This window comes from Nonomuraea sp. NPDC054003 (assembly GCF_055585125.1).
Genome location: NZ_JBVJKR010000023.1, coordinates 1 through 114,016, shown reverse-complemented (window position 1 = coordinate 114,016; position 114,016 = coordinate 1). Strand labels below are relative to the sequence as shown.

The following is a 114,016-nucleotide window of genomic DNA, read 5'->3' as shown; positions in this document are numbered from 1 at the left end:
GGACCGGCCACGCCGCCTGCGGTGAGCGGGCGGGCGGCTCGGTCAGAGGAGCCGGCGCAGGCGGAGCAGGTCGCCGAAGCTGGCGTCGATCCTCACCCGGCCGCCGAGCAGCGCACGGGCCAGATCCAGCTCTCCGTCGACCAGCGCCACGAGGTCGTCGCTGACGATCGTCAGCTTCACGTCGGCCGGCCTGCCGTCGGCCGGCGGCGCCTCCAGGAACGGGTCCAGGCCCCCGTGGTGCAGGCGTCCGTGGAAGGTCACGTCGAGATCGGAGACGCGGCAGCTGACCGTGCGCTCGACCACATGCCTGGCACGGTCCTCCTCGTCGATCTCGTCGAACTGCGCGACGAGCTTGACCAGTGCCGCCCGGCACTCCTCGACGCTTGCCATGATCGCTCCCTTTCTACTTCCTTTACGGTCGGTAGCGTTCCACACCGAGCGCCCCGTATGACCCTTCAACGCGTGACACGCCTGCCAAGGTCCCGCGCGCTCGCCCGAGGCGTTACCGTCGAGTCATGAGTGAGCTGCCAGAGGAGACCGGCGACGCGCGGGTCGACGCGGTCCTCGCCGGGCTGGGCCGGCTGCCGGGCCTGCCGGTGAGCGATCACGTGGCGGTGTTCGAAGAGGCGTTCTCCGGGCTGGAGGCCGCGCTGGGCGCCGTGGACGCCCAGTGAGCCGCAGAGTCCGGCTCGACAGCGAGCTCGTGCGGCGCGGGCTCGCCCGCTCCCGGGAGCAGGCGGTCCAGCTCATCGAGGCGGGCCGCGTCACCGTGGGCGGACGGCGGGCGGCCAAGCCGGCCACCCAGGTCGACACCGCCGCCGCCGTCGTCGTGGCCGAGTCCCAGGACGGCCCCGACTACGTCTCGCGCGGCGCCCACAAGCTCATCGGGGCGCTCGACACGTTCGGGAGCCTCACCGTCGAAGGGCGGCGCTGCCTCGACGCCGGCGCGTCCACCGGCGGGTTCACCGACGTGCTGCTGCGCCGCGGCGCGGCGCACGTGCTCGCCGTCGACGTCGGCTACGGCCAGCTCGCCTGGTCGCTGCGCACCGACGAGCGGGTCACGGTGATGGAGCGGCTCAACGTCCGCGACCTCACTCCGGATCTCGTCGGCGAGCCGCCCACGCTGGTCGTCGGCGACCTGTCGTTCATCTCGCTGCGGCTCGTGCTGCCCGCGCTGGCCGCCGTCGCGGCGCCGCGGGCCGACTTCGTGATGCTGGTCAAGCCGCAGTTCGAGGTGGGCAAGGACCTCGTCGGCGCGGGCGGGGTGGTGCGCGACCCCGAGCTGCGGGCGGGGGCCGTGCGCGCGGCCGCGGCCGAGGCGGCGCGGCTGGGGCTGGCCGTGCGCGGCGTCACCTACAGCCCGCTGCCCGGGCCGTCGGGCAACGTCGAGTACCTGCTGTGGCTGGGCAAGGGGGAGGGCGAGCCGCCGGTCGCCGACCTCGAGCACGAGATCCGGCGGGCCGTCGCGGAAGGGCCGCAATGAACCGGACCGTCCTGGTCACCGTCCACACCGGCCGCGAGGCCGCCGTCGAGAGCGCCCGCCTGGTCATCCGGCGGCTGCTCGACGCGGGCCTGCGCGTACGGGTCCTCGACGTGGAGGCCGGCGAGGTCGGCGCGGAAGGCGTGGAGGTGGTGCCCGCGGAGCCGAGCGCCGCCAAGGACGCCGAGGTGATGATCGTGCTCGGCGGTGACGGGTCGCTGCTGCGCTCGGCCGAACTGGCCAGGCCGACCCGCACCCCGCTGCTCGGCGTGAACCTGGGCCACGTCGGGTTCCTCGCCGAGGCCGAGGTCGCCGACCTGGACGACGCAGTCGACGACGTGGTCGCCGGCCGCTACGACGTCGAGGAACGCATGACCATCGACGTGCTGGCCCGCCAGAACGGCAACGTCATCGCCGACACCTGGGCGCTCAACGAGGTCACCGTCGAGAAGCAGGAGCGCATGCTGGAGGTGGTGGCGGAGATCGACGGGCGGCCGCTGTCACGCTGGGGCTGCGACGGCGTGATCTGCGCCACCCCGACCGGGTCCACCGCCTACGCGTTCTCCGCCGGCGGGCCCGTGGTCTGGCCGGAGGTCGAGGCGCTGCTCATGGTCCCGATCAGCGCCCACGCCCTGTTCGCCCGGCCGCTCGTCATCTCGCCGCGCTCCACGGTCGCCGTCGAGATCCTTCCCGACACCCCGGGCGGAGTGCTGTCGTGCGACGGCCGCCGCCGCTTCGACCTGCCCTCCGGCAGCCGCGTCGAGGTGCGGCGCGGCGCCGAGCCGGTGCTGCTGGCCCGGCTGCACGGCGTCGAGAGCACCGGCGCCCCCTTCACCGACAGGCTGGTCGCCAAGTTCGAACTACCTGTGCAGGGCTGGCGTGGGAGGGTGCGACCCTGAATGAATTGAAGGGCCGAACACGTAGGATCGCATACGCACACGTGTTCGGGCCGCGGCGCGGTTGATCGTATTCTCGCAAGTGACGGGAGTGGGCAGTGCGACCAAGGGTCGAGGAGGTCCGCATCCAGGGGCTCGGTGTCATCGATGAGGCCGTGCTGGAGCTATCGCCGGGCTTCAACGTGGTGACCGGCGAGACCGGCGCGGGCAAGACGATGGTCGTCACCGGCCTCGGGCTGCTGTTCGGCGGCCGGGCCGACCCCTCCCGCATCAGACCGGGCGCCGACAAGGCCACCGTCGAGGGCACGCTCGTCATCGAGCCGGGCGGCCGCGTGTCCCAGCAGGTCGAGGACATCGGCGGCCAGGCCGAGGACGGCGAGCTGATCATCTCTCGCACGGTCTCCGCCGAGGGCCGCTCGCGCGCCTGGCTCGGCGGCCGGTCCGTGCCCGTCGGCACGCTGACCTACCTCGCCGACGACCTGGTGGCCGTGCACGGCCAGATGGACCAGCAGCGGCTGCTCCAGCCCGCCAGGCAGCGCGCCGCGCTCGACCGCTACGCCGGCAACGACCTGGTCAAGCCCCTGCGGGCCTACCAGCAGGCCTACAAGCGCCACAAGCAGGTCGGCGCGCAGGTCGAGGAGCTGACCACCAGGGCCAGGGAGCGGGCGCAGGAGGCCGACCTGCTCAGGTTCGGCCTGGAGGAGGTCGAGAAGGTCGACCCCAAGCCCGGCGAGGACGCCGCGCTGCGCGAGGAGGAGGAGCGGCTCTCCCACGCCGACGCCCTCCGCACCGCCGCGACCGGCGCCCACACCGCGCTGCTCGGCGACCCCATGGAGGCGGCCGACGGCGGCGCCCACGACGTGATCTCGCTGCTCGGCGAGGCCCGCGCGGCCGTCGAAGCGGTCCGCGACTACGATCCCGCGCTGGCCGCCGTCGCCGACCGGCTGGCCGAGGCCGGCTATCTGATCTCCGACGTGGCCACCGACCTGGCCTCCTACGCCGAGTCGGTCGAATCCGACCCCGCCCGGCTGGCCGCCGTCCAGGAGCGCAGGTCCGTGCTCACCGGCCTCATCCGCAAGTATGGCGAGGACAGCGCCGCGGTGCTGGCCTGGGCGCAGCAGGCGGCCGCCCGGCTGGCCGAGCTGGAAGGCGACGACGACCGCGTCGGCGAGCTCACCCGCGAGTACGACGAGCTGACCGAACGGCTGACCGAGCTGGCCGGCGAGCTGACCCGGGTGCGCGAGGCCGCCGCCGAGCGCTTCGGCAAGGCCGTCACCGAGGAGCTGACCGCGCTGGCCATGCCGCACGCCCGGGTCGTCGTCCAGCTCGCCAGGGCCGCCGAGTTCGGCCCCGACGGGGTCGACGAGGTGGAGCTGCGCATGGCGGCCCACCCCGCCGCGCCGCCGCTGCCGCTCAACAAGGGCGCCTCCGGCGGTGAGCTGAGCCGGGTGATGCTCGCCATCGAGGTCGTGTTCGCCGGCGCGGACCCGGTGCCCACGTTCGTCTTCGACGAGGTCGACGCGGGGGTGGGCGGCAAGGCCGCGGTGGAGATCGGGCGCAGGCTGGCCAGGCTGGCGCGCACCGCCCAGGTGGTCGTCGTCACCCACCTGCCGCAGGTCGCGGCCTTCGCCGACCAGCACCTGGTGGTGGAGAAGGCCGGCGACGGCAGCGTGGTGCGCAGCGGCGTCGTCACGCTCGACCACGAAGGGCGGGTGCGCGAGCTGTCGCGCATGCTGGCCGGCTTGGAGGACTCCGAACTGGGCAGAGCGCATGCGGAAGAACTTCTAGGGTTGGCGGCGGCCGACAGGTGATTCCGTGTGACATAGCGGACACGCCCGGTCATGCGTGGCCTCCCCGGTCTTTTGCTCTGGCAGGATGGTCTTGATGAAGGTTCCGGGGAACAGGATGCCGGGCCTCCGCGCGAAGAAGGCCAACGACCTTCCCGGCGTCACCGGTGTGGCGAGGATCGACCGGCGGACCAAGAGGCTCACCAAGCGCCTCCAGCCCGGCGAGATCGCCATCATCGACCACGTCGACGTCGATCGGGTCAGCGCGGAGGCCCTTGTGGCGTGCGGAGCGGCGGGCGTGGTCAACATCGCCGCCGGCATCAGCGGCCGCTATCCCAACCTGGGCCCCCAGATCATCGCCGAGGCCGGCATCCCGTTCGTCGACAATGCCAGCCAGGAGCTGTTCGAGCGGGTCAAGGACGGCGCCGTCGTCCGGCTCCACGAGGGCATCGTCTACCTGGATGACGAGGTCGTCGGCAAGGGCGAGGAGCAGACGGCCGAGTCCATCGAGGCGGCCATGGCCGAGGCCCGCGCCGGGCTGGCCGTGCAGATCGAGGCGTTCGCCGTCAACACGATGGAGTACGTCCGCGGCGAGGGCAAGCTGCTCATCGACGGCGTGGGCGTGCCCGACATCCGCACCAAGATCGAGGGCAGGCACGCGCTCATCGTGGTCCGCGGCTACCACTACAAGGAAGACATCGCCACCCTCCGCCCCTACCTGCGCGAGTACCGTCCCGTCCTGATCGGCGTCGACGGCGGCGCCGACGCGCTGCTGGAGGCGGGCTACCTGCCCGACGTCATCGTCGGCGACTTCGACTCGGTCTCCGCCAAGGCGCTCACCTGCGGCGCCGAGCTGATCGTGCACGCCTATCGCGACGGCCGGGCGCCCGGCCTGGAGCGGGTCCACCAGCTCGGCCAGGAGGCGGTCGTCTTCCCGTCGACCGGCACCAGCGAGGACATCGCCATGCTGCTGGCCGACGAGAAGGGCGCCGAGCTGATCGTCGCCGTCGGCACCCACGGCACGCTGGAGGAGTTCCTCGACAAGGGCCGCTCCGGCATGGCGAGCACGTTTCTCACCCGGCTGCGCGTCGGCAGCAGACTCGTCGACGCCAAGGGCGTCAGCATGCTCTACCGCAGTCGCATCACCACCTCCCAGCTGCTGCTCCTGGCGGCCACCGCGCTGGTCACCATGGGCGTCGCTCTCTCCGCCTCACCGCTCGGCCAGATCTGGCTGAACGGCCTGCAAGACGTCTGGAACGCCTTCATCTTCTGGTTGGTCGGGCTCTTCTCGTGATCGATTTCCGCTATCACCTCGTCTCCATCGTCGCCATCTTCCTGGCGCTGGCCGTCGGCATCGTGCTCGGCACGAACCTGCTGCAGGATCCAGCGATCAAGACGGCCAACGAGATGACGCGTCAGCTCACCCAGACCAACGAAGGGCTGCGCGGCGAGCTCGACGTGATGAAGGGGCGCGAGCAGGTCCACCAGGAGTTCATCACCACCCTCACCCCGCAGCTCGTCCAGGGCGGGCTCGCCGGCGAGCAGGTGCTGCTGGTGGAGGCGCCCGGAGCGAGCTCCACCTATCGCGAGCTGACCGAGCAGGTGCTCGCCGAGGCTGGCGCGAAGGTCACCGGCCGGCTCCTGCTGCTCGACAAGTTCTTCGACCCCAAGAGCGCCGGCGTGCTCGACGGCCTGGTCAACCAGCTCAAGCCCGCCGAGATGGCCTTCGCCGACACGGCCACCGTGCACGACAAGGCCGCCACCCTGCTCGCCGCCACGCTCATGACCGCCGACCCGGCGCTGGCCGGCACCCCCAACGAGGCCACGTCCGCCGTCGTCGACGGCCTCCAGACGGGCGGGTTCATCGACGTCGACTTCATCGACGACAACGACGAGCCGCTCAACCGCGCCACGCTCGCCGTCCTCTACTCGCCCGACGCGCCGTACGAGGGAGACAACGCCGAAAGCCAGGCGGCGGCGCTCGTCTCGGTGGCGGGCGGGATCGACGCCGGCGGCAAGGGCGCCGTGATGGCCGGCGCCGCCGCCACCTCCGCCGCCCCGGGCGGCGCCATCACCGCCCTGCGCGACGACAGCGAGACCGCCAAGCGGGTCTCCAGCGTCGACAACGTCGATATGCCTGAAGGCCAGGTCGTGATCGTCTACGCTCTGCGAGAGCAAGCGACCGGGGGCGTGGGCCAGTACGGCACCGGCGCCGGAGCCACGGCGTTCCAGCCGGTGACACCCAGCCCGGCCCCGTCGTCCACCGAGTCAGGGAGCTGACATGGCCCGTGGCCTGCTCTACGCCCTCGCGGGCGCCGCGATCGGCGCCGCCGCGGCTCGTGCCGCCTACGCCGCGCTCACCCGTACGCAAGGCGGGGGCGGCGACCCCGCCAGCCGCTGGACCCGCAAGAACCACCGCGGCGAGCCCATCACGCTGCTCGAAGGGCCCGCGTTCGTGGCCGGGGCGAGCGCCGCGGCCACGCTGGCGCCCGGCCTGCCCGCCCGCGCGCGGGCGGCGGCGCTGCTGGCCGGAGCCGGCAGCGGCGCGCTCGGCGCCTACGACGACCTCTACGGCACGACCTCGTCCAAGGGGTTCAAGGGCCACCTGAGCGCGCTCGCCCGGGGCGAGGTCACCAGCGGCGCGGTCAAGATCCTCGGCATCGGCGCGACCGGGCTGGCCGCCGCCGCGCTGGTGTCCGACGGCCCCGCCGACACGCTCGTCAACGGCGCCGTCGTCGCGGGCGCGGCCAACCTGGCCAACCTGTTCGACCTGCGGCCCGGCCGGGCGATCAAGGTCGGGCTGCTCACCGGCGGGCCGCTGCTGGCGGCGGCCGTGGCCGGCGACTCGCCCGCGACGGCCGCGCTGGCCGCCGTGCCGCTGGGCGCCGCCGCCGCGCTGCTCCCCGACGACCTGGGCGAGCGGGCCATGCTCGGCGACGCGGGCGCCAACGCGCTGGGCGCGCTGCTGGGCCTGGCCGCGGTGACCAAGCTGGGCCGTCCCGGCAGGCTCGTCCTGCTCGGCACCGTGGCCGCGCTCACCGCCGCCTCCGAGAAGATCAGCTTCACCAAGGTCATCGCGGGCAACAAGGTGCTCAACCGGCTCGACCTGCTGGGCCGCCGCCCCGCCGACGCGTGACCCGTTGACCGAACGCGAGGCGAGGCTGGCCCGTGGCGTGGCCGGCGGCGCGCTGCTCATCGGCGCGATCACCGTGCTGGCCCGGGTGGCCGGCTTCGCCAAGCAGTACGCGCTCGCGCGGACGGTCGGCACCAACTGCCTGACGTCCGCGTACTTCACCGCCAACCAGATCCCGAACATCGTCTTCGAGGTCGTCGTCGGCGGCGCGCTGGCCGGCATGGTCGTGCCGGTGCTCGCCGGAGCCGTGTCCGAGGACGCCAGGGAGCGGGTGGGGCGGATCGCCTCCGCCCTGCTCACCTGGGTGCTCGTGGTGCTCGTGCCGGTGGCCGTGCTCACCGCGCTGCTCGCCGGGCCGATCATGGGACTGTTCGCCATCGAGGGGTGCGGCCGCGCCGCCGTCGACGTCGCCGCCCGCATGCTGGTGATCTTCGCCCCGCAGATCCCGCTTTATGGGATCGCGGTCGTGCTCTACGGGCTGCTGCAGGCGCACCACCGGTTCGCCGGGCCCGCGCTCGCGCCGCTGGTGTCGAGCATCGTGGTCATCGTCGCGTACCTGATGTTCGTGCCGCTCAGCGGCGGGATCGCCACGCCGGAGGGGGTGCCGCGCGCGGCCGAGCTGGCGCTGTCGGCGGGCACCAGCCTCGGCGTGCTCGCGCTCGTCCTCACCGTGATCGGGCCCACCGCCCGGCTCGGCGTGCGGTGGCGGCCCACGCTGCGCTTCCCCGACGGGGTGGCCGGGCAGGTGCGCAGGCTCGCCCTGGCCGGGATCGCCGGGCTGCTCGCCCAGCAGGCCGCCATGGTCGTGGTGCTGCTGCTGGCCAACGACGTGATCGGCGGCGGGGCGCTGGCCGTCTACAACTACGCCTGGGCGATCTACCTGGTGCCGTACGCGGTGCTCGCCGTGCCCATCGCGACCAGCGCGTTCCCCCGGTTGTCCGCGCACGCCGGCATGGGGGAGGACGAGGCGTTCGCCCGGCTCGCGGCGAGCACCACCCGGGCGATCGTGCTCGTGTCCGGGGTGGCCGCCGGGGTGCTGGCCGCCGCGTCCGAGCCCGGGGCGGCGGTGTTCCTGGCCGACAAGAGCGACGTGGACCCGCTGGCGCTGGCGCGGGCCGTGGCGTTGTTCGCGCCCGGACTGATCGGATACGGGCTCATCGCGCACCTCAGCCGGGTCCTGTACGCGACCGGCCGGGGGCGGGGGGCCGCCGTGGGCACCGTGTCCGGGTGGTCGGTGACGATCGTGGCGCAGACGGTCTTCGCGCTGGCGCTGCCGGACGGGTGGCGCATCGCCGGGCTGGGGCTCGGGATGACGGTGGGGATGACCGCCGGCGGGGCTCTCATGCTCGGGTACGTGGTCGCGGCGCGCGGCCGTGCGGCCATGGCCGGGCTCGGCCGGGCGCTGGGCGCGGCCGTCGCGGGAGGCGCGGCCGGGTTCCTGACGGGGGCCTGGGCGGCCTCCGGGATCGGGGCGCACGGGGTGTGGGCGAACCTGGGCGTCACGCTGCTGGCCGCCGTGGTGGCGGTCGCGGTGGGCGCCGGCGTGGTCGTGCTGGTCGACAGGGACGACGCCCGGGCGGTGGCCGGGGTCCTCCGGCGGCGCGCGCCCGGAGGGTGACCGGGCCGGGCTGGGTGGCGGCCTCGATGCTGGAGAGGGAGGGGTACGGGTGCGAGTGGCTTACGTGGTGGGCACCACGACGGGAGGGACCGGGCGGCATGTGCGCATGCTGGCCGCGGGGCTGGTGCGGCGCGGGCACCGGGTGGTGGCCGCCGGTCCGCGGGAGGTCGGGGAGCAGTTCGGGTTCAGTGCGGCCGGTGTCCGGTTCGTCGAGGTTCCGGTGTCCGATCGGCCGCATCCGGTGAACGACACGCGAGCGGTGCTGGCCGTCCGGCGGGTGGCGCGGGGGGCCGACGTCGTGCACGCCCATGGTCTGCGCGCCGGCGCGCTGGCCGCCCTGGCCATGCCCCGGCGTGCCGAGGCGGCCTCCGCTTCCCTCGGGGCGCCGGCGGGGGCGAGGGTGCCTCTGCTCGTGGTGACGCTGCACAACGCGCTGACCGCCGGAGGGTTCGTCGGGGCCGTGTACGGGGTGCTGGAGCGGATCGTGGCCCGGCGGGCGGACCGGGTGCTGGTGGTCTCGCCCGATCTGGGGGAGCGGATGAGCGCGCTGGGCGCGCGGGACGTCAGGCCCGCCGTCGTGCCCGCGCCGCCCCTGCGGGAGCCCCGGCGGACGCCCGGGGAGGTGCGGGCCGAGCTGGGGGCGGGTGACCGGCCGCTCGTGCTCACCGTCGCCAGGCTCGCCCAGCAGAAGGGCCTGGAGACGCTGCTCGACGCCGCCGCCGGCCCGTGGCAGGGCCCGCCGCCGCTGTTCGCGATCGCCGGAGAGGGGCCGCTGCGGGGCGAGCTGCGCCGCCGGATCGACGCCGAGCGCCTGCCCGTGGTGCTGCTCGGCAACCGGGACGACGTGCCCGACCTGCTCGCCGCCGCCACCGTCGCGGTCTGGGCCAGCCGGTGGGAAGGGCTGCCGCTCAGCGTCAGCGAGACGCTCAAGGCCGGCACACCCGTCATCGCCACCGCCGTCGGCGGCGTTCCCGGCCTCGTCGGCGACGCGGGGATCCTCGTCCCCTACGGTGACCCGGCCGCCCTGCGCTCCGCCGTACAGGATCTGGTCTCCGATCCCGGTGAGGCGGCCCGGTGGGCGGCGGCGGCCGCCCGCAGGGGCGAGGAGCTGCCCGGAGAGGACGACGCGGTGCGGAGCGCGCTCGCGGCCTACAGCCGGTCGTGACGGACCGCACCGGTTTGTGATCCAGAGGGAAGATGACATTGCACTGAGACGTTCTCGTATACTGCGTGAGTTGGGGAGGGGAGTATCCCTTCGCGGCAGCCTCGTCATCACGGTGTAGCCCCGATCCACGGGGCCCCCGGGGCTGCCGGTCCGCGGGTTTGGCGGGCGGGAGAGACCTCCGGCAGTCAGTCCTGCGTGCCGGAGGTTGTACAACGTGACCGAACCCTTGTGGGCGTGGATCGTCGTGATCGGCGGTCTTCTGATCGTCCTCGCCGTGGACCTGTGGATCGTCGACCGCGGCGAGGCCCGCGAGTTCTCCATGCGCCAGGCCGGCGCCTGGGTCAGCTTCTACGTGACCCTGGCCGTCATCTTCGGCGTGATCCTCTGGTTCACCTCGGGGCCGGAGAAGTCCGGGGAGTTCTTCGCCGGATACATCACCGAGTACAGCCTCAGCGTCGACAACCTGTTCGTCTTCTTCATCATCATGAGCCGGTTCGCGGTGCCGAAGGCCTACCAGCACAAGGTGCTCCTCATCGGCATCCTGCTCGCGCTGGTCATGCGCGGCATCTTCATCGCGCTCGGCGCCGCCGCCCTCGAACGGTTCGGCTGGCTGTTCTACGTCTTCGGCGCCTTCCTGATCTACACGGCGATCAACATCATCCGCGGCCACCTGAAGGGCGAGGCGGAAGAGGTCAACGAGAACCTCCTGCTCCGCTGGGTGCGCCGGAGCCTGCCCACCACCGAGGGATACGTCGGCTCCAAGATCACCGTGAAGATCGACGGCAAGCGCATGGTCACCCCGATGCTGATCGTCATGATCGCCATCGGCAGCACCGACCTGCTGTTCGCGCTCGACTCGATTCCGGCGATCTTCGGGCTCACCACCGACCCGTTCATCGTCTTCACCGCCAACGCGTTCGCCCTGATGGGACTGCGTCAGCTCTACTTCCTGCTGGGCGGCCTGCTGCAGAAGCTGGTCTACATCAGCTACGGGCTCGCGTTCATCCTGGGATTCATCGGGGTTAAGCTGGTTCTGGAAGCTCTGCACTCCAGTGGAGTCTCCTGGGCGCCCCACATCCCGATCTGGGTGTCCCTCACGGTCATCGGCTCCACGATGGTGATCACCACCGTGGCAAGCTTGATCAAGGCCCGCGTCGACATGCGCAAGAGTGTGAAGGCGGCCTCGGAGAAGGTCTAGCTAAACGGCTTTCGAGGCGCTTTGCTGGAGAAGCTGTATCGTGTCATAGTTGCGGGTTCTGTACCATCACGGCAAAAGCGCTCCGTTCAGTCACCATCAAAGGTTGTACGTGTCAGTCGATTCTGCAAAGTCGAGCCGGGTCAGGCTCGCACGCGGGGTCTCCCCGTGGCTCCTCCCCACGACGGCCGCGGCGGCCGCCACCGCGCTGCTGACGCGACGGGACCGCCGATGGGCGTTCGCGGCCGTGCCGCTGGGCGCTCTCACCGGCGCGATGCTCTGGTTCTTCCGCGACCCCGACCGCACGGTCGGGGACGGGCGGATCCTGTCACCTGCCGACGGCGTCGTCCAGAGCGTCGACCCGTGGCCCGACGGCCGCACCCGGGTGGCCATCTTCATGAGCCCGGTGAACGTCCACGTCAATCGTGCACCTCTTGCGGGAAATGTCACCTCCGTGCAGCATGTGGCGGGTGGGTTCCTGCCGGCATTCAACAAGGACAGCGACCAGAACGAGCGCGTGGTGTGGCATTTCGCGACAGCGCTCGGCGACGTCGAGATGGTGCAGATCGCGGGCGCGGTGGCGCGCAGGATCGTGCCCTACCTGACTGCCGGCGCGAAGGTCGCGCAGGGTGAGCGCATCGGGCTCATCCGCTTCGGTTCCAGGGTCGACATCTACCTTCCCGAAGGGATCTCCTCCGCGGTGTCCGTGGGCGAGAAGACGGTTGCGGGGGTGACCAGAATTGACCACGGCTGACGCCGGTGGCTGGCAGGCGGCTGAAGAGGAAGAACCTCGCGGCCCTGTCGGCAAGGCGTTCCGTCTGTCCGCCGCGGACTCGTTGTCCCTGGGCAACGCGCTGTGCGGGTTCCTCGCCGTGTGCGTGCTGGCCGCGTCCGTCTTCGACGCGCTGCGCACCAGCGGCGACTTCACGCCCGCGCCCGGCTACTTCGCCACCGCGGTGGTGCTGCTGCTCATCGGCGCCACCTGCGACCTGTTCGACGGGCTGGTGGCCCGGCGCTTCCGCGCTTCCGCGATGGGCGCCGAGCTCGACAACCTCGCCGACGTGATCAGCTTCGGCTTCGCGCCGGCGTTCATGGTGGTGATCTGGGGCGGCTTCACCGATGCCGTGCCGTTCGCCGCCGTGGTCACGGCCGCCGCGGCGGTGCTGGTCGCCGGGGTGGTCCGGCTGGCGCGGTTCGCCTGCGTCAAGACCAAGAGCGGCGACTTCATGGGCCTGCCCATCCCGATGGGCGCGATGACCGTGATCTCGATCGTGCTGCTCTTCGAGCCCAGCGTGTGGACGCTGCTCGGGGTGCTCGCCGTCGCGTGGCTGATGGTCAGCCGCATCGAATACCCCAAGCCCAAGGGCCAGCTCGCCGCCGTCGTGCTCGCCTGGATCATGGTGAACGTGGCGTTCCTGACGTTCTGGGTCGCCTGGCCCGAGGGCGGCGACATGCCGATCAAGATCGGCGCCACCATGCAGATCGCCCTGGTCGCCGCCATCCCGCTGCGGATGATGTTCTACAAGCGCGAGCTCCGGCGCGAGGCCGCCCGCCTCGGCCAGTGACCCTCCGGCGCCGGGAAAGTGCGGACTTTCCCGGTGTCATCGGCTTTCATGGAAGCATGCCGGCCAACCCGCGCGAGCACACGCGCACGTACTTCCTCGCCAAGCTGGCGGGGGAGCTGGAGCGTCACGGGCTGACCGCCACCCTCCGGGCCGATCCGCCCGTGCTGCGCGTCAGCGATCCCGACACGGTGATGCTCGCCGAGACCGTCGACTGCGTGCCGCTGGCCGACGGCTGGTTCTACCGCTGGTCGTGGGGCGAGCTCGTGGGCCTGGTGGACGAGCCCGCCCGGGCGGCCGAGCGGATCGTGCGCGTCCTGTCGCGAGGCTGACCCGCGGACCGGCCGCGCTCCTACCAGCCGCGTGCTTTCCACTCCGGCAGCGACGGGCGCTCGGCGCCCAGCGTGGTGTCCTTGCCGTGACCCGGGTAGACCCACGTCTGGTCGGGGAGCCGGTCGAAGATCCGCTCCACCACGTCGGTGTAGAGCTGCTCGAACCGCTCCGGGTCCTTCCAGGTGTTGCCCACGCCGCCGGGGAACAGCGAGTCGCCGGTGAACAGGTGCTTGTGGTCGTCGTCGCCCTCGTACAGCAGGGCGATCGAGCCGGGGGTGTGGCCGCGCAGGTGGATGACCTCGAGCGTGACGTCGCCCACGTTGATCCGGTCGCCGTGCTCGACCGTGCGGCCGACCGGCACGGGCAGGGCGGGCGCGTCGAGCGGGTGTGCCACGACCTGGGCGCCGGTCATCTTGCTCACCTGGTCGAGAGCCTGCCAGTGGTCGCCGTGCTGGTGGGTGGTGACGATCGTGCTGACCGGCTGGTCGGCGATCAGGGCGAGCAGCCGGTCGGGCTCCGCGGCCGCGTCGATGAGCAGGCCGTCGCCCGTCGCCCGGCAGCGCAGCAGGTAGGCGTTGTTGTCGTAGGGGCCGACGGCGAGCTTGGAGATGCTCAGATCGGTCAGCTCCCGCACGTCGGCGGGGCCGCCGACCTGGACGTCGCCGGTGTAGGTCATCAGTAGTCCTTCGGAGGCGTCGCGGGCAGGTCAGCGGGGGCGACGCCGGTCAGCCACGGCGGTGGCGGCGGGACCGGCCGTCCCTCTGTCACCACCCTAACCCGATCTCCCTCCGACCTCCCGGTCAGCCAGGCCAGCATGTCGGCCGGCGTGCCCATCACCGCCGGGCCGTCGCCGAGGCCGGGCCACTCCTCCAGCGTCTCGCCGCCCGGGCCGACGAACCGGGCCGCGCCGATCGTGCTCCGGTCGCGCGGCCACGTACGCAGGCAGTCGCGCAGTTCCCTGGCCACGAACGCGTCCGTCCAGTCGGCGGGGCCGTATCCCGCGTCCAGGTCCACATGGTGCATCCCCACCTCGCGCAGCCGCCTGACCAGGCAGTACCAGGCGGGGTGACGGGGTGGGCGCAGGCCGCCGACCGGCGCCCGCCAGGCGTCCGGGGGCAGCTCGCGGACGGCGCGGTCCAGGCGCGCGGCGCTGTCGCGCAGGTCCGCCACCTGCTCGGCCGCCGGGCGGGCGGCGCCGGCCTCGATCCCGGCCTCGCGGGCCTCAGGGCTCGGGTACTGCGGGGTCTCGACGCCCGTCCTGGCCCAGGTGAGCAGGTTGACGTGGCTGTCGGCGTTCCTGGCCAGATGGGTGAGCACGTGGCCGCGGGTCCAGCCGGGCAGCCTGGACGGGGCGCGGACTTCTGGGTCGGTGAGGGTGGCGGCGGTGGCCAGCAACCGGGCGGTCTCCTCGGCCAGTTCCTCCCGCACCGCGGCAAGCACAGTCATGAACCGATATTTCATCACGCGCTCCGGCGCAGCGGGGCACGGGCATAAAAGCACAGGTCATGCGGTTGACAACGGAAGACCTCCTGCGCTGTGCCCTGGAGGCCGTAATCTGAGAGGGACGGAGTTCCGGCGAGCGGCACCGGCCGGCCGGGATCGGCTCAGCGAAATTGTCGGGGCCCCCGTCTACCATCCCCCGTGGACCTATCCGCCTTTCGACTTCCGGGATCGCCGTGGCAGACCGCCTGATCGTGCGTGGTGCACGAGAGCACAATCTCAAGGACGTCTCGCTTGACCTGCCGCGAGACTCTCTGATCGTTTTCACCGGCCTCTCCGGCTCCGGCAAGTCCAGCCTGGCCTTCGACACGATCTTCGCCGAGGGGCAGCGGCGTTACGTCGAGTCGCTGTCGGCCTACGCCCGCCAGTTCCTCGGCCAGATGGACAAGCCCGACGTCGACTTCATCGAGGGCCTGTCTCCCGCGGTCTCCATCGACCAGAAGTCGACCAGCAAGAACCCTCGGTCCACGGTCGGCACGATCACCGAGGTCTACGACTACCTGCGGCTGCTGTGGGCGCGCGTCGGCAAGCCACACTGCCCGGTCTGCGCCCGCCCGATCGCCCGCCAGACGCCCCAGCAGATCGTCGACCGGGTGATGGACCTCGACGAGGGCACCCGGTTCCAGGTGCTGGCCCCGGTCGTCCGCGGCCGCAAGGGCGAGTACGCCGAGCTGTTCCGCGAGCTGCAGACCAAGGGCTTCGCCCGCGCCCGCGTCGACGGCACGGTCGTGCGGCTGGAGGAGCCGCCGACGCTCAAGAAGTACGAGAAGCACGACATCGAGGTCATCGTCGACCGCCTGTCGGTCAAGGAGTCGGCCAGGCGGCGGCTCACCGACTCGGTCGAGACCGCGTTGCAGCTGTCCGGGGGCACGATCACGCTCGAGTTCGTCGACCTGCCCGAAGGCGACCCCGGCCGTGAGCGGTTCTACTCCGAGCACCTCTACTGCCCCTACGACGACCTGTCGTTCGAGGAGCTGGAGCCGCGCTCGTTCTCGTTCAACTCGCCGTTCGGCGCCTGCCCGGAGTGCACGGGTCTCGGCACCAAGATGGAGGTCGACCCCGACCTGGTCGTGCCCGACCCGGAGCGCACGCTCCGCGAGGGCGCGATCCACCCGTGGACCGGCGGCCACGCCAGCGAATACTTCGGCCGCCTGATCGAGGCGCTCGGCAACGCGATGGGCTTCACCCCCGACACCCCGTGGGAGAAGCTCTCCAAGAAGGCGCAGAAGTCGCTGCTGTTCGGCCACGGCGAGCAGGTCCACGTCCGCTACAGCAACCGTTACGGCCGCCAGCGCGCCTACTACACCACCTACGAGGGCGTCATCCCATGGGTGCAGCGCCGTCACGCGGAGGCGGAGAGCGACTCGACCCGGGAGCGGTTCGAGGGCTACATGCGCGAGGTGCCCTGCCCCGCCTGCAAGGGCGCCAGGCTCAAGCCGGTCACGCTGGCCGTGACCGTCGCCGACAAGTCGATCGCCGAGGTGTCCTCGATGTCGATCGGCGAGTGCGCCAAGTTCCTGGCCGGGCTCAAGCTGTCCGACCGTGACATGCACATCGCCGAGCGGGTGGTCAAGGAGATCAACGCCCGCATGGGCTTCCTGCTCGACGTCGGTCTCGACTACCTCTCGATGGACCGCGCCGCCGCCACCCTCGCGGGCGGCGAGGCGCAGCGCATCCGGCTCGCCACGCAGATCGGCTCCGGCCTCGTCGGTGTCCTGTACGTGCTCGACGAGCCGTCCATCGGCCTCCACCAGCGCGACAACATGCGCCTGCTCGACACGTTGATCAGGCTGCGCGACATGGGCAACACGCTGATCGTGGTCGAGCACGACGAAGACACCATCGCCGCCGCCGACTGGGTGGTCGACATCGGCCCCGGCGCGGGCGAGCACGGCGGCCAGGTCGTCGTCTCCGGCACCGTCCAGGATCTGCTGACCAGCGAGGAGTCGATCACCGGCCAGTACCTGTCGGGGCGCAGGAGCATCCCGGTGCCGGCCACCCGGCGCAAGCGCGACAAGAAGCGGCAGATCACCGTCAAGGGCGCGCGCGAACACAACCTCAAGGGCGTCGACATCGACTTCCCCCTCGGCGTGTTCACCGCCGTCACCGGCGTGTCGGGGTCCGGCAAGTCCACGCTGGTCAACGACATCCTCTACAACTCGCTGGCCAAGGAGCTCAACGGCGCCCGCACCGTCCCCGGACGCCACTCCAGGATCAACGGCATCGACCAGGCGGACAAGGTCGTCCACGTCGACCAGTCGCCGATCGGCCGCACGCCCCGGTCCAACCCGGCCACCTACACCGGCGTGTTCGACCACGTGCGCAAGCTGTTCGCGGCCACCACCGAGGCCAAGGTGCGCGGCTACCAGCCGGGCAGGTTCAGCTTCAACGTCAAGGGCGGGCGCTGCGAGGCGTGCTCCGGCGACGGCACCATCAAGATCGAGATGAACTTCCTGCCCGACGTCTACGTCCCCTGCGAGGTGTGCCACGGCGCCCGCTACAACCGCGAGACGCTGGAGGTCCACTACAAGGGCAAGACGATCGCCGAGGTGCTCGACATGCCGATCGAGGAGGCGCTCGGCTTCTTCGACGCCATCCCGGCCATCAAGCGCCACCTGCAGACGCTCCACGACGTCGGTCTCGGCTACGTCCGGCTCGGGCAGCCCGCCACCACGCTCTCCGGCGGCGAGGCGCAGCGCGTCAAGCTCGCCTCCGAGCTGCAGCGGCGGCAGACCGGGCGGACCGTCTACGTCCTCGACGAGCCCACCACCGGCCTGCACTTCGAGGACATCCGGCGGCTGCTCGGCGTCCTCGGGCGGCTGGTCGACGGCGGCAACACCGTCATCGTCATCGAGCACAACCTCGACGTCATCAAGACGGCCGACTGGATCATCGACATGGGTCCCGAAGGCGGCTCGCGCGGCGGCACCCTGGTGACGGCGGGCACCCCCGAGGAGGTGGCCCGGGTGCCGCACCCCCCCCCGGGGCGCGCCCTGGGTACCCCCCGGCCCGTTTGCCCCGGGGGCGGGCCCCCGCCCGGCCGGGCCCACGACCGGGGTGCGGGTGGGCCCTTGTCTTCCGACGGGTGGTTTGACAGGGTCTGACCGTGTCGGAAGATGCGCCGCGGCCCCTCATGCTGGGCGGTGTGTGCGTGCACGAGCTGCTGGAGCGGCCGCTCGTACGCCTCGCGCGGCGGCTGGTCGGCGAGTTCGCCGAGGAGATCCCGCTGTACCGGCGGCTGCCCCGGGAGGAGCTCGACGGCGACATCACCCGCATCACCGAGCACAACCTGCGACTGATCAGCGGGATGTTCCGGGAGCGGCGCCCGCCGACGCGGGCCGAGCTGGCGCCGCTGCGCGCCTCGGCCGCGCGCCGCGCCCAGGAGGGGGTGCCGCTCGACGCGCTGCTCGCCGCCTACCAGCTCGGGGTGACGAAGGTGTGGGAGAGCCTGTTCGCGCACGCCGGGCCCGGCGACCTCGACGACGTGCTGGAGGCCAACCGGCTCATCCTCTGCTACACCGGCGCCGTGACGTCCGCGGTGTGCGCCGCGTACCTGGAGGAACGCGAGGCGATGCTCAGCCAGGAGCAGCACACCATGCACGCGACCGTCGCCGCGCTGCTCGCCGGTGACCGGGAGGCGCTGGCCGGGGTCCGGCTCGCGCCCCGCTACCTGGTCGTCGCCACCGCGCTCGGCACGCACCCGGACGAGACGGCAGACGACCAGGGCGGGCCGATCGCCGGCCTGCGCAAGCTGCACCGGTTCCGGGCCGCCTGGCAGCGGCACGCCGCCGGGCAGGTGCTGTCGGCGCTCGACAGCACCGGCGGGCTGGTGCTGGTGCCGCTGGGCGCCGGCGAGCCCGGGTGGTGCCGGGCCGGCGAGCTGGTGACGGCGGCGGGCCGCGCCGCGGGCGTCCCGGTGTGGGCCGCGGCCGAGCCCGCCGAGCCGGCCCGCGTGCCCGCCGCCGCCAAGCTGGCCGAGGAGGTGCTGGAGGTGGTGCGGTCCCTGGGCCGGCCGCCCGGCGCGTACCGGCTCGCCGACGTGCTGCTGGAGTATCAGCTGAGCAGGCCCAGCGAGGCGCTGGCGAGCCTCGCCGGGCTGCTGGATCCGCTGCTCGGCAACCCCGATCTGCTGCGCACGCTCAAGGCGTACCTGGACGCGGGCCTGGACCGGCGGCGCACGGCCGAGCGCCTGCACGTCCACCCGAACACCGTGGACTACCGGCTGCGCAGGGCCGTCACCCTGACCGGGCTGGACCCGATGGACCCGGCCCAGCTCCAGCGCATCGGCGCGGCCCTGGCGGCCCGACGCACGCTGAACGGCGGGTGAGCGTCAGCGCGCGGCGTTCACGGCCGAGGTCACGATGGTGGCGAAGTTACGCATGCCCAGGGCGTTCGGGTGGAACGGGGCCGCGGGCGAGGCCGGGACGTACGGCTCGATCCAGCGGGTGCCCGAGGAGGCGCACGGGTCGTGGCCCACGCTGGGGGTCTGCAGGTCGATGAAGCCGATCCCGGCGGCGGCCGCCTGCTCGGCCAGCATCTGGTTGAAGTACTGCAGCGTCGCTCGGATGTAGTTCGCGTCCTGCCTGATGATCGGGACGCGGGGATAGCAGCCGTCGGGCCGCGCGTACGTGGCGTACCCGACCATGAAGATCCTGGCCTGCGGCGACCGGGCCCGGATGTCGCCGGCCAGCCTGACCAGCGTGGGCCGCAGGGCGTCGGTCTTGACCCGCCAGCTGTCCTGGCCGTCCGGGGTGCGGTAGTCGTCGTTGCAGGCGTCGCCGACCGGGGGAGGCAGCAGGTTGAGGCAGTCCTCGATGAAGCCGGTCAGGCCGACGTCGTTGGCGCCGATGTGCACCGTGACCAGCGTGGTGTCCGGGCGCAGGGCGTCGAGCTGCGGAGCCACCGAGCCGAGTTCGGTGTTCTGGCGCTCGTACATGTCGCGGGTCTTCGCGCCCGAGCAGGTGACGTCGCGGAACGACGCGGCGCCGATCGCCTGCGCGGTCAGGCGGGGGTAGTTGCGGTCGGAGCGCAGGCAGCCCAGGTCGGGCAGCACCTGGTTGGGGATGAGCGGGCCGGCCGCGGCCGAGTCGCCGAGCGCGACGTACGACTCGGCGGCCCGCGCCTGGGCGGGCGGGGACAGCAGGAGGACCAGCAGGGGCGCGGCCAGGGCAGCGGTCAGTCGTCGGATCATGCGGGGCACCTCTCGGGGGAGTGGGGGGTGGAGCGGTGCTGGGGGCGGACTCAGTGGCGGAAGGGGCCGGTCACCTCGTACGTGACGCCGTCCAGGCCCGCGCTGCCGCCGCTGGAGCCTCGCTGGGAGGAGAAGTACAGGCGGGTGCCGTCGGGGGAGAACGCGGGCCCGGTGATCTCGGACCGGTCGTGGCCGTCGACGCGCAGGACGGGCGCCACCACCCCGTCCGGCGTGATGATGTTGATCTCCATGTTGCCGCCGTCCTCGGCCACGTACAGGTCACCCGTGGGCGCGCCGGTGATGTTGTCGACCCCGTCGAGCGTGCCGCCGCCGTCGTAGACCGAGCCGAGCCGCTCGCGGACCGCGTCGTACGCCCACACCTTGCGGTCGCCCTTGGCCGTGAAGTAGCAGACGCCGTTGGCGTAGTGGCAGCCCTCGCCGCCGTCGAAATGCCTGGCCTCGCTCACCTGGTGCCGCGTCTGCCGCTGCAGCACGGCGGGCGTGGGGTCGGGGACCTGGCGCCACACCACCGGGTCGCCGCCGCACAGCACCTCCAGCCGGCCGCTCGACAGGTCGCCCCACGTGGACGGGACGAACCGGTATAAGCAGCCGTCGTCCTCGTCCTCGGTGAGGTAGACGACCCGCCGGTCGGGGTCGCACGCGGCCGCCTCGTGCTTGAACCGGCCCATCGCCGGCCGCGGCTGCGCGATCCGCACGCCGTACGGGTCGGTCTCGTAGACGCGGCCCCGGAAGATCTCTTCACAGGACAGCCAGGTGTCCCACGGCGTCCTGCCGCCCGCGCAGTTGAGGTTCGTGCCGTCCAGGATGCGGTACGCGCGCTCGATCGAGCCGTCAGCCCGGAACCTGATCGCCGACGCGCCGCCGACCAGCGGCACCTCCGAGTTGGACACGTAGATCCAGCCGCCGCCGTCGGCGAAGCAGGCGCCGCCGTCGGGCGCCGGATGCCAGAGGATGCCGCCGACCGGCCTGCTCGACCGGGCGACCACCCGGCTGGTGAACCCCGCGGGCAGCGCGACGCCGTTGCCGTCGGGAGGGCCCAGCGGCCCGTACGGGCTCGCGCCCCGCACCACCCCGGCCACGGCCGCCTCCTGCCACAGCGAGCCGGGCAGGGCGACAGCGCCCAGACCCGCGGAGACCGTACGGAGGAACGTCCGGCGATGCATGGCGGCTCCCGAGGGGGTACGCGACGGCGTCCACACACGATGAGCCGTGGACGGGATCCTGTGAATTGGACGGGAACGTAAAGTCGGCGGCCGGTTGCTGTGACCCGTCACAAAACCGGTGCGGGGCCTGTGAAGGGGATTGACGGGACCGGGCGGGAGGCTGATCATCGGTACGCCCGACCGCTCTTCAGAAGGTGCCGCCCATGCGAGCCGTTGCCCGCGCCCTCACGCTCGCCACGGCCCTGGTCACGGCGCTCGTCACGGCGCTTCCGGCCCCGCCCGCCGCCGCGCGCCCGGCTGTCACCACCGGCCCGGCCGCGCCCGGATGTGATCCGATCGACCCGGCCGTCTGCCTGCTGCCGTTCCCCAGCGACCACTACACCGTGGCGGACCGGGGCACCGCCACCGGCCGCCGCGTCGCGTTCCCCGTCGAGGCGATGCCCCGCTCGGTGGCCGGAGTCCCCGTCGACCCCACCGCGTGGAACGGCAACGACGGCTTCTCGCCCGGCTCGATGATCCTCACCCTCGTCCCCGGCCTCGACCTGGCCAGGACCGGCGCGGCCCCGATCACCGACATCGGCGCCTCGCTCGGCAGGGACGCGCCCATCGTCCTGCTCGACCTGGACACCGGTGAGCGCTGGCCGTACTGGGCCGAACTGGACGCGAACGCGCCGGAAGGCCGCCGGGCGCTCATCGTCCGCCCCGCCCGCAACCTGCGCGAGGGACACCGGTACGCGGTCGCGCTGCGCCACCTGCGCGACGCCGGCGGCGACCCGATCCCGCCCGGGGCCGCGTTCGCCGCCATCGCCGGCGCGCCGCTGCCGCACGGGCACGAGTTGCGGGACCGGCAGCGGGAGCTCCAGCCGGTGCTGCACGCGCTGCGCCGCCACGGCGTCCGCGCCGGCGGCCTCCACCTCGCCTGGGACTTCACCGTGGCCAGCGAGCGGAACCTGGCCGGCCGGGCCCTCGCCATGCGCGACGACGCCCTGCGCGGGCTGCGCGGGAACGCGCCCCCGTACGAGGTCACCGCCGTCACCGACCTCACCCCCGAGCAGGACGACAGGATCGCGCGCCGGGTCGAGGGCACCTTCCGGGTGCCGAGCTACCTCGACAGGCCCGGCGGGCCGCCCGGCTCCGGGCTGAACTACGGCCCGGACGGGCGGCCGGCCAGGCTGCCGGGGAACGAGCAGGTCGCCACCTTCCGCTGCGAGATCCCCCGCGTCGCCTTCACCCGCCCGGCCAGGCCCTCCCTGTACGGGCACGGGCTGCTCGGCAGGCACACCGAGGTGGGCGCGTCCAATGTCAGGACGATGGCGCAGCGGCACGGGTTCGTGTTCTGCGCCACCAAGTGGATCGGCATGGCGGACGAGGACATCCCCAACGTCATCGCCACTTTCGGCGACATGTCACGCTTCCACACCGTGCCTGACCGTACCCAGCAGGGCTTCCTGAACTTCATGTTCCTGGGACGCGCGATGACGGCCCGCGACGGCTTCACCGCCCACGCCGCCTTCAAGAACGAGCGCGGGCGGCCGCTCATCGACACCCGCGCCGAGCTCGTCTACGACGGCAACAGCCAGGGCGGCATCTTCGGCGGCGCGCTCGTCGCGCTCTCCACGGACATCCGGCGCGGCGTGCTCGGCGTGACCGGCATGAACTACAGCACCCTGTTCAACCGCAGCTCGGACGCGGCGCCCTTCCAGGCGGTGTTCGACCAGAGCTATCCCGACCGGCTGGAGCAGCAGATCATCCTGGCGCTCATGCAGATGCTGTGGGACCGCGGCGAGGCCAGTGGGTACGCCGCCCACATGACCGACGACCCGTACCCGGGCACGCCCCGGCACCGGGTGCTCATGCAGGTGGCGTACGGCGACCACCAGGTGGCCACGGTGACGGCCGAGGCCGAGGCGCGCACCGTCGGCGCCCGGGTCCGGCTCCCGGCCCTCGCGCCCGGCCGCTCACCCGACGCCGAACCGTACTGGGGCATCCGCGGCTTCCGCACCGCGCACGCGGGGTCGGCGCTGGTGGTGTGGGACAGCGGCACCCCGTCGCCGCCGCTCACCAACACGCCGCCGATGGAGGGCCCGCACGGCACCGACCCGCACGAGGACCCCCGCCGCACCCCGGCGGCCCAGCTCCAGAAGGCCGTCTTCCTCAAGACGGGGGTGGTGACGGACGTCTGCGGCGCTGCCCCGTGCCTGTCGGCCCCCGAGTGAGAGCACCGCGACCGGCCCGAAGATCACGTGCAGGGTCGGTCAGCGTCCCGGCGCCCGCTGAGGTCGCGGGTCGTTCGGGGCGGGGCGGAAGAGAGGGCGACGGGGGGTGGCCCTATCGTGAAAAGCCGGTAATGCGCAGGCCATGAAGGTCAGGGGAGGGCATGACGGTGGACGGGGGCTCCGTGATCGGGCGGCGGCAGGCGCTGGGCGCCGCGGGGGTGGCCGCGTGCGGCGTGTCGCTGGCGGCGTGCGGCGGCGAAGCGGAGGACCGGCAGGTGCCGGGCATCAAGGGCAAGGTCATCGCCAAGACCGCCGACGTCCCGGTCGGCGGAGGCACGGTGGTGAAGAAGTACAAGATCGTGGTGACGCAGCCGTCGGAAGGCGTCTACAAGGCGTACGGGGCGTCCTGCCCGCACCGCGGCTGCGCCGTCAGCACCCCGCGGGACAACGTGATGACCTGCCCCTGTCACGGCAGCGAGTTCGACGCCGGCACCGGGCAGGCCACGAAGGGCCCGGCCACCGGAAGCCTGGTCTCGTACCAGGTCAAGGTCGAGGGCGACGGCATCGTGGTCGTGTGAACCGGTAATTGTGCGTGGTTCTCCCGGGTTGGTGCGCGGCACGCTGAACCGCAGTCAGGTCGCCGGACGTACCTGAAGTGAAACCCGAACCTGGGAGGACGCACCATGACCGAAACGACGCGCCGGGCGGTGATGTTCGGAGCGGGCGGGGCCGGCCTCGCCGCGGTGCTCACCGCTTGCGCCAGCTACGGCTCACCGGCGGCGGAGCCGGCCCCGGACACGGCGGACCTGGCGGAAGAGCCCGACGGCGAGGAGTCGGCCGCCGCGCCCAAGAAGAAGAAGCCGAAGGCACTCGCCGACACCAGCGACATCCCCAGCGGTGAGGGAAAGATATTCAAGAACCAGGACGTGGTCATCACCCAGCCGTCGGAGGGCGAGTTCCGGGCGTTCAGCGCCACCTGCACCCATCAGGGCTGCGCGGTCGCCAGCGTGTCCAACGGCGTGATCAACTGCCCGTGCCACGGCAGCCAGTTCAGCATCGAGGACGGATCCGTGGTCCAAGGTCCGGCCGGCGAGCCGCTGGCAGAGAAAAAGATCAGTGTGTCAGGAGGCAAGATCAGGCTCGCCTAAGGCGCCTTTCATGGTTTTCTCACCTGGCTGCGGTTGGCTGTGGCGCATGGGAGAAGACCTCAAGAGCCGTAGAGCGGTGATCGCGGGTGTCGGCGCGGGTGGGCTGACGCTGGCACTGGCCGCCTGCGGCGGCAGCGACACCACGGCCGCGACGCAGGAACCGGCCGCTCCGGCCTCGTCCAGCGCCCCCTCGCAGGCCGCGCCCGCGCAGGGCGGGGGGCTGACCACGACCTCCGAGATCCCGGTCGGCGGGGGCAAGATCTTCGCGGACCAGAAGGTCGTCGTCGTGCAGCCGGCGCAGGGGCAGTTCAAGGCGTACGGCATCTCGTGCACCCACCAGGGCTGCCCGGTGGACAAGGTCGAGAACGGCGCCATCGTCTGCCCGTGCCACGGCAGCAAGTTCAAGATCGAGGACGGCTCGGTGAGCGACGGCCCGGCCACCAAGCCGCTGCCGGAGCACCAGCTCACCGTGGAGGGTGACCAGATCTCGCTGGCGTGACGTCCCGGCGCTCGCCCGCCTTCGCGGCGGGCGAGCCTGTCGGTGACGGCCACTAGGCTGGAATCGTGGCGCGATCAGGTGGCAGTCCGTTGAGTTTCCGTCCCCGGCCCGGCTCCATCCCCGATTCCCCCGGGGTCTACCGGTTCAGGGACGCTCACGGACGCGTGATCTACGTCGGCAAGGCCAAGAGCCTGCGCCAGCGGCTCAACTCCTACTTCGCCGACTTCTCCGCCCTGCACCCGCGCACCCAGACCATGCTGACCACCGCGGCCGACGTCGACTGGACCGTGGTCGCCACCGAAGTGGAGGCGCTGCAGCTCGAATACTCCTGGATCAAGGAGTTCGACCCGCGCTTCAACGTCAAGTACCGCGACGACAAGTCCTATCCGTACCTCGCCGTGACCATGGGCGAGGATTTCCCGCGCGTGCAGGTCATGCGCGGCGCCAGGCGCAAGGGCACCCGCTACTTCGGCCCCTACTCGCACGCCTGGGCCATCCGCGAGACCGTCGACCTGCTGCTGCGCGTCTTCCCGGTCCGCACGTGCAGCGCGGGCGTGTTCAAGCGCGCCGGCCAGATCGGCCGGCCGTGCCTGCTGGGCTACATCGACAAGTGCTCGGCGCCGTGCGTCGGCCGCGTCACCCCCGAGGAGCACCGCGCGCTCGCCGAGGACTTCTGCGACTTCATGGCGGGCAACACCAGCCGCTTCATCAAGCGGCTGGAGCGCGAGATGCGCGAGGCCGCCTCCGAGCAGGAGTACGAACGCGCCGCCCGGCTCCGCGACGACATCCAGGCGCTGCAGCGGGCGCTGGAGAAGCAGGCGGTCGTGCTCGGCGAGGGCACCGACGCCGACGTCGTCGCGCTCGCCGAGGACCCGCTGGAGGCCGCCGTCCAGGTCTTCTACGTGCGCGGCGGGCGCATCCGCGGCCAGCGCGGCTGGGTGGTCGACAAGGTCGAGGAGGCCGGCCCCGGCGAGCTGGTCGAGCAGTTCCTGCTGCAGATGTACGGCGACGCCGCCGCCGAGTCGATGCCCCGCGAGGTGCTCGTGCCCGCGCTGCCGCCCGACGCCGGCGCCGTCGCCGACCTGCTGACCGAGCAGCGCCGGGCCCGCGTCGAGGTGCGGGTGCCGCAGCGCGGCGACAAGAAGGCGCTCATGGAGACCGTCGAGCGCAACGCCAAGGAGTCGCTCGCCCAGCACAAGATCCGCCGCGCGAGCGACCTGACCACGCGCAGCAAGGCCCTGCAGGAGATCGCCGACGCGCTCGACCTCGACCAGGCGCCGCTGCGCATCGAGTGCTACGACGTCTCCCACCTGCAGGGCGAGAACGTCGTCGCCTCCATGGTGGTGTTCGAGGACGGCCTGGTCCGCAAGAGCGAATACCGCCGCTTCGCGGTCAAGACCAAGGAGGGCGACGTCGCCGCCATCCACGAGGTCATCCTGCGCCGCTTCCGCCGTTACCTGGAGGAGCGCTCCGCCACCGGCGAGCTGACCCCCGAGGACGACGACGGCCACGGCCCCATCGACCCCGAGACGGGCCGGCCGCGCAAGTTCGCCTACCCGCCCAACCTGGTGGTGGTCGACGGCGCGGGCCCGCAGGCCGCCGCCGCGCAGCGGGCGCTCGACGAGCTGGGCGTCGACGACGTCGCCGTGGCAGGCCTGGCCAAGCGGCTGGAGGAGGTGTGGCTGCCGGGCGACGACCAGCCGGTGATCATGCCGCGCTCCAGCGAGGGCCTCTACCTGCTGCAACGCGTGCGTGATGAGGCACACCGGTTCGCCATCACCTACCATCGGGCCAAGAGGTCCAAGTCCGTCAAGGAGAGCGCGCTCGACAGCGTGCCCGGCCTCGGACCGGCGCGCCGCCAGGCGCTGCTCAAGCACTTCGGTTCCGTCAAGAAGCTGCGCGAGGCCACCGCGGAACAGATCCGCGAGGTCCCGGGCATCGGCCCCGCCACGGCCGAGGTGATCGTGTCGACCCTGAAGGGGGAGAGGCAGTGAAGACCACCGAGCCGGCGTTCGTCATCGTCACCGGCATGTCGGGGGCCGGGCGGAGCACCGCGGCCAAGGCCCTGGAGGACCTCGGCTGGTTCGTGATCGACAACCTGCCGCCCGGGCTCCTGTTCGCCATGGCGGAGGAGGCCGGCAAGGTCAAGCTCGCGGCCGACAAGGTGGCGGCCGTCGTCGACGTGCGCAGCCTGGCGTTCACCACCGACCTCAACGCCGCCATCGAGGAGCTGGAGACGCGCGCCGTGCGGGTGCGCGTGGTGTTCCTTGAGGCCAGCGACGAGGAGCTGGTGCGCCGCTTCGAGAACGTCCGCCGCCCCCACCCGCTCCAGGGCGACGGCCGGCTCGTCGACGGCATCACCCGCGAGCGCGGCATCCTGCGCGAGGTGCGGGCCAACGCCGACCTGGTGATCGACACCACCGCCCACAACGTCCACGAGCTGCGCAACAGGATCGTCGCCTACTTCGGCGGCGACGACCGTCCCGGCCTGCGGCTCAACGTGGTCTCGTTCGGCTTCAAGTACGGCCTGCCGGTCGACGCCGACCTGGTCGTCGACTGCCGCTTCCTGCCCAACCCGCACTGGGTGCCCGACCTGCGCCCGATGAACGGCACCGACCCGGCCGTGCGCGACTACGTCCTCGGCCAGCCCGGCGCCAAGGAGTTCCTCGACTCGTACGAGGAGGTCCTGCGGGTGGTCGCGACCGGCTACGGCCGGGAGGGCAAGAGCTACGCCACGCTCGCCGTCGGCTGCACGGGCGGCAAGCACCGCAGCGTCGCCATGGCCGAGCAGCTCGCCGCGCGCCTGCGTGACCGCGGCATGGAGGTCCAGGTGAGCCACCGGGATGTGGGGCGGGAGTGACCGGTGGCAGCGGGCGCGGGTTAAGCGAACCACCGTTCTGGGCGGGGTCGCAGCCGCCGTCCGGAGGGCCCCGCGTGGTCGCCCTCGGGGGCGGCCACGGACTGTACGCGTCGTTGTCCGCGCTGAGGGTGGTGACCGACGCGCTGACGGCGGTGGTCACCGTCGCCGACGACGGCGGCTCCAGCGGCCGGCTCAGGCGCGAGCTGGGCGTGCTCCCGCCGGGTGACCTGCGCATGGCGCTGGCCGCGCTGTGCGGCGACGACGAGTGGGGCAGCACCTGGAGCGAGGTGGTGCAGCACCGCTTCCGCAGCGAGGGCGAGCTGCACGGGCACGCCGTCGGCAACCTGCTCATCGTGGCCCTGTGGGAGCTGCTCGGCGACCCCGTGGCGGGCCTCGAATGGGTGGGCCGGCTGCTCGGCGCGCACGGCAGGGTGCTGCCGATGGCCTCGGTGCCTCTCGACATCGTGGCCGAGGTCGAGCTCGACGGCGTGATCTCGACCGTGCGCGGCCAGGTGGCGTGCGCGCTGACCCCGGGCCGGGTGCAGGCGATCTCGCTCGTGCCCGAAGACCCGCCCGCGCGGCCGGAGGCCGTCGAGGCGGTGCTGGAGGCCGACTGGGTGGTGTTCGGGCCGGGCTCGTGGTTCACCAGCGTGCTGCCGCACCTGAAGGTGCCCGAGCTGGCCAGGGCGCTGCACGACACCGGCGCCAAGCGGCTGGTCACGCTCAATCTGGCGCCGCAGCCGGGCGAGACCGACGACCTCTCGCCGCAGCAGCACCTGGAGGTGCTCAGGCAGCACGCGCCCGGTCTCTCGCTCGACGTGGTGCTCGCCGACGTCGGCGTGGTCGACGACCTGCCCGCGCTGGAGAAGTCGGCGGCGGCGTTCGGCGCCAGGCTGGTGACGGCCGACGTGGCGGCCCGCGACGGCTCCCCCCGGCACGACCCACGACGTCTTGCCTCCGTCCTGGACGAGATTTTCCTCCAGAAGCGTTGATCCTGGTCGGCGTGGCGCGAAGGTGCGAGAGGATGCTGTGAGCCGGTCTGTTTGGGGGAGGACTAACGCTCATGGCGATGACGGGTGTGGTGAAGGACGAGCTGAGCCGACTGTCTGTGCTCAAGCCCTGCTGCCGGAAGGCGGAGGTGTCGACGCTGCTGCGGTTCGCCAGCGGCCTGCACCTCGTGGGAGGGCGCATCGTGATCGAGGCGGAGCTCGACACCAACGCCACCGCGCGGCGGCTGATCAAGGACATCGGGGAGGTGTTCGGCCACAAGGCCGAGGTGCTGGTGCTGGCTCCCGCAGGGCTGCGCAAGGGGTCTCGCTACGTCGTGCGCGTCTACCGCGACGGTGAGGCGCTGGCCCGGCAGACGGGACTGATCGACAACCACGGGCGGCCGGTGCGGGGCCTGCCGCGGCAGGTGGTGGCGGGCGCCTCGTGCGACGCGGAGGCGGCCTGGCGCGGCGCGTTCCTCGCCCACGGGTCGCTCACCGAGCCGGGGCGTTCGATGTCGCTCGAAGTGACGTGCCCGGGTCCGGAGGCCGCGCTGGCGCTGGTGGGCTCGGCCAGGCGGCTGAAGATCCACGCCAAGGCACGCGAGGTGCGCGGCGTCGACCGGGTCGTGGTGCGCGACGGCGACGCCATCAGCGCCCTGCTGACCAGGCTGGGCGCCCACGACAGCGTCCTGATGTGGGAGGACCGGCGGATGCGCCGCGAGGTCAGGGCGACCGCCAACCGGCTGGCCAACTTCGACGACGCCAACCTGCGCCGCTCCGCCAGGGCGGCGGTGGCGGCGGGCGCGCGGGTGCAGCGGGCGCTGGAGATCCTCGGCGACGAGGCGCCGGTGCACCTGGTGGTCGCGGGCCGGCTGCGGGTGGAGCACAAGCAGGCGTCCCTGGAGGAGCTGGGCCAGCTCGCCGACCCGCCGCTGACCAAGGACGCGATCGCCGGGCGGATCCGCCGGCTGCTGGCCATGGCCGACAAGCGCGCGGCCGACCTCGGCATCCCCAGCACCGAGGCCAACCTCACGGTCGACATGCTGACGTCCTGAGCGGCGCTCAGGCCTGGCCGCGGTCCGGCGGGAGGAAGAAGCTGCCGGTCGCGGTCGGGTCCGCCTTGGGCGGCTGGAGCGGCTCGAACGGGGCCCGATACTCGGGCTCCGGCTCCTTCTCCGCCGTCTCCTCCGGGTCCCGCTGCGGCTTCTCGGCCGCGGCGTGCCTGCCCGTACGGCGCAGGCGCAGGGCTCGGGAGAGTACGAGGACGAACGCGGGCAGGGCGGCGGCCGCCATGATGGCCGGCAGCGGCCACGAGGGGTCGAGCGAGTTCCAGAACTGCCGGGCGGCGCCCGGGAGGGCGTCGAGGAAGCCCTGAAGGGTCAGCGGCGCGGCCGCGGTGTCCGCGCCGAAGCGCTGCGCGCCGACGGTCGAGAACACGTACGCGCCCATGACGATCAGGCCCCCGGGCACGGCCGCGGCCGCGTACAGGGCCGCGAAGAAGGACAGCAGGACGCTGCGGGGGCGGACGAGGCGGATGGCCCAGCCGACGAGTACGCCCACGACGAACGCGAGCGCGGCGAGGACCGGGATCCCGTCCCCGAAGGCGCGCAGCGACGAGGGCAGCCGGTCCATGAAGATGACGGCGGTCCCGAATCCGGCAGTGCAGATCAGCATCGTGATCAAGCCGATGACCAGGCCTGAAAGCAGGCCGGATCGTTGTCTTGACATCTCAGCCCCCAGAGAATGCCCGAGTTTACTCCGATGAGTCGGGCACTTTACTCGAAGTGCACAAAGCGCGCGTAACGAACCGCCATTCACGGCGAGGCGGGACCGCGTGGTCTAAACCAATTTAGGTCCGATAGGGTTTCTGGAGTTGAGGTATCAGCCCGCCATCACGTACGAGGAGATCGGTTCCGTGAGCATCCGCGTAGGCGTCAACGGCTTCGGCCGCATCGGTCGCAACTTCTGGCGCGCGGTGGCCGCCAGTGGCAAGGACATCGAGATCGTCGCTGTCAACGACCTCACCGACAACGCGACGCTGGCCCACCTGCTGAAGTACGACAGCATCCTGGGCCGCCTCCCGTACGAGGTGAAGGCTTCCAGCGACGAGATCACCGTCGACGGCAAGGCCATGAAGGTCTTCGAGGAGCGCGACCCGGCCAAGCTGCCCTGGGGCGACCTCGGGGTGGACGTGGTCGTCGAGTCGACCGGCCTGTTCACCGACGCGACCAAGGCCAGGGTCCACGCCGACAACGGCGCCAAGAAGGTCATCATCTCCGCGCCGGCCAAGAACGAAGACGTGACGGTCGTCATGGGCGTCAACCACACCGCCTACGACCCGGCCCAGCACACCGTCATCTCCAACGCCTCCTGCACCACCAACTGCCTGGCCCCGATGGCGAAGGTCCTGCACGACGCCTTCACCATCGAGAAGGGCCTGATGACCACCATCCACGCCTACACGCAGGACCAGAACCTCCAGGACGGCCCGCACAAGGACCTGCGCCGCGCCCGCGCCGCCGCGCTCAACGTGGTGCCCACCTCCACCGGCGCCGCCAAGGCCATCGGCCTCGTGCTGCCGGAGCTCAAGGGCAAGCTCGACGGCTTCGCCATGCGCGTGCCGATCCCCACCGGCTCGGCCACCGACCTGACCATCGACGTCAGCCGTGACGTCACGGTCGAGGAGGTCAACGCCGCGGTCAAGGCCGCCGCCGACGGCCCGCTCAAGGGCATCCTCACCTACACCGAGGACCCGATCGTCTCCGCCGACATCGTCACCGACCCGGCCTCCTGCATCTTCGACGCCGGCCTCACCAAGGTCATCGGCAACCAGGTCAAGGTCGTCGGCTGGTACGACAACGAGTGGGGCTACTCCAACCGCCTGGTCGACCTCATCGAGCTGGTGGGCGCGGACCTGTAGGACGACGGGCGAGCGAGGAAAGGGAGCCAGTTGCGCAATCTCGACGATCTCGACGTGAAGGGCCGGCGCGTGCTCGTGCGCGCGGACCTCAACGTGCCGCTCGACGGTGAGACGATCACCGACGACGGTCGCATCCGCGCGTCGCTGCCCACCGTCCGGGCCCTCGCGGGCAACGGAGCGAAGGTCATCGTCTGCGCCCACCTGGGCAGGCCCAAGGGGCAGGTCAAGCCGGAGTTCTCGCTGCGGCCGGTGGCCCGGCGGCTGGGCGAGCTGCTCGGCCAGGACGTCGCCTTCGCCTCCGACGTGGCGGGCGACGGCGCCAGGGCCACCGTGGAGGGCCTCCAGGAGGGCCAGGTGGCCCTGCTGGAGAACCTCCGCTTCGAGCCCGGCGAGACGGCCAAGGACGACGCCGAGCGCCGCGCCTTCGCCGAGCGGCTGGCCGCGCTGGCCGAGCTCTACGTGGGCGACGGGTTCGGCGCCGTGCACCGCAAGCACGCCAGCGTCTACGACGTGCCGGCGCTGCTGCCGCACGCGGCGGGCGGGCTGATCGCGGCCGAGGTCGACGTGCTGCGGAAGCTGACCGAGGACACCGAGCGGCCCTACGTGGTCGTGCTCGGCGGCGCCAAGGTGAGCGACAAGCTCGGCGTCATCGCCAACCTGCTCACCCGCGTCGACCGGCTCCTGATCGGTGGCGGCATGGCCTACACCTTCCTCAAGGCCCAGGGCCACGAGGTCGGCGGGTCGCTGCTCCAGGAGGACCAGCTCGACCAGGTCCGCGGCTTCCTGACCGAGGCGGCCGAGCGCGGCGTCGACCTGGTGCTGCCGGTCGACGTGCTGGCCGCCACCCACTTCGCCGCCGACGCCGCCTTCGACGTGGTGCCCGCCGACGCGATCCCCGCCGACCGGCAGGGGCTCGACATCGGGCCCCGTACGCGGGAGCTGTTCGCCGGCAAGCTGGCGGACGCCAGGACCGTGTTCTGGAACGGCCCGATGGGCGTGTTCGAGTTCGACGCGTTCGCCGGCGGCACCCGCGCGGTGGCCGAGGCGCTGATCTCGTCCGACGCCTTCACCGTGGTGGGCGGCGGCGACTCGGCGGCCGCGGTGCGCAGGCTCGGCCTGCCTGAAGACGGCTTCTCGCACATCTCCACCGGTGGCGGGGCCAGCTTGGAATACCTTGAGGGCAAGACCCTCCCCGGACTCGCCGCTTTGGAGGACTGAGCGTGAGAAAGCCCCTCATCGCCGGCAACTGGAAGATGAACCTCAACCACCTTGAGGCGATCGCGCTGGTCCAGAAGATGGCCTTCGCGCTCAACGACAAGGACTTCGACCGCGCCGAGGTGGCGGTCCTGCCGCCGTTCACCGACCTGCGCAGCGTGCAGACGCTCGTCGACGGCGACAAGCTGCGCATCGTCTACGGCGCGCAGGACCTGTCGCCGCACGACGCCGGCGCCTACACCGGCGAGATCTCCGGCGTCATGCTCGCCAAGCTGGGCTGCACGTTCGTGACCGTCGGTCACTCGGAGCGCAGGCAGTACCACCGCGAGGACGACGACCTCGTCAACGCCAAGGTGCTGGCCGCGCTCCGCCACTCGCTGACGCCGATCCTGTGCGTGGGCGAAGGGCTGGAGGTGCGCCAGGCGGGCGGTCACATCGCCCACTCTCTCGGCCAGCTCGACGGGGCGCTGCGCAAGGTCCCCGCCGAGCAGGCGAAGTCGATCGTGGTGGCCTACGAGCCGGTGTGGGCGATCGGCACCGGCGAGGTGGCCACTCCCGACGACGCCCAGGAGGTCTGCGGCGCACTGCGGCAGCGACTCGCGGAGCTGTACGACCCCGAAGTGGCCTCGGCGGTCCGTATCCTTTACGGAGGCTCGGTCAAGTCGGCGAACATCGCGGGGATCATGGCTCAGCCGGATGTCGACGGTGCGCTCGTGGGTGGAGCCAGCATCGACGCCGGGGAGTTCGTGAAGATCTGCCGATTCTCGGATATGGCAGGCTAACTGAGCCGTTCGGTGGGTGCGACTTGACATGAGGTCGTACCCTCTAGAGGCAAGTCTGAATCGTCACGCGTACCAAACCATTGAAGGACTAGGCATACCGTGGAACTCGGAATCTCCATCGCCCTCATCCTGACGAGCCTGCTGATGATCTTGCTCGTCCTGCTCCACAAGGGCAAGGGTGGCGGCCTGTCTGACATGTTCGGCGGCGGTTTCTCGTCGAACTTCGGCGGTTCCTCGGTGGTGGAGCGTAACCTCGACCGGCTCACCGTCATCACGGGAGTGGTCTGGTTCGTCTGCATCATCGCTCTGGGCCTGCTCGTCAAGCCCTGAGGCCAGACAGAACGCGTGACAGTGATTCTCCCCCCGTGGCTCACGGGGCGATCGAGCGAGGAGTTCATCCGTGGGTAGTGGCAACGCGATCCGTGGCAGCCGAGTCGGTGCCGGTCCTATGGGGGAGGCCGAGCGCGGCGAAGCGGCTCCGAGAGTGCGGGTCTCGTTCTGGTGCGCCAACATGCACGAAACGCGCCCCAGCTTCGCCAGCGACGCAGCGATCCCCGAGCTGTGGGACTGCCCGCGTTGTGGCCTCCCGGCCGGTCAGGATGAGAATGCGCCGCCTGCCCCCCCGAAGAACGAGCCCTACAAGACGCACCTCGCCTACGTGAAGGAGCGCAGGAGCGACAAGGACGGCAAGGCCATCCTCCAGGAAGCCCTGGAGCGGCTGCGCAACAACAAGTCCCCCTGGTAGGGCCAGACCACCCGAAGGGCCCCGGCGTCGCGCCGGGGCCCTTCGGCGCGTTCAGGCCTTCTCGTACACCGCTTCGCCGTCGACGAACGTCATGCGGACCCGGGTGGTCCAGATGTCCTCGGCCGGCAGGGCGAACGGGTCGCGGTCGAGCACCACGAGGTCGGCGGGGCGCCCCGGCTCGATCGTCCCGGCGGGGGAGCGGTTGATCCACGCCGAGCCCGCCGTGTACGCGGTCATCGCGGTGGCCAGGTCGATGCGCTGCTCGGGCAGGAACGGCGTCTGCGCCGTCGGGTAGCCGGCGTGCACGGACCCGCCCGGTTCTGTGCGGTTGACGGCCACGTGCATGCCCTGCAGCGGGTCGGCGTTCGACACCGGCCAGTCGCTGCCGGCGCAGAACCGGGTGCCGTGGCGGAGCAGGTCCGCGAACGGATACTGCCAGGACGAGCGCGGCTCGCCGAGGAACGGCAGCGTCAGCTCGTCCATCTGCAGATGGTGGGTGGCCCACAGCGGCTGCAGGTTGGCCGTCACGCCCAGCTCGGCGAAGCGCGGCACGTCCGACGGCTCGATGATCTGCAGGTGCGCGATGTGGTGCCGGTTGGCCGGGTCGGTGCCGGCGAAGCCGTCGAGTGCCTCGCGCACCGCGCGCTCGCCGATCGCGTGGACGTGCACCTGGAAGCCGAGCCGGTCGAGCTCGGCGACGTACTCCCTGAGCTTGGCCGGATCCACGTACGACAGGCCCGTGCCGCCGCACCGGCAGTAGGGCTCCAGCGTGGCGGCGGTGAAGTTCTCCGTGATGCCGTCCTGCATGATCTTGATCGAGGTGGCGGCGAACCGGTCCAGCCCCTCGGCCGACGCCCGTCGTGAGAGCAGGTCGTCGATCTGGTCCAGGCCGCGGGTGCGGTCCCACCACAGCGCGCCCACCACGCGCGCCCTGAGCCGCCCTGAGCGGGCCGCGGACAGGTAGGCGGGCAACTGGTCGTCCGAGCCGGCGTACGAGCCCACGATCGCGTCCTGCCAGCCCGTGATGCCCAGCGTGAACAGGTGCGCCTGGGCGTCCATCAGGGCGGCGTCCAGGTCCGCCGCGGTGGGGCGCGGGGTGAGCAGGCCGACGAGGTCCATCGCGCCCTCGTGCAGCACGCCCGTGGGGGTGCCGTCCGGGTCGCGCTCGATCCGGCCGTCGGCGGGGTCGGGCGTGTCCTTCCCGATCCCGGCCCGTTCCAGCGCGCGGCCGTTGACCCAGGCGGCGTGGTGGTCGCGCTGGATCAGGTAGGCGGGCCGGTCCAGGAAGTCGAGCTGCTCGCGCCTGGGCAGCCCGCCGGGGAAGGCGGACATGTCCCAGCCGCCGCCGTCGATCCAGGCCCTGTCCGGGTGCGCGTCCGCGTAGGCGCGGACGGCGTCAAGATACTCGTCCAGCCCGTACCGTTCCGAGAGGTCGCATCGGGCCCGCTCCAGGCCCGCCTGGACCGGGTGCATGTGCGCGTCGGTGAAGCCGGGCGTCAGCAGGCCGCCGTCCAGGTCCACGGTCTCGTGCCCGGGCGCCCGGGCGGACAGCTCCCGCTCGGCGCCGACGGCGGCGATCACTCCGTCGCGCACCAGGATGGATTCGGCGAAGTCGCCCTTCGCGGTGAACACGCGTCCGCCTCGGAAGAGTATGTTCATGCGGCCTGCTCTTTCGTACAGGTAGTTGAGCGGTGAAACACGACGTTAGCGGCAACGTAACAGGTACCCGGCATCCTTCTCATATGGGATTTCTGCGCATCCGCACCACCGTCGACGAGCGTCCCGGACGACTCGCCTCCCTCGCCGCCGCGCTCGCCGAGCGGGGTGGCAACATTCTCGGCCTGAGCGTCCAGTCCGACCCTGACGGCACCGTGGACGAGTTCGTCGCCGACATCCCCGCGAACCCCGAGACGGTGCGCGAGGCGCTCGAAGCGGCCGGCGGGCGGCGCGTCGTGGTCGTGCCCGCGACCGCGCACGAGCTGACCGACGAGCCCACCCGCGCCCTGCTGCTCGCCTCCCGGCTGCGCGCCATGCCGTGGCGGCTCCCCGAGCTGCTGGCGGAGCTGCTGCGCGCGGACGACGCCAGGTGGACCTATGGTGATGCGGTGAGTGATTTGCCTGATCCGACCCAGCTTGTCGTGCCGGTCGCGGCCAAGAGAGCTGTGCGGCTGCGCCGCGCGGAGCTGCCGTTCACCCTGACCGAGGCCGCCAGGGCCGCCTCCTTCGCCCGGCTGGCCCAGCCGCCCGCGGAGCAGGCGGGCGGTGAGACCGCGGTCAAGCTGGCCGACGGCGCCGAGGTCGTGATCAAGCCACTCACCCCGGTCTACCGCGAGGCGGTACGCGACCTGCACGACCGTTGCTCGCCGGAGTCGCGCCGGTTCCGCTACTTCACCGCGATGCCGTCGCTGCCGCCGCGCATGTTCGAGCGGCTGTGCGACCGCCGCCGCGGCCACTCGCTGGTGGCGGGCAACGACGGGCAGGTGGTCGCGCTGGCCAACCTCGTCTTCACCGCCGATCCGGGCATCGCCGAGATGGCGTTCCTGGTCGAGGACCGCTGGCAGGGGCGCGGGCTGGGCTCGGTCATGGCCAGGGCGCTCGTGCGGGAGGCCAGGGACCTGGGCTACGCCGAGGTCCGGACCTCCATGCTCGCCGACAACGTACGCATGCGCAGGCTGCTCGTCTCGCTGGGCGCCACGCTCGCCTACACCGACGACCCCGGCGTGGTGGAGGGGCGGCTGCCCGTCGGCGCCATGACGTCAGTCTGACGGGCCGGGCTCCGGCCCGATGCCGAGATGCCGCTCGATGCGTTCGAGGCTCTCCTGGATCTGCGCGAGCCGCTGGGCCACCGTCGAACTCGCGGTGAAGTACGTCTCACCCGGCCGCTCCTTCGGGCCCCGGTCCAGCCGGTCCAGGACGCGCTGCCGTATCGCGACGAAGTCGGCCCCCGTCGCCGCGAGCGCCTGCGCGCCCAGGCCCTGGCCCTCCTTGAGCAGGCCGAGCAGGATGTGCTCGCTGGAGATGTAGGTGTGGCGGAGCTGCAACGCCTCGCGCAGCGACAGCTCCAGCACCTTCTTGGCCCTGGGGGTGAACGGGATGTGCTCGTCTGGCCCGCTCTCGCCGGTGCCGATCTCGCGCACCACGAACTCCCGCACCGGCTCCAGGCTCGCCCCGCAGTCGGCCAGTACGCGCGCGGACGCCCCCTCGCCCTCCCGCATGAGACCGAGCAGCAGGTGCTCGGTGCCGATGTAGTTGTGACGCATGGCCCTGGCCTCCACCTGGGCGAGGACGACGACCTGGCGGGCACGGTCGGTGAAGCGCTCGAACACGGGCGGCCTCCGTTCGAGTGGGCTGTCTCCACTATGCGCTAGAAAACCGGCCATGTGGGGTACCTCACATGTGTGGATCTTGATGAGGTGGCCGGGCGGCTGTATGCGCTGCCGCCGTCCGATTTCACCGCGGCCCGCACCGCCGAGGCCCGGGCGGCCAAGGAGGCGGGCGACGCCGCGCTGGCCCGCGAGATCGGCAAGCTGCGCAAGCCCACCGTCTCCGCCTGGGCGGTGAACCGCGCCGCCCGCGAGCACGCGGACGAGCTGGGCGAGCTGCTGGCCGTCGGCGAGGAGCTGCGCGCGGCGTGGGCGGCCCAGGACTCCGACGCGCTGGCCGCGGCGACCCGGCGGCGCGGCGAGGTGACCGGCCGGCTGTCCCGGCTGATCAGGGAGGCGGCGGACCTGTCGGCCGCCGCCGCGGCGGAGGTGGACCAGACGCTCGACGCCGCCGTCGTGGACGCGGACGCCGCCGATGAGGTGCGCCGCGGCCGTCTGGCCAAGCCGCTCAGCTACAGCGGTTTCGCGCCCGCTCCCGTGAGCGCCGCTCCGGCGGCCCGCAGGAAGAAGCCGCCCCCGCCGGAGGAGGACGAGGCCCGGAAGGCGAAGGAACGGGCCGAGACCGAGGCCAGGGAGGCGAAGGAGCGGGCGGAGGCCGAGGCCGCGCACCGCGAGTGGAGCGAGACTCTCGCCGAGGCCGAGCGGGAGCACGGCGAGCGCGCCGACAAGGTGGCCCGGCTGGAGAAGAGGCTGGCCAAGGCGCGCAAACGGCTGGAGGCCGCCGCCCACCGGCTCGACGTGGCCCGCCGCGAGGAACGCCACGCCCGCGCCCGACTGAACGGCTAACGTCTCCCGGGGCAGAGGCGCCACCGGCCATGAGCGACGGCGCGGCCATGTACGACGGCGCGGCCATGTACGACGGCGCGGCCATGTACGACGGCGCGGCCATGTACGACGGCGCGGCCATGTACGACGGCGTGGTCACGAAGGTCATGCCGGCCGCCCGGCCGAGCACAGCTCGTGGCCGGTTCCCCTTCGACTCCCGCTCCGCTCCGGCAGGACGCGGACAAGGTCGCAGGTCCAGGTCCAGGTCCACCACGGCTAGCGAACCGCCCCCGTGCGCGTGGCCGGGCGGAGCGCCGGACGCCGCCAGCACCAGGAGGACGGACATGAATACGAGGTCGCCGATGTGAGGACCGGTGTCCGCACGGTGGGAGGAGTGCCGCAGAGCCAGCCGAGGGTCAGGGAGAATCTGACAAGATGATGGCAGATTCAGGCGGAAAACCTTCCGGGCGAAGCCGGGCCCGGCCTAAGGTCGTCGGCATGACCATCGACGCCTTCATCGACGCCCTGCCCAAGGTCGAACTCCACGTCCACCTGGTCGGATCCGCCTCCGTGCCCACCGTGCTGGAGCTGGCCCGCCGCCACCCCGGCAACGGCGTGCCCACGAGCGAGGAGGAGCTGCGCGCGTTCTACACCTTCCGCGACTTCCCGCACTTCGCCCAGGTGTACGCGGCCGTCAACGCGCTGGTCCGCGAGCCGGAGGACATCGCCACCCTCGTCACCGGGCTGGCCCGCGACCTGGCGGGACAGGGCGGGCGCTATGCCGAGCTGCAGGTCACCCCGTACGCGCACCACATCACCGGGATCCCCAGAGGCGAGGTCACCCGGGCGCTCGACCTGGCCGCGCGGCGGTCGCTCGACGAGCACGGGGTCGAGATCGCGTACATCTTCGACATCCCCGGCGAGTTCGGCGAGGAGGCCGCGAAGATCACGCTCGACCACGCGCTCGAAGAACCTCCCGCGGCATTGGTAGGTTTCGGCCTGGGCGGGATCGAGCAGCGGCGGCCCCGCTACCGCGACGCCTTCCGCGACGCGTTCGCCGCCGCGCGGGCGGCGGGGCTGCACAGCGTCCCGCACGGCGGCGAGATGACCGGGCCCGAGACCGTCTGGGAGGTCATCGAGGGCCTCGGCGCCGAGCGCGTCGGTCACGGCATCGCCTGCCTGGCCGATCCCCGGCTCGTCGCCCACCTGCGCGAGACGCAGCTCCCGCTGGACGTGTGCCCCACCTCCAACGTGTGCACCGGCCAGGTGGCGCGGATCGAGGACCACCCGCTGCCGCGCCTGCTGGAGGAGGGCCTGTTCGTCACGCTCAACAGCGACGACCCGCCCATGTTCGCCACCACCCTGGCCGGCGAGTACCGCGTGGCGGCCCGCGTCTTCGGCCTCGGCCGTACGGAGCTGGCCCAGCTCGCCCGCAACGCGGTGACGGCGTCCTACCTGGCCCGGGAGCGCAAGAAGGCACTCCTGGCCGAGATCGACGCCCTGGCCGCCTGACGATCCCGCGATTTGTCGGCGGGACACCCTAAGGTCCCGATCATGACGAACGCCTGGGAAGAGGTCAGGGCCGCCATCGAGGCGGTAGACACGCCCGCCGTGGTCAAGCTGGTGACGGGGCTCGACGACGAGCAGCGCCGCGAAGTGGCCGCCGCCCTGCCGGGACACCTGCCCGTCGCCCAGGAGGCCGGCCGGCGCAGGGAGCACGAGCGCGCCGAACAGCGCATGGCCGCGGTCCGCGAGCTCGCCGGCAGGAGGGGCCGGTCGATGTACGAGTTACCCGAGTACCACGAGCACGTCCGCTGGTCGCGGCATGACCTCTGGATCGAGCCGATGCGGGTCGCCGGGGCCGCCACCATCGCGGGCGCCGCCGCTGTCGCCACCTGGCTCAGCAGGCCAGACCTGCAGCGCCAGTGGGACGAGCCCGGGCGCGACGACGTGCCGTTCATCCTCGACGTCGTGTCCGCCCGGCCGGTCGCCTGGCAGCAGGACCTCGCCGTACGCTTCGCGCTGCGGCTGCGCGGTACCCGCCCCACCCGCGACCGGCGCGTCCAGCTCGCCCTGAGGCTGCTGCGCCACACGGGCGCCGTCCCGCCCGCGCGCGACCCGCTCACCCTCGCCTGGATCGTCGGCACCCCGCCCGACCGGCTGTCCGGCGACCCGCTCCTGGACACGATGGAGCCCAGGCTGTTCGAGACCGAGGGCGCGGGCCGGCTGCTCACCGACGACGCCTGGCCCGCCGCACTCGCCGAGCTCGCCCGTACCGGCAGGATCGCCCGGCAGGTGCTGCTCGACGGCTGCCTCACCCGGTTCCTGCGCGGCGGCGAGGCCACCGGCCTGCGCTTCTTCGTCCGTCTCCACGAGCGGCTCGACCCCGCCCCCGAGGAGGTCGCCGGCCGCCTGGGCGACTACCTGGCGCTGCTGCCCGCGTCCGCGGCCAACGTCGCCGACCTGGCGCTCAAGCAGGTCCAGCGGGGCGGTCCGGTGCCCGCCGCCGACGCCGGCGAGGCCGTCCAGAGCCTGCTGTTCCGCAAGGAGGGCAAGCTCGTACGGGCCGGCCTGGCCTGGCTCGACCGGCTGCTCAAGGACGGCGACGACGACCTCGACGCCTACGCGCCCGCGCTGGCCGCCGCCCTGCTCTGCGAGGCCGCCGGCGCCCGCGAGCGCGCGGTGAGGCTGGCCGTCAAGCACGCGGCCCGGTTCGGGCCGGCCGGAGCCGAGACACTGCGCGAGGCGGTGGCGACGCTCCCCGCCCACGAGGGAGCCGCGCTGGCCGCGGTCTTCGGAGGCGACGTGGCGGCGGAGCCGGAGACGTTCACGCCCGGCACGCTGCCGCCCGCGCCCCAGGCCGCCCCGATGCCGCCGCCGCTCCGCACTCCCGGTGAGCTGGGCAACTTCATGCCCAAGGAGTCCAGCTGGATCAGGACCGAGCGCTGGCTGAACGCGTTCGTCAGGCTCTTCGCGGGGCCGGAACGCGACCGGCTGCCCGCCGCGCTGACCCGGCACGCGACCCCCGACAACGAGTTCAGGGGAGCGCCGTGGTGGCACGCGAGCATGTGGGCCAGCGCGATGGTCAGGGAGCTGGTCGAACCGGGGGCCGAGAGCCGGATCCGGGACGCCGCGGGTACTTCGGCGCGTACAAACCCGCCGACGTCGCCCTGCTGGCCGACGGCGACGGCCCGGCGGGGCCCGGGATGTCGTTGATGCTGGCGTACTCGCTGGTCGACGACGGCCAGGACCTGGCGGTGGAGGCGTTCCTGCGACTGGCCGCGGGGGGCGGTGTGGCGGGGGAGGAGGCCGGCCGGACGCTCGCCGAGGTGCTGCGGCACGGCGGGGAAGGGCCGAAGCGCGCTCTCGCGGCGCTCAGGGAGGCGGCGCTGAAGGGCGCGCACCGGGAGGTGTGGGAGGTGATGGCCGGCTGGCTGACCGCCTCTCTGCCGGGGCCGGGGGAGCGGGCCACCGCGGGGCACACCCGGATGGTGTCGCTCGCGGCCGACGTGGCCTCCTGGGTGGGTGCGCGGGGCGAGTCACCGGTGATCGCCGAACTGGCGAGCCGCCGACCCGGCAGCGAACTCGTCCGCCAGGCCCGCCGCTTGCACGCCTGCCTCACCGCCCCGCCCGCCTGACGCCGTCACCAGGCGGCTCACCACAGCGGGGCGGTGGCCCGGCTCGTTCCCACTGCCGCGGCCTTGATCGTTCTCAGGACGGCTCGCTAGCGTTGATCGCCTTTCGTTCACCCGTTCCCCTTCTCGGGAGATGTCCCGTGCGCCGTTACCGTTTCGGCTGGATCGCCGCCCCGATCGCCGTCGCCTTCGGGGGCGCCGCCGTGGTCGCCGGCGTCTTCGCGCTGGTCACCGGCGACGCCGCCGTGCTGCGGGCGCTCGTCGTGCACGGCTGGGGTACGGACATGGTGCCCTACACCTGGTGGGTGGAGGTCATCCTGGTCGGGGGCGGGATCCTGACCGGCTGGGCCCTGTGGCAGATCCTGCGCGGGCGGCGGGCCGGCGAGGCGCCTGTCCTGGCGCGGCCGGTGCGGCTGCTGCGGGCCGCGCTGTACGTGAGCCTTGCCTGCGCCCTGGCGTACGAGGCGCCGATCCCGTACCAGTGGTGGCTCGAACTGCCCGGCACGTTGACCCAGTTCGCCATCGTCTGGCTGTTCTTCGTGGTCCTCGCCGGATCCGTCCCCCGGTGGCTGCGGATCGGGGCACTCGTGGCGGGCCTGGCCGACACCGCCGTGGACCTGGTCGCCATCGTCGCCTACGGCCTGGGGCAGTACTGGGACCTGCCGCGGCTGGGCAACGTGCTCCACCTGCTGTGGGTGGTGCCGGTGCTGATCGGGCAGGCCCGGGACGGGCGCTGGAGCCGGGGCACCGTGCGGGCGGGCATGGTCGCGGCGGTGCTGGCGTCGCTGTCGTCCGGATCGTTCATGATCGTCGGGTTCGGCGGCATCGCGGACCACGGCACGGTGATCCTCATGGTCCGCACCATCCTGAGCGTCTTCGAGCTGATCTGGATGGCGCGGACGGCCCACGAACTGGCCGGGCCGCCACCGGAGCCGTCCACGCGCCGGGGCGAGCGGGCGGCGGTGCGCCCGTGGCCGCTCGCCGCCGTGGCCGTGGTGCTGCCGTCGGTCCCGGCCGCCGTCAACCTCGCCCAGGGGATGCCCTTCTGGATCGGCCCCAGGGGCGCGGTGGACATGTTCTTCCGCGAGTACTCCAGTTACCCGGCGGGCCTGGCCTGGGTCGCCGTGGACGTGCTCGTCGGGGTGGGCGCCCCGGCCGTGCTCGTCCTGGTGGCCGTCATCCGCAGGAGCAGGCGGCTGCTGACCGGCACGATCCTGTTCCTCGTCCTCGCCGCCGCGGCGGGCGTCGTGACGGCGCTCACGGCGCGGCCGGAGGAGGACTGGCAGGTCGTTCCCGAGATGGCCGAGGAGCGGCTCGCCGTCTACCCGGACGGGCAGTTCGGCGGGGGCCTGGACGGTCAGCTCGTGTTCGGCCTCTCGCCGCTCTGGTACAGCGCGGCGCTCGCGGTCTCCGCCCTCGTCCTGTTCCTCCTGTACGCGGCCCCGCCCGCCGCCCGGCGGGGGCGCCGGGTGTTCGCGATGGCGCTCGCCACGGCCGTGGCGCTGATCTTCGTCCCGGCCGCCGACCGGTCGCTGGGCACGGTCACCACCGCCGCCGACTGTTCACCACCGGACCGCCGGCAGACGGGGGTGGAGCCCGCGCCGCTCACGGGCGAGGGCGCGTTCATCTGCGAGATACGCACCGGCCAGGTCCTGGACATCCCCGCCACCATGCCCGACCAGGCGCTGCTCGCCTACGGCCGGAGCCTGTGCGGTGTCTACACCCGTGACGACCCGCGCGAGCTGGCCCGGGTCGAGTCCGTGGAAGGACTGCGGGTCCGGGACCTGTACTGGGCGATCGACCACATCTGCCCCGCCGCCGCGGCGAAGGTCAAGACCGAGCGGGAGGCGGACGACCAGGAGTTCGCCGCGTTCCATGCCGAGGAGCGGGCCAAGTGCGCCGCCACCCCGCGCCACCGTCCGCTCATCGAGCCCGTCAAGGCGGTCCGGCTTGATGACCCGGTGTGGCCGGAGACCGGACTGGAGATGCGGGACACGGCGGGCACCGGCGATCCCGGCGGCGGCCGGCACGACGACCTGGTCGAGTCCGGCCCCGGGCACCTGACGGTGTCGGTGGACTCCGAGTACCACCTCTGCGTCACCCTGGAGACGTACTCCCGCCGCCCGCCGGTGGAGACGAAGGGCTGGGACCACGTCACCGAGGCCGGCTACACCAGCACGGACGGCGAGCTGGTGTTCCAAGACGTCCTGGCCGGCATCGTACTGCCCGACCTGTCGCCCGGCGGCCGCCGGGGCCGCTACCGCATCCGCGTCCACCACGCCTGGTTCCCGTGGAAGGGCGAGGAGAGGGGCACCCAGCGGCTGCTGATCATGGCGTACCCGGGGAAGGACGACAAGCTCGTCACCTACCGCAAGCCCGCGGGGAGCCGGTGAGAGTCCCGCTCCCCGGCCAGGGCGGTCACGGCCCTTCCGGCGGGCAGGCTTCCACGTCGCCCGAACCAGCCGAAAGGGCGGGGCCGCCCGGTGGCCCCGCCCTCGCTCAGGTGCTAGCCGCTGTAGGTCTCGAACTCGGCGACCCTCGGCGTGCCGGACGAACCGGTGATCCGGAAGGTGATCTTCTTCAGCGTGGTGGGGGTGAAGGTGATGGCGCCCGCCCCGCTGCCGGATGCCAGCACGGCGGAATTGTCGTGGTTGACGAGCTGCCAGGACCCGATCGAGGAGCCCGACGCCTCACGGATGACGACCCTGGACACCGTCTTCGCCGAACCCCACTTGACCGAGATGTCACCGGTCGAGCCGCTCGGCGACCAGTGGGTGCCCGCGTTGCCGTCGATCACGTTGCCGTAGCTCGTCCCGGAGGCCTTGCTGGAGCCGTCGGCGCCGGCCCCGATGCTGAGGTTGGTCCCGCCGCCCGTCGGCGTGGTCGTCGGCGTCGGGCTGACCGTCGGGGTGGGGCTGTTCGTGGGGGTCGGCCCCGGTGTCTGCGGCGTGCAGCTGCCGTTCGACACCCGCATGCCCTTGTTGGCGCCCGCCGTCTGGGCGACGACGTTCGGCACGCACGAGGCCCCGTCCATGCTGTAGCCGTACGGGACGCTCACGCTGGTGTTGGACTGCGGGTTGGGCCCGGCGGGGTTGTTGTCGCCGCTGCGGCTGGACCAGGTCACGTTGTCGAAGATGTTGCCGGCGACCTGCCAGTAGCCGGCCTCACTGGTGTAGAAGGTGCCCAGCACGTCCTTGGAGTTCCTGAAGTAGTTGTTCTCCACCTTGGCCCGCCCCCCGGCCCGGGAGTTGATGCCGGACTCGTGGATGCTCACGTACGAGTTGTTGTAGATGTGCGCGACGCCGCCGCGCAGCAGGGGCGTACGGGAGTCGATGTTCTCGTACAGGTTGTGGTGGAAGGTGACGAAGCCGTTCGAACGGTCGCTCTCACTGGACCCGATGAGCCCGCCGCGGCCGGAGTTGCGCAGGATGCTGTACGACAGCGTCACGTACTGGGTGTTGTCCTTCATGTCGAACAGGCCGTCGAACCCCTCCGACTCGCCGCCCGAGGCCTCCAGGGTGACGTGGTCGACCCAGACGTTGCGTACGTCGCTCTCCATCCCGATGGCGTCGCCGCCGTTGGAGGTGGGCGAGCCCGACTTCTTGACGTTCCGTACGGTCACGTTCTGGATGATGATGTTGCTGGCCTCGCGGATGTGGATGCCGAGCTGGTCGAAGACGGCGCCGTTGCCGACCCCGATGATCGTGACGTTGCTGATCTGCTTGAGCTCGATCACCCCGGCGGCGGTGTTGCAGCTTCCGCCCGACACCTTGGTGGTGTTGCCGTGGTTGATGGTGCCCTCGACCTCGATGGTGATCGGGGTGCTGCTGCTGGCCCGGTTGCACAGGGCCGCGTGGATGGCGGTGCCCGTGGTGGCCCGCACCGTCTGCCCGCCCGCGCCGCCGGTGGTGCCGCCGTTGGCGGTCGCGTAGCCGGTGGCGCTGCCGACGGCCGCCGTGGCGTTCAGTGCCGGTAAGGCCACACCCAGCGCGGCCACCAGGGCCGCCGTGGACAGCGCGGCCGGGAGCCGCCATGCGCCTGCTCGTCTCATCCTTGTCTTACCTCTCTTCTCAGGCTGGTCTTCTCAGGCTGGTCTCGCTGTGGCTGGTGAGGTCGGTCAGAGGCGGGCGCCGACGTCCGCGCCGTTGGCGGGCCGCAGGAAGGACGAGGAGCGGATCGAGCCGTCCGCGGCGCGCGGGCCGGTGATCGTGCCGCTGTCGGTGCTCGCGAGCGTCCACGTGCCGCCGAGGTCCCAGGAGTTGCCGGAGCTCGACGACGAGCCCGGCGCGGCCTGCGTCCGGTTCGCCACCGACAGGTTCCTGGTCAGGACGGAGACCGAGTCGGCGTAGTCGAAGCCGGTGCCGCCGTTGCGCCAGGCGGTGCTGCGGTCGGTCACCAACCGGCCGGGGTTGCCGTTGTCGGTGAAGCCGTGCACCGCGTTGTCGAAGGCCATGGAGTTGCGCACGGCATGGCCGACCGCCGGGTCCGGGTCGCCGCCGCCGAGCTTGAAGCCGTTGCCGTCGCCGGTGTAGTCAGGCAGGTTCCACCGGTTGAACCCGTTGCCCCAGGCCACGGACGACTCCACGGTGACCTGCCCGAGGAACATCCAGAAGTCCAGGCCGTCGTCGGAGTTGTTCCACAGCCGGGCGCCGCGGATCACGTTGCCGCTGCCGGACCCCTCCTTGATCGCGACCCCGTCGGCGCTCTCGCCGTTCTTGCGCGGGTCGCGGTTGCCGTGGCTGTCGAGGTCGACGATCAGGTTGCCGCTCGACGCGCCCTGCAGGTGCAGGCCCGACTCGTAGTTGTCCCTGGTGACCAGGCGGTCGAAGACGTTGCCGCTGGCGTCCAGGCCGAAGATCCCGTACGGGCCGTTGACGATCTCCAGGCCGGCCAGCCGCCAGTGGTCGCCCTCGATGTGGACGGCGCCGCGCTCGGCGCGCGGGATGCTGGAGCCGACCGCGCCCGGCGTGTGGGGCATGTTCTCGCCGTCGATGATCACCCGCTCGCCGTCGTGGGCGGTCATGGTGATCGGCTGCGCGGGAGTGCCGTCCTTGAGGATCCGGATGTTCGTGCCCGGCGCGTACGTGCCGCCCCGGATGAGGATCGTGTGACCGGGCTGCGCCAGGTCCACCGCCCGCTGGATCGTGCGCAGCGGCGAGGCCAGGGTCCCCGGGCCGGTGTCGTCGCCGTTCGTCGCCACGTAGAGGGTGGTCGCCGGCTGCTCGCCGCCGGTCTCGGCGTCCAGGTAGTCCAGGTTGGGCAGGCCCGCGGAGGTCGTCGGGCTCAGCCGGACGGTGTTGGCGCCGGAGTTCACCGGGACGGTCACGGTCGCGGTCCGCCACGTGGACCAGGCGCCGGTGCCCTCGAAGGACAGGGTCCCCGCCGCGGCGCCGTTCACGGTCAGCCCGGCGGGCCGGGAACCCGTGGTCCCGTTGGCGAAGCGGATCCGGAGCGTGGCGGCGCCGCCGGCCCCGGCGGTCACGGTGAACTGGGCGTGGGCGCCGGCGGCGTTGGCGCCGTTGCAGAAGCCGCTGCCGGAGTAGCCGGCCCAGTTGGACTCGATGGCGCCGGTGCAGACCGCCGGTGCGGATTCGGCCTCGTACCGGGTGGAGGCGGCGTGCGCGGGTGACACCGCCGCGAGGGTGCCGGCTACGAGGCCGGCGCAAGCGAGGAGCGTTCTGAGGCGCATCGTCCAACTCCCGGTAAGCGCTTTCCGAATGCTGCCGACTCAAGCACAGCACCGGGATCACGGAAAGAACCCCCGGCCCCGGCGCCGCTCACAACCGGTCGCGCCACGCCTCGCCGGCCGTCATGAACCACGGGTCGGCGCAGGTCGGCAGCGGTGCCCGGGGTGCGCGCCCGGCCGGGCCGGAGGGATGAAACTTTCATCGCGGGCGCCGGGCGGGGTGGGCGCCGGGGGACGGGCGCGTCAGACGAGGCCGGTCTCGTGGGCGGCGATGACCAGATGGACGCGGGAGCGCGCGCCGATCTTGAGCAGCAGGCTGCTGACGTGGGTCTTCACCGTGCTCAGACTGACGTGCAAGGACTCGGCGATCTTCATGTTGGACAGGCCTCCGGCCACGAGCACGAGGACCTCGCGCTCGCGGCCGGTGATGGGGCGCCCGGCGCCCGGCGCCCGGTGCACGAACCGGCGGATCAGGCACCGGGTGACGGTCGGAGCCAGGAGGGACTCGCCCGCCGCGACCACCCCGATGCCCCGGAGCAGGTCGGCGGGCGGGGTGTCCTGAGCAGGAAACCCGTCGCGGTGCTCGCCGCGTGGGCGGTCGTGCCGCTGGCGATCTCGATGACGGTGCGGACATGACAGGGGCCGCCCCGGCGAACGCCGGCGGCGGCCCGGAGGACAGAGGGTCAGGGGGAGGCGATGCGGCCCAGGCCGGGCGGGATCTTGCTGGCCGCCGCGCGGTCCAGCAGGAACAGGGTGCGGCCGCGGGCGCGCGCGCCCGCCGCCGGGACCTGCACCGGGCCGGACTCCTCCAGGGCCAGGCGGACGGCGCCGGACTTCTCCTCGCCGGCCGCCACCACCCACACCTCGCGCGAGCCCTGGATCACCGGCAGCGTCAGCGTGATCCGGGTCGGCGGCGGCTTCGGGGCGCCGTGCACCGCCACCGCCGGGCGGGTGTCGTAGAGCGCCGGCATCCCGGGGAACAGCGACGCTACGTGCGCGTCGGGGCCCATGCCCAGCAGCATCACGTCGAAGCTGGGCGCCGGCCCGTGGTCCTCGGGCCGGGCGGCCTTGGCCAGCTCGGTGGCGTAGGCGTCGGCCGACTCCTCCGCCGACAGGCCCGAGTCGGGCCCGGCCATCACATGGACCCGCGACGGGTCGACGTCGACGTGGTCGAGCAGCGCCTGCCGGGCGCCCGTCTCGTTGCGCTCGGGGTCGCCCGAGGGCAGGAACCGCTCGTCGCCCCACCAGATGTCGAGACGCCGCCAGTCGACGGCGTCTCTGGCGGGGGTCTCGCGGATGGCGGCCAGCGTGGCGATGCCGACGGTGCCGCCGGTCAGCACCAGGGACGCGGAGCCCTTCGCGGACTGCGCGTCGACCAGCCGGGTGATGATCCGCGCGGCCACGGCCTTGGCCAGCACATCGGCGTCGCGGTGCACGACAACAGTGGGAACGCTCACCCGTATCACCTTAGTGTGCGTACGTCCGGGCCAGGCGCTTGACGGCCAGCTCGTAGGTCTCGTCGGAGTCGAGCCGGCGCAGCTCCTCGGCGAGCAGCTCGGACAGGTGGCGCCGGGTCAGGGCCACGTTCCGGTCGGGCTGGCCGGGACGCGACAGGGTGGCCACCCGGGCGTCGTCGCGCGTCACCGACAGCTCGCCGTCGTCGAGCGTGAGCCGCACCTCGGTGAGCCCGGGCCCGTCGGACTCGGCGGTGCCGACCGGCACGTCGAGCCGCTCCGCCAGCCAGGCGGCCAGCAGCGGCGCGCTCGGGTTGTCGGCGGAGGCCGCCACCTGCCCGCCGTACACCTTGCCCACCGGCTGGTCGAACGCAGCCGCCAGCAGGCTGCGCCACGGCGTCAGCCGCGCCCACGCCAGGTCGGTGTCGCCGGCCGAGTAGCCCTTGGCCCTGGCCACCAGGGCGGCGACCCCGTCGGGGGCGGACCTGGCGTCGGTGAGCCGCCGCTGGGCGAGCGTCCCGATCGAGTCCTCCGACGGCACGTCGGGCGCCCGGCCGGGCCACCAGGCGACCACCGGCGTGTCGGGCAGCAGCAGCGGGCTCACCACCGAGTCGGCGTGGTCGGTCAGCTCCCCGTACAGCCGCAGCACCACCGTCTCGCCCGGCGCGGACTCGCCGATGCGCAGCTCGGCGTCGAGCCGGTTGGCCTCCTCGGTCTCCCTGTTGATCACCACGATGATGCGGGACGGGTGCTCGCGCGCCGCCTCGGTGGCCGCGCGCACCGAGTCGTACTGGTCGCGCTCCTCGCACACCACCACCAGCGTCAGCACCATGCCGACCGCGGGCGCGCCCATCTGGTGGCGCAGCTGCGTGAGCTGGCTGGAGATCTTCCCCGCCGTCGTGTCGGCCAGCATGAAGGTAGTCACGACGCCTCCCGCGCCGGTCTCGTGCCGCGTCCAACGCCTGTCACTAGAGCCTCCTCCACACGCGCCCGTCGCGGGCCATCATCTCGTCGGCCGACGGCGGCCCCCACGACCCGGAGGGGTAGGGCTCCGGCTGCCCCTGGGTGGCCCAGAACTCCTCGATCGGGTCGAGGATCGTCCACGACAGCTCCACCTCGCGCTGGTGCGGGAAGAGCGGCGGGTCGCCGATCATCACGTCGAGCAGCAGCCGCTCGTACGCCTCGGGCGACGTCTCCAGGAACGACTCGCCGTAGGCGAAGTCCATGGACACGTCGCGCACCTCCATCGCGGTGCCCGGCACCTTCGAGCCGAACCGCACCGTGATGCCCTCGTCCGGCTGCACCCGCACCACCAGCGCGTTCTGCCCCAATATCTCGGTGTCGTCCTTGCTGAACGGCAGGTGGGGAGCCCGCTGGAACACCACCGCCACCTCGGTCACCCGGCGGCCCAGCCGCTTGCCGGTGCGCAGGTAGAACGGCACGCCGGCCCAGCGCCGGTTGGCGATCTCCAGCTTGACCGCGGCGTACGTCTCGGTCATCGAGTCGGACGAGATGCCGTCCTCCTGGAGGTAGCCGGCCACCTTCTGGCCGCCCTGCCAGCCCGCGGCGTACTGGCCGCGCGCCGTGTTGAGCGCCAGGTCGGACGGCAGCCGCACGGCCCTGAGCACCTTCTCCTTCTCGCGGCGCAGCGCCTTGGCGTCGAAGGAGGTCGGATCCTCCATCGCCACCAGCGCCAGCAACTGCAGCAGGTGGTTCTGGATCACGTCGCGGGCCGCGCCGATGCCGTCGTAGTAGCCGGCCCGGCCGCCGATGCCGATGTCCTCGGCCATCGTGATCTGCACGTGGTCGACGAAGCTGCGGTTCCAGATCGGTTCGTACAGGTTGTTGGCGAACCGCAGCGCCATGATGTTCTGGACGGTCTCCTTGCCCAGGTAGTGGTCGATCCGGAAGATCGAGCTCTCCGGGAAAGCCGACGTGGTGATCTCGTTCAGCTCGTGCGCCGACTTCAGGTCGTGGCCGAACGGCTTCTCGATCACCACCCGCCGCCACGAGCCGTCGGGCGCCTGCGCCAGCCCCGTCCGCTTGAGCTGCTCCACCACCACGGGGAAGAACTTCGGCGGCACCGAGAGGTAGAACGCGTAGTTGCCGCCCGTGCCGCGCAGCTCGTCGATCTCCCGCAGCGCCATCGCCAGCGCGTCGAACGCGCCGTCGTCGGAGAACTCGCCCGGCACGAAATGGATGCCCTCGCGCAGCTGCCGCCAGACCTCCTCACGGAACGGGGTCCGGGCGTGCGTCTTCACCGCGTCATGCGTCAGCTGGGCGAAATCCTGGTCCTGCCAATCACGCCGGGCGAACCCGACCAGCGAGAAACCGGGCGGCAGCAGCCCTCGGTTGCCCAGGTCGTAGATGGCCGGCAGCAGCTTGCGTTTGGCCAGGTCACCCGTCACGCCGAACAGCACCATCACACACGGGCCCGCCACCCGCGGCAGCCGCTTGTCACGCGGGTCGCGCAGCGGGTTGGCGGCCGCCACCTCGATCGTCGTCGAGGTGCCGGCGACGGCGGCCGCGACCGCGAGCGCCTCCTCCGGGGGCCCTGCCGGGTCACTCATCTCAAACCTCCTGTGCGGGTGCGCCGCGGCGGAGGAGCCGGGCTCCTCGCCGCGGCGCCGGCGGTCTAGGGGACCAGGTTCTTGCGTACGCTGTCGAGCAGTTCGTTCCAGGACGCCTCGAACTTCTGCACACCCTCATCCTCCAGCACCCGCACCACGTCGTCGTAGTCGATGCCGGCGTCCTTGAGCTCGGCCATGGTGTTCCAGGCCTGCTCGTAGAAGGGACGCACACTGTCACCGCCGACGTCGCCGTGGTCGGCGGTCGCGTCGAGCGTCTTCTCCGGCATGGTGTTGACCGTGCCGGGCGCCACCAGCTGGTCGACGTACATGGTGTCGGCGTAGTCGGGGTTCTTGACGCCGGTCGAGGCCCACAGCGGGCGCTGCGGCCGGGCGCCGGCGGCGCGCAGGCGCTGCCAGCGGTCGGTGTTCATGATCTCCTCGAACGCGGCGTAGGCCAGGCGCGCGTTGGCGACGGCGGCCTTGCCCTTCAGCTCGGGCCTGCCGAGCTTGTCGAGCCGGCCGTCGATCTCGGTGTCGACGCGGCTGACGAAGAACGACGCCACCGACTCGATCGTCGCGAGGTTGAGCCCCTTGGCCTGGGCGGCCTCCAGACCGGCCAGCCAGGCGTCCATCACGGCGCGGTAGCGTTCCAGGGAGAAGATCAGCGTGACGTTGACGCTGATGCCCTCGCCGATCGCCTGCGTGATCGCCGGCAGGCCTTCGAGGGTCGCCGGGATCTTGATGAACAGGTTGGGCCGGTCGACCAGCCACCACAGCGCCCTCGCCTCGGCGACCGTCTTCTCGGTGTCGCGCGCCAGGCGCGGGTCGACCTCCAGCGACACCCGGCCGTCGACGCCCGAGGTGGAGTCGTACACCGGGCGCAGCACGTCGGCGGCCCACCGGATGTCGTAGGTGGTGATGGCGCGCACCGCCTCGCCGATGTCGACGCCGCGCACCGCCAGGTCGTGCATCTGCGTGTCGTACGCGTCGCCCTTGCTCAGCGCGCTGGCGAAGATCGTCGGGTTGGACGTCACCCCGACGACGTTCTTCTCGCGGATCAGCTGCTCCAGGTTGCCCGTGCGCAGGCGCTCGCGGCTGATGTCGTCGAGCCAGATGGCCACGCCCTGGCCCGACAGCTTCTTCAGGATCTCGCTCATGTCACTCAGTTTCCCGTCGTCTCGCCCTTGTCCTGGCCCAGCTTGGCCAGGGACGCCCTGGCCGCCGCGGCCACGCGCTCCGCCGTCAGCCCGAACTGCTCGTACAACGTCCTGTACGGCGCGGAGGCGCCGAAGTGTTCGAGGCTCACGACCTCGCCGCACTCTCCGACGAACTCGTGCCAGCCGAGGGCGATGCCCGCCTCGACCGCGACCCGAGCCCGGATCGACGACGGCAGGACGGTCTGCCTGTATGCGGAGTCCTGCCCCTTGAACCACTCGACACACGGCATCGACACGACCCGTGCCGGAATGCCTTGCGACTCCAGCAGTTCGCGGCCGTGGATCGCGATCTCCACCTCGCTGCCGGTCGCGATGAGGATGACCTTGGGCTGGCCGTCGGAGGCCTCGCGCAGGACGTAGCCGCCGTGGGCCACGCCGTCGGCGCTGGTGCCCTCCAGGACCGGCAGGTTCTGCCGGGTCAGCGCGAGCGCCGCGGGCCGGTCGGTGTGCTCCAGCACCGCCTTCCAGGCCGCGGCCGTCTCGTTGGCGTCGGCCGGGCGCACCACGTCCAGGCCGGGGATGGCGCGCAGCGACCACAGGTGCTCGATCGGCTGGTGGGTCGGGCCGTCCTCGCCCAGGCCGATGGAGTCGTGCGTCCACACGTACACGACCGGCAGCTTCATCAGCGCGGCCAGCCGCACCGACGGGCGCATGTAGTCGGAGAACACCAGGAACGTGCCGCCGTAGGGGCGGGTGCCGCCGTGCAGCGCGATGCCGTTGAGAATGGCGCCCATGGCGTGCTCGCGGATGCCGAAGTGGAGCGTGCGGCCGTAGCGGTTGCCGGGGAACTCCTTGGTCTGGAACTCCTCGGGGATGAAGGACGGCTCGCCCTTCATCGTGGTGTTGTTGGACTCGGCCAGGTCGGCCGAGCCGCCCCACAGCTCGGGCAGCACCGGCGCGAGCGCGCTCAGCACCTCGCCGGAGGCCTTGCGGGTGGAGATCGAGCCGCCCACGTCGAACGACGGCAGCGCGCCCGCCCAGCCGGCGGGCAGCTCACGGTGGGAGATGCGGTCGAGCTCCGCGGCCCGCTCCGGGTGGGCCGAGCGCCAGCGCCGGTAGCCGTGCTCCCACTCGGCGTGCTCGTGACGGCCGCGGGCGGCCACCTCGCGGGCGTGCTGGAGCACCTCGGCGGGCACGTCGAAGGTCTTGGCGGGGTCCATGCCGAGCACCTGCTTGGTGGCGGCGACCTCCTCGGCGCCGAGCGCCGAGCCGTGGATCTTGCCGGTGTTCTGCTTGTTGGGTGAGGGCCAGCCGATGATCGTGCGCAGCCGGACGAACGAGGGACGGTCGGTCTCGGCCTTGGCCGCCTCCAGCGCCTCGTGCAGCGCCTGCACGTCCTCGGCGTAGTCGCCGGACTGGGTCCAGTCGACGCTCAGGGTGTGCCAGCCGTAGGCCTCGTAGCGCTTGACCACGTCCTCGGACTTGGCGATGAGGGTGTCGTCCTCGATGGAGATGCGGTTGTCGTCCCAGATGACGATGAGGTTGCCCAGCTTCTGGTGGCCGGCGAGCGAGCTGGCCTCGTGGCTGATGCCCTCCTCGATGTCGCCGTCGCTGACGACGCACCAGATGTGGTGGTCGAACGGCGACCGGCCCGGCTCGGCGTCCGGGTCGAACAGGCCGCGCTCGCGGCGGGCCGCCATCGCCATGCCCACGGCGTTGCCCAGGCCCTGGCCCAGCGGGCCCGTCGTGGTCTCCACGCCGGCGGTGTGGCCGTGCTCCGGGTGACCGGGCGTGAGGCTGTCCCACTGGCGCAGCCGCCGCAGGTCGTCCAGCGTGAGCCCGTAGCCCGACAGGTAGAGCTGGATGTACAGCGTCAGGCTGGTGTGCCCGGCGGAGAGCACGAAGCGGTCGCGGCCGATCCAGTTGGGATCGGTCGGGTCGTGCCGCATCGCACGCTGGAAGAGCAGGTATGCGGCGGGAGCCAGACTCATCGCGGTGCCTGGGTGTCCCGAGCCCGCCTTCTCCACTGCGTCCATCGCCAGCGCTCGGACCACGTCGACAGCCTGCTTGTCGAGGTCGGTCCACTCAAGGGCTGGCACGAGTTCGGTGCTCAAGCTCGATCTCCGGAATCTCTTCGTCTGCTGATGGTGCCTGTTGGCAAAATCCCGCCCACACGGGACCCTAACCGAGTGGAGACGGCCATCGATTCCCTATCCACCCGAGCGTGTCCGCGAACAGGCCCACGCACCCCCTTGGCCGGACCGCCCATCCCTGCGACTACAGTTTGCTTGTTCCCAGGGACGCCCCGGCTGCCCTCACGAATCCGCTTCAATCCGAGGTTACGCGTTGACTCCGCACGTGCTGGAAGCGCCTTGACGGTGCTGACGAACAGGCAGGCGAGCAGGCCGCACGACGCCCCCGGCCACAGGGAGACCACTCCGGCGCATCCCGCGCCGCGGTCGATCGGTGAGGTCGTCATGGCCTACGTAGCCCTCACCAAGCCGCGCGTCATCGAGCTGCTGCTGATCTCGACGCTGCCCGTGATGTTCCTGGCGGCCGGCGGCCTGCCGCCGCTGTGGACGGCGGTGTCGGTCATGGTGTTCGGCACGCTCTCGGCGGGCAGCGCCAACGCGCTCAACTGCTACATCGACCGCGACATCGACCAGAAGATGCGCCGCACCCGGCGCCGGCCGCTGGCCAGGCACCAGGTGTCGCCGCGGGCCGCGCTGGTCTTCGGCATCGTGCTGGGCGTGCTGTCCACCGCGGGGCTGTGGCTGACGACCAACTGGCTCGCGGCCGCGCTGTCGACCGCCGCGATCCTCTACTACGTGCTGGTCTACTCGCTGATTCTCAAGCGGCGCACCGCGCAGAACATCGTGTGGGGCGGCATCGCGGGCTGCATGCCGGTGCTGATCGGCTGGGCGGGCATCACCGAGCGGCTCGACTGGGCGCCGCTGGTGCTCTTCGGCGTGGTGTTCTTCTGGACGCCGCCGCACACCTGGACCCTGGCCATGCGCTACAAGGAGGACTACGCGGCGGCCAAGGTCCCGATGCTGCCCGTGGTCGCCACCGAGCGCCGGGTGATCCTGGAGTCGATCGCCTACACCTGGGCGACCGTGCTGTGCTCGCTGGCCCTGTGGCCGGTCGCCGGCACCACGCTGCTCTACCCGGCGGTGGCCGCCGTGCTGGGCGCGCTGTGCCTGTGGGAGGTGCACGCCCTGCTGACCCGGCTCAACGCCGGCAAGACCGGGGTCGACCTGCGGCCGATGCGGTTCTTCCACTGGTCGAACGCCTATCTGGCGCTGCTGTTCCTGGCCGTCGCCATCGACCCGCTGCTGTCCTGATCCCTTGCCGCCTGTAACCGAATCGCAGGTAGGACATCACATTCCTGATCGGTTACAGTCACCGTATGCCGTCCCATGATCCACGCTGGGTGTTCAAGGACCGCCCGTCGTCAGCGTTGATCATCGGGCTGGTCCTCACCGGCATCTGCACGCTCGTGTCGTTCTCCTTCGACGTGCTCAACGGCGAGCCGGTGCAGTTCTTCATCGCGCTGGCCCTGGCTCTGGCGCCGGTGCCGCTGCTGCTGGCCGCCGTGCTCGCGCTCGACCGGATGGAGCCGGAGCCGCGCAGCAACCTGATCTTCGCCTTCGCCTGGGGGGCGGGCGTGGCCGTGCTGGTCGCGGGCGTGGTCAACTCGCTCAACCTGCACTACATCATGGACACCGTCAACCTGTCGGAGGCCAGCGCCCGCAACATCGCGGCCACCTTCGGCGCCCCCGTCGTCGAGGAGACGATGAAAGGGCTCGTCCTGCTCGGGATGCTGCGCTTCCGCAGGTTCGAGCTCGACGGGCTCACCGACGGCATCATCTACGCCAGCATGGTCGGGCTCGGCTTCGCCATGAGCGAGAACGTCAGCTACTACCTGGCCGCGCTCAACTCCGAGGCCGGCGGGGTGGGGCTGGCCGTCACCGTGGTGCTGCGCGGCATCCTGTCGCCGTTCGCGCATCCGTTGTTCACCTCGATGATCGGGGTGGCGGTCGCCTTCGCGGCGCAGCGGCACGGGCCGGAGCGGACCTTCTCCATCATGGCCGGCTGGTCGGGCGCGATGATCCTGCACGGACTCTGGAACGGGCTCGTCTCGTACGGCGGCTTCCCCGGGCTGGTCGTCGCCTACCTGGTGCTGATGGTGGTGCTCGTGGTGCTGATCGGCGTCGTGGTCCGCGACCGGCGCCGCATCGTCGCGCTCATCCAGCTCTACCTGCCCCCGTACGAGCCGACCAAGCTGGTGACCAGGGACGACATCCACATGCTGTCGGCGCTGCCCCGGCGCAGGCACGCCCGCCAGTGGGCCCGCATGTACGGCGGCAGGAAAGGGCTGCGCGCGATGAGCGACTACCAACTCGCCGCGACCGAGCTGGGGCTGCTGCACGAGCGCGCCGCCCGGCGCATGGTGGACGAGCAGACCTTCCACGAGGAGCAGCGGGCCCTGCTGGAGTGCATGAGCACGGCCCGCGCGGAGTTCCCGGTGCCGCCCGCGCCCGCCGGCACGGCCGGTTACGCGCCCGGCTGAGCTCCGGGAGGGGCGGACGAATGCCGCGAAAGGCGCCTCGCGGCGGTGGGGGAGTGGCGGACTTCTCACCCCAAAGCCTGACAGACAGGCACGGGTCGCGGAGGGCGACCGGGTGGGGGAGTGGCCGGGGCCCGGTCAGGCGGGGGCGGCGGCCTCGGCGACGGGCCGGGCGGCGGGCTCGTCCAGCGGGTCGTGCGTGCGCAGCGCGGTGACCACCCGGAGCGCGCAGATCCACACCAGGGTCGAGCCGAGCACGTGCAGCGTCACCAGGGCGGCGGGCACGCCCAGGAAGTACTGGACGTAGCCGATCACGCCCTGCAGCAGCTCCACCGCCAGGAGCGTCCACGCCGCCCGGCGGGCCCGCAGGGGCGCGCCGGTCACGCGCAGCGCGAACGCCAGCGCGAACGTCAGCCCGACCACCAGGTAGGCGACGTCGGCGTGCAGCCGCGCCACGGTCTCGATGTCGAAGCCGAACCGCGAGGCCACCACGTCACCCGAGTGCGGCCCCGTACCCGTCACCACCACGCCCGCGACCACCAGCACGAACACCGCCGCCACCAGGACCTGCCCGAGCCGCCGGAGGTCGCGGTGGACCACCGGGCGGGCCGGCGCGTCACCCTCGCCGGCGCGCGCGTAGAGCGCCCAGCAGGCGGCGGTCAGGCCGATCGACAGCAGGAAGTGCATGCTCACCGTGATCGGGTTGAGCATGGTGCCGACCACCACGCCGCCCCACAGCGCCTGCGCGGCGATGCCCACCGGCTGCAGCCAGGCCAGCCGCACCAGCGACTCGCGCCGCGGCGACAGCCGCATCGCCGCGACGACGCAGGCCAGGCCCACCACCAGCACCAGGAACGTCACCAGCCGGTTGCCGAACTCGATGGCCATGTTGAGGGGGTCGACCTCGGGGTGCGCGACCGGGACGAAGCTGTCGGGGGTGCAGCGCGGCCAGGTCGGGCAGCCCAGGCCCGAGCCGGTGACGCGCACCACCGCGCCGCTCACGGTGATGCCGGCGTTGACCACCACGGAAGCCAGCGCCCAGCCCCGCATGGTCGCGGGTGTCGGCGCCCAGAAGGAGAACAGGCGCCGTACGAGGGGGGAGTGATGGTCCGTGGGTAGCTTCACGTCATCGATGGTACGGGCCCCATGGGCCGGTCCTTTCACCGCCTTTTCAACCTCCGGCGTATGTGACATATTACTGAAGGGAGGTGGGCGATGTCCGACGTCATCGTGGTCGGCGCGGGGGTCGTCGGAGCCGCGTGCGCCTACTACGCCGCCCGCGCCGGGCTCGACGTGACCGTCCTCGACCGCGGCCCCGTGGCCGGCGGCACCACCGGGGCGGGCGAGGGCAACGTGCTCGTCTCCGACAAGGAGCCAGGCCCCGAGCTGGAGCTCGCCCTGCTGTCCAGCCGCCTGTGGCGGGAGCTGGCCGCGACGGGCGGCGGCTTCGAGTACGAGCCCAAGGGCGGCCTGGTCGTCGCCGAGACGCCCGAGGTCCAGGAACGGCTGGTGGAGCTGGCCGCCGAGCAGGACGTGCCGCACGAGGTCGTGCCCGCGGACGGGCTGCGCGCGCTGGAGCCCGAGCTGGCCGGCGGGCTGGCCGGCGGCGTCCGCTACCCGCAGGACGCGCAGGTCCAGCCCATGCTGGCCGCCGCCCGGCTGCTCCGGCACGGCGCCGACAGCTTCGGCCGCGGCGCGCTGAAGGTGCGGCTCGGCGTCACCGTCACCGGCTTCACCCGCTCCGGCGACCGCGTCACCGGCGTGCGCACCAGCGAGGGCGACATGCTGGCCGGGGCCGTGGTCAACGCCGCCGGCACCTGGGGCGGCGAGCTGGCCGCCCGCGCCGGGGTGACGCTGCCCATTCTGCCCAGGCGCGGGTTCATCCTCGTCACCGAACCGCTGCCCCGGCCGCTCATCCGGCACAAGGTCTACACCGCCGCGTACGTCACCAACGTCGCCAGCGACTCCGCCGGGCTGGAGACCTCGGCCGTCGTCGAGGGCACCCCGGCGGGCACCGTGCTCATCGGGGCCAGCAGGGAGCGGGTCGGGTTCGACCGGACCACGTCGCTGCCGGTGCTGTCGCGGCTGGCCGCCCAGGCCATCGCCCTGTTCCCGGCGCTGCGTGAGGTGCGCGCCATCCGGTCCTACTGCGGGTTCCGCCCGTACTGCCCCGACCACCTGCCCGTGATCGGCGCCGACCCGCGCGCGCCCGGGCTGCACCACGCCTGCGGCCACGAGGGCGCCGGCATCGGCCTGGCGCCCGCCACCGGCCACCTGCTCGCCCAGGTGCTCACCGGCCGCCGGCCCGACCTGGACCTTTGGCCGTTCCGTCCTGACCGCTTCCGCTCCGGGGAGGACCGTTGACCTTCGAGATCACCGTCGACGGGCGGCCCGTGCCGGCGCGGCCCGGCCAGACGATCGGCGCGGCCCTGCACGCGGCGGGCATCCGCGCCTGGCGCACCACCCGCGTGGGCGGCCGGCCGCGGGGTCTCTTCTGCGGGATCGGGGTCTGCTTCGACTGCCTGATCAGCGTCAACGGCGGGCCCGTGGAGCGCGCCTGCCTGGCCGAGGCCCGTCCGGGGGACGAGGTGACCACCTCATGACCGTCTACGATCTCGCCGTCGTCGGCGGCGGGCCCGCCGGGGTGGCGGGGGCGCTGACGGCGGCGCTGCGGGGGCTGCGGGTGGTGCTCGTCGACTCCGGGGTACGGCCCGGGGGCCAGTATTTCCGGCACCGGGACGTACCGGACGAGCCCGCGACCAAGGGCTTCGAGCGGTTCGCCCGCCAGGTGCGGGCGCTGGAGGACCGCGCCGACGTCATGACGCGACGGCAGGTGTGGGCCGTCACCCGTGAGGACGACGGGTTCACCGTCCACTGCCTGGGCGGGGCCGCCGTCCGGAGCCGTCGGCTGCTGATCGCCACCGGGGCGCACGACCGGCCGCTGCCGTTCCCCGGGTGGGACCTGCCCGGGGTGCTCACGGCGGGCGGGGCGCAGGCGCTGCTCAAAGGGCACGGAGTGGTGGCGGGCAGGCGGGTCGTGGTGGCGGGGACCGGGCCGTTCCTGCTGCCCGTCGCGGCGGGCCTGGCCGCGGCGGGGGCCGAGGTTCCCGGCGTGTACGAGGCCAACGGCGGGCTCGGCCTGGCCCGGCACCCCCTGCTCGCCCTGGACAAGGCCGGCGAGGCCGCCGGATACCTGGCGGCGCTGGCCCGTCGCCGCGTCCCGTACCGGACCCGCCACGCGGTGGTGGCCGCCCACGGTGACCGGGAGCTGGAGGCCGTCACCGTCGCCCGCCTGGACCGCGACTGGAACGTGCTGTCGGCCCGCCGCGTCCCCTGCGACACGCTCGCCACCGGCTACGGGTTCGTCCCTCAGCTCGACCTCGGGGTCCAGCTCGGCTGCGCCACCCGCCCGGACGCCGACGGCACCCCGGTGCTCTCCGTCGACGCCGCCCAGCGCACCACCGTCCCCGGCGTCTGGGCCGCGGGCGAGCCCACCGGCGTCGGCGGCCGCCACCTGGCCGAGCTCGAAGGCCGCGTCGCGGGCCTGTCCATCGCGGCAGCCCGCGAGACCGCCCCGGCGACACGCGCCGCCGGCGTGCCGGAGGTCCTGCTGAGGAGGCGGACGCGGATGCGCGCGTTCGCCGCCGCGCTGCTGGCCGCCTACCCCGTCAAGGACGGATGGCGCGGCTGGCTGCGGGACGACACGGTCGTCTGCCGGTGCGAGGAGGTGCCGCTGGCCCGGATCCGCGAGGCGCGCGAACTGGGGGCCACCGACGCGCGCTCCGCCAAGCTGCTGTCCCGGGCCGGCATGGGCTGGTGCCAGGGACGCGTCTGCGCCTACCCCCTCGCCTGCCTCGTCGGCGGCGGCCAGGCCGCGCCCCGCCGCCCCATCGCCCAGCCCGTCACCCTGGCCGCCCTCGCCGAACTCACCCTGGAGGAACCCCATGACTGAACGCACCCGCCCCTGGCACGGCATCATGGTCGCCACCACGCTCCCGCTGCACGACGACCTGTCCGTCGACTACGACGGCTACGCCGCGCACTGCCGCTGGCTGGTGGAGAGCGGCTGCGACGGCGTCGTCCCCAACGGCTCGCTCGGCGAGTACCAGACCCTCACCCCCGAGGAGCGCGCCAGGGTCCTGGAGACCGCCGTCGAGGCGGTCGGCGGCGACCGCGTGATGGCCGGCGTCGGCGCGTACGGCGCGGCCGAGTCGCGGCGGTGGGCCGAGAAGGCCGCCGAGCTGGGCTGCGGGTCGGTGCTGCTGCTGCCGCCGAACGCCTACCGGGCCGAGGACCGGGCCGTCTTCGCGCACTATCGTGAGGTGGCCGGAGCCGGGGTGCCCGTCGTCGCGTACAACAACCCCTACGACACCAAGGTCGACCTGACCCCGGCGCTGCTGGCCAGGCTGCACGAGGAAGGGCTGATCGTGGCGGTCAAGGAGTTCACCGGCGACCCGCGGCGCGCCTACGAGCTGGCCGAGCTGGCCCCGGGCCTCGACCTGCTCATCGGCTCCGACGACGTGCTGCTGGAGCTGGCGCTGGCCGGGGCCAAGGGCTGGATCGCGGGCTACCCGAACGCGCTGCCCGTCTCCAACGTCGCCCTCTACCAGGCCGCCGCGGCGCACGACCTGGCGACGGCGCTGCCGCTCTACAAGCAGCTGCACGCGCTGCTGCGCTGGGACTCCAAGACCGAGTTCGTCCAGGCCATCAAGCTCTCCATGGACCTCGCCGGCCGCCGCGGCGGCCCGTGCCGCCAGCCCCGGCAGCCGCTCACCGCCGAGCAGGAGGCGGCCGTCCGCGCCGTCACCGAGAAGGCGCTCGCGGAGGGCCTGCGATGAGGACCAGGCGGGTCTTCCACGCCGTCGACTCGCACACCGAGGGCATGCCGACCCGGGTCATCACCGGCGGCGTCGGGGTCGTCCCCGGCGCCACCATGGCCGAGCGGCGGGTCCACTTCCGCGACCACCTCGACCACGTGCGCAAGCTGCTGATGAACGAGCCGCGCGGCCACGCCGCCATGAGCGGCGCCATCCTGCAGCCGCCCACCCGGCCCGACGCCGACTGGGGCGTGCTGTTCATCGAGGTGTCCGGGCTGCTGCCGATGTGCGGCCACGGCACCATCGGCGTGGCCACCGTGCTCGTCGAGACCGGCATGGTCGAGGTCACCGAGCCCGTCACCACCGTCCGGCTGGAGGTCCCGGCCGGGCTGGTGGAGGTGGACGTGGCGGTCCAGGACGGCATGGCGATGTCCGTGACGCTGCGCAACGTCCCGTCCTACGCCGACCGGCTCGACGCTGTCGTGGAGGTCCCCGGGTACGGGGAGATCCGCTACGACCTGGCGTACGGCGGCAACTTCTACGCCATCGCCGACCTCGACGCGTACGGGCTGCCGTTCGACCGCAAGGCCGGCGGCGAGATCCTCGCCGCCGGGCTGGCCACCATGGAGGCGATCAACGCCGCCGCCGAGCCGGTGCACCCGGAGGACGACCGCATCCGCGGCTGCCACCACGTCTACCTCGCCGCCCCCGGCTCCGACGCCCGCCACTCGCGGCACGCCATGGCCATCCACCCCGGCTGGTTCGACCGCTCGCCGTGCGGCACCGGCACCAGCGCCCGGATGGCCCAGCTGCACGCCCGCGGCGAGCTGCCGATCGGCCGCGACTTCGTCAACGAGTCGTTCATCGGCACCCGGTTCGTGGGCAGGCTGCTGGAGGAGACCAGCGTCGGCGGCAGGACCGCCGTGGTGCCGTCCATCACCGGCCGCGCCTGGATCACCGGCACCGCCCAGTACTTCCTGGACCCGCGTGACCCCTTCCCGGAGGGCTTCGAGCTGTGACCATCCCCACGACCATCCCCACGACCATCCCCACGACCATCCCCACGACCATCCCGACAACCGTCACCACGGTCGACTACCACACGGCCGGCGAGCCGTTCCGGATCGTCACCGGCGGCGTCCCCGACATCCCGGGCGCCACCGTCCTGGAACGCCGCGCCAACGCCGCGTCCGCCGCCGCGTCCGCCGACCACGTCCGCAGGCTGCTCTGCCACGAGCCGCGCGGCCACGCCGACATGTACGGCTGCTTCCTCGTACCGCCCGACGACCCCGGCGCGCACCTCGGCGTGCTGTTCTGGCACAAGGACGGCTACTCCACCGCGTGCGGCCACGGCACGATCGCGCTCGGCGTGCACGCCGTGCGCGAGGGCCTGGTCGAGGCCGCCCCCGACGGCGAGACGGACGTGGTCATCGACGTGCCCTCCGGCCGCGTCACGGCGCGGGTGCGCCGCGCCGGCGGCCGCGTCACCGCCGTCACCTTCGTCAACGTCCCCTCGTACGTGATCGCGCGCGGCGTCGAGGCCGCCGGCGTGCAGGTCGACGTCGCGTACGGGGGAGCGATCTACGCCTCGGTGCCGGCCGCGGCCGTGGGGCTGAAGGTCGGACCCGAGCACCTGACCGAGCTGATCGCCTGGGGACGGCGCATCAAGGCGGACCTGGCCGGGCACCCGGCGGCCCGCCACCCGGGCGACGACCGGCTGTCCGGCGTGTACGGGGTCATCTTCCACGAGGAGCTGGACGGGGAGCCCGGATACGCGCGCCAGCGCAACGTGACGGTGTTCGCCGACGGGGAGGTCGACCGGTCGCCGTGCGGGTCGGGCACCGCCGCCCGGCTGGCGCTGCTCCACGAGGACGGGCTGCGCGACCCGCTCGTGCACGAGAGCGTCGTCGGCACGACGTTCATAGCACGGGTGAACGGCGTGACCGGCGCCGGGGTGATCCCCGAGATCGAGGGCATGGCCTATCGCACCGGGCGGCACTCCTTCGAGCTCGACCCCGACGACCCGCTCGGCACCGGGTTCACGCTGCGATGAGCGGACTGCCCTACCTCGACGCGGACGCCGTGGCCCGGCTGGTGCCCGCCGCGCGTGCCGTACAGCTGCTGGAGGACGCGCTGCGCGCCGGGCTCGACCCCGAGGAGACGCCGCGGCGGCCCGTCGTCGAGCTGCCCGCCGGGCAGCTCCTGCTCATGCCCGCCGCCTTCGGGCGCTACGCCGGCGTGAAGGCGGCCACCGTCGCGCCCGGCAACGCCGCCCGCGGGCTGCCCCGCATCCAGGGCACCTACCTGCTGTACGACGGCGAGACCCTGACGCCGCTGGCCGCCATGGACGGCATCGCGCTCACCTCCCTGCGCACCCCGGCCGTCTCCGCGCTGGCGGTCCGCCACCTGGCCGCCCCCGGCGCGGGCGACCTGGTGGTGTTCGGCACCGGCCCGCAGGCGTGGGGCCACGTCCTGGCGTTCGGCGAGGTACGCCCGCTGCGCCGGGTCACCGTCGTGGGCCGCGACCCGGCCCGCGTGCAGGCCTTCGCGGCCCGCTGCGCGGCCCTCGGCCTGGAAACGGCCGCACTCACCGCCCGCCCGCAGGAGCCGGGCTCCCCGGCACGGGTGACGGACGAGGTGGCGGAGGCTGTCCGGGGCGCCGATCTCATCGCCTGCTGCACGACCGCCAGGGAGCCGCTGTTCCCCGGCGGGCTGGTCCGCGACGGCGCCACCGTCGTCGCCATCGGCTCGCACGAGCCGGACGCGCGGGAGCTCGACGGCGACCTGATGGCCCGCTCCACGGTGGTCGTGGAGGCCAGGACCGCCGCGCTCGCCGAAGCAGGCGATGTCGTCATCCCGATCAGCCACGGTACGATCACCACCCACCATCTCGCCGGCGACCTCGCCGACCTGGTAGCCGGCCGGGTGGCCGCCGGGGCCGGGCCGCGCGTGTTCAAGGGCACCGGCATGGCATGGGAGGACCTGGTGGTCGCGGCCGCCGCGTACGAAGCCTGGCATGGTGAGACCTGAGCGAAGGGAAGGGCGATGGCTGCCGAGGACCGGCTCGACCTGCCGATGGTGGGCGAGCGGCAGAGCCTGCGCGAGCAGGTGGCGCAGGCGCTCAGGGCGGCGCTGATCACCGGCGAGATGCGGCCGGGGGTGGTCTACTCGGCGCCGGTGCTGGCGGCCCAGTTCGGCGTCTCCGCCACGCCGGTCCGCGAGGCCATGCTCGACCTGGCCAAGGCGGGCCTGGTGGAGGCCGTGCGCAACAAGGGCTTCCGGGTGACCGAGCTGTCCGAGCGCGACCTGGACGAGCTGACCGAGATCCGCGAGCTCATCGAGGTGCCGACGGTCGCCCGGATGGCCGACGCCGGCCGGGCCGCCGACTTCGAGCGGCTGCGCCCGGCCGCCGAGGAGATCCTCGCCGCCGCCCAGCGGGGCGACCTGCTCGCCTACGTCGACGCCGACCTGCGCTTCCACCTGGAGCTGCTCGGCCTGTCCGGCAACGGCCACCTGGTCGAGGTGGTCAAGGACCTGCGCACCCGCGCCCGCCTCTACGGCCTGTCACAGCTGTCCGAGCGCGGCATGCTGGCCGACTCCGCCAGGGAGCACCTCGCGCTGCTCGACGCGCTCAAGGGCGGCGACGAGCGAGCCGCCGAGCACATCATGAGCGAGCACATCCGGCACGTCAGGGGCATCTGGGCGGCCCGCGAGGGCTAGCGCCGCCGCACCGCCCTGGTGGTGCCGAGGCTGGCCGCGACGATGCACACCACGGCCACCCACTGCTGGACGTGCAGCACCTCGCTGAGCACCAGCACGCCGATCAGCGCGGCCGCGGCGGGCTCCAGGCTCATCAGGATGCCGAACACGTGCTTCGGCATCCGGCGCAGCGCGTTCAGCTCCAGCGAGTACGGGATCACCGACGACAGCAGCCCCACGCCCAGCCCGATCAGCAGCAGCTCGGGCTGGAGCAGGTCGGCCCCGCCGGAGACGACCCCCACCGGCGCGACGACCACGGCCGAGACCACCATCGCGAACGCCAGCCCGGTCGTGCCGGGGAACCGGCTCCCGGCCGCCGCCGACAGCAGGATGTAGGCCGCCCAGCAGGCGCCCGCCGCCAGCGCGAACGCGATGCCCACCCAGCTCGCCGACGCCGACTCGCCCCAGGGCGCGAGCAGCACCACCCCGGTCCCGGCCAGCCCCACCCAGACCAGGTCCAGCCGCCGCCGGGAGGCGGCCACCGCCACGCCCAGCGGGCCGAGGAACTCGATGGCGACCGCGACCCCCATCGGCAGCCGCGCCAGGGCCTCGTAGAAGGTCAGGTTCATCAGCGCGAGCGTCACGCCGAACCCGATCCCCACGGCCCAGTCGCGCCACGCCATGCCCTTCAGCCTCGGCCGCGCCACCGCGCCGATGATCAGCGCGCCCATGGCGATGCGCAGGAACACCACCGCGCTCGGCGGCAGCGCCGTGAACAGTTGCTTGGCGAACCCGGCCCCGAGCTGCACCGAGAAGATCGCCAGCAGCACCAGCCCGGACGGCGGGATGGAGTCGGCGGCGGTGCGCAGCAGGTTCCCCGGCCGGGGCAGGCCGCGGTCGACCGGGTCGTCAAGGGTGAAGGCGGGCACGGAACTCCTCGTATCGGACACAACGCCCTGAAGCGTACCGACCTCGCCCGACATTCCTGTCAGAGGGTGTTTTACTGATCAATATCCCCTCAAACGGATGCAGGAGCACATGAGCGCCTCAGCCCCGCCCGTCACCCTCACCCGGCCGCCGGCCGCGCTCGCCGCCGCCTCGTTCGTCAGCAGCTTCGACCGCCTGGTCGTGACGCCGCTCCTGGTGCTCATCGCGGCCGAGCTGGAGGTCCCGCTGGCCACCGCGGTGGCCGTGGCCAGCGGCTACTACCTCGCCTACGGGGTGTCGCAGCCGGTCTGGGGGGTGCTGTCGGACCGGTTCGGGCGGGTGCGGGTGATGCGGCTGGCCCTGCTCGGCGCCGGGCTCGCGGGCCTGGCCTCGGCGGCCATGCCGGCGCTGCCCGCGCTCATCGTCGCCCGGGTCGCCGCGGGCGCCTGCTTCGGCGCGGTCATCCCCACGTCGCTGACGTACGTGGGGGACACGTTCCAGGTGTCGGTACGGCAGCGCGCCCTGTCCGACCTGATGGGCCTGATGGCGCTGGGCACCGCGCTGGCCACCGGGCTCGGCGGCGTGCTGGGCGACCTGGCCGGCTGGCGGGCGGCGTTCACCGTGCCCGCGGTGTGCGCGCTGGCCTGCGCCGTGGCGCTGCGGACGCTGCCCGAGCCGCCGCGGGCCGAGATCGGCGGCCTGGGCAGGCACGTCGGCGCGGTGCTGCGCCGCCCGTGGGCCCTGCTGGTGTTCGCGCTGGCGTTCGTCGAGGGCGCCGTGCTGCTCGGCATGCTGACGTTCCTGGCCACGGTCCTGCAGCACCAGGGCGTCTCCTCCGCCCTGGCAGGCCTGGCCGCGGCCGCCTACGGCCTGGGCGTCTACCTGTTCTCCCAGGTGGTCAAGCGGCTGGCGGGAGGCCGGCCGGTGTGGTCGCTCATCCTGATCGGCGGGGCGCAGATGTGCGCCGGGTACGCGATCGTGGCCGTGGAGGCGAACCTCGGCACGGTCGCGCTGACCGCGCTGCTGCTCGGGGGAGGCTGGTCGTTCATGCACTCGTCGTTGCAGACCTGGGCCACCTCGGTGGTGCCGCAGGCGCGCGGCACGACGGTCGCGTTCTTCGCGTCGTGCTTGTTCATGGGCAGCGCCGTCGCCTCGTGGGCGGCCGGTCCGCTGGCCGGGAGCGGATCGTACGGGCTGCTGTTCGGCCTGGCCGCGGCCGTCGCCGCGCCGCTCACGGTGGTCGCCGCGGTCAGCCGCCGCCGTTACGGCGCGCGCGCCCCCGAGGAGGACGCCGCGCCCCGCCCCGAATGATCACTCCCAGCGGAAGGTCCTGGCGGCCAGCACGAGGGAGACGACGGCCCACGCGGCCAGCACCGCCACCGGGGCCACCGGCAGCGCGCCGCCGCCGAGCACGGTGCGCAGGCCGCCTGTCAGCGCCGAGATCGGCAGCAGCTCCAGCACGGGCCGCACCGACTCGGGGAACTTCGCCAGCGGGAACACCACCCCGCCCGCCGCCAGCAGCAGCAGGTAGACCAGGTTGGCCGCGGCCAGCGTCGCCTCGGCCCGCAGCAGACCGGCCATGAGCAGCCCGAGCCCGCTGAAGGCGGCGGTGCCCAGCAGCACCAGCAGCGCGCAGCCCAGCACCGCGGCCACCGGCGAGCCCTGCGGGCTCCAGCCCAGCGACAGCGCCACCGCGACGAGCACCACCACCTGGACGGCCTCCACCGCGAGCACCGCCACCGTCTTGGCCAGCATCAGCCCGCCCCTGGACAGCGGGGTCGCGCCCAGTCGCTTCAGCACCCCGTAGCGCCGCTCGAACCCGGTCGCGATCGCCTGGCCGGTGAACGCCGTCGACATCACCGCCAGCGCCAGCACGCCCGGCGCCAGGAAGTCGACCCGGCTGCCGCCGCCCACGTCGATCAGCGGCGCCACCGAGAAGCCGACCAGCAGCAGCACCGGGATGATCATGGTGAGCAGGAGCTGCTCGCCGTTGCGCAGCATGCCGCGGATCTCGGCTCCCGCCTGCGCCAGCACCATCCGCGGGAACGGCGCCGCCCCCGGTGCGGGCGTGAAGTCGAGTGTGGGTGTCGTCACCGCAGCTCCCTGCCCGTCAGCTCCAGGAACACGTCTTCCAGCGTGCGCCGCTCGATGCGCAGGTCGTCGGCCGTCACGCCCTCCGCCGCGCACCACGCGGTCACGGTGGCCAGCAGCCCGGGGTCGACCTGCCCCTCGACGATGTAGTGGCCGGACGGCGACTCCTTGGCCGCGCTGCCGATCGGCAGCGCGTTGAGCAGCTCCTCCAGCGCCAGCCCCGGGCGGGCGCGGAACCGGAGCTGCCGCTCGGCCCCCGTCAGCGCGGCCGGGCTGCCCTCGGCCACCACCCGGCCCCTGTCGATGATCACCACGTGGTCGGCCAGCCGCTCCGCCTCGTCCATGTGGTGGGTGGTCAGCACCACCGACACCCCGGCGGCGCGCAGCTCGCCCACCAGCTCCCAGCAGGCGTGCCGGGCCTGCGGGTCGAGCCCCGCCGTGGGCTCGTCGAGGAACACCAGCTCGGGCCTGCCGATGACGGCCGCGGCCAGCGACAGCCGCTGCTGCTGCCCGCCCGACAGGCGCCGGAACGGGGTCCGTACGTGATCGGAGAGGCCCAGCCTGGACAGCAGGGCGCCCGGATCCAGCGGCCGGGCGTGGAAGCGCGAGACCAGCCGGAGCCACTCGCCGCAGCGCGCGGCGGGCGGCACGCCGCCCGACTGCGGCATGACGCCGACCCGGGGGCGCAGCGCGGCCGAGGCGGGCGGCAGGCCCAGCACCCGCACCGTGCCGCCGTCGGCCGTGCGGAACCCCTCGCAGATCTCCACCGTCGAGGTCTTGCCCGCGCCGTTGGGGCCGAGGACGGCCGTCACCGCGCCGCGGGCGGCGCTCAGCGTGAGCCCGTCGATCGCGGCGGTGCTTCCGTACCGCTTCACGAGGTCGACGATCTCGACGGCTGGGGATGTCATGAGCACGAGTCTAGGGACCGCCGGGGGTGGTTCGCCGGTCAGCCCCGCGTCGGCTTGTCAGGGAGGTTTCACCTACGAACGATACGTTTACCGGAAATTTCCGGAAACCGGGAATGAGTATTACCAGAAAAGGGTTTAGTCCTCTCGGTTCATGTCCGCATCTCACATTTTGGCCCGCATGGAGAGGTAAACGCGCATGTCCGTGGCAGAAGCCGCGCAACCGGTCGTCCAGGAGAGCCGCCGCCGCGCGGGGCTCCTGCTCTTCATCCTCGGGGCGCTCTCCGCGATCGGGCCCCTGTCCATCGACATGTACCTGCCCGCGCTGCCGGCCATCACCGAGGAGATGCTCAGCGTCCCCGCCCAGGTCCAGCTCACGCTGACGGCCTGCCTCGTCGGCGTGTCCGTCGGTCAGGTGGTGGCCGGGCCGCTCAGCGACGTGCGCGGCCGGCGGGTGCCGCTGATCGTCGGCGTGGGCGGGTTCATGGTGGCGTCGCTCCTGTGCGCGTTCGCCCCGTCCGTGCCCGTGCTCATCGCGCTGCGGCTGGTGCAGGGCATGCTCGGCGGCGCGGCCCTGGTCATCGTGCGCGCCGTGGTGCGCGACCTGTACGACGGCGCCGCCATCGCCCGCATCTTCGCCAGCCTCATGCTGGTCAGCGGCCTGGCGCCGATCCTGGCGCCGATCGCCGGGGCGCAGCTGCTGGAGTTCACCTCGTGGCGGGGCGTGTTCGTGGCGCTGAGCCTGGCCGGGCTCGTGCTGATGCTGGCCGTGCTGGCCGGGGTGCGCGAGACGCTCCCGGCCGACCAGCGGGAGAGCGGCGGGTTCAGGCACACCCTGCGCAGCTTCCGGCGCCTGCTGCGCGACCGGCCGTTCATGGGCTGCGCGCTGACCGCCGGGCTCGCGTTCGGCGCCATGTTCGCCTACATCTCCGGCTCGCCGTTCGTCCTCCAGGACGTGTACGGGGCCTCGCCGCAGCAGTACTCGCTCATCTTCGGGCTCAACGCGTTCGGCCTGATCGCCATGTCGCAGGTCGGCGGGCGCCTGGCCGGGCGGGTGCCGCAGGTCCGGCTCATCCTCGCCGGTCTGGGCGTCGCCCTGGCCGGCGGGGCGCTCCTGCTGCTGGCCGTCGTCATCGGGCTCGGGCTGACCGGGGTCGTGGCCGGGCTGTTCGTCATCATGTGCGGCCAGGGCCTGATCCTGCCGGGCACCGGTGCGCTGGCCCTGGCCGGACAGCCGCCGCAGGTGGCCGGAGCGGCCTCGGCGCTGCTCGGCGTGCTGCAGTTCGCGCTGGGCGCGGTCGCGGCGCCGTTCGTCGGGCTGTTCGGCGCGGACACGGCGCTGCCCATGGCCGTCGTCATGACCGGTCTGTTCGCCTGTTCCGCCGTGGTCTTCGCGATCATGGCCCCGAAGTCTGTTAGGTAAGCCTTACCTGAGTGAGAAATTGCATTGACCCGCTGCTCGGAACCGTTTGTGGACCGGGAAGGAATTAGGGCACACTGATGTTGTGAAAAACGTGCCCTTGATAGAGCCAGGCAGCGAGCGCAGCACCCGTGCGCGCGTCGCCCGGCTCATTCTGGAGCACGGGCCCATCGCCGCGTCGGCGCTGGGCGAGCGGCTCGGGCTCACGCCCGCGGCCGTCCGCCGCCACCTCGACGCGCTGCTCGCCGACGGGATGATCGAACCCCGTACGGTGCGGCCGCGCGGTCAGCGGGGGCGCGGGCGTCCGGCCAAGCTGTTCGCCATCACCGACGCGGGGCGCAGCGCCTTCGAGCACGCCTATGACGACCTGGCCGGGAGCGCGCTGCGTTTCCTGGCCGCGCGTCTGGGGGAGGAGGCGGTGGCCGACTTCGCCCGCACACAGGTCTCAGGCCTGCTGCGGCGGCTGGAGCCGGTCATGCGGCAGGTGCCACCCGACCAGCGCGTCCAGGTGCTGGCCCAGGCTCTGTCCGCGGAGGGCTACGCCGCCTCGGCCACCAAGGCCAAGTCGGGCGGCGACCAGCTCTGCCAGCACCACTGCCCGGTGGCCCACGCGGCCGCGGAGTTCCCGCAGCTGTGCGAGGCCGAGACGGAGGCGTTCGCGCAACTGCTCGGCACCCCCGTGCAGCGGCTGGCCACGATCGCGCACGGCGACGGGGTCTGCACCACGCACGTGAGCCCCCAGACGCTGGGGGTCCCACATAGAGCAACTGCCGAGAAAAGCACTCGCGAGAAGAGCAAGGAGACCGGAGGGTGACTGTCACCGACCGCCCGGAGCTGGAAGGCCTCGGGAATTACAAGTTCGGCTGGGCCGACCCCGACGCCGCCGGCGCGGCGGCCAAGCGAGGCCTGTCCGAGGAGGTCGTACGCGACATCTCCACGCTGAAGAACGAGCCGGAATGGATGCTCGACCTTCGCCTGAAGGGCCTCCGCCTGTTCGACAGGAAGCCGCTGCCGACGTGGGGCTCCGACCTCACCAGCATCGACTTCGACAACATCAAGTACTTCGTGCGTTCGACGGAGAAGCAGGCGACGTCCTGGGACGAGCTGCCCGCCGACATCAAGAACACCTACGACAAGCTCGGCATCCCCGAGGCGGAGAAGCAGCGCCTCATCGCCGGCGTCGCCGCCCAGTACGAATCCGAGGTCGTCTACCACAAGATCCGTGAGGACCTCGAGGAGAAGGGCGTCATCTTCGTCGACACCGACACGGGCCTGAAGGAGCACGAGGAGCTCTTCAAGGAGTACTTCGGCTCCGTCATCCCGGTCGGCGACAACAAGTTCGCCGCGCTCAACACCTCCGTGTGGTCCGGTGGCTCGTTCATCTACGTGCCGCCGAACGTCGAGGTCGAGATCCCGCTGCAGGCCTACTTCCGGATCAACACCGAGAACATGGGCCAGTTCGAGCGGACCCTGATCATCGTCGACGAGAACAGCTACGTCCACTACGTCGAGGGCTGCACCGCGCCGATCTACTCGTCCGACTCGCTCCACTCCGCGGTCGTCGAGATCATCGTGAAGAAGAACGCCCGCTGCCGTTACACGACCATCCAGAACTGGTCCAACAACGTCTACAACCTGGTCACCAAGCGCGCCGTCGCCTACGAGGGCGCGACCATGGAGTGGATCGACGGCAACATCGGCTCCAAGGTCACGATGAAGTACCCCGCCGTCTACCTCATGGGCGAGCACGCCAAGGGCGAGACCCTGAGCGTCGCGTTCGCGGGCGAGGGCCAGCACCAGGACGCCGGGTCCAAGATGGTCCACCTCGCCCCGCACACCAGCTCCACCGTCATCTCCAAGTCGGTGGCGCGCGGCGGCGGACGCACCTCCTACCGCGGTCTCGTGCAGATCGAGGAGGGCGCCCACGGCAGCGCCAGCACCGTCAAGTGCGACGCCCTGCTCGTCGACCAGATCAGCCGCTCCGACACCTACCCGTACGTCGACGTCCGCGAGGACGACGTCTCGATGGGCCACGAGGCCACGGTCTCCAAGGTCAGCGAGGACCAGCTGTTCTACCTCATGAGCCGCGGGCTCGACGAGGACGAGGCGATGGCGATGATCGTGCGCGGCTTCGTCGAGCCGATCGCGCGCGAGCTGCCCATGGAGTACGCACTCGAGCTCAACCGGCTGATCGAGCTGCAGATGGAAGGAGCCGTCGGCTGATGGGCCTGAACGAGAAGCCCCTGTCGACCCTGCACGAGAAGGCGTCGTACGACCTGGCCGACTTCGAGGTGCCGGCCGGGCGCGAGGAGGCGTGGCGCTTCACCCCGCTCTCGCGCCTGAAGGGCCTGCACGACGGCAAGGCCGTCGCGGAGGGCCACGTCAAGGTCGACGTGGACGCCGCGCCCGAGGTCACCGTCGAGACCGTGGGCCGCGACGACCCGCGGCTCGGCAAGGTCTACGTGCCCGCCGACCGGGTCAGCGCGCAGGCGTTCAACGCCTTCGAGAAGGCGACCGTGCTCACGGTGGCGCGCGAGGCCGTCACGTCCAAGCCGACCGTCGTCACGCTCACCGGCGCCGGCGACGGCGCCGCGTACGGTCACCTGCTGGTCCAGGTCGAGCCGATGGCCGAGGCCGTGATCGTGCTCGACCACCAGGGCAGCGCGGTCTACGCCGACAACGTGGAGTTCGCCGTAGGCGACGGCGCCACGCTGCGCGTGGTCAGCCTGCAGGACTGGCAGGACGACGCCGTCCACGTCAGCCACCACCACGCCAGGCTCGGCAGGGACGCCACCTTCCGCAGCTTCGTGGTGACGCTCGGCGGCGACCTGGTCCGGCTGTCGCCCAGCGTGTCCTACGAGGGGCCCGGCGGCGACGCCGACCTGACTGGCGTCTACTTCGTCGACGCCGGTCAGCACCTGGAGCACCGCCTCCTGGTCGACCACTCGCAGCCCAACTGCAAGAGCAACGTCGACTACCGCGGCGCCCTCCAGGGCGAGGACGCGCACGCCGTCTGGATCGGCGACGTGATCATCCGGGTCGCGGCCGAGGGCACCGACACCTACGAGCTCAACCGCAACCTCATCCTCACCGACGGCGCCCGCGCCGACTCGGTGCCCAACCTGGAGATCCTCACCGGCGAGGTGGCCGGCGCGGGGCACGCCTCCACGTCCGGCCGGCTCGACGACGAGCACCTGTTCTACCTCCAGGCCCGGGGCATCCCGTACGACGAGGCGCGCCGCCTGGTCATCAGGGGCTTCCTCGGCCAGCTCGTCGAGAAGATCCAGATCCAGGAGATCCGCGACCGCGTCATGGCGGCGCTGGAGGCGGAGCTCGCCCGATGAGTTTCGAGAAGGTCTGCCAGATCGGCGACATCCCCGACGGTGGCGTCATCGCCGTCGAGCTCGGCGAGACGCCGGTGGCGCTGGTGCGCAAGGGCGGCGACGTGTTCGCCCTGCACGATGTCTGCTCCCACGCCGAGGTGCGGCTCAGCGAGGGTGACGTCTACGACGGCACGCTCGAGTGCTGGCTGCACGGCTCGTGCTTCGACATCCGCACCGGCAAGCCCACCGGCCCGCCCGCCACCAAGCCCGTGAACGTCTACACAGTCAAGATCGACGGCGACGACGTGCTCGTCTCGCTCTCGAAGGAGTCCTAAGCAATGTCCACCCTTGAGATCCGTGACCTGCAGGTCGCCGTCGAGGACAAGGAAATCCTGCGCGGCGTCAACCTGACCGTGAAGTCGGGCGAGACCCACGCCATCATGGGCCCCAACGGCTCCGGCAAGTCCACGCTCGCCTACGCGATCGCCGGTCATCCGAAGTACACGATCACCGGCGGTCAGGTGCTGCTCGACGGCGTCGACCTGCTGGAGCTGTCGGTCGACGAGCGGGCCCGCGCGGGCCTGTTCCTGGCCATGCAGTACCCCGTCGAGGTCCCCGGCGTGTCGGTGTCCAACTTCCTGCGCTCGGCCGTCACCTCCGTCCGCGGCGAGGCGCCCAAGCTGCGCCAGTTCGCCAAGGACCTGAAGAACGGCATGGACGCGCTCGCCATCGACGGCTCCTTCGCCCAGCGCAACCTCAACGAGGGCTTCTCCGGCGGCGAGAAGAAGCGCCACGAGATCCTCCAGCTGGAGCTGCTCAAGCCGAAGATCGCGGTGCTCGACGAGACCGACTCCGGACTCGACGTCGACGCGCTGCGCGTGGTGTCGGAGGGCATCAACCGCTTCCGCGAGTCCGGCGAGACCGGCGTCCTGCTGATCACGCACTACACTCGCATCCTGCGCTATGTGAAGCCCGACTTCGTGCACGTCTTCGCCAACGGCAAGATCGTCGAGGAGGGCGGGCCGGAGCTGGCGGACAAGCTCGAGTCCGAGGGCTACGAGCAGTACACGAAGGCATCTGCATGACTCAGACCAGCTTTGACGTGGAGAGGATCAGGAAGGACTTCCCGGTTCTCTCCCGCGAGCTGCCCGGCGGGCGCCCGCTCGTCTATCTCGACTCGGGCAACTCTTCCCAGAAGCCCACACAGGTCATCGAGACCATGCGCGAGCACCTGGCGCTGCACTACAGCAACGTGGGGCGTGCCATGCACGCCCTGGGCGCCGAGTCCACCGAGGCCTACGAGAGCGCCCGCGACAAGATCGCCGCTTTCGTCGGCGCTCCCTCGCGTGACGAGGTCGTCTTCACCAAGAACGCCTCCGAGGCGCTCAACCTGGTCGCCTACTCCTTCGGCAACCCGGCCAACACCGACGACCGCTTCCGGCTCGGCCCCGGTGACGAGATCGTCATCTCCGAGATGGAGCACCACTCCAACATCGTGCCGTGGCAGCTGCTCGCGCAGCGCACCGGCGCGACGCTGAGGTGGTTCGGCGTCACCGACGAGGGCCGGCTCGACCTGTCCGGGCTCGACGACCTGGTCACCGAGCGGACGAAGATCATTTCGATCGCTCACCAGTCGAACGTCCTCGGCACCGTCAACCCGGTCGCCGACGTGCTGGCCCGCGCCCGGCAGGCCGGCGCGCTGGTGATGCTCGACGCCTCCCAGTCGGTGCCCCACCACCCGGTGGACGTGGCCGCGCTGGGCGTCGACTTCGTCGCCTTCACGGGCCACAAGATGGTCGGCCCCTCCGGCATCGGCGTGCTGTGGGGCCGGGGCGAGCTGCTCGAGGCCATGCCCCCGTTCCTGGGCGGCGGGGAGATGATCGAGGCGGTCTGGATGGACCGCTCGACCTACGCCCCCATCCCGCACAAGTTCGAGGCCGGCACGCCGCCGATCGTCGAGGCCATCGGCCTCGGCGCGGCCGTCGACTACCTCAGCGGGGTCGGCATGGCGGCCGTCGAGGCCCACGAGCGCGAGCTCGCCGCGTACGGCCTCGACGCGCTGCGCGAGCTGCCGGGGCTGCGGCTGATCGGCCCCGACTCGCTGGAGATGCGCGGCGGCACGCTCGCGTTCACGCTGGACGGCATACACCCGCACGACGTGGGGCAGATCCTCGACGACGCGTTCGGCGTCGCGGTGCGCGTCGGCCACCACTGCGCGCGCCCGCTGCACCTGCGGTTCGGAATACCGGCGACCACGCGGGCGTCGTTCTATCTGTACAACACCACGGGCGAGATCGACGCCCTGGTGCGCGGCCTCCACCACGTCCAGAAAGTGTTCGCATAGCGATGATCGGCGAGTCGATGTACCAGGAGCTGATCCTGGAGCACTACAAGCACCCGCAGGGGCGGGGGCTGCGCGAGCCGTACGACGCCGAGGTTCACCACGTGAACCCGACGTGCGGCGACGAGATCACGCTGCGGGTCAGGGTGGGCGAGGCCGGCAAGATCGAAGACGTCTCCTACGACGGTCAGGGCTGCTCCATCAGCCAGGCCGCGGCCTCGGTGCTGCACGAGCTGACGACCGGCTCGACCGTACGGGAGACCCTGTCCGTGGTGGACGAGTTCACCCGCCTCATGCAGGGCAGGGGGCAGGTGGAGCCCGACGAGGACGTGCTCGGCGACGCGGTGGCGTTCGCCGGGGTGGCCAAATTCCCCGCGCGCGTCAAGTGCGCGCTGCTGTCATGGATGGCCTACAAGGACGCTGTGGTGAGGAGTGCTGCACAATGAGCAAGCCTGTCGAGACCCCGACCGGCTTCGACGGTGACGCGACCGTCGAGGAATTGATGGAGGCGCTCAAGGACGTCGTCGACCCCGAGCTCGGCATCAACGTCGTCGACCTCGGCCTGATCTACGGCCTCAACCTCGATCCCGGCCAGGACGGCAAGCCCGTCGCCACCATCGACATGACCCTGACCAGCGCGGCCTGCCCGCTGACCGACGTCATCGAGGACCAGGCGCACTCCGCGCTCGACGGCATGGTCTCCGACGTGAAGATCAACTGGGTCTGGCTGCCGCCGTGGGGCCCTGACAAGATCACTGACGAGGGCCGCGACCAGCTTCGTATGCTAGGCTTCAACGTCTGATCTTTTCTGCTGGAGGCTGGCGCCTCGGCGCCGGCCGCTTCAGCATGCCGGAGGTCCCCGGAAAGTCCGGAGATCCTCCTCGGGAATAAGCGTGATCTCTCCCGTGTTGGCACCCAAGGACACCTGACGCCTCATCGCGCGTCCCGCGCCGCCTGCGGCCGGCGCCCTCAGGTGCGCCTTCCCCCAAGCTCCGCCCCGATGGCGGGCGCACTGCAATGTGTACGGCAATGTCGCCGTACGTCCTGGCTCGTCCTTTCGCAGAAGTGACGTGCCACTTCGACTGAAAGGCACGAATTTCGTGACCATGCTTGACGCTGTCCTGCCCGAGACGACCCCCGAGCAGGGCCCGTCCGAGTTCGAGCTGCTCGGCCTGCCCAAGCCGCTCGTGAACGGCCTGGCCAGGCAGGGCATCGGCTCCCCGTTCCCCATCCAGAGCGCGGCCATCCCGGACGTGCTCGCCGGCGCCGACGTGCTCGGCCGCGGCCAGACCGGCTCCGGCAAGACCCTCGCCTTCGGCCTCCCCATGATGGCCCGCATCTCCGGCGTCAAGCCGGCCCCCGGCCGCCCCCGCGCGATGGTCCTCGTCCCCACCCGCGAGCTCGCCCTCCAGGTGCACGACGCCCTCGAACCCCTCGGCCGCGGCCTCGGCCTGCGCATGAAGGTCGTCGTCGGCGGCATGTCCATGGGCAAGCAGATCGAGGCGCTGCGCCGCGGCGTCGACGTCGTCATCGCCACTCCCGGCCGGCTCGGCGACCTGATCCGGCAGGGCGAGTGCTCGCTGGAGGACATCGAGATCAGCGTCCTTGACGAGGCCGACCACATGTGCGACCTCGGCTTCTTCCCGGTGGTGACGGAGCTGCTCGCGCAGACCCCGCCCGGCGGGCAGCGGCTGCTGTTCTCCGCCACCCTCGACGGCGACGTCGACAAGCTCGTCCAGCGCTTCCTCAAGGACCCCATCAGCCACTCCGTCGCACCGGCCACCTCGCCCGTCGACACGATGGAGCACCACGTGCTGCAGGTGACCCGCGACGACAAGTTCGACATCACCGCCGAGATCGCCAACCGCGAGGGCCGCACGATCATCTTCGTGCGCACCCAGCACGGCGTCGACCGCCTCTGCAAGCAGCTGGCCAGGGTCGGCGTCAAGGCGGGCGGCCTGCACGGCGGCAAGCGCCAGAACCAGCGCACCCGCATCCTGGCCGAGTTCCGCGAGGGCTCCGTCAACGTGCTCGTCTGCACCGACGTCGCCGCCCGCGGCATCCACGTCGACAACATCAGCCTGGTGCTGCACGTCGACCCGCCCCAGGACAGCAAGAGCTACCTGCACCGGGGCGGCCGCACGGCCCGCGCCGGCGAGAAGGGCACCGTCGTCACGCTGGTGCTGCCGAACGAGCGCCGCTCCACCGAGTCGCTGACCCGGCGGGCCGGCATCCACCCGTTCCGCCTCAAGGCGACCCCCGGCCACCCCCGGGTGGCGGAGGTCACCGGCGCTCGCATGCCGAGCGGCGAGTCGATCCCCGTGTGGGAGCCGGACGTCCGCAAGCCCCTGCGCCCGCGCCGCGACAACCACAACGGCCGCTCCCGCCGTCCCCGTCGCGACTTCGACGGCGAGCGCCGTCCCCGGCGTCACGAGGACGGTTTCTCCGGCCCCCGGCGTCACGAGGACGGCTTCTCGGGTCAGCGCCGCCACGAAGGCGAGCGGCCGTTCGGCGGCCCGCGCCGCCACGACGGCGGAGACGCGCAGCCGCGCAGCTTCGGTGAGGACCGCCGCGACCGCCCCTTCCGCGAGGGCGACCGTCCCCGTGGCGGTGGCTACCGTGACGACCGTCCCAGCGGTGGCTACCGCGACGACCGTCCCGCCCGCGACGGTGACCGTCCCCGTGGCGGCGGTTACCGTGACGACCGCGGGACGCGAGGCGGCGGGTTCCGTCCCGACGACCGCGGCAACCGCTACTCCGCCGACCGCGGCCGCCCCTCCACGGGTGACCGCGACCGCGGCGGGTACCGCTCCGACGACCGTCCCCGCGACGGCTACCGTCCCGGCAACTTCCGCTCGGACGACCGCGGCACCAGGGGCGGCGGCTACCGCCGCGGCAGCTCCGGCCGCAGCTTCGACCGCTGACCCACACCGCCCGTGACGGGTTCCGTCCATCCGACGGGGCACGCAAGGCCAGACCATACGAGCACCCCCGCTCCGTTCACCCGAACGGCGCGGGGGTGTTCGCATGTGCGGGGGTGGTGATTGCGCTCCGTCCGGCAGGGCACGCAAGGCCGGCGCCATACGAACACCCCCGCGCCATTCACCCGAACGGCGCGGGGGTGTTCGTGTGTGCGGAGGTGTTGGTCAGTGGTGTGTACGGCGGGTCGTGGGTGATGTGATGGGCGGGGCGCGCACGACCCGAAGTCATGCGAGCGCCCCCGTTCCGTTCAGTCGAACGGCGCGGGGGTGTTCGTGTGTGCGGAGGTGTTGGTCAGTGGTGTGTACGGCGGGTCGTGGGTGATGTGTTCGGCGGGGCGCGCACGACCGCAAGTCATGCGAGCGCCCCCGTTCCGTTCAGTCGGACGGTGCGGGGGTGTTCGCGATGTGCGGAGGTGTGGGTCAGTGGCGTGTACGGCGAGGCTTGCACGACGGGGCCTGCAGGAGCGGCATTCGAGTTCCCGCTCCGTTCGTCCGAAGGGGTGCTCGCAGGTGCGGACGGTGGTCATGCCGGTCCGGCGTCGGCGGTGCGGGGTGGGGGAGGCGAGACGGCGGGCCGTGAGGGCGATCGCGGACTGGGGCGCCGGTGTGGGTGCGGAGCGGGTGCCGCTTGTTCGCGGGGTACTGGTGGGAGGGGGCGCGGGGCGGCTGGTCGGCTGGGGGGTGTTATGGCCTGGGTAGGAGGCAGTGGGGCGTGTTGATCGCGCTCGCGAGTTGCGGACCGGGTGTCATGGCTGGGGTGTGGGGCGGCGGGTTGTGTTGTTCGCGCTCGCGAGTTGCGGACCGGGTGTTGTGGCTGGGGTGTGGGGCTGTGGGGGGGTGTTGTTCGCGCTCGCGAGCTGCGGACCGGGTGTCATGGCTGGGGGGTGGGGCGGCGGGCTTGGTTGGCTTCGCGGACGATGGCCCAGGCGTCCGCGACCGGGCCCAGGTGGCGGAGCTTGTCAGGGTTGATCACTGCGCGGATCGTCTGGACGCGGCCGGAGAGGATATCGAGGGTCAGGGTGTTGACGATCCTGCCTTCTCGGTCGCGGAAGATCGCGCCCGGCTGGCCGTTGACCTCGTGCGGCTGCACCACGCCGCCGATGCGGACGAACGGCCCGGCGATCCCGGCCAGGACCCTGGCCACCTTGCCGGCGCCGAAGACGCCCGTGCCCCACAGCGGGGCGTTGCCGCCGCTGTCGCCGACCATCCGCACGTCGGCGGCGAGCAGGTCGCGCAGCCCGTCGACGTCCCCGTCACGGAAGGCGTCGAAGAACCGTCCGGCGAGCTCGTCCCGCTCACGGCGGTCGGTCTCGAACCGGGCTCGTCCCGCGTCCATGTGACGGCGCGCCCGCACGGCGAGCTGACGGCACGCCGCCTCCGAGCGCCCCACCGCCGCGGCGACCTCGCCGAAGCCGAACCCGAACACCTCCCGCAGCACGAAGACCGCCCGCTCCAGCGGGCTGAGCCGCTCCAGCAGCAGCAAGGCCGCCATCGACAGCGAGTCGGCCAGCTCCGCCGACCGCACCGGATCCTCGTAGGGGTCGGCCAGCAGCGGCTCGGGGAACCACCGGCCGGTGTACTGCTCCCGCCGGACGCGGGCCGAGCGCAGCACGTCGATCGCGATCCTGGACACCGTGGCCGCCAGGAACGCCTTGGCCGACGCCGGACGCCCGGGGTAGGCGTCGTAGCGCAGCCAGGCCTCCTGGACCGCGTCCTCGGCCTCGCCCACGCTGCCCAGGATCCGATAGGCGATCGAGAACAGCAGCGGCCGCAGCTCCTGGAACTCCTCCGCCCTGGTCACGCCAGCTCCTCCTTGAAGCCCTGACGCCAGGAGGGGTGGCGCAGCCGCCAGCCGAGCTCCCGCTTGGCCTTGGCGTTGGAGAAGCCGCGCCCCTCGGTCATCATCGCCACCGCGGTCCTCCCGGCCAGCGGCCTGGCCAGCCAGACCGGGATCCGCATCGGCGGTTTGGCCCCCGCGCACGCGGCCAAATAGGGCAGCCACTCGCGCGCCGGGGCCGGCTCGTCGTCGACGATGTTGAACACGCCCCTCGCCCGCTGTTCCACGGCCAGGACGGTGGCCTCGGCCGCGTCGTCGAGATGCACCCACGAACTGTAGCCGCCGCCGTCGCCGATGACCGGATACTGCCGCTTGCGCACCAGCTCGACCTGGGCGTCGGTGGCCCCGGGCCCGTAGAAGGCGCCGTAGCGCAGGACCGCACCCCCGGCCGCGGCGACCACCTGTTCGAGGTGGCGGATCGCTGCCGCCCCCTGGCCCGTGCTCGTCGGGTCCAGCGGATCCTCCTCCGTCTTCACCCACCCGCCCGTACGGATGCCGTTCCACGAGGCGTAGCTCTGCGCGACGACATGGGAGACGCCGGTCGCCTCCGCGGCGGCCAGCAGGTGGTCCGTCCCCTCGGTGCGCAGCCGGTTGGTGGTGGCGAACCAGCGGTCGAAGTGCTTGATGTCGGGCTTGCCGCCGATCGCGGTCATCTGGTGCACGATCACGTCCGGCCGGGCCCTGGCCACCGCCTCGCCGACAGCTTCCGCGTCCAGCCCGTCCATCACGACCGCCTCGGCGCCGAGGCGCTCCAGGAGGCCCAGCTTGCCCGCGCCCGTCGTCGTCGCGGTCACCTGGTGGCCGCGCGCCACGAGCCGCCGCACCAGCCGCCGTCCCAGCACCCCGGCCCCGCCGGCCACGAACACCCGCATGACCATCACCTTTCCCACGTCACTGGCTGTTTCCGCCACCCGGGACGAGACAGCACAGCCGTCTGTGACATCGGCCGTCCATGTCACAGCGCGGCCGGCCTGTCTCGTCCCGGGGCGGACAGACTCACCGAGACAGGAGCTTGGCCATGGACGAGCGGAACACACACCGGAAGATCGCCCTGATCACCGGGGCGAACAAGGGGATCGGCCGGGCGACCGCGGAGCGACTCGCCGAACTGGGCGTGACGGTCCTGATCGGCGCCAGGAACGCGCGGCGCGGCCAGGAGGCCGCGGCGGCGGTGCGCGCGGGAGGCGGCGACGCGCACGCCGTCACCCTCGACGTCACCGACCTCGCCACCGTCGAGGCGGCCGCCGGATGGGTCGAGGAGCGGTTCGGCCGCCTCGACGTGCTGGTCAACAACGCCGCCATCACCGGCTCCGGCCAGGTCTCGCCCGAGGACGCCGTCGACCAGATCCCCAGCGGCGTCGACCTGGACATGGTCCGGTCGGTGTTCGAGACCAACGTCTTCGGGGTGATCGCGGTCACCAACGCCATGCTCCCGCTGCTGCGGAGGTCGCCGGCGCCGCGGATCGTCAACCTCAGCAGCGGCGGCGGGTCGCTGGCCGTCAACAGCGAGCCGGGCGGCCCGCTGAGCGGGCTGCCGCAGTCGGCCGCGTACTCGCCCTCCAAGACCGCGCTCAACGCGCTGACCGTGCAGTACGCCAACGAGCTGCGGAAGGACGGCATCCTGGTCAACGCCGCGGCCCCCGGCTACGTCGCCACGGACATCAACGACCACCGCGGGTTCCTCACCCCCGCGCAGGGCGCGACGGTCGTGGTACGACTGGCGACGCTGGACGCGGACGGGCCGACCGGTGGGTTCTTCAGCGAGGACGGCCCCGTGCCCTGGTGACCGCCGGTTGAACGGACCACCCCACCCGAGAGGCCGGGCGCGACGCGCCAGGGAACGCGCCCGGCCGCGGGTGAGTCCGGTGCCTGGCGCAGACTAGGCTTGAGTAGCATTCCTGCCGAACGACGAGAGAGATCATGAAGACCTTCGAAGAGCTGTTCGCCGAGCTGTCCGAGAAGGCGCAGACCCGGCCCGCGGGCTCGGGCACCGTGGCCGCGCTCGACGCCGGCGTCCATGCCATCGGCAAGAAGGTCGTCGAGGAGGCCGCCGAGAGCTGGATGGCCGCCGAGCACGAGTCGAACGACCGGGCCGCCGAGGAGATCTCGCAGCTCCTCTACCACGTGCAGGTGCTGATGATCGCGAAGGGCATCGGGCTCGACGAGGTGTACAAGCATCTCTAGGGTGCCCCGCGCCCGCCTCCGCCCGTCCCGCACGTTTCGCGACCCATCCGAGGACCACTGACATGCTACGTCTGGCCGTACCCAACAAGGGCGCTCTCAGCGAGGCCGCCCAGACCATGCTCAAGGAGGCCGGCTACCGGCCCCGCAGAGACAGCAAGGAGCTGTTCGTCGTCGACGAGGCGAACGGCTGCGAGCTGTTCTTCCTGCGCCCCCGCGACATCGCCGTCTACGTCGGCGAGGGCACGCTCGACGCCGGCATCACCGGCAGGGACATGCTCATCGACTCCGGCGCGCCCGTCGAGGAGATCATGCCGCTCGGCTTCGGCGCCTCCACCTTCCGGCTGGCCGCCAAGGCCGGCACCCTGACCAGCGTGCACGACCTGCAGGGGCTGCGGGTGGCCACCTCCTACACCGGGCTGCTCGAGAAGTACCTGTCCGACCAGGGCGTCGACGCCCGCGTGATCAAGCTCGACGGCGCCGTCGAGACCGCCATAAGGCTGGGCGTCGCCGACGCGGTGGCCGACGTGGTCGAGACCGGCACCACCCTGCGCAACGTCGGGCTGGAGGTGTTCGGCGAGCCGATCATGCGCTCGGAGGGCGTGCTGATCAAGCGGAACGGCACCCCCGACTCGCCCGCCATGCAGCAGATCGTCCGCCGCATCCAGGGCGTGGTGCACGCCCGCGACTTCGTCATGATGGACTACGACATCCGCGCCGAGCGGATCGAGGAGGCCATCGCGCTCACGCCCGGCATGGAGGGGCCGACGGTCTCGCCGCTGCACCGTGAGGGCTGGGTGGCCGTCCGCGCGATGGTCCGCCGCCAGGGCCACCAGCAGGTCATGGACAAACTGTGGGACCTCGGCGCCCGCGCCATCCTCGTCACCGACATCTACGCCTGCCGGCTCTAGTAGCGCAACCCGTAGTCGGAGCGGCGGGCCGGGCGAAACGCGTGCCCGAGGCGGGAACCCTCACGAGCGGCCGGCAGGACGTCAGGCGAGACCTTTCACCGCTTCGACGGCGTGGTCGACCTGCTCGGGCGTGGTGACGATGCTGGTGCCGAAACGCAGCAGCGACGGCACGTACGGGGTGGTGGAGGCGATGACCTTGCGCCCGTGCAGGTGGGACACCGCCTGGGCCGCGTCCATGCCGTCGATCGAGCAGCACACGAGCCCCGCCGAGAGGCCGGGGGAGTCGGGGGTGGCCAGCCGGACGTGCGGGAGCGCGCTCAGGCCGCTCTTGAGCCGGGTGGCCAGCTCCTGGGTGCGCCGCTGGATGCGGTCCTTGCCGATCGCCTTCTGGAAGTTGAACGCCTGCGTCATCGCCCACCGGTGCTCGAACGCCTTGTAGCCGCCCGGCGTGGCCAGGTCGGCCGTGGTCTCGGCCGGCCCCTCGCCGCGCTGCCAGGCCACGAACGAGGACCGCCCGAAGCCGGGGATGACCGGGGCGAGCGCGTCCCAGGCCCGGCCCCACAGGATGCCGGTGCCGCGCGGCCCGAACAGCCACTTGTGCGTGCCGCTGGCCATGAAGTCGCAGCCCAGGTCGCCCATCTCGTCGGCCATCGCGCCGAACCCGTGCACGCCGTCGACGCACAGCAGCGCCCTGTCGGCCTCGTCGCGGCCCCGGTTGGCCTCGGCCAGCATGTCGGCGATGGCCCGGATCGGCAGCCGCACCCCCGTGCTGGAATGCACCCACGTCACCGCCACCACGCGGGTGCGCGGCCCCAGGCCGTCCCTGATCGCCTCGACGATCCTGGCCTCCGACGCCTGGGCAGGGTCGTCGTACAGCCTGACCCTGCGCACCTTCGCGCCGGTGCGGTCGGCGAGCAGCCGCACCCCCTCGTGGGTGGCCAGGAAGTCGTGCTCGGTGGTGAGCACGTCCTGGCCGTCCTTGAGACGCATGCCGGAGTAGAGCAGGCCCAGGCCCATCGTGGTGCTGTCGGTGAGCGCGAGCTGCCGGGCGTCGGCGCCGACGAAGCGCGCGGCCGTCTCCCGTACGGTGCCGTCAGGAGAGGCGTTGCCGGCGGGCAGGTAGTGCGGGTCGGCGTCCAGGCCCGCGCGGTGCCGCTCGATCGCCGCCCGCACCGGGGCCGGCGCGGGGGCCAGCACGAACGCCGCGAACTGCCCGTACGCCGGATCGAGCGTGAACTGCGCGCGCACCGACTCCCAGTCGTCCGCGTCGAAGGCCGGAGACGGCTCGGGGGCGGGGGAGGAGGTGCAGGCCGCCACCCCGGCGAGCATCCCCGCGCCGAGCACCGCCCGTCTGTTCAGCTGCCGCGTCACGCTCCCTTCCTATCCCGGGACGCGCCGATCTGCCCAGAGCGCCGGGCGAGTCGTTACCTGCCTGATCAGGTCCGAGATCCGGACGATGCCGAGGCAGCGGTTCACCTCGTCGGTGACCACCAGGTCGTCGTAGACGCGGCCGGTGTCGCGGCCGGCCGCCTGCATCGCCGCCACCGCCGGAGTGGTCCGCGGCACCGTGCGGGGCGGATCGGCCAGCCGCCGCGCCGGTTTCGACCCGTACAGCGCGTGCCCGTACCGGGAGGCGATCGAGAGCAGGAACCGGCCGCGGTCCAGGCTGCCCAGCGGACGCTGGTACTCGTCCACCAGGACCACACTGGTGATCGTCGGCTCGCGCCCGAACGCCTCCACCACCTGCTCCGCCTTCGCCGCCTCGGGCAGCGTCACCGCCGGCAGCAGCAGCTCCTGCACGCGCGGGCCGAGCGTCGCCTCCGGCTGGTCGTCGGCCGTGCCCAGCGGCACCCGTACCAGCCCGTCGGGGCCGGGCGACAGCAGCGGCCCTGTCGCCATCCGCGCGCCCCACGAGCGCGCCGCGGCCAGCTGCGCCTCGTCCTCGATCGCGGGCGCCAGCACGTGCGCGCCCACGCCGCGCGCCAGCGTCACCACCGCGCGCGCCGCCGCCACCGCCCGGTGGTCGCGGGGCGCCCGCGCGATCAGCTCCGGCGCGATCCCCACCAGGTACGGGGACGCGTCCGCGATCAAATCCAGCGGCACGTGCTCGGTCCCGGCGCCGCCGAATCCGAGCAGGTAGCCGTGGGCCCGCAGCCCGTCGAGCGCCACCCTGAGCAGCCGGCGCTCCTGCGGCGCGCACGGGCCGCTCAGCAGCAGGATCAGCTCGCGCGGATGCCGGCCGGCGCGGCGCAGCGCCTCGTGCAACGGGGCCATCGCCCCCGCGCCCGACAGCACCACCTGGACCGGGACGTCCAGGACCATCGGCAGCGGCGCGGCCCGCAGATTCCCCGACGGGTCGAGCATCGCCGGCCGGGCGATCACCGAACCCGTGTCGAGATCCACAAGAGGGCCTGTGAGCAGGGAGGACACGTAGCGATGATGGGCTGGTCCGGGACCCCGCGACAGTCTCCCGCGGTGGAATTCACCGACATTTCCCCGGAGATTCCCCGGCCGGTGAACGCGCGCCGCCGGTCGGTTAGCCTTCCGGCATGAACGCGCGACCGGCGAAGGGCGGCGGCCGGTGGGTCTCCGTGCCGCCTGAGCGGCTGAATCCGTGGATCGACGGGTTCGCCGCCCGCCACGGGCCCTTCGAGGCCGCGGGCGACGACCGCCTGGTGCGGCTGACGGCGCGCGACGGGGCGGTGGCCGAGCTGCACGTGCCCTTCCCGCCGATGCGTCCGGGCCCGCCGCACGTCACCCGGCTCGTCGAGCACTCCCGCGCCGCCCGTCGGGTGGGGGTCGTGCTGGTGCGGCTCGGCGGATACGCGGCCGGGGTGTTCGACGGGACCGCGCTGGTCGCGTCCAAGGTCGGGTCGCGGCTGGTCCAGGGGCGCACGGCGGCGGGCGGCTGGTCGCAGCAGCGCTTCGCCCGCCGCAGGTCCAACCAGGCGGGCAAGGCCTTCGAGGCGGCCGCAGAGACGGCCCTGCGGGTCCTGACGCCGCACGAGCTGGACGCCGTCGTGCTGGGCGGCGACCGCAGAGCGGTGGACGCCCTGCGCGCCGACCCGCGCCTGGCGCCGCTGCTGGCCCTGGAGACCGAGCCGTTCCTGACGGTCCCCGACCCGAAGCTGGCGGTGCTCAAGGAGACCCCGGCCCAGTTCCGGGCCGTCCGCGTGCGCGTCACCGACCCCGTGTGACCGCGCCCGGTGGAGGAGGTCAGGCGCCGAAGGCGTGGGCGTGGTCGGCGAGGAAGGCCGTCAGGGGGCGCGGCGGGCGGCCGGTGAGGTCCTCGACCGCGGAGGTGACGGAGGCCCAGTCCTCCGTCTCCATCTCCCGCATCATCGTGGCCACCTCCGTGGCGGCGCCCTGCGGCACGCCCTGGGCGGCCAGGTGGGCGGCCATGGCGGGGACCGGGAGGTCGACGTAGGTCACCGGCCGGCCGATCGCCGCCGTGACCGCCGCGGCGATCTCGTCGTGGGTGTGCGCCTCGGGCCCGGTGAGCGTGTACGTGGCGCTCGGGCCCACCGGCGCGGTCAGCAGGGCGGCCGCCGCCGCGGCGATGTCCCGGGCGTCGATGTAGCTGACCTTGGCCGCGCCGTACGAGCCGTGGATGCGGCCGTCGCGCACCTCGCCCGGCAGGTTCTGCATGAACCCGCCGGGCCGCAGGATCGCGTGCGGCAGGCCGGACGCGCGCAGGTGCTCGTCGATGCGGCCGTGCGGGTCCTGCCCGAGCCTGCCGCCCGGCCTGGCGTGGCGTACGGAGACCGTCACCACCTGCGCCACCCCGGCCTCCCGCGCCAGGTCGACGACCGCGCGGTGGGCGTCCACCACGCCGGGCCAGAGCGAGCTGTTGAGGAACAGCCGGTCGCCGGGCGACAGGTGGGCGCCGATCGACTCGGGCCGTTCCAGGTCGCCCGGCACGTACGGACCGCCGAGACCGGCGGGCTCGCGGGTGACGGCGGCGACCTCGCCGGGCGGGAGCAGGGCGACGAGCGCCCGGCCTATGGAGCCGGTGGCGCCGGTGACCACGATCATGGACTTCCCCTAAGTGGATGACATCATTCCGGTTAGGTGGACCGTACAGGAAGCGGAATCTCATCGTCCACTTAATCGGAGCGGTACGATTTCCTCCGTGCGGGCGGACGCCAGGCGGAACCTGGGCAAGATCGTGGAGGCCGCGGCGGCCGTCATGGCCGAGCGGGGCCCCGCCGCGCCCATGGAGCTCATCGCCCGCCGCGCGGGCGTCGGCGTCGGCACGCTCTACCGGCGCTTCCCCGATCGGGCCGCGCTGCTCGCCGCCATGGGGGAGCACTACGTGCACTCGCTGGGCGAGGCCCTCGACCGCGCCGTGGCCGAGGAGCGCGACGCCTGGAGCGCGCTGCGGGCGTTCGTGCTGTGGGCGGGCGACTCGGGGCGGGGCGTGCTCGCCGCCGTGCTGGCCGGGGTGCCCGAGGAGGCGACGGTCGGGCCGGGGTTCGAGGAGACCCGTCAGCGCTGGCTGGAACGTTTCACCGCGCTCGTCCGGCAGGCCCAGGCCGACGGCCGGATGCGCGCCGACGTGGGGGTGGACGACGTGGTGGCGCTGCTCAACCTGTTCGCCTGCCATCCCGGCTCGCTGCCCGCGCACGTCGCGGCCCGGCCCGCATGGTTCCTCGGGCTGATGCTGGACGGGATGGCGGCCGGGGCCGCGCGAGTCTGATCACGGGATCGCCACGTCTTTGAGACGATTCAAAAAAATCTTCAAGGCCGCTATGATGAACCCGTTAACAGCGGCACGGCCTCGTGAGGATCAATGGGGACCAGGAGCATCAAGGAGGTCGCGCAGCTGGCGCGGGTCTCGGTCGGCACCGTGAGCAACGTGCTCAACCGCCCCGAGATCGTCTCGCCCGCCACGCGTGAGCGGGTCTTCGAGGCCATCCGCGAGCTGGGGTTCGTCCGCAACGAGGTGGCCCGTCACCTGCGGGTCGGGCGCAGCCGCACGGTCGGGCTGGTCGTCCTCGACGTCTCCAACCCGTTCTTCGCCGACGTCGCCCAGGGCGCCGAGGCGGTGGCCGACGAGCACGACACGATGATGATGCTCTGCAACAGCGCCGCCGACCCCGACCGCGAGCGCCGCCACCTCGACCAGCTGGAGCAGCAGCGGGTGCTGGGCGTCCTGATCACCCCGGTCGACGCCGCCAGCCCGCGCCTGGCCCAGCTCACCGCCAGGGGCACGCCCGTGGTGCTGGTCGACAGCGCCGCCACCGGCATGCAATGCTCGGTCGCCGTCGACGACCGGCTCGGCGGCCAGGTGGCCGCCGCCCACCTGATCGAGCGCGGCCACCGGCGCATCGCGTTCGTCGGCGGGCCGCTGTCGATCAAACAGGTCGCCGACCGCCACGCCGGGGCCTCCGCCGCCGTGTCCGCCGCTGTGTCCGCCGCTGTGTCCGCGTCCGCCGGGGAAGGCGCCGAGCTCGTCGACTTCGAGACCACGGCGCTGGGCGTGGCCGCCGGGCGGGCCGCCGGGGAGTGCCTGGCCGCGCTGCCCGGTGCCGAGCGGCCGACCGCCGCCTTCTGCGCCAACGACCTGCTCGCCCTCGGGTTCCTGCAGGCCATGTCGCTGCGGGGGCTCAAGGTGCCCGACGACGTGGCGATCGTCGGCTACGACGACATCGACTTCGCCGCCGCCGCGGCGGTGCCGTTGTCGTCGGTGCGCCAGCCACGTGAGCTGCTCGGCCGTACCGCCATCGAGCTGCTGCTGGAGGAGGTCTCCTCACCGGACCAGCACCGTCACAGGCAGGTGATCTTCCAGCCCGACCTGGTCGTCCGCGAGTCGAGCAAGGCCATCCGCAGAGACGCCTGAGCGGCGCTCCGCCGTCCGGGAAGCGGACGCGTGCCCGCTCGCAGGGACGACGCCTCGTCGGTCGTGTGGAGTGTGCGTCCGCTCGTGCCTGGCGGGGCGACGGCGAGAGCCGAGGAGATCGCGCTGATGTGCCGGCGTCCGGCCGAGATGCGGATCGAGTGAGGCATCCGGCCTGTCCGCGAGCAAGGGCCGGCGATCGGGAAAGATCGTTGCATACCTGCAATCTGCGAGAGCCAAGGCTTCCACCTGGTCGCGCAGGGGGTGGACCCGCCGCCGGCGGTGCACGACGCCGACGGCCGTACGCGGTCGCGCTGGACGTTCAGGTGACGCGGTGACCTTCGCGGTCAAGGGCCTGACCTCGTTCCGCTGGACCGGCGACGGCTCAGTGAAGGGTCCCGCCGCTGACGGGCGGACGGGTGAGGTTCAGCCAGGTGGCGGCGAGTCCGTGAATCCCGGGGTTGCGACGCATTGACTTTGAGTCGATTCAACACTACTTTCGCAGCAACCGACCGCCGTTCACCCCCGCGTAACGGGACGGGAACCAGCATGCAACGGCTCCCGTCCCCGGGTCCGCGCACACGCCACGAGAAGGTGCTGCCGGATGAGCCATCCCGCCATGTCAATCAGGTTGCAGGCCGCCTGTTCCGAGGTGGTCTGGGCGGCCCGGCTGAACGTGCTGTGGATCGTCTTCACGCTACTCGGCGGCGTCGTGCTCGGGCTCGGGCCCGCCACCGTGGCCGCGTACACGCTGGCCCGGAGGCACGCTCGTGGTGAATCGATTCATGCGCTGCCCGAGTTCTGGCGCGTCTACCGGCGCGAGTTCGTCCGCGCGTCCCTGCTCGTCCTGCCCCTGGCGGTGGTCGCCACCGTCCTCGTCGGCAACTTCCTCTACTTCGCCGCACTCGGGCCCGGCGCCAGGGCATGGCAGGTGGCGACGCTCGTGGCCCTCGTGGCGCTCGCCTGCGTCGGGTCCTACCTGGGGCCGCTCTACGCGCACTACGACCTGCCGCTGCCGGCCTACCTGCCGAAGGCCTCACTGCTGGCGCTCACCCGGCCGGCCTCGTCCGTGCTCCTGCTGTTCGTGCTCGCCGCGATCGTCTTCGCGACGGTGGCGGCCCCCCTCCTCGCGCTCCTCCTCAGCGTCGGCGCGTGGATCTGCCTCAACACGTGGCTGTGCCTGCGGTTCTTCGAGGAGAACGAGGCGCGCCTGCACTCGAAAGGGAACCGATGACCGCATCCCGTCGTCGCCGGCTGGCCGCCGGTGCGTTAACGCTAACAGCAGCTCTCGTGGCGTCCGCCTGCTCCAGCGGCGCCGGTGAGGGGGCGGCGGAAAGCGACACGCTGACCATGATGGTCCCGCTGTTCCAGACCGCCCCCGACCCCAAGGGCGAGATCCAGCAGGCCGTCGAGAAGCTCGTGGGCAAGAAGCTGCAGATCACCTGGGTGCCCAACGCCGAGTACAACGACAAGACCAACGTCATGCTGGCCTCCAACGCCATCCCGGACGTGGTGGTCATCCAGGACAACAAGGGCGCGTCGTTCGTCCAGGCCGCGAAGGCGGGGGCGTTCTGGGACCTGACCGACAAGCTCGACAAGTACCCGAACCTCAAGCCGAAGTCGCAGCAGGCCTGGATCAACTCCAAGACCGACGGCCGCAACTACGGCATCTACCGGGTCCGCCCCCTGCTGCGCTCGGCGGTCGTGCTCCGCAAGGACTGGCTGGAGAATCTGGACCTGGAGCTGCCCAAGACCACCGACGACCTGTACGAGATCGCCAAGGCGTTCACCGAGAAGGACCCCGACGGCAACGGCAAGAAGGACACCTACGGCCTCATCCTGCCGAAGTGGCCCGCCCCCGTGTTCTCCGCGTCCAGCCCGTACAACGCCATCGACGTCTGGTTCGGCACCCCGAACAACTACGGCATGCGCGACGGCAAGCTCGTCCCCGAGTTCGACGTGCCGGAGTTCTGGGAGGCGCAGAAGTACACCAAGAAGTTCATCGACGAGGGCCTGGTCAACCCCGACTGGGCCACCCTGGACACCGGCAAGTGGAACGACCCGTTCCTCCAGGGCAAGGGCGGCATCATCATCGACGTCAACGTCCGGGCCGGCGAGCTCTTCGACAAGTTCAAGGAGCTGGACCCCGAGACCTACGACCAGAAGGTCGCGATGGCGGGCAACCTGACCCGGCCGGACGGGCAGAAGTTCTCCCTGCCGTTCACCGGCTACAACGGCATCGTGGCGATCTCCAAGCAGCGCGTCCAGACCGAGGAACAGCTCGACGACGTGCTGACCACGCTGGACAAGCTGGCCGGCAAGGAAGGCTCGATCCTGCTGAACAACGGCATCGAGGGCCGCAACTTCAAGGTCGAGGACGGCTACGCCGTGAAGATCAACGAAGACGACCCGGCGGTCAAGGTCATCAACAACGACGTGCAGTTCGGCTTCATCCAGCTCGGCACGACCGCCAGCGTCGGCGTCGCCGGTGACGCGTACGAGTGGATGCGCCCCAGCCAGGCCGAGCAGGACTGGCTCAAGCAGCGTGACGAGCTCATGGAGCTGGACCTGCAGACCGCCGTGCACGACCCGTCGCTGCCGGTCATCTCGCAGACCGCGGTCGAGAAGGGCGCCACGCTCGGCCCGATCCCGACCGACGCCCGGATCAAGTATCTGGCGGGTGCGCTGACCGAGGACGAGTTCAAGGCCGAGATCAAGCGCTGGTACGACAGCGGCGGCACCCAGATCCTCGCCGAGCTCCAGGACGGGATCTCCAAGATAGGCGGCTGACCGGCTCGACCGAGAGGCCCGGGGGCCACCCGGGCCTCTCCTTTCGAAAGGAGGCCGCCGTGGCCACCGATCTGGCGTCGCCCGTCACCGAGGCGGCCCCCAAGAACGACCGGGACGGATCCGGCAGGGTGTCGGTCCGCGCGGCGCTGACGCGCTACCGCTGGCTGTACGTGATGCTCATCCCCGGCCTGGCCTACTTCGCGATCTTCAGATATCTGCCGTTGTACGGCCTGACCATCGCCTTCCAGGACTTCGTGCCGTTCCTCGGCTACTCCGGCAGCCCCTGGGTCGGCCTCAAGCACTTCGAGGCGCTGTTCACCGGGCCGGACTTCGCGCGCCTGCTCTTCAACACCCTGTTCCTCGCCCTGCTGACCGCGATCTTCGTCTTCCCGGCGCCGATCATCCTGGCGTTGCTGCTGAACGAGCTGCGGGTCAGCGTCTACAAGCGGTACGTGCAGTCGCTCATCTACATCCCGCACTTCCTGTCGTGGACGATCGTCTTCTCGCTGACGTACCTGCTGTTCGCGGTGGACTTCGGCGTGATCGCGGGCTGGATCCACAGCCTGACCGGCGGCGGCCCCAAGGTCGACTACATGGCCCAGCCGGAGTGGTTCAGGCCGCTGGTCATCCTGCAGCTGCTGTGGAAGACGTCAGGCTGGGGGACGATCATCTACCTGGCCGCGCTGGCCAGCGTGGACACCCAGCTGTACGAGGCGGCGCGGATGGACGGCGCCGGCCGCTTCCGGCAGTTCTGGCACGTCACGCTGCCGGCGATCCGGCCCACGATCGTGGTCATGGCGATCCTGACCTCCGGCAACCTCCTCGACCAGAGCTTCGAGCAGATCTGGCTGCTCACCAACTCGCTGAACCGCTCGACGGCGGAGGTGTTCGACACCTTCGTCTACTACGTCGGCATCGCCGGGGGCGGCTACAGCTACGCCACGGCGGTCGGCCTGTTCAAGGGCATCGCCGGCGTCATCCTGATCTTCGGCGCCAACTGGCTGGCCAAGCGCATGGGCCAGCGCGGACTTTTCTGAGGAGCGCGCGGCCGTGTCCGACAAGAAACCTGCCAACACGCCGATCAAGCACTACAGCTCGCTCGGCAGCCGTGTGTTCGACACGCTCAACGTCGTCGTGCTCGGCGCGGTGGCGCTGGTCACCGTGCTCCCGTTGTTCTACGTGCTCGCCGGGTCGTTCGCGACCGAGGCGGAGATCTCCACCCGGCCGTTCTTCCTGTGGCCGGAGAAGTTCGTCACGAGCACGTACGAGTACATCTTCGCCAACGACACCATGCTGCGGGCGCTGCTCACCACCATCGCGGTGACCGCCGTGGGGACGGTGCTGCAGGTCGCGCTGACCTTCACCATGGCCTACCCGCTGTCGAAGCGTTACCTGCCGGGCCGCACCCTGGTGCTCAACCTGGTCGTCTTCACGCTGGTCTTCGGCGGCGGGATCGTGCCGACCTACCTGGTGGTGCGCGACCTGGGGATGCTGGACAGCTACTGGGCGCTGATCCTGCCGCTGGCGATCAACCCCTTCTACCTGATCATCGTGAAGTCGTTCTTCCAGGAGCTGCCGCAGGCCCTGGAGGAGGCGGCGCGGATCGACGGCTGCAACGAGCTCGGCGTCTTCTTCAAGATCGTCATGCCGCTGTCGAAGCCGATCATCGCCACGTTCTCGCTGTTCTACGCGGTGGGCATCTGGAACGACTACATGTCGCCGCTGCTCTACATCAACGACAACGACAAATGGACCCTGCAGGTGCTGGTCCGGCAGCTCACCAGCCCCGACGCGGCCAACGCCATCAGCGCGCTGGACACGGTGTTCTTCCCCGCGAGGGGCCTGATGTTCGCGGTCGTGGTGATCGCCACGCTGCCGATCCTGTTCTTCTACCCGTTCCTGCAGAAGCACTTCGCCAAGGGCGTGCTGATCGGGTCGGTGAAGGAGTGACCGGAGTGGAGACCTCGCTGCGCTGGCTGGACCGCCCGGGCGGCGGACAGGGGGTGACCTGGGGCGTGCCGTGGCCGCGCGGCGCCGTCGCCCCCGGCGTCCCCTTCGCCCTGACCGGCCCCGGCGGGGGAGAGGTGCCGGTGCAGAGCTGGGTGACCGCCACCTGGCCGGACGGCTCGGTCAAGTGGTCCGCCCACGCCGCGGCGGCCGCCGGGGAGGACGCGTACGTCCTCGTACCGGGAAGGGAGCCCGCGGCGCCGCGCGTGCCCGTCACCGTCACCCGCGAGGGCGGCCTGATCAGGGTGAGCACCGGGACCGTCGCCTGGACGATCGAGCCGTCGGGGGACACGCTGGTCCGCTCCGCCGGGCGGGACGGCAGGGAGATCCTCCGCGACGTCCGCCTCGTCAGCCTGCGCCAGGACGGGCCCACGCCCGACGACGGGGGCGCGGTCCGACGGGAGAGCGCCACGGGACGGATCGAGCGGGTCACCGTGGAACAGGACGGGCCGGTGCGCGCGGTGATCAGGGCGGAGGGCCGGCACGGCGACTGGCTGCCCTTCACCGTCCGCCTCTACTTCTACGCGGGCGCCGAGGACGTGCGGATCGCGCACACGTTCGTCTGGGACGGCGACCCCGGCCGCGACTTCCTCGCCGGGCTGGGCCTGCGGGCCGGCGTCGTGATGCGGGACGAGCTCCACGACCGGCACATCCGGCTGGCCGGCCGCGACGGCTTCCTCACCGAGGCGGTGCGCGGCCTGACCGGCCTGCGCCGCGACCCCGGCGAGCGGGTGCGGCGCGCCCAGGTCGAGGGCCGCCCGTGCGGGCCCGTCGGCAACCCGGAGGTGGCCGGCCGCCTGCACCTCGTCCCCGCCTGGAACGACTACACGCTCGACCAGAACTCCGCCGACGGCTACCTGCTGCGCAAGCGCACCGCCGAAGGCCACGCGTGGGTGACGATCCCGTCCGGGACCCGCTCGGCCGGGTACGGCTACGCCGGCGGCACGAGCGGCGGCCTCGGCTTCGGCCTGCGCGACTTCTGGCGCCTCCACCCGGCCAGGCTCGACGTCCGCGACGCCGCCACCGGCCTGGCCACTGCCACGGTCTGGCTCTGGTCGCCGTCCGCGCCCGCCATGGACCTGCGGTTCTGGCACGACGGCCTGGGCCAGGACACCTTCGCCGAGCAGCTCGAAGGCCTGGAGATCACGTACGAGGACCACGAACCCGGCTTCGGCGACCCGTACGGCATCGCCCGCACCCACGAGCTGACCCTGCGCGTGTACGGGGCCACGCCCGCGCACCCGGACCTGGCCGCGCACGCGGCCGCGATGAACGAGCCGCCGCTGCTGGTCGCGAGCCCCGAGCGGATCAGGGCGGCGGGCGTGTTCGGCGACTGGGCGCCGCCCGACCGCGCCACCCCCGCCCGCGCCGCGATCGAGGACCGCCTGGACTTCCTGTTCGACCTGTACGCGCGCGAGCGCGAGCAGCGCCGCTGGTACGGGTTCTGGGACTACGGCGACGTCATGCACACCTACGACGCCGACCGGCACACCTGGCGCTACGACGTCGGCGGCTACGCCTGGGACAACTCCGAGCTGTCGCCCGACCTGTGGCTGTGGTACCAGTTCCTGCGCACCGGGCGGGCCGACGTGTTCCGCTTCGCCGAGGCCATGACCCGCCACACCGGCGAGGTCGACGTCTACCATCTGGGCCGGTGGAAGGGCCTGGGCAGCCGGCACAACGTGCAGCACTGGGGGTGCAGCTGCAAGCAGTTGCGGATCTCCAGCGCCGCCTACCGCCGTTTCCTCTACTACCTGACCGCCGACGAGCGCACCGGCGACCTGCTCGACGAGGTGGCCGAAGCTGAGGAGGCGTACGCGGCGCTCGACCCGCTGCGCAAGGTGCGTGAGGACGACTACACGCCGGACCCGTCGGCGCTGTCGGTCGGGCTCGGCGCCGACTGGGGCGCCCTCGCCGCCGCCTGGCTGACCCGCTGGGAGCGCTACGGCGACGGGCGGGCCAGGGACAAGCTGCTGCGCACCATGGCCGGCATCGGCGCGCTGCCCAACGGGTTCCTCACCGGCGAGGCCCGCCTCGACCTGGCCACCGGCCGGTTCGACACCTCGCGCGACACCGTCTCGGTCTCGCACCTGTCGGCGGTCTTCGGCCTGCCCGAGGTGTGCTCCGAACTGCTCTCGCTCGGCCTGGACGTGCCCGGATTCGAACGGGCGTGGCTCGACTACTGCCGCCTCTACCTCGCCACGCCCGAAGCGCAGGCCGCCGAGACCGGCCGCCCGCTGACCGGGATCTCGCTGATCCAGGCGCACAGCCGCCTGGCCGCCTACGCCGCCGCCCGCCTCGACGACGCGGACCTGGCCGCGCTGGCCTGGCGCAGGTTCTTCCACGATGAGGGCGACCAGCTCAACAGCAACCCCTTGCAACGTGAACCCGACTGGCGGCTGACCCGGGTCGAGGGGCCGCACGTGCCCGCCGCCCTCTGGGACGCGCCGTTCGTCAGCACCAACGACGCCGCCCAGTACGGCCTCGCCGCGATCCAGAACCTGGCCCTGATCGCCCGGCACCTGCCGGAATCGAACGACGGCCCCCCGGCGTTCCCTCGTACGTGACGCTTCGAGCGAAGGCGGAGCTCCAGGCACGGGCCCTACACTGATCCGTATGCACACTCCCGATTGACCGGCGTCGCTCGCCCTCATCCCTCGTTTCCTAGCTCGGGAGTGCTTCGTCAATCATGATCATTGCCACTGACATCGAACTGCGTGCGGGCTCGCGCCTCCTCATCGAGAACGCCTCCTTCCGGGTCAACCCCGGCGACAAGATCGGGCTCGTCGGGCGCAACGGCGCCGGCAAGACGACGCTGACCAAGGTGGTGGCAGGCGAGGCGCTGCCCGCCGCCGGCACCGTCACCCGCACCGGCAGCGTCGGCTACCTGCCGCAGGACCCCCGCACGGGCGACCTGGAGGTGCTGGCCCGCGACCGCGTCCTGTCGGCCAGGGGCCTGGACGAGGTGCTGCGCAAGCTGCGCGAGGCCGAGGCCGGCATGTCCTCCGCCGACGAGCGCACCCGCGAGAAGGCCGTCAGGCAGTACGGCCGCCTGGAGGACCAGATGCACGTGCTCGGCGGCTACGCCGCGGAGTCGGAGGCGGCCTCCATCGCCTCCAGCCTCGGCCTGGCCGACCGCGTGCTCGGGCAGCCGCTGAAAACGCTTTCTGGCGGCCAGCGCAGGCGGGTGGAATTGGCGAGAATTCTTTTCAGCGGGGCGGAAACTCTCCTTCTCGACGAGCCGACAAACCACCTAGATGCGGACTCAATCGGGTGGCTTCGTGATTTTTTGCGCTCTCATCAGGGCGGCTTGGTGATCATCAGCCACGACGTCCAGCTTCTTGAAGCCACGGTCAACAAGGTGCTCCACCTCGACGCCAACCGGTGCGTCGTCGATCACTACAACGTCGGCTGGAAGGCCTACCTCGCCCAGCGCGAGACCGACGAGAAGCGCCGCAAGCGCGAGCGCGCCAACGCCGAGAAGCAGGCCGGCGCGCTCCTCTCACAGGCCGACAAGATGCGCGCCAAGGCCACCAAGGCGAAGGCCGCGCAGGACATGATGCGCCGCGCGCACCGCCTGCTGGCCTCCACCGAGGAGGAGCGCGTGAGCGACAAGGTCGCCCGGCTGCGCTTCCCCGATCCCCAGCCGTGCGGCCGCACCCCGCTGATGGCGGAGGGCCTGTCCAAGTCCTACGGGTCCCTGGAGGTCTTCACCGACGTCGACGTGGCCATCGACCGAGGTCACCGGGTGGTCATCCTCGGGCTCAACGGCGCCGGCAAGACCACGCTGCTGCGCCTGCTGGGCGGGGTGGAGCGGCCCGACACGGGGGAGATCCGGCCGGGCCACGGGCTGAAGATCGGCTATTACGCGCAGGAGCACGAGACGCTCGACAGTGACAGAACCGTCCTGGAGAACATGCGTTCGGCAGGCGGAACGTTCACTGACACCGAGCTGCGCAAGGTCCTCGGCTCGTTCCTGTTCACCGGGGACGACGCCGACAAGCCCGCCGGAGTCCTGTCCGGAGGCGAGAAGACCCGCCTGGCGCTGGCCACGCTGGTGCTGTCGAGCGCGAATGTCCTGCTGCTCGACGAGCCGACGAACAACCTCGATCCGGTCAGTCGTGAGCAGGTTCTCAACGCTCTGAGGTCGTATTCAGGAGCGATCGTGCTGGTGACCCATGACGAGGGTGCCGTTGACGCCCTGTCACCGGATAGGGTGATCTTGCTGCCAGACGGAACTGAAGACGCGTGGAGCGAGGAATTTTCCGATCTTGTGGCACTTGCCTGATCTTAATTTGGGTGGGTACGGATCTTTTCCCGTGGAGTAGGTAGCCGATCCCGCTGAAATGACTGATCATGGCGGAGTAACGCTGCGGAAGTCCGGCACTACAGGAGGTACTCGTGGCCGAGACACTGAAGAAGGGCACCCGGGTGACGGGGGCCGATCGCGAGAAACTGGCCGGCGATCTGAAGAAGCGCTATGCCGCGGGCGAGAGCATCCGCGCCCTGGCGGCTTCGACCGGCCGGTCCTACGGGTTCATCCACCGCATCCTCAGCGAGTCCGGGGTGACTCTGCGCGGACGCGGAGGGGCGACCCGGGGCAAGTCCAAGCGCTGACGGCCGCCTCGGAACGCGCGACCGCAGCCGCTCGTCCCTAGTCAGCCTGCCGTCGCGCCCGGGCCAGAATCTCATTCTGTAAGCTCGGGCGCGACGGTACAGCGAGGAGGGCAGCGGTGATGGGCGACGCGAAGGCGCCACAGCAGCGCGGGGGGTACGCGGAGGAGGTTTCCGCCGAGGAGCTGGCGGAGATCGGCCTGCGCTACGAGGTGGACGGTGAGATAGCCACGGTCACTCTGAACCGGCCGGACAAGCGGAACGCGCAGACGTCCGCGACCTGGTCGGCTCTTGCACGCATCGGCGCCGGCCTGCCGGAGCAGGTGCGCGTGGTCGTGGTGAAAGGTGAGGGACCGTCCTTCTCGGCAGGCATCGACCTGCGGATGTTCACGAAAGAAGGGGTGTCGGGGCAGGGCTCGTTCGGCTCGGCCGGCAGGCAGGACGACAGCTCGCTCAAGCGATTGGTCGACCAGGCTCAGCAGGGTTTCCTGTGGCTGCGCCGCCCCGAGATCGTCTCCATCGCGGCCGTGCAGGGTCACGCGATCGGTGCGGGCTTCCAGCTCGCGCTCTCCTGCGACCTGCGGATCGTGGCCGACGATGTCAAGTTCTGCATGAAAGAGCCCGCGCTCGGGCTGGTGCCCGATCTGACCGGCACCAAGCCCCTGGTGGAGCTGGTGGGCCTGGCCAAGGCGATCGACATCTGCCTGACGGCCAGGATCGTGGAAGCCGACGAAGCCTTCCGCATCGGCCTGGCCGAACACGTGGTCGCGGGGGGCGACCTCGACAAGGCCGTGGCCGACAAGGCCGCGCAACTGCTGTCGACCAACCGGGACGCGGCGGCCGCGACCAAGCGGCTCCTTCAGGGCGCGTCCGCGCGCACCCTGGAGGAGCAGAGAGCCGCGGAGGGCGCCGAGCAGGCCGAACGCCTCAGGGCCCTCTTCAACGCCCAGTCTTGACGGGGCGGGGCGGTTTCGCCAGAAGCTGATAAGGGAATCGACGGACGGCCCCGCGACGCTTAGCTGGGGGAGTGAGAGGATTTCCCCTGGATGGCGATGATGGGAGGGGGTTTCGGCCCCCAAGTGTGGGCGTCGCTGCGGCGGGACGGCTCGGTGACGAAGCAGCGGCTCGCGCCCGGCACGGTGCGGCGGATCGCCGGCTATGCCCGCCCCTACCGGCGGCAGATCGCGGCGTTCCTGCTGCTGGTGGTGGCGGGCGCGGTCGTCGTCGTGGCCAACCCGCTGCTCATGAAGGCCATCATCGACGACGGCATCCTGCCGAAGCGGACCGGAGTGGTGATCGGCCTGGCGGTGGCGATCGCCACGCTGGCGGTCGTCGACGCCGGGCTGACCCTGGCGCAACGGTGGTTCTCCGCCCGCATCGGCGAGGGCCTGATCTACGACCTGCGCACCGAGGTCTTCGACCACGTGCAGCGGATGCCGGTGGCGTTCTTCACCCGGGCCCAGACCGGGGCGCTGGTGTCACGGCTCAACACCGACGTGATCGGCGCCCAGCGGGCACTGACCAGCACGCTGTCGTCCGTGGTGTCCAACATCGTCAGCCTCGTCCTGGTGCTCGCCGCCATGCTCGTGCTGTCGTGGCAGGTGACGCTGGTCGCCCTGGTGCTGCTGCCGATCTTCATCGTGCCCGCCAAGTGGGTCGGCCGCCGCATGTCGGCGCTGACCCGCGAGCAGATGCAGCTCGACGCCGAGATGAGCAGCGTCACCACCGAACGGTTCAACGTGGCCGGCGCGATGGTGGCCAAGCTCTACGGCCGGCCCGAGGACGACGCCGCCGTCTTCGGTGAGCGCGCCGCCCGGGTGCGCGACATCGGGGTGCGGGTCGGCATGTACGCCGCCGTCTTCCGGGTCGCGCTCGGCCTGGTCGCCGCCCTGGCGACGGCCCTGGTGTACGGGATCGGCGGCGTGCTGGCCGTGGGCGACGTGTTCGAGCTGGGCACGCTCGTCGCCCTGGCCGCGCTGCTCATGCGCCTGTACGGGCCGCTCACGTCGCTGTCGAACGTGCACGTCGACGTGATGACGGCCCTGGTGAGCTTCGACCGGGTCTTCGAGATCCTCGACCTGAAGCCGATGGTGGCCGAGCGGCCCGGCGCCCGTCCGGTGCCGGACGGCGCGGTCACGATCGAGTTCGACGACGTGAGCTTCCGCTACCCGTCGGCGGATGAGGTGTCGCTGGCGTCCCTGGAGTCGGTCGCCAAGCAGGACACCGGCCCGTCGGCGCAGGTGCTCGACGGCGTGACCTTCACCGCCGAGCCCGGCAGGCTCATCGCCCTGGTCGGCCACTCCGGCGCCGGCAAGACCACGATCACCTCGCTGGTCTCCCGGCTCTACGACGTCACCGGCGGAGCCGTCCGGATCAACGGCCTGGACGTGCGCGACGCCACGCTCGCCTCGCTGCGCGACACCGTGGGCGTGGTCATGCAGGACCCCCACCTGTTCCACGACACGATCGGGGCCAACCTGCTCTACGCCCGCCCCGGCGCGAGCGAGGAGGAGATGTGGGCGGCGCTGCGGGCCGCGCAGATCGGCGAGCTGGTCGAGGCGCTGCCCGACCAGCTGGAGACCGTGGTCGGCGAGCGCGGTTACCGGCTGTCCGGCGGCGAGAAGCAGCGCCTGGCGCTGGCCCGGCTGCTGCTCAAGGCGCCGCGCGTGGTCGTGCTCGACGAGGCGACCGCCCACCTGGACTCGGAGTCGGAGGCGGCCGTGCAGCAGGCGCTCAAGACCGCGCTGACGGGCCGCACCTCGCTGGTGATCGCGCACCGGCTCTCCACGATCAGGGAGGCCGACGAGATCCTGGTCGTGAACGCCGGCCGCGTCGCCGAGCGCGGCCGCCACGAGGAGTTGCTGGCCCGCGGCGGGCTGTACGCCGAGCTCTACCGCACCCAGTTCAGCTCGTCAGGTAGCCCAGCCGGGTGAGCTCCTGGCGGGCCACCTTCTCCACCAGCTCGGCGTCCTCCGCCCGCAGGCGGGCGCGCCAGCCGCCCACCCGGGGCGCGGGCGCGTACAGGGCGACCTTCGGCACCCGGGTGTCCAGGAACTCCGACAGCCTGGCCGCCTCCTGCGCGGGTCTGAGCGCCAGGTCCTCGTAGCGGACCGTGATGAGCTGGTCCTCCGGCAGCTCCTGGCGGAGGGTCGCGTTCAGCCGCACCGCGCTGCGCCAGCGCAGCGCGCTCTTGCCGGCCACCGGCATGGTCTTCCAGCGGTCGCGGTGCTCGTCGCGGTTGACGCCGAGGAACTCGTTGGGGAACTCGGTGTCCTCCGGCAGCATCACGGGCTTGAACCAGGCCAGGCAGGCCGGGTCGTCGAGCATGTCGGCGGTGACGTCCCGGCCGTCGCGGATGAGCTGCACGAACCGCGCGTCGGGGAAGGCGCGCCGCAGCACGGGCACGGCGTAGAGCAGGTCGGGGCTGGCGTCGCCGAACCTGGTGACCTCGCCGGTCGCCACGCACGGGCCGGTGCTGGTCACGCCGCCCGCCTCCCGGCAGGCGTCGGAGCACAGCCCGCACGAGCCGTTCAGCACCTGCCACGACTCGGCCAGCGCGTCACGCAGCACCCGCACCGCGCCGGAGGTGCGGCCGATCGACGGCCGGCGGGCGAAGGCGTACACCACGTGCGCCACGCACGCGCGGCCCGTCGTCAGGTGGAACCCGGGCGCCCGTTTGAGGGCGCGGGCCAGCAGGTCCGTGCCCGAGTGCGGGGCGCCGACCAGGAACACCGGCCTGCGGACCTTGATGCCGTTGACCACGAGGATGTGGGGCGGAAGTCGCATACGAGAGGTAAGTGTGACACCGTTTTCCGGGTGATAGAGACAACCGGATTCTTGCACCATGACGCCACTGTCGCCGTCGTGTCCACGTCGGGCCCGGCGGACGCCGCCGTGCTGAAGCGGGGGGTCGAGCGCCTGGAGGGGCTCGGCATGAAAGTCATCGTCGGCGCGCACGCGCTCGACCGCCAGGATCTGCCCTACCTGGCCGGTGAGGACGCGGCCCGGGCGGCCGACCTGCAGGCGGCGTGGTGCGATCCGGCGGTGTCCGCGGTGTTCTGCGCCAGGGGCGGCTACGGCGCGGCCCGGCTGCTCGGCCTGATCGACTGGGACGCGATGCGGGCCGCCGGGCCGAAGGTGCTCATCGGCTCCAGCGACATCACCGCGCTGCACCAGGCGTTCGCCGTGGAGCTGGGCGTGCCCACGCTGCACGGCCCGATGCCCGGCAACGTGCTGATCGGCGGCGAGCAGGGCCCCGAGCCGGTCACCTGGGACGCGATGCTCGCGGCCCTGTCCGGCGCCGCCGCGCCGGTCACGGGCGATCGGGTGCTGGTCCCCGGCCGGGCCGAAGGGGTGCTGACCGGCGGTAACCTGTCGCTGCTGGCCTCGCTGTGCGGCACGCGCCACCAGCCGTCGTTCGACGGCCGGATCGCGTTCCTCGAAGACATCGGCGAGGAGCCCTACCGCGTCGACCGCATGCTCACCCAGCTCCTGCAGGCCGGCGCGTTCGCGGGCGTGCGGGGGATCGCGCTCGGGTCCTGGGTCGACTGCGGCGATCCCTACCCGGTGCTCCGTGACCGCCTGGAGCCGCTCGGGGTGCCGGTCGTCGCGGGGCTTCCCGTAGGGCATGGATCGCCCCAGATGAGTGTGTGGCTTGGGGCTCTTGGGGCTATTGATACCGAATCGTGCTCCCTGACCGGCCCCTACTGGAACGAGGACCAGGCAAGGTAGGACAAGAAGGGGACAAAACCGACAGAAAGGGACACGGCGCGTGCCATCCTTCCAACAGGAGCCCTCGCGACGGTCGGTGGAGGACGTCGACCTCGACTCGCTGCTCGCCCTCGTCACCGAGTCCCTCGGCTACACCTGCGTGTTCGGGGCCGACGGCGCCTCCCTGACCATGCGCGGCCCCCGGGAGATCCGGGTCAGGCTGACCGGGTTGCGCAGGGAGGCGGTCCGCCGGGCCCGCGAGGACTGGCCGACGCTCGTCTCCGAGCACCTGGCGCACGCCGTGGCAGGCGGCCCGCTCGACTACTGCGACCTGGAACAGGTCCGGCCGCTGCTGACCACCCGCGTGGAGCCGGCCGGTGAGGTGGCCGACCCCGCCCGGGTGGTGGGCCGCCACCTCAACGGCGACCTGGTCGAACTGCTCGCCGTCGGCGACCGCCCGGTACGGCCCGAGGAGGCCGGCTGCTGGCCGGTGCCGGCCGCGCGGGCGCTGGAGCTGGCCGTGTCCAACGTGCGGCTCGGCGTGCGGCTGACCACCGAGTCCGTCGAGCTGTCGGGCACCCCGGTCACCCGGCTCACCGCGGCGACCCCGGCCGCCGCGACCCACCTGCGCTGGCTGGAGGAGTATCTCCCGGTGCCCGCCGACGGGGCGCTGGTCGTCCTGCCCGACCCGTACACCCTGCTCGTCCACCCGGTCGACGGGATCGGCGTGGTGCGCGCGATCGAGCGGCTGCGCGTGCACGCCGCCCGCACCGGCGGGCTCAGCTCGCAGGTCTACTGGTGGCACGACGGCCGGCTCGCGCTCATCAGGGCCGACATCGAGCTGCGGCAGGGCCAGACGAGGCTGGTCGTGGCCCCGCCGCCGGAGTTCGCCGAAGTGCTCGCCAGGCTGGCCGTCTAGGGCTCACATGAGCTTCGACAGCGCCCGCGCCGCGTGGATCAGCGGGACGTGCGAGAACGCCTGCGGGAAGTTGCCCACCAGCCTGTCGTAGCGCGGGTCGTACTCCTCGGCCAGCAGCCCGACGTCGTTGCGCAGCGCCAGCAGCCGGTCGAACAGCTCGGCCGCCTCCTCCTTGCGCCCCTGCATGGCCATGACCTCGACCAGCCAGAAGCTGCACGCCAGGAACGCGCCCTCGCCGCCGGGCAGCCCGTCGACGTCGTTGTCCTCGGCCACCGGGTAACGCAGCACGAAACCGTCGGCCATCAGCTCCTTCTCGATGGCGGCGACCGTGCCCGTCACCCGGGGGTCGTCGATCGGCAGGAACCCGAGCATGGGGATGAGCAGCAGCGCCGCGTCCAGCTCGTGGGAGCCGTAGGACTGGGTGAAGGTGTTGCGGTGCGGGTCGTAGCCCTTGTCGCAGATCTCGGCGTGCATCTTGTCGCGCGCCGCGCGCCAGCGGTCGGCCGGGCCGGTGCGGTCGAACCGCTCGACGTACTTGACCGCCCGGTCGAGGGCCACCCAGCACATCACCTTCGAGTGCACGAAGTGGCGGCGCGGGCCGCGCACCTCCCACAGGCCCTCGTCCGGCTCGTCCCAGTGTTCCTCGACGTAGTCGAGCAGCTTGCGCTGGATCGACCAGGCCCGCTCGTCCGGCCCCAGACCGGAGGTACGGGCGAGGTACAGCGAGCTCATCACCTCGCCGTACACGTCGAGCTGGAGCTGGTCGACCGCCTGGTTGCCGATCCTGACCGGACGGGAGCGCTCGTAGCCGTCGAGCCAGCCGAGCTCCAGCTCCGGCAGCCGGCGCTCGCCCGCGACCCCGTACATGATCTGCAGGTCCTGCGGCCGGCCCGCGATGGCGCGCAGCAGCCACGCCCGCCACGCGGCGGCCTCCTCCAGGTAGCCGGAGCCGATGAGCGCGTCCAGCGTCATGGTCGCGTCGCGCAGCCAGCAGTAGCGGTAGTCCCAGTTGCGCACGCCGCCGATGTCCTCGGGCAGGGAGGTGGTGGGCGCGGCCACGATGCCGCCCGTGGGGGAGTAGGTGAGCGCCTTGAGCGTGATCAGGGAGCGGACCACGGCGTCGCGCCACCTGTCCGGCCCCTGGTAGGAGCAGGCGCCCACCCAGTCGCGCCACATGACCTCGGTCTGCACGAGCTGGTCCTCGCACTCGATCTGGGGCGGCATCGGCTCGTGTGACGGGTGCCAGGTGAACACGAACGGCAGCCGGTCGCCCGCCTTCACCTCGAAGGTCGCGGTGTGCGCGTAGTCGCCGCCGCGCAGCGGGATCGGGGAGTGGAGCCAGGCCGAGTCGGGGCCGCCGACGGCCTGCAGGTGGCCGCCGTTGCGGCGCATCCACGGCACGATCCGGCCGTAGTCGAAGCGGACCCGCAGCTGGGTGGACATCTCGACGGTGCCCGACACCCCTTCCACGATGCGGACCACGTCGGGGTTGACGTCGCGCGGCGGCATGAAGTCGATCACCCGGACGGTGCCGGTGGGGGTGTCCCACTCGCTCTCCAGGATCAGCGTGTCAGGCCGGTAGCGGCGCCGGTCGGCCGGCCGCCTGCCGGCCGGGCCGAGCCACCAGTGTCCGTTGCGGTCGTTGCCGAGCAGGGCGGCGAAGCAGGCTGGGGAGTCGAACCTGGGCAGGCAGAGCCAGTCGATGGAGCCGTCCCTGCCGACCAGAGCCGCCGACTGCATGTCACCGATGAGCGCGTAGTCCTCGATCCGCATGCCCCGACACTAACCTCAATCGAGCGGGAACCAGCGGGTGAAGAGCTGGGTGAGCGGTCCGATGGCGAGCGCGAAGGCCAGGGTGCCGAGCCCCGCCGTGCCGCCGAGCAGCCATCCGGCGGCCAGCACGGTGATCTCGATGAGGAACCGGCTCAGCCGCACCGAGAGGCCGAGCTTGGTCAGGCCGGTCATGATGCCGTCACGCGGGCCCGCGCCCATCCTGGCGCTGATGTACAGGACCGTGGCCAGCGCGACGGACGTCACGCCGAGCGCGACATAGAGCCAGCCGACGACCGGGTTCCCGGGGGAGGGCAGCAGGTGGAGCGCGGCGTCGGCGAACAGGCCGATGAAGATCACGTTGCTGATCGTGCCGAAGCCGGGCCGCTGCCGCAGCGGTATCCAGAACAGCATGACCACCGCGCCCACTATGATGATCATGGTTCCGATGGAGAGGCCGGTCCACAGCGCGGTCCCCTGGTGGAAGACGTCCCAGGGGCCGTTGCCGAGGCCGGATTCGATCTGGAGCCCGATGCCGCCCCCGTAGAGCGCCAGGCCGCCGTAGAGGCGGAGCAGGCGTCCGGGCAGGGAACCGGCATGCGGGATGGTCGCTTCGCTCATGATGACCTCACCGTGGCACATGGCCGGTTTGCCAAGACAGGGCCAATCCTGAAAAGTGGCCTTATGCGGTTTCTTTCGGCAGGTCAGGTGGCCCGGCTCGTCGACGCCGGTCCGCACGCGCGGCCCTACTACCGGGCGCTCGCCGACGCGATGCGCGCCGCCGTCATGGGCGGGCAGATCCCGGTCCGGGTACGCATGCCGGCCGAACGCGACCTGGCCAGGACGCTCGGCGTCAGCCGCACCACCGTGACCGCCGCCTACGACCTGCTGCGCGAGCGCGGCTTCCTGGAGAGCAGGCAGGGCTCGGGAAGCTGGACCGCGCTGCCCGACCCGGCCGTCACCGCCGACAACCCGTGGCTCGCCGTCGACGGCGAGGGCCTCATCCAGTTGCACGCCGCCGCCCCGCCCGCGCCGTCCGCGCTGCGCGCGGCCATGGCGCAGGCCGTCGAGGAGGTGCCCAGGTACGGCATGGGCAACGGCTACCACCCGCTCGGGCTGCCCGTGCTGCGCGAGCGGATCGCCGCCCGCTACACCGAGCGCGGCCTGGCCACCCGCCCGGAGCAGATCCTCGTCACCACCGGCTCGCAGCACGCCATCATGGTGGTGCTCGGCGTGCTGGCCGGCGCCGGCGACGCGATCATCGTGGAGTCGCCCACCTACCCGCACGCCATCGACGCCGCCCGCCGGCTCGGCGCCCGGGTCACGTCCGTCGGCGTCTCCTCGGGCGGCTGGCCGGAGGACCTGGTCTCCGGCGCGATGCGGCAGGCCGCCGCCCGGCTCGCCTACCTCATGCCCGACTTCCAGAACCCGACCGGCGCGCTCATGGACGACGCCACCAGGTCCGCCGTCGTGGGCGCCGCCAGGCGGGCCGGCACCTTCCTGCTCGTCGACGAGACCTGGTCGGAGCTGGCCCTGGACGAGGTGCCGCGCACCGCGCCGATGGCCGCGTTCGACACCGGCGGCACCGTGATCAGCATCGGCTCGGCGTCCAAGCTGTGGTGGGGCGGGCTGCGCATCGGCTGGATCCGCACCACGGCCGCGCTCGCCCGCCGGATGGCGCAGCACCGGGCGTCGGTCGACATCGCCAGCCCGGTGCTGGAGCAGCTCGTCGTGGCCGCGCTGTTCGAGCGCCTGGCGCAGACCAGGGCCGAGCGCCGCCGCACGCTGCGCGCCTCACGCGACGCGCTCGTGACCGAGCTGCGCGCACGGTTGCCGGGCTGGGAGTTCGCGGTGCCGCCGGGCGGCGGCACGCTCTGGATCCGGCTCGACTCCGGCTCGGCCGTCTCCCTCGCCGAGGCCGCCGCCTGTCATGGCGTACGGATCGCGCCCGGCCCCTGGTTCGGCCTGGAGGGGACGCTGGACGGCTACTTGCGGCTGCCCTTCACCCAGCCGCCCCAGGTGCTGAGGGAGGCGGTCACCCGGCTGCACACGGCCAGGCGCCTCGGCCTGACGGGGGCGGTGCGCAGGCCGGACGCGCTCAGCCCCATGGTCTGAGCGGTCATTCGCCGACGCCGCGGGCCAGGGGGGCGCGCCAGTTGTACCGCATCGCGGCGATGCGCAGCCCGAAGGTCAGCACCGCCGCCCCCAGCGCCACCGGCCAGCCGTTCAGCCCGGCCCACGACATCCCGGCCATCGCCGCCGAGCCGATGAGCGCGGGGACCGCGTACAGCTGCCTGTCGTACAGCAGCGTGGGGATCTCGCCCGCGAGCACGTCACGCAGCATGCCGCCGCCCACGCCGGTGGTGACGCCGAGCAGGGTGGCGTGCAGCGGGCTGAGCCCGTACTCCATCGCCTTGGCGGTGCCGACGGCGCAGAACAGGCCGAGCCCGGCCGCGTCCAGCACCAGGATGAGCGGCATCACCCGGGTCACGTGCGGATGCCAGAAGAACACCACGGTCGCCGCCGCCAGCGGCACCAGCACGTAGCCGAGACTCTGGAAGGCCACCGGGGAGACGTTCAGCACCAGGTCGCGCATGATGCCGCCGCCGAGCGCGGTGATCTCCGCCAGCACCGCCATGCCCACCACGTCCAGACGCTTGCGCACCCCCATCAGCGCGCCGGTGAGCGCGAAGACGAAGATGCCGACGAGATCGAAGAGTTCTGCCACGCTGGACTGTCTACCGGACCGGCGGCATCGCGGGTGGCGCGTGGTGCTCGGCCATCATGGCGCGCAGCTTGCGGTTGAACGCGAACAGCCCCAGCCCCGCGACGATCGCCATCGCGGCCAGCAGCAGGTAGTAGGCCGGTTCGGACATCACGTCGCCGAGCCGCCCGGTCTGCCCGCCGACCGCGTCGCCCACCGACACCGCGATGAACCAGACCCCCAGCATCTGGCCCTTGAACGCCCGCGGAGCCAGCTTGGTCGTCACCGACAGCCCCACCGGGCTGAGCGCCAGCTCGCCGAACACCTGCACCAGGTAGACCAGCACCAGCCACCACACCGACACCCGGCCGCTCTCCGCCAGGTTCGCCGCCATCGCCATGACGACGAAGCTCAGCCCGACCATGACCAGCGCGAAGCCGAACTTCTGCGCCGTGCTCACCCGGTCGCCGAGCTTCACCCACAGCGCCGCGAACACCGGCACGAAGATCATGATGAAGAGCGGGTTGAACGACTGGGTGGTGGCCGCGTGGATCGGGATGCCGAACAGCGACAGGTCGGTGTTGTTCTCGGCGAAGAACAGCAGCTTGCTGGGCGCCAGGTCGTAGATCATCCAGAAGATCGAGGCGGCGGCGAACAGCCAGATGTAGGCCTTCATCCTGGACCGCTCGTCCTCGCTCAGGTCGTGCGCGCCCAGCATGATGTAGCCGAAGTAGGCGATCGGCACGGCGATGATCACCGCCGTCATCACCGCGGTGAACCGGCCGAGGGTGAACGTGCCCGTCGCCGCCCACGCGCCCAGCGCGATCGCCACCGCGCCCGCCACCCCCGCCGCCGTCAGCCCGACCCGCCGCAGCTCGTGCGGGTGCAGCGGGACCTCCGGCCGGTCGCCGACCCCGCGCAGGCTGACCCGGCCGCCGATCGTGTACTGCAGCAGGCCGAACGCCATGCCGACGGCCGCCGCGCCGAAGCCCAGATGCCACCGGTCGCCGGCCGCCAGCGAGCCGACCACGATCGGCGCGAAGAACGCGCCCAGGTTGATGCCCAGGTAGAACAGCGAGAACCCGGCGTCCCTGCGCGCGTCGTCGTCCTCCGGGTACAGCTTGCCCACCATGACGGAGATGTTGGGCTTGAGCAGCCCGGTGCCCAGGACGATCAGCAGCAGGCCGAGCCAGACATAGGCGGGCGAGGAGACCGGGACGGCCATGCTGATGTGGCCGCACATGATGACGAACCCGCCCCAGAACACCGATCGGCGCGCGCCCAGGATCCGGTCCGCGATCCACCCGCCGGGCAGCGCCACCAGGTAGATCAGCGCGCCGTAGATGCCCACCACGGCCTGCGCGGTCTCCTGCGACAGGCCCAGCCCCTGATGGGCGGGGGAGGCGACCATGAACGTCGCCAGGATGGCGCGCAGCCCGTACCAGCTGAACCGCTCCCACATCTCCGTGCCGAACAGAGTCGCAAGCGCCCACGGGTGACCGAAGAACGTCTTGCCGTCGTTACCCATCCGGACCCTCCGGTCACAGGAAGCACGTGAATAATCACTGTACGTGACGGCTTCTCCAGATACTTGCCGCTACTCGCGCCGTATGGTGCGATGCATCCCAGCTGCGCAAGTGATTACTGACTGAAGGCGGGTGTCATGGCCGACGTCCTCGAGGTGCGGGCGGAGATCGAACGTTCCATCGCCGGGCTCACCCTGTGCGAGCAGTTGAGAAAGACCGCCGAACAATACCCCGACGCCCCCGCCTACTCCGATCCGGACGGCGACGGCTGGTCCACCCTCACCTACGGCCAGGCCAGGGAGCGGGTCCTGGAGATCGCGGCCGGCTTCGCGGCCCTCGGGCTGGAGCCCGGCGACGCGGTCGCGCTCATGATGGTCAACCGGAGCGAGCACGTGCTCGCCGACCTCGGCGCGGTGCACGCCGGAGGCGTCGGCTGCACCATCTACGGCACGTTCGCGCCGGACCAGGTCGCCTTCGTGGCGGGCGACGTGGCCGCCAAGATCGCGGTGATCGGCGGGCCCGCCGAGCTGGCCCGCTGGGAGCCGTCGCTCGACCGGCTGCCGGACCTCCGCAAGATCATCATGCTGGAGGGGGCGCCGGAGGGCGACCGCTTCATGTCCTGGCAGGACTTCCTCGACCTGGGCAGGGCCCGGCTGGCGGAGGACCCCGCCGCGGTCGAGGCCCGCTGGCGGGCCGTCACCGCCGGCGACCCTGTCACCGTCCTCTACACCTCGGGCACCACCGGCCAGCCGAAGGGCGTCCCGCTCAGCCACGCCAACGTCTTCTACGAGGTGGCCTGCACCGACCGGATGGCGAACCTGCCGCTGGAAGGCACCCAGATCTCCTATCTGACGTACGCGCACATCGCCGAGCGGGTGCTGAGCCTGTACCTGCCGCTGGTCAAGGTCTCCCACGTCTACTTCTGCACCGACCTGGCCAACCTCGGCGCGACGCTCGGGCAGGTCAGGCCCGTGCTGTTCTTCGGCGTGCCGCGCGTGTGGGAGAAGATGATGGCCCGGCTGCTCGCGGTCATGTCCACCCAGCCGGAGGAGCAGCAGGCCGCCGTGCGCCAGGCCATGGCCGCCGGCGTCGCCTGGGTGGAGGCCGGACAGTACGGCCACACCATGACGCCGGAGATCGAGGCCGCGTACGAGAAGGCCGACAGCTCGCTGCTGTCGATCATCCGCGGCATGATCGGGTTCGACCGCGCGGAGTGGACCGCCACCGGCGCCGCGCCGCTCCCCGGCGAGGTGCAGCGCTTCTACGCCGGGCTCGGGCTGAAGGTCATCGACGTGTACGGGATGACCGAGACGACCGGGGCGTTCACCGGCAACGCCCCCGACTGCTACCGCCTGGGCACCGTGGGCAGGGCCGAGCCGGGCGCCGAGGTCCGCATCTCCGAGGACGGCGAGATCCTCACCCGGAGCCCGCTCAACACCAGCGGCTACCTCAACCGGCCGGAGGCCACGGCCGAGCTCATCGACGCCGACGGCTGGGTGCACACCGGCGACATCGGCACCGTCGACGAGGACGGCTTCTACCGGGTGGTCGACCGCAAGAAGGAGCTCATCATCACGGCCGGCGGGGAGAACATCTCGCCCGCCGAGATCGAGAACCACCTCAAGGAGCACCCGCTGATCGGCCAGGCGCTCGCGTACGGCGACCGCCGCCCCTACCCGGTGGCCATCCTCACCCTCGACGGCGAGATCGCCCCCGGGTGGGCGCAGTCGCGCGGCATCTCCTACACCACGCTCGCCGACCTGGCCGAGCACCCGGACGTGCTCAAGGAGGTGGGCGGCGCGGTGGAGACGGCCAACGCGAAGCTGGCCCGGGTGCAGCAGATCAAGAAGTGGGCGCTGCTGGGCACCGAGTGGACGCCCGAGAGCGAGGAACTGACGCCCAGCCTCAAGCTCAAGCGGCGGGTGGTGCACAGCAAGTACGGCGATCTGATCGAGAGCCTCTACACCGACTGAGGGCCGCGTCCAAGATCGTGGTGTATGAGGTTCAACCACTCTGCGATCTAAATCCTATTTAAGCAGCAATAGCACTATTAGTCACACTTGCAT

General features: G+C 72.0%; 106 protein-coding genes. 76 read left to right on the top strand and 30 right to left on the bottom strand.

Going from position 1 to position 114,016, the window contains the following annotated elements; all coding sequences use genetic code 11:
* Positions 1-42 precede the first annotated feature (42 nt).
* On the bottom strand, positions 43-390 hold the full coding sequence (locus tag ACZ6YG_RS41295; RefSeq protein WP_148031238.1) for an SCP2 sterol-binding domain-containing protein: 348 nt from the start codon (positions 388-390) through the stop codon (positions 43-45).
* Positions 391-515: 125 nt separating this feature from the next.
* Here ACZ6YG_RS41295 and ACZ6YG_RS41290 point away from each other — a divergent pair, with 125 nt between their 5' ends.
* The 13 genes from ACZ6YG_RS41290 to ACZ6YG_RS41230 all read left to right on the top strand — a co-directional run bounded on the left by ACZ6YG_RS41290 (position 516) and on the right by ACZ6YG_RS41230 (position 13,168).
* Positions 516-674 carry a hypothetical protein gene (locus tag ACZ6YG_RS41290; RefSeq protein WP_187281133.1) on the top strand — a complete coding sequence of 53 codons (159 nt, stop codon included), beginning with the start codon at positions 516-518 and terminating at the stop codon, positions 672-674.
* Positions 671-1,483, top strand: coding sequence for a TlyA family RNA methyltransferase (locus tag ACZ6YG_RS41285; RefSeq protein WP_397199114.1), 813 nt, complete (start codon positions 671-673; stop codon positions 1,481-1,483). Before ACZ6YG_RS41290 ends, ACZ6YG_RS41285 begins: the two co-directional genes overlap by 4 nt.
* A complete protein-coding gene (locus ACZ6YG_RS41280) occupies positions 1,480-2,379 on the top strand; it encodes an NAD kinase (RefSeq protein ID WP_219550045.1) in 900 nt (299 codons plus the stop codon). Before ACZ6YG_RS41285 ends, ACZ6YG_RS41280 begins: the two co-directional genes overlap by 4 nt.
* A gap of 95 nt (positions 2,380-2,474) precedes the next feature.
* Positions 2,475-4,187: a DNA repair protein RecN gene (gene recN / locus ACZ6YG_RS41275; protein ID WP_148031241.1), complete on the top strand. Its 1,713-nt coding sequence runs from the start codon at positions 2,475-2,477 to the stop codon at positions 4,185-4,187.
* A gap of 73 nt (positions 4,188-4,260) precedes the next feature.
* Positions 4,261-5,457 (top strand): putative cytokinetic ring protein SteA, encoded by a 1,197-nt coding sequence (gene steA, locus ACZ6YG_RS41270; protein ID WP_271279570.1) that lies wholly within the window; start codon positions 4,261-4,263, stop codon positions 5,455-5,457.
* Positions 5,454-6,443: a copper transporter gene (locus tag ACZ6YG_RS41265; RefSeq protein WP_397199112.1), complete on the top strand. Its 990-nt coding sequence runs from the start codon at positions 5,454-5,456 to the stop codon at positions 6,441-6,443. Before steA ends, ACZ6YG_RS41265 begins: the two co-directional genes overlap by 4 nt.
* A 1-nt stretch (position 6,444) precedes the next feature.
* Complete coding sequence (locus ACZ6YG_RS41260; protein ID WP_397199111.1) at positions 6,445-7,299, top strand: hypothetical protein; 855 nt, start codon at positions 6,445-6,447, stop codon at positions 7,297-7,299.
* Between the two features lie 4 nt (positions 7,300-7,303).
* Positions 7,304-8,914: a murein biosynthesis integral membrane protein MurJ gene (gene murJ, locus ACZ6YG_RS41255; RefSeq protein ID WP_466020942.1), complete on the top strand. Its 1,611-nt coding sequence runs from the start codon at positions 7,304-7,306 to the stop codon at positions 8,912-8,914.
* Between the two features lie 49 nt (positions 8,915-8,963).
* Positions 8,964-10,079, top strand: a complete 1,116-nt coding sequence (locus ACZ6YG_RS41250; protein WP_466020941.1) for a glycosyltransferase — start codon at positions 8,964-8,966, stop codon at positions 10,077-10,079.
* Positions 10,080-10,293: 214 nt separating this feature from the next.
* Positions 10,294-11,277, top strand: coding sequence for a TerC family protein (locus ACZ6YG_RS41245; protein ID WP_148031247.1), 984 nt, complete (start codon positions 10,294-10,296; stop codon positions 11,275-11,277).
* Between the two features lie 109 nt (positions 11,278-11,386).
* Positions 11,387-12,028, top strand: a complete 642-nt coding sequence (locus ACZ6YG_RS41240) for a phosphatidylserine decarboxylase (RefSeq protein WP_187281417.1) — start codon at positions 11,387-11,389, stop codon at positions 12,026-12,028.
* On the top strand, positions 12,015-12,839 hold the full coding sequence (gene pssA, locus ACZ6YG_RS41235; RefSeq protein WP_148031248.1) for a CDP-diacylglycerol--serine O-phosphatidyltransferase: 825 nt from the start codon (positions 12,015-12,017) through the stop codon (positions 12,837-12,839). The genes ACZ6YG_RS41240 and pssA overlap by 14 nt, the downstream gene beginning before the upstream one ends.
* Positions 12,840-12,895: 56 nt before the next feature.
* A complete protein-coding gene (locus tag ACZ6YG_RS41230) occupies positions 12,896-13,168 on the top strand; it encodes a hypothetical protein (protein WP_219550054.1) in 273 nt (90 codons plus the stop codon).
* A 20-nt stretch (positions 13,169-13,188) separates the two neighbouring features.
* On the opposite strand, the gene ACZ6YG_RS41225 is transcribed toward ACZ6YG_RS41230, so the two are convergent.
* Complete coding sequence (locus ACZ6YG_RS41225; protein WP_219550056.1) at positions 13,189-13,845, bottom strand: MBL fold metallo-hydrolase; 657 nt, start codon at positions 13,843-13,845, stop codon at positions 13,189-13,191.
* The gene (locus ACZ6YG_RS41220) at positions 13,845-14,615 is read right to left on the bottom strand and encodes a maleylpyruvate isomerase family mycothiol-dependent enzyme (protein WP_466020940.1); all 771 of its coding nucleotides are present in this window, start codon (positions 14,613-14,615) and stop codon (positions 13,845-13,847) included. Before ACZ6YG_RS41220 ends, ACZ6YG_RS41225 begins: the two co-directional genes overlap by 1 nt.
* Before the next feature lie 230 nt (positions 14,616-14,845).
* Here ACZ6YG_RS41220 and uvrA point away from each other — a divergent pair, with 230 nt between their 5' ends.
* Together uvrA and ACZ6YG_RS41210 are read left to right on the top strand one after the other, a co-directional pair.
* Entirely contained in the window at positions 14,846-17,773 is a 2,928-nt protein-coding gene (uvrA, locus tag ACZ6YG_RS41215) for an excinuclease ABC subunit UvrA (protein ID WP_466020939.1), read from the top strand.
* Positions 17,774-17,775: 2 nt separating this feature from the next.
* Positions 17,776-18,996, top strand: a complete 1,221-nt coding sequence (locus ACZ6YG_RS41210; RefSeq protein ID WP_219550062.1) for a PucR family transcriptional regulator — start codon at positions 17,776-17,778, stop codon at positions 18,994-18,996.
* 3 nt (positions 18,997-18,999) lie between these two features.
* Here the strand turns inward: ACZ6YG_RS41210 and ACZ6YG_RS41205 are convergent, their stop codons facing one another.
* Together ACZ6YG_RS41205 and ACZ6YG_RS41200 are read right to left on the bottom strand one after the other, a co-directional pair.
* Positions 19,000-19,860 (bottom strand): SGNH/GDSL hydrolase family protein, encoded by an 861-nt coding sequence (locus tag ACZ6YG_RS41205; RefSeq protein WP_219550064.1) that lies wholly within the window; start codon positions 19,858-19,860, stop codon positions 19,000-19,002.
* Positions 19,861-19,910: 50 nt separating this feature from the next.
* Entirely contained in the window at positions 19,911-21,044 is a 1,134-nt protein-coding gene (locus tag ACZ6YG_RS41200; RefSeq protein ID WP_466020938.1) for an alkaline phosphatase PhoX, read from the bottom strand.
* A gap of 203 nt (positions 21,045-21,247) precedes the next feature.
* On the opposite strand from ACZ6YG_RS41200, the gene ACZ6YG_RS41195 reads away from it, so the two are divergent.
* From ACZ6YG_RS41195 to whiA, 8 genes are all read left to right on the top strand, one after another.
* Entirely contained in the window at positions 21,248-23,260 is a 2,013-nt protein-coding gene (locus ACZ6YG_RS41195) for a hypothetical protein (protein WP_466020937.1), read from the top strand.
* Between the two features lie 161 nt (positions 23,261-23,421).
* Positions 23,422-23,838, top strand: a complete 417-nt coding sequence (locus ACZ6YG_RS41190; protein WP_148031257.1) for a Rieske (2Fe-2S) protein — start codon at positions 23,422-23,424, stop codon at positions 23,836-23,838.
* A 105-nt stretch (positions 23,839-23,943) separates the two neighbouring features.
* Positions 23,944-24,408 (top strand): Rieske (2Fe-2S) protein, encoded by a 465-nt coding sequence (locus ACZ6YG_RS41185; RefSeq protein ID WP_148031258.1) that lies wholly within the window; start codon positions 23,944-23,946, stop codon positions 24,406-24,408.
* 46 nt (positions 24,409-24,454) lie between these two features.
* Positions 24,455-24,907: a Rieske (2Fe-2S) protein gene (locus tag ACZ6YG_RS41180; RefSeq protein ID WP_219550072.1), complete on the top strand. Its 453-nt coding sequence runs from the start codon at positions 24,455-24,457 to the stop codon at positions 24,905-24,907.
* Positions 24,908-24,996: 89 nt separating this feature from the next.
* On the top strand, positions 24,997-26,901 hold the full coding sequence (gene uvrC / locus ACZ6YG_RS41175) for an excinuclease ABC subunit UvrC (RefSeq protein ID WP_219550074.1): 1,905 nt from the start codon (positions 24,997-24,999) through the stop codon (positions 26,899-26,901).
* The gene (gene rapZ / locus ACZ6YG_RS41170; RefSeq protein WP_148031261.1) at positions 26,898-27,767 is read left to right on the top strand and encodes an RNase adapter RapZ; all 870 of its coding nucleotides are present in this window, start codon (positions 26,898-26,900) and stop codon (positions 27,765-27,767) included. The genes uvrC and rapZ overlap by 4 nt, the downstream gene beginning before the upstream one ends.
* Positions 27,768-27,841: 74 nt before the next feature.
* Positions 27,842-28,759, top strand: a complete 918-nt coding sequence (locus tag ACZ6YG_RS41165) for a gluconeogenesis factor YvcK family protein (RefSeq protein ID WP_148031262.1) — start codon at positions 27,842-27,844, stop codon at positions 28,757-28,759.
* 71 nt (positions 28,760-28,830) lie between these two features.
* Complete coding sequence (gene whiA / locus ACZ6YG_RS41160; RefSeq protein WP_148031263.1) at positions 28,831-29,811, top strand: DNA-binding protein WhiA; 981 nt, start codon at positions 28,831-28,833, stop codon at positions 29,809-29,811.
* Positions 29,812-29,818: 7 nt separating this feature from the next.
* On the opposite strand, the gene ACZ6YG_RS41155 is transcribed toward whiA, so the two are convergent.
* The gene (locus tag ACZ6YG_RS41155; RefSeq protein WP_466020936.1) at positions 29,819-30,430 is read right to left on the bottom strand and encodes a hypothetical protein; all 612 of its coding nucleotides are present in this window, start codon (positions 30,428-30,430) and stop codon (positions 29,819-29,821) included.
* A gap of 241 nt (positions 30,431-30,671) precedes the next feature.
* Here ACZ6YG_RS41155 and gap point away from each other — a divergent pair, with 241 nt between their 5' ends.
* From gap to ACZ6YG_RS41130, 5 genes are all read left to right on the top strand, one after another.
* Entirely contained in the window at positions 30,672-31,676 is a 1,005-nt protein-coding gene (gene gap, locus ACZ6YG_RS41150; RefSeq protein ID WP_148031265.1) for a type I glyceraldehyde-3-phosphate dehydrogenase, read from the top strand.
* 30 nt (positions 31,677-31,706) lie between these two features.
* Complete coding sequence (locus tag ACZ6YG_RS41145; protein ID WP_466020935.1) at positions 31,707-32,894, top strand: phosphoglycerate kinase; 1,188 nt, start codon at positions 31,707-31,709, stop codon at positions 32,892-32,894.
* Positions 32,891-33,673 (top strand): triose-phosphate isomerase, encoded by a 783-nt coding sequence (gene tpiA, locus ACZ6YG_RS41140; RefSeq protein ID WP_271275636.1) that lies wholly within the window; start codon positions 32,891-32,893, stop codon positions 33,671-33,673. Before ACZ6YG_RS41145 ends, tpiA begins: the two co-directional genes overlap by 4 nt.
* A gap of 99 nt (positions 33,674-33,772) precedes the next feature.
* Complete coding sequence (gene secG / locus ACZ6YG_RS41135) at positions 33,773-34,003, top strand: preprotein translocase subunit SecG (RefSeq protein ID WP_148031268.1); 231 nt, start codon at positions 33,773-33,775, stop codon at positions 34,001-34,003.
* A 70-nt stretch (positions 34,004-34,073) separates the two neighbouring features.
* Positions 34,074-34,418 (top strand): RNA polymerase-binding protein RbpA, encoded by a 345-nt coding sequence (locus ACZ6YG_RS41130; protein WP_148031269.1) that lies wholly within the window; start codon positions 34,074-34,076, stop codon positions 34,416-34,418.
* A gap of 51 nt (positions 34,419-34,469) precedes the next feature.
* On the opposite strand, the gene ACZ6YG_RS41125 is transcribed toward ACZ6YG_RS41130, so the two are convergent.
* A complete protein-coding gene (locus tag ACZ6YG_RS41125) occupies positions 34,470-36,077 on the bottom strand; it encodes an amidohydrolase (RefSeq protein WP_466020934.1) in 1,608 nt (535 codons plus the stop codon).
* Between the two features lie 83 nt (positions 36,078-36,160).
* Between ACZ6YG_RS41125 and ACZ6YG_RS41120 the strand changes: the two genes are divergently transcribed.
* Entirely contained in the window at positions 36,161-37,183 is a 1,023-nt protein-coding gene (locus tag ACZ6YG_RS41120) for a GNAT family N-acetyltransferase (RefSeq protein ID WP_466020933.1), read from the top strand.
* On the opposite strand, the gene ACZ6YG_RS41115 is transcribed toward ACZ6YG_RS41120, so the two are convergent.
* The gene (locus ACZ6YG_RS41115; protein ID WP_148031272.1) at positions 37,175-37,744 is read right to left on the bottom strand and encodes a Clp protease N-terminal domain-containing protein; all 570 of its coding nucleotides are present in this window, start codon (positions 37,742-37,744) and stop codon (positions 37,175-37,177) included. The genes ACZ6YG_RS41120 and ACZ6YG_RS41115 overlap by 9 nt on opposite strands.
* Before the next feature lie 72 nt (positions 37,745-37,816).
* Here ACZ6YG_RS41115 and ACZ6YG_RS41110 point away from each other — a divergent pair, with 72 nt between their 5' ends.
* From ACZ6YG_RS41110 to ACZ6YG_RS41085, 6 genes are all read left to right on the top strand, one after another.
* Complete coding sequence (locus ACZ6YG_RS41110) at positions 37,817-38,587, top strand: hypothetical protein (RefSeq protein WP_466020932.1); 771 nt, start codon at positions 37,817-37,819, stop codon at positions 38,585-38,587.
* Between the two features lie 29 nt (positions 38,588-38,616).
* A complete protein-coding gene (locus ACZ6YG_RS41105) occupies positions 38,617-38,934 on the top strand; it encodes a hypothetical protein (protein WP_466020931.1) in 318 nt (105 codons plus the stop codon).
* Between the two features lie 130 nt (positions 38,935-39,064).
* The gene (gene add, locus ACZ6YG_RS41100; RefSeq protein WP_364230480.1) at positions 39,065-40,078 is read left to right on the top strand and encodes an adenosine deaminase; all 1,014 of its coding nucleotides are present in this window, start codon (positions 39,065-39,067) and stop codon (positions 40,076-40,078) included.
* 42 nt (positions 40,079-40,120) lie between these two features.
* Positions 40,121-41,782 (top strand): hypothetical protein, encoded by a 1,662-nt coding sequence (locus ACZ6YG_RS41095; protein ID WP_466020930.1) that lies wholly within the window; start codon positions 40,121-40,123, stop codon positions 41,780-41,782.
* Positions 41,773-42,204, top strand: coding sequence for a hypothetical protein (locus ACZ6YG_RS41090; RefSeq protein ID WP_466020929.1), 432 nt, complete (start codon positions 41,773-41,775; stop codon positions 42,202-42,204). The genes ACZ6YG_RS41095 and ACZ6YG_RS41090 overlap by 10 nt, the downstream gene beginning before the upstream one ends.
* Positions 42,205-42,341: 137 nt before the next feature.
* Positions 42,342-44,594 carry a hypothetical protein gene (locus ACZ6YG_RS41085; protein ID WP_466020928.1) on the top strand — a complete coding sequence of 751 codons (2,253 nt, stop codon included), beginning with the start codon at positions 42,342-42,344 and terminating at the stop codon, positions 44,592-44,594.
* Between the two features lie 113 nt (positions 44,595-44,707).
* Here the strand turns inward: ACZ6YG_RS41085 and ACZ6YG_RS41080 are convergent, their stop codons facing one another.
* The 8 genes from ACZ6YG_RS41080 to tkt all read right to left on the bottom strand — a co-directional run bounded on the left by ACZ6YG_RS41080 (position 44,708) and on the right by tkt (position 55,104).
* Positions 44,708-46,252, bottom strand: a complete 1,545-nt coding sequence (locus tag ACZ6YG_RS41080) for a pectate lyase family protein (RefSeq protein ID WP_466020927.1) — start codon at positions 46,250-46,252, stop codon at positions 44,708-44,710.
* Between the two features lie 66 nt (positions 46,253-46,318).
* A complete protein-coding gene (locus tag ACZ6YG_RS41075; RefSeq protein ID WP_466020926.1) occupies positions 46,319-47,890 on the bottom strand; it encodes a right-handed parallel beta-helix repeat-containing protein in 1,572 nt (523 codons plus the stop codon).
* A 240-nt stretch (positions 47,891-48,130) separates the two neighbouring features.
* Positions 48,131-48,409: a response regulator transcription factor gene (locus ACZ6YG_RS41070; protein ID WP_466020925.1), complete on the bottom strand. Its 279-nt coding sequence runs from the start codon at positions 48,407-48,409 to the stop codon at positions 48,131-48,133.
* 161 nt (positions 48,410-48,570) lie between these two features.
* Positions 48,571-49,344 (bottom strand): 6-phosphogluconolactonase, encoded by a 774-nt coding sequence (pgl, locus tag ACZ6YG_RS41065; RefSeq protein WP_466020924.1) that lies wholly within the window; start codon positions 49,342-49,344, stop codon positions 48,571-48,573.
* A 10-nt stretch (positions 49,345-49,354) separates the two neighbouring features.
* Positions 49,355-50,266, bottom strand: coding sequence for a glucose-6-phosphate dehydrogenase assembly protein OpcA (locus tag ACZ6YG_RS41060; protein WP_378525330.1), 912 nt, complete (start codon positions 50,264-50,266; stop codon positions 49,355-49,357).
* Between the two features lie 43 nt (positions 50,267-50,309).
* Entirely contained in the window at positions 50,310-51,911 is a 1,602-nt protein-coding gene (zwf, locus tag ACZ6YG_RS41055; protein ID WP_246640637.1) for a glucose-6-phosphate dehydrogenase, read from the bottom strand.
* 65 nt (positions 51,912-51,976) lie between these two features.
* On the bottom strand, positions 51,977-53,068 hold the full coding sequence (gene tal / locus ACZ6YG_RS41050) for a transaldolase (protein ID WP_148031281.1): 1,092 nt from the start codon (positions 53,066-53,068) through the stop codon (positions 51,977-51,979).
* A 5-nt stretch (positions 53,069-53,073) separates the two neighbouring features.
* Complete coding sequence (tkt, locus tag ACZ6YG_RS41045) at positions 53,074-55,104, bottom strand: transketolase (RefSeq protein ID WP_261808859.1); 2,031 nt, start codon at positions 55,102-55,104, stop codon at positions 53,074-53,076.
* A 336-nt stretch (positions 55,105-55,440) separates the two neighbouring features.
* Between tkt and ACZ6YG_RS41040 the strand changes: the two genes are divergently transcribed.
* Both ACZ6YG_RS41040 and ACZ6YG_RS41035 read left to right on the top strand, forming a co-directional pair.
* On the top strand, positions 55,441-56,412 hold the full coding sequence (locus tag ACZ6YG_RS41040; RefSeq protein WP_466020923.1) for a heme o synthase: 972 nt from the start codon (positions 55,441-55,443) through the stop codon (positions 56,410-56,412).
* Positions 56,413-56,477: 65 nt separating this feature from the next.
* Entirely contained in the window at positions 56,478-57,641 is a 1,164-nt protein-coding gene (locus ACZ6YG_RS41035; RefSeq protein WP_148031283.1) for a PrsW family intramembrane metalloprotease, read from the top strand.
* 135 nt (positions 57,642-57,776) lie between these two features.
* Here the strand turns inward: ACZ6YG_RS41035 and ACZ6YG_RS41030 are convergent, their stop codons facing one another.
* Entirely contained in the window at positions 57,777-58,763 is a 987-nt protein-coding gene (locus ACZ6YG_RS41030) for a COX15/CtaA family protein (RefSeq protein WP_261808505.1), read from the bottom strand.
* A gap of 90 nt (positions 58,764-58,853) precedes the next feature.
* Between ACZ6YG_RS41030 and ACZ6YG_RS41025 the strand changes: the two genes are divergently transcribed.
* From ACZ6YG_RS41025 to ACZ6YG_RS40990, 8 genes are read left to right on the top strand one after another with little or no spacing between them, the layout of a single operon-like run.
* On the top strand, positions 58,854-60,002 hold the full coding sequence (locus tag ACZ6YG_RS41025; protein WP_466020922.1) for an NAD(P)/FAD-dependent oxidoreductase: 1,149 nt from the start codon (positions 58,854-58,856) through the stop codon (positions 60,000-60,002).
* On the top strand, positions 59,999-60,241 hold the full coding sequence (locus tag ACZ6YG_RS41020; protein WP_397199094.1) for a (2Fe-2S)-binding protein: 243 nt from the start codon (positions 59,999-60,001) through the stop codon (positions 60,239-60,241). The genes ACZ6YG_RS41025 and ACZ6YG_RS41020 overlap by 4 nt, the downstream gene beginning before the upstream one ends.
* Positions 60,238-61,590, top strand: coding sequence for an FAD-dependent oxidoreductase (locus ACZ6YG_RS41015; protein ID WP_466020921.1), 1,353 nt, complete (start codon positions 60,238-60,240; stop codon positions 61,588-61,590). The genes ACZ6YG_RS41020 and ACZ6YG_RS41015 overlap by 4 nt, the downstream gene beginning before the upstream one ends.
* On the top strand, positions 61,583-62,476 hold the full coding sequence (locus ACZ6YG_RS41010; protein ID WP_466020920.1) for a dihydrodipicolinate synthase family protein: 894 nt from the start codon (positions 61,583-61,585) through the stop codon (positions 62,474-62,476). Before ACZ6YG_RS41015 ends, ACZ6YG_RS41010 begins: the two co-directional genes overlap by 8 nt.
* Positions 62,473-63,474 (top strand): proline racemase family protein, encoded by a 1,002-nt coding sequence (locus ACZ6YG_RS41005; protein WP_466020919.1) that lies wholly within the window; start codon positions 62,473-62,475, stop codon positions 63,472-63,474. Before ACZ6YG_RS41010 ends, ACZ6YG_RS41005 begins: the two co-directional genes overlap by 4 nt.
* Positions 63,471-64,508 carry a proline racemase family protein gene (locus ACZ6YG_RS41000; RefSeq protein WP_466020918.1) on the top strand — a complete coding sequence of 346 codons (1,038 nt, stop codon included), beginning with the start codon at positions 63,471-63,473 and terminating at the stop codon, positions 64,506-64,508. The genes ACZ6YG_RS41005 and ACZ6YG_RS41000 overlap by 4 nt, the downstream gene beginning before the upstream one ends.
* Positions 64,505-65,485: an ornithine cyclodeaminase family protein gene (locus ACZ6YG_RS40995; protein ID WP_466020917.1), complete on the top strand. Its 981-nt coding sequence runs from the start codon at positions 64,505-64,507 to the stop codon at positions 65,483-65,485. The genes ACZ6YG_RS41000 and ACZ6YG_RS40995 overlap by 4 nt, the downstream gene beginning before the upstream one ends.
* 15 nt (positions 65,486-65,500) lie before the next feature.
* On the top strand, positions 65,501-66,175 hold the full coding sequence (locus tag ACZ6YG_RS40990) for a GntR family transcriptional regulator (RefSeq protein WP_148031291.1): 675 nt from the start codon (positions 65,501-65,503) through the stop codon (positions 66,173-66,175).
* On the opposite strand, the gene ACZ6YG_RS40985 is transcribed toward ACZ6YG_RS40990, so the two are convergent.
* The gene (locus ACZ6YG_RS40985; RefSeq protein ID WP_397199088.1) at positions 66,172-67,083 is read right to left on the bottom strand and encodes an EamA family transporter; all 912 of its coding nucleotides are present in this window, start codon (positions 67,081-67,083) and stop codon (positions 66,172-66,174) included. The two genes, ACZ6YG_RS40990 and ACZ6YG_RS40985, sit on opposite strands and share 4 nt — an antisense overlap.
* A 109-nt stretch (positions 67,084-67,192) precedes the next feature.
* On the opposite strand from ACZ6YG_RS40985, the gene ACZ6YG_RS40980 reads away from it, so the two are divergent.
* Positions 67,193-68,392: an MFS transporter gene (locus ACZ6YG_RS40980; protein ID WP_222708920.1), complete on the top strand. Its 1,200-nt coding sequence runs from the start codon at positions 67,193-67,195 to the stop codon at positions 68,390-68,392.
* On the opposite strand, the gene ACZ6YG_RS40975 is transcribed toward ACZ6YG_RS40980, so the two are convergent.
* Both ACZ6YG_RS40975 and ACZ6YG_RS40970 read right to left on the bottom strand, forming a co-directional pair.
* Positions 68,393-69,118, bottom strand: a complete 726-nt coding sequence (locus ACZ6YG_RS40975; protein ID WP_466020950.1) for an ABC transporter permease — start codon at positions 69,116-69,118, stop codon at positions 68,393-68,395.
* A gap of 53 nt (positions 69,119-69,171) precedes the next feature.
* Entirely contained in the window at positions 69,172-70,080 is a 909-nt protein-coding gene (locus ACZ6YG_RS40970) for an ABC transporter ATP-binding protein (RefSeq protein WP_148031294.1), read from the bottom strand.
* A gap of 196 nt (positions 70,081-70,276) precedes the next feature.
* Here ACZ6YG_RS40970 and ACZ6YG_RS40965 point away from each other — a divergent pair, with 196 nt between their 5' ends.
* The 10 genes from ACZ6YG_RS40965 to ACZ6YG_RS40920 all read left to right on the top strand — a co-directional run bounded on the left by ACZ6YG_RS40965 (position 70,277) and on the right by ACZ6YG_RS40920 (position 80,085).
* On the top strand, positions 70,277-71,500 hold the full coding sequence (locus ACZ6YG_RS40965; RefSeq protein ID WP_397199087.1) for a multidrug effflux MFS transporter: 1,224 nt from the start codon (positions 70,277-70,279) through the stop codon (positions 71,498-71,500).
* Positions 71,501-71,591: 91 nt separating this feature from the next.
* On the top strand, positions 71,592-72,311 hold the full coding sequence (locus ACZ6YG_RS40960) for a helix-turn-helix transcriptional regulator (RefSeq protein ID WP_148031296.1): 720 nt from the start codon (positions 71,592-71,594) through the stop codon (positions 72,309-72,311).
* Entirely contained in the window at positions 72,308-73,720 is a 1,413-nt protein-coding gene (gene sufB, locus ACZ6YG_RS40955) for a Fe-S cluster assembly protein SufB (protein ID WP_148031297.1), read from the top strand. The genes ACZ6YG_RS40960 and sufB overlap by 4 nt, the downstream gene beginning before the upstream one ends.
* Positions 73,720-74,841: a Fe-S cluster assembly protein SufD gene (gene sufD / locus ACZ6YG_RS40950; RefSeq protein ID WP_466020916.1), complete on the top strand. Its 1,122-nt coding sequence runs from the start codon at positions 73,720-73,722 to the stop codon at positions 74,839-74,841. The genes sufB and sufD overlap by 1 nt, the downstream gene beginning before the upstream one ends.
* Positions 74,838-75,155: a non-heme iron oxygenase ferredoxin subunit gene (locus ACZ6YG_RS40945; protein WP_148031299.1), complete on the top strand. Its 318-nt coding sequence runs from the start codon at positions 74,838-74,840 to the stop codon at positions 75,153-75,155. The genes sufD and ACZ6YG_RS40945 overlap by 4 nt, the downstream gene beginning before the upstream one ends.
* A 3-nt stretch (positions 75,156-75,158) precedes the next feature.
* Positions 75,159-75,905 carry a Fe-S cluster assembly ATPase SufC gene (gene sufC / locus ACZ6YG_RS40940; protein WP_148031300.1) on the top strand — a complete coding sequence of 249 codons (747 nt, stop codon included), beginning with the start codon at positions 75,159-75,161 and terminating at the stop codon, positions 75,903-75,905.
* A complete protein-coding gene (locus ACZ6YG_RS40935) occupies positions 75,902-77,164 on the top strand; it encodes a cysteine desulfurase (protein ID WP_148031301.1) in 1,263 nt (420 codons plus the stop codon). The genes sufC and ACZ6YG_RS40935 overlap by 4 nt, the downstream gene beginning before the upstream one ends.
* Positions 77,165-77,166: 2 nt before the next feature.
* On the top strand, positions 77,167-77,607 hold the full coding sequence (gene sufU / locus ACZ6YG_RS40930) for a Fe-S cluster assembly sulfur transfer protein SufU (RefSeq protein WP_148031302.1): 441 nt from the start codon (positions 77,167-77,169) through the stop codon (positions 77,605-77,607).
* The gene (locus ACZ6YG_RS40925; RefSeq protein WP_148031303.1) at positions 77,604-77,963 is read left to right on the top strand and encodes a metal-sulfur cluster assembly factor; all 360 of its coding nucleotides are present in this window, start codon (positions 77,604-77,606) and stop codon (positions 77,961-77,963) included. The genes sufU and ACZ6YG_RS40925 overlap by 4 nt, the downstream gene beginning before the upstream one ends.
* Before the next feature lie 304 nt (positions 77,964-78,267).
* Positions 78,268-80,085 (top strand): DEAD/DEAH box helicase, encoded by a 1,818-nt coding sequence (locus tag ACZ6YG_RS40920; RefSeq protein WP_364230518.1) that lies wholly within the window; start codon positions 78,268-78,270, stop codon positions 80,083-80,085.
* 928 nt (positions 80,086-81,013) lie between these two features.
* On the opposite strand, the gene ACZ6YG_RS40915 is transcribed toward ACZ6YG_RS40920, so the two are convergent.
* Both ACZ6YG_RS40915 and ACZ6YG_RS40910 read right to left on the bottom strand, forming a co-directional pair.
* Positions 81,014-81,943 carry an RNA polymerase sigma-70 factor gene (locus ACZ6YG_RS40915; RefSeq protein ID WP_466020915.1) on the bottom strand — a complete coding sequence of 310 codons (930 nt, stop codon included), beginning with the start codon at positions 81,941-81,943 and terminating at the stop codon, positions 81,014-81,016.
* Positions 81,940-82,851: an NAD-dependent epimerase/dehydratase family protein gene (locus ACZ6YG_RS40910; protein ID WP_466020914.1), complete on the bottom strand. Its 912-nt coding sequence runs from the start codon at positions 82,849-82,851 to the stop codon at positions 81,940-81,942. Before ACZ6YG_RS40910 ends, ACZ6YG_RS40915 begins: the two co-directional genes overlap by 4 nt.
* Positions 82,852-82,997: 146 nt before the next feature.
* Here ACZ6YG_RS40910 and ACZ6YG_RS40905 point away from each other — a divergent pair, with 146 nt between their 5' ends.
* The 3 genes from ACZ6YG_RS40905 to hisG all read left to right on the top strand — a co-directional run bounded on the left by ACZ6YG_RS40905 (position 82,998) and on the right by hisG (position 85,071).
* Positions 82,998-83,765: an SDR family oxidoreductase gene (locus ACZ6YG_RS40905; protein ID WP_466020913.1), complete on the top strand. Its 768-nt coding sequence runs from the start codon at positions 82,998-83,000 to the stop codon at positions 83,763-83,765.
* A gap of 134 nt (positions 83,766-83,899) precedes the next feature.
* On the top strand, positions 83,900-84,163 hold the full coding sequence (locus ACZ6YG_RS40900; protein WP_148031308.1) for a phosphoribosyl-ATP diphosphatase: 264 nt from the start codon (positions 83,900-83,902) through the stop codon (positions 84,161-84,163).
* A gap of 62 nt (positions 84,164-84,225) precedes the next feature.
* Complete coding sequence (gene hisG / locus ACZ6YG_RS40895; protein WP_148031309.1) at positions 84,226-85,071, top strand: ATP phosphoribosyltransferase; 846 nt, start codon at positions 84,226-84,228, stop codon at positions 85,069-85,071.
* Between the two features lie 81 nt (positions 85,072-85,152).
* On the opposite strand, the gene ACZ6YG_RS40890 is transcribed toward hisG, so the two are convergent.
* Together ACZ6YG_RS40890 and ACZ6YG_RS40885 are read right to left on the bottom strand one after the other, a co-directional pair.
* Positions 85,153-86,442 carry an aminotransferase class V-fold PLP-dependent enzyme gene (locus ACZ6YG_RS40890; RefSeq protein WP_466020912.1) on the bottom strand — a complete coding sequence of 430 codons (1,290 nt, stop codon included), beginning with the start codon at positions 86,440-86,442 and terminating at the stop codon, positions 85,153-85,155.
* Positions 86,443-86,451: 9 nt separating this feature from the next.
* The gene (locus ACZ6YG_RS40885) at positions 86,452-87,501 is read right to left on the bottom strand and encodes an EAL domain-containing protein (RefSeq protein WP_466020911.1); all 1,050 of its coding nucleotides are present in this window, start codon (positions 87,499-87,501) and stop codon (positions 86,452-86,454) included.
* A 119-nt stretch (positions 87,502-87,620) separates the two neighbouring features.
* Here ACZ6YG_RS40885 and ACZ6YG_RS40880 point away from each other — a divergent pair, with 119 nt between their 5' ends.
* The gene (locus ACZ6YG_RS40880; RefSeq protein ID WP_219547700.1) at positions 87,621-88,268 is read left to right on the top strand and encodes an acVLRF1 family peptidyl-tRNA hydrolase; all 648 of its coding nucleotides are present in this window, start codon (positions 87,621-87,623) and stop codon (positions 88,266-88,268) included.
* Positions 88,269-88,287: 19 nt separating this feature from the next.
* On the opposite strand, the gene ACZ6YG_RS40875 is transcribed toward ACZ6YG_RS40880, so the two are convergent.
* Positions 88,288-89,106 carry an NAD(P)H-binding protein gene (locus tag ACZ6YG_RS40875; RefSeq protein ID WP_364230535.1) on the bottom strand — a complete coding sequence of 273 codons (819 nt, stop codon included), beginning with the start codon at positions 89,104-89,106 and terminating at the stop codon, positions 88,288-88,290.
* Positions 89,107-89,203: 97 nt separating this feature from the next.
* Here ACZ6YG_RS40875 and ACZ6YG_RS40870 point away from each other — a divergent pair, with 97 nt between their 5' ends.
* The 12 genes from ACZ6YG_RS40870 (at position 89,204) to ACZ6YG_RS40815 (ending at position 103,254) form a co-directional block, all read left to right on the top strand.
* Complete coding sequence (locus tag ACZ6YG_RS40870) at positions 89,204-89,770, top strand: TetR/AcrR family transcriptional regulator (protein WP_466020910.1); 567 nt, start codon at positions 89,204-89,206, stop codon at positions 89,768-89,770.
* 93 nt (positions 89,771-89,863) lie between these two features.
* Positions 89,864-90,913, top strand: a complete 1,050-nt coding sequence (locus ACZ6YG_RS40865; protein WP_466020909.1) for a LacI family DNA-binding transcriptional regulator — start codon at positions 89,864-89,866, stop codon at positions 90,911-90,913.
* Positions 90,914-90,943: 30 nt separating this feature from the next.
* Positions 90,944-91,075: a hypothetical protein gene (locus tag ACZ6YG_RS40860; protein WP_466020908.1), complete on the top strand. Its 132-nt coding sequence runs from the start codon at positions 90,944-90,946 to the stop codon at positions 91,073-91,075.
* A 454-nt stretch (positions 91,076-91,529) separates the two neighbouring features.
* The gene (locus tag ACZ6YG_RS40855) at positions 91,530-92,144 is read left to right on the top strand and encodes a YesL family protein (RefSeq protein ID WP_466020907.1); all 615 of its coding nucleotides are present in this window, start codon (positions 91,530-91,532) and stop codon (positions 92,142-92,144) included.
* 56 nt (positions 92,145-92,200) lie between these two features.
* Positions 92,201-93,700 (top strand): extracellular solute-binding protein, encoded by a 1,500-nt coding sequence (locus tag ACZ6YG_RS40850; protein WP_466020906.1) that lies wholly within the window; start codon positions 92,201-92,203, stop codon positions 93,698-93,700.
* Between the two features lie 59 nt (positions 93,701-93,759).
* The gene (locus ACZ6YG_RS40845; RefSeq protein ID WP_397199076.1) at positions 93,760-94,737 is read left to right on the top strand and encodes an ABC transporter permease; all 978 of its coding nucleotides are present in this window, start codon (positions 93,760-93,762) and stop codon (positions 94,735-94,737) included.
* A gap of 13 nt (positions 94,738-94,750) precedes the next feature.
* Positions 94,751-95,650, top strand: coding sequence for a carbohydrate ABC transporter permease (locus ACZ6YG_RS40840; RefSeq protein ID WP_222708923.1), 900 nt, complete (start codon positions 94,751-94,753; stop codon positions 95,648-95,650).
* 5 nt (positions 95,651-95,655) lie between these two features.
* A complete protein-coding gene (locus tag ACZ6YG_RS40835) occupies positions 95,656-98,274 on the top strand; it encodes an exo-rhamnogalacturonan lyase family protein (RefSeq protein ID WP_466020905.1) in 2,619 nt (872 codons plus the stop codon).
* Between the two features lie 122 nt (positions 98,275-98,396).
* Positions 98,397-99,995: an ABC-F family ATP-binding cassette domain-containing protein gene (locus ACZ6YG_RS40830; protein ID WP_219547720.1), complete on the top strand. Its 1,599-nt coding sequence runs from the start codon at positions 98,397-98,399 to the stop codon at positions 99,993-99,995.
* 113 nt (positions 99,996-100,108) lie between these two features.
* Entirely contained in the window at positions 100,109-100,324 is a 216-nt protein-coding gene (locus ACZ6YG_RS40825; protein WP_020547488.1) for a helix-turn-helix domain-containing protein, read from the top strand.
* A 119-nt stretch (positions 100,325-100,443) separates the two neighbouring features.
* Entirely contained in the window at positions 100,444-101,277 is an 834-nt protein-coding gene (locus ACZ6YG_RS40820; protein WP_466020904.1) for an enoyl-CoA hydratase/isomerase family protein, read from the top strand.
* Between the two features lie 90 nt (positions 101,278-101,367).
* Positions 101,368-103,254, top strand: a complete 1,887-nt coding sequence (locus ACZ6YG_RS40815) for an ABC transporter ATP-binding protein (RefSeq protein ID WP_466020903.1) — start codon at positions 101,368-101,370, stop codon at positions 103,252-103,254.
* Here the strand turns inward: ACZ6YG_RS40815 and ACZ6YG_RS40810 are convergent.
* Positions 103,226-104,107: a sulfotransferase family protein gene (locus ACZ6YG_RS40810; RefSeq protein WP_148031319.1), complete on the bottom strand. Its 882-nt coding sequence runs from the start codon at positions 104,105-104,107 to the stop codon at positions 103,226-103,228. The genes ACZ6YG_RS40815 and ACZ6YG_RS40810 overlap by 29 nt on opposite strands.
* Positions 104,108-104,185: 78 nt before the next feature.
* On the opposite strand from ACZ6YG_RS40810, the gene ACZ6YG_RS40805 reads away from it, so the two are divergent.
* Both ACZ6YG_RS40805 and ACZ6YG_RS40800 read left to right on the top strand, forming a co-directional pair.
* Positions 104,186-105,052: a S66 peptidase family protein gene (locus ACZ6YG_RS40805; RefSeq protein WP_466020902.1), complete on the top strand. Its 867-nt coding sequence runs from the start codon at positions 104,186-104,188 to the stop codon at positions 105,050-105,052.
* Between the two features lie 40 nt (positions 105,053-105,092).
* On the top strand, positions 105,093-105,950 hold the full coding sequence (locus ACZ6YG_RS40800; RefSeq protein ID WP_466020901.1) for a DUF1444 domain-containing protein: 858 nt from the start codon (positions 105,093-105,095) through the stop codon (positions 105,948-105,950).
* Between the two features lie 3 nt (positions 105,951-105,953).
* Here the strand turns inward: ACZ6YG_RS40800 and ACZ6YG_RS40795 are convergent, their stop codons facing one another.
* Together ACZ6YG_RS40795 and yczE are read right to left on the bottom strand one after the other, a co-directional pair.
* A complete protein-coding gene (locus tag ACZ6YG_RS40795) occupies positions 105,954-107,723 on the bottom strand; it encodes a glycoside hydrolase family 15 protein (RefSeq protein WP_466020900.1) in 1,770 nt (589 codons plus the stop codon).
* Between the two features lie 15 nt (positions 107,724-107,738).
* A complete protein-coding gene (gene yczE, locus ACZ6YG_RS40790) occupies positions 107,739-108,341 on the bottom strand; it encodes a membrane protein YczE (protein ID WP_148031322.1) in 603 nt (200 codons plus the stop codon).
* Positions 108,342-108,404: 63 nt separating this feature from the next.
* On the opposite strand from yczE, the gene yczR reads away from it, so the two are divergent.
* Positions 108,405-109,835, top strand: coding sequence for a MocR-like transcription factor YczR (yczR, locus tag ACZ6YG_RS40785; RefSeq protein ID WP_148031323.1), 1,431 nt, complete (start codon positions 108,405-108,407; stop codon positions 109,833-109,835).
* 4 nt (positions 109,836-109,839) lie between these two features.
* Here yczR and ACZ6YG_RS40780 read toward each other — a convergent pair whose 3' ends face one another.
* Positions 109,840-110,448, bottom strand: coding sequence for a trimeric intracellular cation channel family protein (locus tag ACZ6YG_RS40780; protein WP_148031324.1), 609 nt, complete (start codon positions 110,446-110,448; stop codon positions 109,840-109,842).
* 10 nt (positions 110,449-110,458) lie between these two features.
* The gene (locus tag ACZ6YG_RS40775) at positions 110,459-111,952 is read right to left on the bottom strand and encodes a peptide MFS transporter (protein WP_466020899.1); all 1,494 of its coding nucleotides are present in this window, start codon (positions 111,950-111,952) and stop codon (positions 110,459-110,461) included.
* Between the two features lie 135 nt (positions 111,953-112,087).
* Here ACZ6YG_RS40775 and ACZ6YG_RS40770 point away from each other — a divergent pair, with 135 nt between their 5' ends.
* Entirely contained in the window at positions 112,088-113,923 is a 1,836-nt protein-coding gene (locus tag ACZ6YG_RS40770; RefSeq protein ID WP_466020898.1) for an AMP-dependent synthetase/ligase, read from the top strand.
* Positions 113,924-114,016: the final 93 nt, after the last annotated feature.

Excerpts from the sequence above, each read along its gene's own strand:
- ACZ6YG_RS40980 (WP_222708920.1), top strand. The coding sequence starts at position 67,193 with ATGAGCGCCTCAGCCCCGCCCGTCACCCTCACCCGGCCGCCGGCCGCG.
- ACZ6YG_RS40865 (WP_466020909.1), top strand. The coding sequence starts at position 89,864 with ATGGGGACCAGGAGCATCAAGGAGGTCGCGCAGCTGGCGCGGGTCTCG.
- ACZ6YG_RS41220 (WP_466020940.1), bottom strand. The coding sequence starts at position 14,615 with ATGACTGTGCTTGCCGCGGTGCGGGAGGAACTGGCCGAGGAGACCGCC.
- ACZ6YG_RS41155 (WP_466020936.1), bottom strand. The coding sequence starts at position 30,430 with ATGCTGATCTGCACTGCCGGATTCGGGACCGCCGTCATCTTCATGGAC.
- ACZ6YG_RS40995 (WP_466020917.1), top strand. The coding sequence starts at position 64,505 with ATGAGCGGACTGCCCTACCTCGACGCGGACGCCGTGGCCCGGCTGGTG.
- yczE (WP_148031322.1), bottom strand. The coding sequence starts at position 108,341 with ATGAGCGAAGCGACCATCCCGCATGCCGGTTCCCTGCCCGGACGCCTG.
- ACZ6YG_RS41200 (WP_466020938.1), bottom strand. The coding sequence starts at position 21,044 with ATGCATCGCCGGACGTTCCTCCGTACGGTCTCCGCGGGTCTGGGCGCT.
- ACZ6YG_RS41080 (WP_466020927.1), bottom strand. The coding sequence starts at position 46,252 with ATGAGACGAGCAGGCGCATGGCGGCTCCCGGCCGCGCTGTCCACGGCG.
- ACZ6YG_RS40855 (WP_466020907.1), top strand. The coding sequence starts at position 91,530 with ATGTCAATCAGGTTGCAGGCCGCCTGTTCCGAGGTGGTCTGGGCGGCC.
- ACZ6YG_RS41290 (WP_187281133.1), top strand. The coding sequence starts at position 516 with ATGAGTGAGCTGCCAGAGGAGACCGGCGACGCGCGGGTCGACGCGGTC.
- tal (WP_148031281.1), bottom strand. The coding sequence starts at position 53,068 with ATGAGCGAGATCCTGAAGAAGCTGTCGGGCCAGGGCGTGGCCATCTGG.
- whiA (WP_148031263.1), top strand. The coding sequence starts at position 28,831 with ATGGCGATGACGGGTGTGGTGAAGGACGAGCTGAGCCGACTGTCTGTG.
- tkt (WP_261808859.1), bottom strand. The coding sequence starts at position 55,104 with ATGGACGCAGTGGAGAAGGCGGGCTCGGGACACCCAGGCACCGCGATG.
- ACZ6YG_RS41105 (WP_466020931.1), top strand. The coding sequence starts at position 38,617 with ATGAGCGACGGCGCGGCCATGTACGACGGCGCGGCCATGTACGACGGC.
- yczR (WP_148031323.1), top strand. The coding sequence starts at position 108,405 with ATGCGGTTTCTTTCGGCAGGTCAGGTGGCCCGGCTCGTCGACGCCGGT.
- ACZ6YG_RS40820 (WP_466020904.1), top strand. The coding sequence starts at position 100,444 with ATGGGCGACGCGAAGGCGCCACAGCAGCGCGGGGGGTACGCGGAGGAG.
- ACZ6YG_RS41005 (WP_466020919.1), top strand. The coding sequence starts at position 62,473 with ATGAGGACCAGGCGGGTCTTCCACGCCGTCGACTCGCACACCGAGGGC.
- ACZ6YG_RS40920 (WP_364230518.1), top strand. The coding sequence starts at position 78,268 with ATGCTTGACGCTGTCCTGCCCGAGACGACCCCCGAGCAGGGCCCGTCC.
- ACZ6YG_RS40905 (WP_466020913.1), top strand. The coding sequence starts at position 82,998 with ATGGACGAGCGGAACACACACCGGAAGATCGCCCTGATCACCGGGGCG.
- sufU (WP_148031302.1), top strand. The coding sequence starts at position 77,167 with ATGATCGGCGAGTCGATGTACCAGGAGCTGATCCTGGAGCACTACAAG.
- steA (WP_271279570.1), top strand. The coding sequence starts at position 4,261 with ATGAAGGTTCCGGGGAACAGGATGCCGGGCCTCCGCGCGAAGAAGGCC.
- ACZ6YG_RS40875 (WP_364230535.1), bottom strand. The coding sequence starts at position 89,106 with ATGATCGTGGTCACCGGCGCCACCGGCTCCATAGGCCGGGCGCTCGTC.
- ACZ6YG_RS41260 (WP_397199111.1), top strand. The coding sequence starts at position 6,445 with ATGGCCCGTGGCCTGCTCTACGCCCTCGCGGGCGCCGCGATCGGCGCC.
- ACZ6YG_RS40815 (WP_466020903.1), top strand. The coding sequence starts at position 101,368 with ATGGCGATGATGGGAGGGGGTTTCGGCCCCCAAGTGTGGGCGTCGCTG.
- hisG (WP_148031309.1), top strand. The coding sequence starts at position 84,226 with ATGCTACGTCTGGCCGTACCCAACAAGGGCGCTCTCAGCGAGGCCGCC.
- ACZ6YG_RS41075 (WP_466020926.1), bottom strand. The coding sequence starts at position 47,890 with ATGCGCCTCAGAACGCTCCTCGCTTGCGCCGGCCTCGTAGCCGGCACC.
- ACZ6YG_RS41120 (WP_466020933.1), top strand. The coding sequence starts at position 36,161 with ATGGGATTTCTGCGCATCCGCACCACCGTCGACGAGCGTCCCGGACGA.
- zwf (WP_246640637.1), bottom strand. The coding sequence starts at position 51,911 with ATGAGTGACCCGGCAGGGCCCCCGGAGGAGGCGCTCGCGGTCGCGGCC.
- ACZ6YG_RS41225 (WP_219550056.1), bottom strand. The coding sequence starts at position 13,845 with ATGACCTACACCGGCGACGTCCAGGTCGGCGGCCCCGCCGACGTGCGG.
- ACZ6YG_RS41125 (WP_466020934.1), bottom strand. The coding sequence starts at position 36,077 with ATGAACATACTCTTCCGAGGCGGACGCGTGTTCACCGCGAAGGGCGAC.
- ACZ6YG_RS40830 (WP_219547720.1), top strand. The coding sequence starts at position 98,397 with ATGATCATTGCCACTGACATCGAACTGCGTGCGGGCTCGCGCCTCCTC.
- ACZ6YG_RS40900 (WP_148031308.1), top strand. The coding sequence starts at position 83,900 with ATGAAGACCTTCGAAGAGCTGTTCGCCGAGCTGTCCGAGAAGGCGCAG.
- ACZ6YG_RS41185 (WP_148031258.1), top strand. The coding sequence starts at position 23,944 with ATGACCGAAACGACGCGCCGGGCGGTGATGTTCGGAGCGGGCGGGGCC.
- ACZ6YG_RS41025 (WP_466020922.1), top strand. The coding sequence starts at position 58,854 with ATGTCCGACGTCATCGTGGTCGGCGCGGGGGTCGTCGGAGCCGCGTGC.
- ACZ6YG_RS41090 (WP_466020929.1), top strand. The coding sequence starts at position 41,773 with ATGTCGTTGATGCTGGCGTACTCGCTGGTCGACGACGGCCAGGACCTG.
- ACZ6YG_RS40990 (WP_148031291.1), top strand. The coding sequence starts at position 65,501 with ATGGCTGCCGAGGACCGGCTCGACCTGCCGATGGTGGGCGAGCGGCAG.
- ACZ6YG_RS40795 (WP_466020900.1), bottom strand. The coding sequence starts at position 107,723 with ATGCGGATCGAGGACTACGCGCTCATCGGTGACATGCAGTCGGCGGCT.
- ACZ6YG_RS40910 (WP_466020914.1), bottom strand. The coding sequence starts at position 82,851 with ATGCGGGTGTTCGTGGCCGGCGGGGCCGGGGTGCTGGGACGGCGGCTG.
- ACZ6YG_RS41015 (WP_466020921.1), top strand. The coding sequence starts at position 60,238 with ATGACCGTCTACGATCTCGCCGTCGTCGGCGGCGGGCCCGCCGGGGTG.
- ACZ6YG_RS41205 (WP_219550064.1), bottom strand. The coding sequence starts at position 19,860 with ATGATCCGACGACTGACCGCTGCCCTGGCCGCGCCCCTGCTGGTCCTC.
- ACZ6YG_RS40970 (WP_148031294.1), bottom strand. The coding sequence starts at position 70,080 with ATGACATCCCCAGCCGTCGAGATCGTCGACCTCGTGAAGCGGTACGGA.
- ACZ6YG_RS40770 (WP_466020898.1), top strand. The coding sequence starts at position 112,088 with ATGGCCGACGTCCTCGAGGTGCGGGCGGAGATCGAACGTTCCATCGCC.
- ACZ6YG_RS41180 (WP_219550072.1), top strand. The coding sequence starts at position 24,455 with ATGGGAGAAGACCTCAAGAGCCGTAGAGCGGTGATCGCGGGTGTCGGC.
- ACZ6YG_RS40965 (WP_397199087.1), top strand. The coding sequence starts at position 70,277 with ATGTCCGTGGCAGAAGCCGCGCAACCGGTCGTCCAGGAGAGCCGCCGC.
- ACZ6YG_RS40925 (WP_148031303.1), top strand. The coding sequence starts at position 77,604 with ATGAGCAAGCCTGTCGAGACCCCGACCGGCTTCGACGGTGACGCGACC.
- ACZ6YG_RS40945 (WP_148031299.1), top strand. The coding sequence starts at position 74,838 with ATGAGTTTCGAGAAGGTCTGCCAGATCGGCGACATCCCCGACGGTGGC.
- ACZ6YG_RS40775 (WP_466020899.1), bottom strand. The coding sequence starts at position 111,952 with ATGGGTAACGACGGCAAGACGTTCTTCGGTCACCCGTGGGCGCTTGCG.
- ACZ6YG_RS41010 (WP_466020920.1), top strand. The coding sequence starts at position 61,583 with ATGACTGAACGCACCCGCCCCTGGCACGGCATCATGGTCGCCACCACG.
- ACZ6YG_RS41035 (WP_148031283.1), top strand. The coding sequence starts at position 56,478 with ATGCCGTCCCATGATCCACGCTGGGTGTTCAAGGACCGCCCGTCGTCA.
- ACZ6YG_RS40810 (WP_148031319.1), bottom strand. The coding sequence starts at position 104,107 with ATGCGACTTCCGCCCCACATCCTCGTGGTCAACGGCATCAAGGTCCGC.
- ACZ6YG_RS41295 (WP_148031238.1), bottom strand. The coding sequence starts at position 390 with ATGGCAAGCGTCGAGGAGTGCCGGGCGGCACTGGTCAAGCTCGTCGCG.
- sufC (WP_148031300.1), top strand. The coding sequence starts at position 75,159 with ATGTCCACCCTTGAGATCCGTGACCTGCAGGTCGCCGTCGAGGACAAG.
- ACZ6YG_RS41230 (WP_219550054.1), top strand. The coding sequence starts at position 12,896 with ATGCCGGCCAACCCGCGCGAGCACACGCGCACGTACTTCCTCGCCAAG.
- sufD (WP_466020916.1), top strand. The coding sequence starts at position 73,720 with ATGGGCCTGAACGAGAAGCCCCTGTCGACCCTGCACGAGAAGGCGTCG.
- ACZ6YG_RS41190 (WP_148031257.1), top strand. The coding sequence starts at position 23,422 with ATGACGGTGGACGGGGGCTCCGTGATCGGGCGGCGGCAGGCGCTGGGC.
- ACZ6YG_RS41280 (WP_219550045.1), top strand. The coding sequence starts at position 1,480 with ATGAACCGGACCGTCCTGGTCACCGTCCACACCGGCCGCGAGGCCGCC.
- ACZ6YG_RS41195 (WP_466020937.1), top strand. The coding sequence starts at position 21,248 with ATGCGAGCCGTTGCCCGCGCCCTCACGCTCGCCACGGCCCTGGTCACG.
- ACZ6YG_RS40975 (WP_466020950.1), bottom strand. The coding sequence starts at position 69,118 with ATGGTGCTGGCGCAGGCGGGAGCCGAGATCCGCGGCATGCTGCGCAAC.
- add (WP_364230480.1), top strand. The coding sequence starts at position 39,065 with ATGACCATCGACGCCTTCATCGACGCCCTGCCCAAGGTCGAACTCCAC.
- ACZ6YG_RS41095 (WP_466020930.1), top strand. The coding sequence starts at position 40,121 with ATGACGAACGCCTGGGAAGAGGTCAGGGCCGCCATCGAGGCGGTAGAC.
- ACZ6YG_RS40935 (WP_148031301.1), top strand. The coding sequence starts at position 75,902 with ATGACTCAGACCAGCTTTGACGTGGAGAGGATCAGGAAGGACTTCCCG.
- ACZ6YG_RS40880 (WP_219547700.1), top strand. The coding sequence starts at position 87,621 with ATGAACGCGCGACCGGCGAAGGGCGGCGGCCGGTGGGTCTCCGTGCCG.